We start from the raw sequence: 115,343 nt of genomic DNA on the forward strand, positions 1-115,343 counted from the left end.
ATTGCCCGGTTCATCCGTAACGAAAATTCCCGCCTCCCGGGGACTGACATAGCTCGCTTCAAGCCCGGTTTCCTGTAAATACAGCGCCATCAACCGTGCGTTATGATCCTCCCCGCTCGCTTTGATCACATCCATCAAGCGGCATGGCTCATTGCGGTACTCGCTGATTTTCCAACGCAGATCGTCTTGGAGTTCCGCTAAAAACTCCCCTGCTGTCAATTCGAGCTCATTCGCAATTTCCGCATACCGTTTTACGATCTCGTCAAGCACCTCATCGTACGCTTTCCCGTCGATCACCGCCTGTGCCAGCTGAATAAGCATATCGGTCACTTTCACATCATCTTTAAACCGTTTCCCCGGTGCCGATACGATCACAATGCGGCGCTCAACATCGGAGCTGACAATATCCGCCACTTTGCGAAACTGTGTGGCGCTTGCGACAGAACTTCCACCGAACTTTGCTACTTTCATGTCCATAACCCTTTCTGTTCGAAAATCTCCTTATATTCGTTTATCATACCACACTTTTTTATGGGAGGTGTCATTATTTTTCCGGAATTCTGACAAAAAAATTACTCCGCTTCCTTTTGCGCAACATTTCCGGCCCGGACATTGGCAATACCTTCTTTACACACACCGTACGGAAGCCAGGAGCATTTGGCGCATAAGTAATCTAAATCGTCAGGACGCACCTTTTGTGCAGTGAGCCTCACTAGTTCCGATTTTAAGTAAACCCCGTTTTCTTCAATGCCTAAATGGCGGATTACTTTTTGGTCCATGGAGGTCACATGTTTATTGGAATTCGGATCGGCTTGGCACGTCGTTTCTCCATGGTGCGGACATGCCATGCACGCATCATCCAGAGCAGCGACGACTTGAATCGGAAAATCTTGCTCTTCATCGCGAATTTTCGTCACGACTTCCCACATCTTTTCCACAAACGATGGGCTATATCCCATTCCGCGAAATCCGTGCACACATAATAAATGATGTCCCCGTAAGCGCAGCGGCTTCATCGCTTCTCTCCTCCCCTTTTTCCATAATTCCATCTTACTTGAAGAAGCGCCGTCCTACAACATGGACATTGACGGACGTGAAGAAGACATGGCATCCTTGAAATATACAAATAAACAACATAGAAAGGAATTAACCGCCATGACGAAAGAAGAAGCGGCTCATATCTTATCGGTTTTGCTTCATGAACTAACGAAACATTGGACGAAAGAAAAAATTCATTCTGATGTGCTCGAAACGATTATGAAATTGCGAATTCAGTCTGCGGACGAACAGGAATATATACATGGACTGCTGATGAACGTCACCTTCGCAACGGAATCGGCGCACGCACTGCAACAAATATTCGGTGCGATGCTCGAGAAACAATCGTTTTTTTCCCCGAAAACGGTGGAAAACATGTTCAACGAAGCGCAAGCAAACATCCGCGATCATCTATTGGAACTCACAGGCCGCTATCGTGAACATTTCAAACAAATTGTGGACCGGACGGAACGCAAAGAGCAGCTCGAACGTTCTTACAGCGCGCTTCTGATTGTCAATCGCATCCAAACAGATTTTTTATTTCAGTTTATCCAAGAGCATAACCAAGAAGTGGCGCGACAATTTTTCAAAGCCAATCCGAGCGATGTGCTGGAAGCGTTCCATCATTTAAGCAGCGTATATGCTAGCCGCTGGCTGGAAGGACTCGAACTGCATTACTAGATGCATAATTTCCATTTTTATAGAATTTTAAATAACTCAAAATTTTATTTTGACAAAATTGTCATATAATGCTAACCTAATCACTGGGAGGAATTTTTCACTTTTCCCAGTAATGTATACGCTTTTTTGTAAGCGTATATAAAAAAGATACAAAGGGGGAAACTTGGATGATTTACGCTCAACCTGGGCAGCCTGGTTCACTTGTCACTTTCAAAAAACGCTATGAAAATTTCATTGGCGGCAAATGGGTCCCGCCAGTTGACGGAGAGTATTTTGAAAATATTTCTCCTGTGACGGGGCAAGCTTACTGCGAAGTACCACGCTCCAAAGCCGCTGATATCGAGCTTGCGTTGGATGCTGCTCATGCTGCGAAAGATGCATGGGGCCGTACTTCCCCTGCCGAGCGCGCACGAATCCTCAATAAAATTGCCGACCGCATGGAAGAAAACTTGGAAATGCTCGCAGTCGCGGAAACGTGGGAAAACGGCAAGCCGATTCGTGAAACGTTGAATGCAGACATCCCGCTTGCCATCGATCATTTCCGTTATTTTGCCGGCTGCATCCGTGCGGAAGAAGGCACTTTAGCAGAAATCGACCATAATACAGTTGCCTATCACTTTAAAGAGCCGCTCGGCGTTGTCGGACAAATCATTCCATGGAACTTCCCGCTTTTAATGGCAGCATGGAAACTGGCGCCGGCGTTAGCCGCTGGAAACTGCGTTGTCTTAAAACCTGCCGAACAAACACCAACTTCGATCCTCGTACTGATGGAACTCATTCAAGACTTACTTCCTCCAGGTGTCGTCAACATCGTCAACGGATTTGGTTTAGAAGCCGGAAAACCGCTTGCCTCCAACCCTCGCGTCGCTAAAGTGGCATTCACCGGCGAAACAACAACGGGACGACTCATCATGCAATACGCATCGCAAAACATTATTCCAGTAACATTGGAGCTTGGCGGAAAATCGCCAAACATTTTCTTTGAAGACGTAGCGGAAAAAGATGATGAATTTTTCGATAAAGCAATTGAAGGCTTTACGCTTTTCGCTTTAAACCAAGGAGAAGTATGTACATGCCCTTCCCGCGCTCTCATTCAAGAATCGATTTACGACAAATTTATGGAACGCGCGTTAGAGCGTGTGAAACAAATTAAACAAGGCAATCCGCTCGATACGGAAACGATGATTGGAGCGCAAGCATCTTCGGAGCAATTGGAAAAAATCCTTTCCTACATTGACATTGGCAAACAGGAAGGGGCTGAACTGCTCATCGGCGGCGAACGCAACTACTTAGAAGGCGACTTAAGAAATGGCTATTACGTCAAACCGACGGTTTTCAAAGGCCATAATAAAATGCGCATTTTCCAAGAAGAAATTTTCGGGCCGGTCGTCGCTGTCACCACATTTAAAGATAAGGACGAAGCTCTTGCGATTGCCAATGACACATTGTATGGCTTAGGCGCCGGTGTCTGGACGCGCGACATTAATACGGCCTACCGCTTCGGACGCGGCATCCAGGCAGGACGCGTCTGGACGAACTGCTACCACATCTATCCTGCACACGCCGCATTCGGCGGCTACAAAATGTCCGGATTCGGCCGCGAAACACATAAAATGATGCTCGAACATTATCAACAAACGAAAAACTTGCTCGTCAGCTACTCTCCGAAAAAACTAGGACTGTTCTAATCATGCAGGCAGCGCACCATCCGCGCTGCCTTTTCTGCCTATCCATATTCCTGCAGGGAGGGATCTGTTATGAATGAGGAGCCAAAAGTAATTGCGACAGACGCCGCTTTAGAGCTGATTGAAAAACTAAAAGCAAAGTACGGGCCGCTTATGTTTCACCAATCTGGCGGCTGCTGCGACGGCAGTTCGCCGATGTGCTACCCTCTCGGGGAGCTGATCGTCGGCGATTCCGACGTGCTGCTTGGCGAAATCGGCGGCTGCCCGTTTTACATTTCCAAGGCGCAATACGAATATTGGAAGCACACCCAGCTTATTATCGACGTCGTACCTGGGCGCGGCGGCATGTTTTCGCTTGAAGGGCCGGAAGGCGTCCGCTTTCTCACCCGCTCGCGGGTGTTTGGCAGCGGATCTTGATGGTTGGCGCCCCCTTCCCTAAAGAATCGTCATGCTCTTCGGCTTCCGTGGCCGCACAGCCACCCAATGCACGGACTCTTTCAGCGGTGCGGTGCGGCCCTCCGTCACTCATCAGCTTGGCAGAGACTTGCCTCCGACAGCCGAAAAATTTGGTGATCCAACTCCCCTATTGCCGGTCAAACGATTCAGTGGAGCGTATCCCGCCCGCATTTCCTCGTTCCGCTGCAATAAAAAAACCGCCGCAGAGAGCTAGCTCTGCGGCAGTTTTTCGTTTTTCGCCGTTTCCTGCAATTGACGGCGGTCAGACAGTTTGATTTTCTTCAGCCCAAATACAAGCACTGTTCCGCCAATGACAAAAATAAGTCCAAATAGGAAAACGGATTGAAGCGAATCCACAAGCGACTGTTTTAAAATCGGCACAAACGTTTCCCGCATTTGCGGCGGTATTTTCGCCAGCGCTTCCGGGCTGAGCAAAACGGAATAAAGCCCTTGCGGATCATCATGAATCATATGAGCAAACCGGTCCACCATTCCTTTTGCTTGTGGAGGAAGCGACCGAAGCATTGGCATGAGGCGGTCATCGAGCAGCTGGCTCGACCGATGGTTCATAATCGCCCCTAACACCGTTATGCCGAACGTTCCGCCGACCGCACGGAAAAACTGGCTTGAAGAGGTGACGACGCCAAGCTCCGACTTTGGAAAACTTTCTTGCAAAGCCAGCGTTAAAATCGGCATCACTAACCCCATTCCAAGCCCTAAAACAATCATATACAACGTGGCGGTGAACTTGGACGTATCCACGCCCATGGTGCTTAATAAACCGAACCCTGCCGCCAACACAGCCATGCCAATGAACAGCTGTGATTTTACACCAATTTTATAAACGGTACGGCCACCAACGATGCTTCCGATAATCATCGTAATCATCATCGGTGTCATAATCGTGCCGGACTGGGTTGCACTTACTCCGACAACCCCTTGCATAAAAAACGGAACGAACATAATCGCACCAAACATGCCGACACTCATTAAAAAGCCAATTCCATTTAACACGATAAACGTGCGGTGTTTAAACAAATGCATCGGCAAAATCGGTTCTTCCGCTTTCCTCTCTACGAATACAAACAGCGTTAAAAAGACGAGCGCCGCCGCAAACAAGGCAATGATTTGCCATGATGTCCATTCATACTTATCCCCGCCAAACGTTAACGCTAAAAGCAAGCTAACCACGCCAACAACCATCGTGAACATCCCGGCAAGATCAAACTTCACCGGACCTTCCGCTTTATATTTGCTCAATCCCATCGCAATAAAAATCGTTGCCAAAATCCCGACAGGAAGATTAATATAAAATACCCAGCGCCAATTCAAATGGTCGACGATAAATCCCCCGATTTGCGGGCCTATGACAGAGGCAAGACCATATAATCCACCAAAAACCCCTTGCCATTTCGCGCGCTCTTTTCCGGTAAACACATCTCCGATGACAACCATGGCCATCGGCATCATAATTCCCCCGCCGATTCCTTGCAGTCCTCGGCAAATGATGAGCTCTGTCATGTCATTTGCCATGCCGCAAAGGGCAGAGCCAACCATAAAAATGACGAGTCCTGTCACATAAATGACTCGCCTGCCTAATAAATCCGCAAGCTTGCCGGCAATCGGCACCACCGTTGTCGATGTCAACATATACGCGGTCGTCAGCCATGTCATTAAACTTAATCCGCCAAGCTCCCCAACGATGCGCGGCATCGCCGTTCCGACGATCGTACCGTCTAACGCGCCAAACAGCATGGCAATGATTAAACCAGTAATTAATATATTGCGGTGCCGAATGGTGCTAGCTGGCATTTCTAATGCTTTTTCCATTTACTTCTCTCCCATCTATTATTCGTTTTCCGATATTGTTCAATATCCTTTCTTAATGCGGCCAAATCATCCGCAAGCAGCGGAAGATGCCGGTTCTCGATATATAATAAAATCCCTTGCACGACATATTCCCTCGGCGCAGACTCTTCATTCATTAATTCTGCTTCTAACGTATCCAGCGCAGCATGAAGCTCGTGCTGTATCTTTTTATCGAGCGAAAGCGATAAAATCTTTTTTTGCATATGGGCAATGCGGGCGCTAATCTTTTCTTGCAATACGCACCGCTCTTTTTCTTCCATTCCGATCAGCGGCTCTACCATTTCTTTGTTTAAAATCGGCGCTTCTTCATGGGAAAAGCTCGCAATGATCGCATCCAAACGCCGCACGAGAAAACGCGCCACTTCTTCGGCATGCAGCTTGCTTGGCCGCAAAAAGAAGCAAAACATATATTGGCGGATCATGCCGTTTAGCATCGTCGCCACGTCAAACACGTACCGCTCTACCTCTGTTCCGTATACTTCGATGAGGCGGTCGCAATACCATGAAAAGATATAAGCACGCTGCTTCAATAAATAAAGGTGAATATCACTGCTGATTTTTGGGATTTGTTCAGCCATCATCATTTGCAGAAATTCTTTATGCTCATGCATATTCGCAAAATGCGCAGCGATTTGCTGAATAAACCGCTCTTTTTCCGAACCGCCATCCTGTGGAATGACGGTGAAACTTTCCATCATTTTTTCAAAATGGTGCTGAATGATGGCAAGCATCAAATCTTCTTTGGACGAAAAGTGATGATAAAATGCTCCTTTCGAAATGCCCCAGGCATCGACAATATCTTGAATCGATGTAGAATAATACCCTTTTTCCGCAAATAATTTCATAGCTGTTTCAATAAACTGGACTTTCCGTTCATCGGCCATTCTTTTTCATCTCCTAGATAGAGGAAATTTCACGAGCAGAAGGGCATGCATTTTGTAGCATATGCTTATATACAGATAGCTGCGAGCGCGGTTTGACGAGCTCAACATGCACCCCATGTTTTCGCAACGCTTCCACTACACGTTCAAAGCGAATGGGTTTGTTACATTTGTCCATTGAAAGGCACCTCGATTCCTATGCCGCAAATTTGACCGAATGGTCACCGACATCACAGACACCATTATAAGCACCTTTTTATTTTTTATCAACAATTATGTTCACAAAAAATGACCATATCGTCATTTTTTTGTTGACTTAATAGTCAAAAAAATAATAAAAATCGTCCATTTGCTTTTTTGTCTTCCTTCTTTGCTGCTGCCTTCCCTGCCGATCCTTTCGACGATGAGGCAGGCTTCACCGCGGATGATGGTTTCACCAATCAAAGCTGCTCATTGATGAAGCCCACGATTCCTCATAGCTGAATAGAAAGCGTTTTTTCACTGCCTATCAAACTGCCATTTTTTTGAATGTATCCACTTTCATTTCTTTTCCGTTATGTTGCCGCCCTGCCTTACAAGGCGTTGGAGCTGGCTTTTCACGTTGCCATTACAAATACCACCGTGATAACAAATCACAGATTCTATATCTAAGTCCAAAAATTTTTCCAATGAACGAAGCGCTGTATTCATATCTAGCGTGGTTCGCTGAACCGGTCCGTGCAAAGAGCCATTTAAACATATCATCGCATCCCCGGCAACAAGGATTTTACTTTGTTTTAAATACAGACTAATATGTCCTGGAGTATGCCCAGGCGTAAAAATAACACGAATCCCCCCGCAATAAGGAAGCTCTTGGCCGTCATCCACTGTCTTGTCAACTTTCACTTTCGGAGGATTCTGATATAAAATCCGCATTTCTTCCGGAAGAGACACCCATTCTTCTTTACTTATGCGGTTGGGGTCTGTTTTGATCAGAGGCAAAGCCCCTTCAATGTATGGTTTGTCAAGCTCGTGCGCATACACTTCAATGCGGTTAGTGAATTCTTTTAATATTTCAGGAAGACTCCCTATGTGATCCAAATCCTGATGCGTCAGAATTACTGCTTTCAATTTATCAAAGGAGACGCCGGCCTCACTCATGGCGGCACGTATTTGTTCCAATTGCCCAGGCATGCCGGCATCAATCAAAACGGCGGTTTCATCGTCCCAAACCAGCGTAGGATTTAAAACAAAACCTTGAACTTTTAATTCAAGCATTGCTACTCCATTCGAAATCTTCATTGAATCCTCTCCCTTAATAAATAAATTAATATTAGTTTTGATGCTAAACATTTCGTAATATATTATTTACCATAGCTCTAAACAAAATGTCAATAAATAAAAATTTTATAATATCATAAAAAAATATATTTGTCAATAAATATAGCATGATTTCATTGCTCTTATATGGTTCTATCGTTGGATAAAACAAGCAATCTGCTACTAACACCTTCCTGTACCGATTGTTAAAATCTCACAATCCTTATGCGCCATATTACCATTAACAAGCCAATGGATGCGGTGCCATCAGAAGAATGGTTTTTCGCCTCATTATAATAAAAAACGACCGTTTTCGCTGCATCCTGTTCCGCAACGAACGGTCGCATTTCGCTTCCGATTATTCATCAAGCGCTTGTTTCGCTAACGCAAGTGCACCGCAAACTCCAGCGTTATCCCCTAATCCAGGCAGGACGATATACTCATCCATTTTCTGTAAAACCGCCTCGTGTTGTACGTATCCATTGAGAAACTCCATTACACGATGACGAATGTTGGGCAACAGCTGTTCTTGTTTCATAACGCCACCGCCGATAATCACTTTTTCCGGCGATAAAATTAAGATGTAGTTAGCAATCGCCTGCGCCAAATAAAACGCTTCTAACTCCCATACTTCTTTGCGATCAGCCAGCTCCGCGCCCTTTTTGCCCCAGCGCTTTTCAATCGCCGGCCCGGACGCCATTCCTTCCAGACAATCGCCATGGTACGGGCAAACGCCGGCAAATGTGTCTTGCGGATGACGGCGAACGAGAATATGCCCCATTTCCGGATGCATCAGGCCATGGAGCAGATTGCCTTCGACAATCGCCCCGACACCGATTCCCGTTCCAACGGTAATATAAATGCAGCTTTGCAGCCCTTTCGCGGCACCCCAGCGCCGTTCCCCGAGCGCGGCCGCATTGACATCGGTATCAAAGCCAATCGGCACGGAAAAATGCCGTTTCATTTCGCCGACAAAGTTGAAATTCACCCATTTTTGTTTCGGCGTGCTCGTAATATAGCCGTACGTCGCACTATCGCGACGCAAATCAACCGGACCAAACGAGCCGATGCCGATCGCTTCTAACGGGTATGGGCGGAAAAACTCAACGACACGGCGCATCGTTTCTTCCGGCGTCGTCGTTGGAAACGTCACCCTCTCCTTAATATTTCCATCATGATCGCCGATGGCGCAGACAAATTTTGTGCCGCCTGCTTCAATCGCTCCAAGATACACGCACTTCTCCCCGCTTTCTCCTCTATGATTTCCGCTTTCATTGTACCATAAAACGGTAAAAAAGCGGGGCGTCCTTTGCCGCACATCATTACCCTTTCACCGAACCGGCCAATAAACCACGAACAAAATATTTACCTAAAAAAATGTAGACAAGCAAGGTTGGTAAAGCAGCAAGCAACGCTCCCGCCATTTGCACGTTCCATTGGACAATTTGGCTGCCCGATAAGTTTTGCAAAGCGACCATAATCGGCTGCTGTGCAGAAGTGGTAATCGTGACGGCGAATAAAAATTCATTCCATATATTCGTAAACTGCCAAATCGCTACGACGACAAACCCGGTAATCGAGAGCGGAAGCATAATATAGCGGAAAATCCGTAAAAACCCGGCCCCGTCGATTTTCGCCGATTCAATCATTTCATCCGGAATCGCCGCGTAAAAATTGCGGAACATCAACGTCGTAATCGGAATCCCGTACACGACATGCACAAAAATGAGCCCCGGAATCGTATTATACAGGCCTATTTCGCGCAAAAACTGAATCAGCGGAATCAAAATGCTTTGGTATGGGATGAACATGCCGAACAAAATAAGCGTAAACAGCGTGTCCGCTCCTTTGAATTTCCATTTCGACAATACGTAGCCGTTTAATGCACCTAATATCGCCGATATGAGCGTCGCCGGAACCACCAAATAAACGGAGTTCCAAAAGTTCGGCGCCAATTTCGCAAACGCGGTTTGATAGCTGCTCCAGTCGAAGGCGGACGGAAGCTTCCACATATCGGCGAGCGTCACTTCATCAAGCGGCTTGACGCTTGTCACCAGCATCACATAGACCGGCATTAAGAAAAATAGGCTCATGACTAGGCAAATGAGATATAAAACAGCTCGTGACCATGCCCGTTGTTTCATCATGATTCACCCTTTCGGCTGGAAATCAAATATGGAACGATAAAAATGGCGACAGAAAGTAGCATGATCATCGCGATTGCCGCTCCGTTGGCATAATAGTTGCCGCGGAATGTCGTTTCAAACATATATACCCCCGGCACGTCCGTAACAAAGTTTGCCCCAGGGCCCGTCATCGCGTAAATCAGGTCGAAAATTTTCAGCGAAATATGGGCCATAATAATGATGACGCTGACGGTAACCGGCCGCAGCAATGGAATAATAATTTTGCGGTAAATTTGCAGCTCCGTCGCGCCGTCCATCCGCGCCGCCTCGCGCACTTCTTCCGGAATCGCCCTTAATCCGGCCAAATACATCGCAACGGCAAACCCCGTCATTTGCCATACGGCGGCAATCACCACCGCAAGTATCGCCACCGGCACGCCAAATTCAATTTTTCCTAAATGAAATCCTCCTAAAATCGTTGTATCCGTGTACCACTTCGAATCGAGGCCGATCTTTTTTAAAAATAGGTTGACACCGGTTGACGGGTTCAGCAGCCATTGCCATACGACCCCGGTCACTACAAAAGAGAGCGCCATCGGGAAAAAGAAAATATTGCGGAAAATCGATTCCCCGCGCAGTTTTTGATCCAGCAAAATCGCCAACAATTGGCCAAGCACAATCACCACGCCGATAAACAGGATCGTAAATACCAGCGTATTGCGCAAATCGGCCTGGAAGCGGAAATCATGAAACAAATAAATATAGTTTTTCAACCCGGCAAACGATAAATCGGGTACAAGTGAATTCCAGTTGCTGAGGGAAACGTATCCCGTCCAGCCGATAAAGCCATAGACGAAAATGAAAATAAGTACAACCGACGGCGTGAGAAACGCAGCCGCAAGCCAATGGTCCACGGTCCATTTCCGTTTTTTCCGCGGTGTCGGTACGACCGTCACGCTTCGTTCCGATACTGTCTTTACCGTTTCCACATTTGATTCCTCCCGTCGTAACACGAAAAGGGGAAGAGAATGGTTCCCGTCCCCTTTTCGTGTTTATTTCTTCAATTCTGACGAAGCTGATACAAGTGTATCGATAAACGTTTTCGTATCTTTCTGCGTCACGAAAATATTGACCGCTTGGTTTACTTTTGTCACAAATCCTTCCGGAGCCGCCGATCCGTGCGCTAAGCTTGGCGCCAGCTCCGCCGTTTTGAAATCTTGAATTGTTTGTTTTCCATATTCGTCATATTTAGATAGATCCGCATCAATGCGAGCCGGAATCGAGCCTTTAAGAGGGTTGAACGTATCTTGTCCCTCCACGGAACCAAGCACCGCTAAAAATTTCTTCACATCGTCCGGATTTTTCACGCCTTTTGGCAAGCCAAACGTATCGGTAATGACCATGAATTTGCCTTCTGTGTTTGGCGTCGGCACATATCCGAAATCTTCATTCACTTTTAATTTCAAATCATTGACAAAATAGCCTTTGACCCAATCTCCCATAATGTTCATCGCCGCTTCGCCCTTGCCGACCAATTGAGCGGCATCTTGCCAGTTGCGGGAGCTGTGGTCTTCGTTGACGTAATTTAACATTTTCTTAAACGTGTTGACCGCTTCTTTCACTTTCGGATCGTCAAACGACAATTCTCCTGTCCAAAGCTTTTTGTAATCTTCCGTACCGAGTGTGCCCAATAAAACGGTTTCAAAAATATGCGTTGCCGTCCACGGCTCCTTATCCCCCAACGCAAGCGGCGTAATGCCTTTTGCTTTCAGCTTTTCGGCAACTTGGAAAAACTCATCAAACGTTTTTGGCGGCTCGAGGCCGTTTTCCGCAAAGATTTTTTTGTTATACCAAAGCACATTGCCGCGGTGAATGTTGACAGGAACGGAATAAATTTTTCCATCTTTGCTGACCATGTCGATCAATGATTTCGGAAACTTATCCATCCAGCCTTCTTTTTCATACAAATCATTGAGCGGTTCCATTTTGCCAGCGGCGACCCATCCTTCATTGAGCTCCGCACCGCCGTGCACTTGGAATGTCGCAGGAGGGTCATTTCCTTGCATGCGGCTCGCTAGTACCGCTTTCGCGTTCGTTCCCGCTCCTCCGGCTACCGCCGCGTTTTCCACTGGAATATCTGGATATTTTTCTTGGAACAGCTTGAGCAGCGCTTTCAATCCATCTTCTTCGCCGGCGCCCGTCCACCAGCTGAATATTTCTAGCTTCTCATGTCCTTTGCTGGCGCTTTGGTCCTCTTTCTGGCCATTATTCGATGCGGAATCGGAATTACAGCCAGATAACGTGAAACCAAACACTAACGCTAAAGACAACCATAATCCTTTTTTCTTCACGCTCTCCTCCCCCTCATTTCATCATGAAAACCCCTTCAATATGAATGTAACATGTTTTTGCGCCGTTTCCGCGAATAAATCCCTATACTTTTTTGCGATCTTCTTCACTTTTTTGTCCATCGACAAAAAAGCTCCTGGCCACGATCATGGGGCCAGGAGCTTTTTCCGATATTCGCTCGGGGACAGGCCGGTATGCTTTTTAAAAACGCGGCTAAAATAATTCGGGTCATTATAGCCGACGAGAAAACAAATTTCTTTGAGGCTTTTATTCGGATTGGCCATTTCCTTTTTCGCGCGGGCGATGCGCACATCGGTCACATAGTCAATAAACGTCTTGCCGAAGCGGTCTTTAAATAGTTTGCTAAAGTAGTATGGACTGATACCAACATATTCCGCCACTTCTTCCAGTGTCAGCAGATGATGGTAATGTTCATCAATATAATCTTTCGCCTTGCCAAGCTTTCCGTTTGCCTGCTGGTGGCGCCATGCCTGGATATGGCGGGTCATGTGCTGCAGCTGCTCCGCAGCGGTCTTTTTCAATTCTTCAAGGGAACGGCATGAATGAAAAGTGGTGGTCCGCTCATACGCTATGCCGAAATCGGCCAACATGCGGCTAAGCAAAACAAACGTTTCCTCCAGCTTCTGCTGCACGGCCGCAAACGGATGATGGGCGGCGGCCTCCTCGATATACGAGAGGCATTGCGAAAGCGCCTGCTCCAAATCGCCTTGGCGCACGGCATCCAACAATCGTTTTTCTCTTTCCGTTTGATCGATGGTTGCCGCTGCGAATACCGCTTTTTTCGGCAGGAACCCGCTCTTTGCCTTTTTTTGCGTGGCATAATATTGCACCGCGGCAAGTGCTTCGTAATAAGACTGTCGCAATTCTTCCAGATGTGATGCCGGGGAGCCAAGGCCAATATAAAGCGTTTGTCCATATTGCTGTTCGAACTTCTGAATCAGTTCGAGGGCAAGGGACTGGATCGTCGCCTTCCATGGAAATGCTTTATCCGCGGCATCATGAAAAAACAACACCGGCATTTGTCCGTCCATCATTTTGCCAATGACATAACGCACCGCCGCCTTTTCGCCAAGCGTCTGCTCGATCCAGTACTTCCAATCCTCCTTTTTTCCGCCGCTTGGAAATTGAATCACCATAAACATTCCCGAGTCGATCGAAAACGGAAGCAGCGCCTCCCACTGTTTCCATTCTTCTGAAGACACTTCCTCTAGCATGAGCACAGATAGCCACTCTTTTTCGACCAGCTTTTGCAATTGGTGCACCCGCTTTTGCAATTCCCGATTTTCTTCCTCTTTCCGCCGCTCTTCCATTAATTCGTCATACACCCGCCGCAGCGCCCCGATCACTTCTTCTTTCCGGCTTGGTTTTAATAAATATTCTTTTACCCCATGCCGCATCGCTTGCTTCGCATAATCAAACGTATCAAACGCGGAAACGATAATAAACTTGATATCCGGATGGTTTCGGCGAATCCATTCGATCGCCTTAAGCCCGTCGATTCCGGGCATTTTAATATCCATCAACATCACATCCGGCTTATATTGATCAGCAATCTCCACTGCTTCTCTTCCGTTGACCGCTTCCGCGATCACTTCCATCGCTGGGAGATGGTCGCGAATCATTTTTCGCAATGCTTTCCGCTCCAGCGCTTCATCGTCGACAATGGCGATCCTCATGCGTCCTTCCCCCCTTTTGTCATTGGCAAAAGCAAGCGGATCGTTGTTCCTTTGCCAACCGCTGATTCAATTTCGATGACATCTTGTATCCCGTAAAACAGCTGCAGCCGGCGAATGACGTTCCGCATCCCGATGCCAGTCGAGTGGCCGTGCGTTTTTCCATGAGAAATGGAATCCGTTTCTTCCCCTTTGATAAAGGCGGTTAGCTTTTCTTTCACTTCTTCGCTCATTCCCACTCCGTTGTCTCTTATTTCAATGACTACAAGCTCCTTCCTTTTTTCCACTTTTAACGAAAGCACCGCTCCTTTTTCATACGATTCAATTCCATGAATAAACGCATTTTCAATGAGCGGCTGCAACGTCAGTGGCGGAATCGGCAGCGATAAACATGACTCCTCTACATCCATGGAAAATTTAATGCGGTCAAAAAAACGCGTCTGTTGAATAAAAAAGTACTCGTGCGCTATGTGCACCTCGTCGGCCAACGTGACCGTGCGCTGCAAATCTCCCAAGTTATAGCGCAAAATGGCGGCAATCGCTTCGATCAGCCTTGATGTTTGGTTCGCTTCTTCTAAATACGCCATTTTAGAGACAACGTTTAACGTGTTAAATAAAAAGTGCGGATTAATTTGGCTTTGCAAACTTTTTAACTCCAACTCTTTGACAAGCCGATCCAGCTCTGATTTTTGCTTCATTTCCTCGATCAGCCGCTTCAGGTTGCGGCGCATATCGTTAAACGTATCAGTCAGCAGCTTCAATTCATCATTGGTGGCGCTGATGACATCGGGGCCATCCAGCTTCCCGCTGGCGATTTCCCGAGCGGCCCGGGAAAGGCGCGCAATCGGCTTTGTCAGCCCTCCGGAAAACCATACGGCTAAAAGGACGCCAAGCAAAAACGTCGTCACAAACAGCCCCATTCCCATATAGCGAAAATAACGATTCCGCGCTTCCACTTCATTATAAAAATGTTGATAGGTCGTTAACTCCTCGTCAATGAGGGAAAGGGTCGTCTCTTGAATAAAAGAAGCGATCTTCATGGTTTCATGAAGATGGGAAGAATATAAGCCAATATTGCCTGCTTGAAAGTGGTAAACCGTCAGCGCTCCTTCCTCTAGCAAACTTTCAATCATATGTTGGTAGTTTTCCACCAAAAGACGATTATTCCGGTTGGAAAGCGCTTCGCCTACTTGTCTGCGGTGCTGCTGCAGCCACCGGTATTGGCGCTCATACTCCCGAAAATAGCGCTCATCTTTTTCTGTCACATAAGCGTTCAACTGTTCTACCAGCCGGTTTGTCCGCTGCGAAATTTCATTAAACAAAAGCAGCCGGCGCATGCTGTAGTCATAGTCGGTCACAATATCTTCGCTGCTTTGGTAGAAAAAGAAGACCGTGGCGTTTAGCAGCACAATGAAAATGCTAAAATAGAGCAATACTTTCGTACGGATTTTAATCATGTTTCACCTCGTAGTTGCGGGAAGGGCGCAGCGGCAAATCTTGCTTGCGGATCACTTTCGTTTCCGTATTCGTTACCGATGGAACATCGTTTCCTTTCCTAATATCGACCATCGTTTTCACCGCGCGATACCCCATTTCGTACGGCTCCTGCACCACCGTGGCATGAATCGTTCCTTTTTGCAAATAGTGAATCGTCTCTGGCAGCGTATCAAATCCGATAATATACGTTCCCTTTTCACGGTGAAACTGCTCGACGACCTTGGCGATGCCAATCGCATCAAGCGCGCTTGTCCCATAAAACGCATTCACTTCCGGATGCTTTTTTAAAATGTTGTATGCTTTTTCCGCTGCCTGCACGCGCGTAATATGCGACTCTTCAATGGCGACGATGCGAATTCCCTTTTCTTGCTTCACCGCATCTTTAAACCCTTGCACGCGCAGCTGTTGGTGGGAAGCGGTCAAACTGCCGGTAATGATCGCCACATTTGCCTTTCCGTGCATATCTTCGGCTAATGCCCGTCCGGCGATAAAACCGGCATAATAGTTATCGGTCCCTATATACGCCGTGCGTTTGCTTGTTGGGGCATCGGTGTCAATCGTCACCACCGGAATATTTTTTTCCACTATATGATTGATGACCGGGGTAAACTCTTTTTCCGTTAATCCTTGTGTCATAATTCCATCTACTTTGGAAGCAGCCGCTTTTTCAAGAATATGAATATGTTCATCAATGTTGGCCTGCCGCGGTCCGACATATTCAAGGTTTACCCCCAATTCCTTTGCGGCCGCTTTTGCCCCTTTTTCTACGAGTCGCCAATAATCGTTATCCAGCTCCTCGGGAACGAGGACAAAATGATACTCGTTATTTTCCGTTTTCACTGTCGCCCCTTCACCGGGCTGATGATAGGCATACACCTTCCACGCGCAATAGATCGTAAAGGAAGCGCTTGCAACAAGCGCCACGATGCTGCCGGCATAAATGCCCCACTTCCACCATGTACGACGCATAGACAACCTCCTGTGCGAATCCAAACCATTTTCCTCTAATCATCATTGTACCTAAATTTTTCAACACTGGGATAATAAAAAATGACCCCAAAGGTTGAATGGATGACCTTTGGAGTCAGCGTTTTACGGAAATGGCCGGATATTTGCCTCGGCCCACGCTCCTTATCTGATCCACAAAAATTTCTTATTCAGCTTCCCCCTCCCCTGCGCTGCCAGGAGAAAGCCTGTCCGGAAGAAATGTTCTGATGAGCACGAAAGCTAAGATATAAATGGTGAATCAAACCAATTAGCAATGTTAGCCATGCGGCCATTGCAATATATACCATAAAACGGGGAATCACTAATAAAAAAGGGATATTTAACGCTTTAGCCAATTGATATGTGCTAGTCGTATACATCGCAAGCGGGAAGGCCATCCCCCAAAATTGCGGGTCATATTTCAATGGGTAATGATGGTAAAGATGGCGCCATACCATAAGAATAAACAACAACGGAATCCACCATGTACCCGTAATCCAAAAAAATAACGTGAATCCTTTTAAAAATGGCATCACTTCACCAAGAAAAGGCCAATTTTGCGAATGTAGCATTAACGTTGATCCCGCCAGCGTAGTAATGGCGACCGCCCCCATATTGATCCAATATGGCGGGGTCAGCGCAGCAATTTTAAGCTCGGCAAAAGTAAACCGATAAAAAATCAAGGTAATAATGTTCAAGTATAACATACAGCCTAGCAAGTACATGCATAAAGCGAAAAATAAGAGGATTTCCCGTCCGTTTTCCACATGGGAGGAAAGCAATGTGCCAAGGACAGAAATGGATTGCGTGGCCACAGCGGCAATGAGCCAAGCACCATTAATCCCTTCTGCCAAAGTAGGCTTATCCTTTCGCACCGTAACTGCCGTAAAAAATGTATACATAACGACAATCCAAAGAATAATTCCTAAAAACCATAAATAAAGCGCTAATGAATAATGATGGGCTACGGTAATCAGCTGGCTGCCAAGCACACAAGTCCCGGCAACCAAAGTAAAAAACCCAGGGCCAAGCGTATGGCTGGTCAAATCCGCTATGATCCGCGGCGTAAATCGAATCAGACGGAACAAAGTAAGACACCATAAAGTGATGTAAGCAACTGTGTTAAAATACAGTAACAACCTAGAAATGAGGTGCATACCAAGCAAAAATGTGGCAATCGATAGCGCTCCTGTAGCCATGACAAGGGCAAAATAACCTGGAAATAGATTGACCGACATTTGTTTAATATAACGAATCATTGTTCCACTCCTAAATACAGTCTACATTCATTTTAAAACGTTTTTTTACACATTGTTCCAATACTTATCATGGACCTCTCCTTCCTTTTTTATTTTACATGTTTTCCTTCTGAAATTCTGTATCATTTATCATTTTTGAAAAAAAAAAAAAAGCGATTCATCCCCCACTTCCGTTTGGCAAAAGTGAGGGCTTCTCGCTCCAATATGATATGAATGATTGGATTGGCTGGACGAGCCCACAGTTGCTCGGCATGCTATAATGAATAAAAATAATCCGCTTAAAGCAAACAAACCGAGGTGTCAATATGTTTACGCCCGAACAAATCGCCCGTTTTTCTGAACTGGACTATATCATCTACAACTATGTCACGAAACACGCCAATGAAGTAGTATATATGCGCATTCGCGAGCTCGCGGATGCGGTGCATGTTTCGCCGCCAACAATTCTGCGCTTTTGCAAAAAGGTAGGCTGCGACGGCTTTTCCGAGTTTAAAACGAAACTGAAACTATATTTGCAGCAAAACGAGCGGTTCTTTATCACCAACGCCCAAGATACGCTCGCCGAATTTTTTGAGCGGACCTTAAAAACCGATTACCAGCAGACGATCCGCGAAGCGGCCGCCGCGATCGCCCGCGCCGACAACGTCATTTTCGTCGGTTCCGGCAGCTCCGGCATTTTGGCGGAATACGGCTCCCGCTATTTTTCTGCGATGGAAAAGTTTTCCGTTTACATTAAAGATCCGTTTTTCCCAATTTACGGCCATTATTTCAACAACTGCGTAGCCATCGCTTTATCCGTATCGGGCGAAACGTCCTATACGCTATCACAGGTCCACCGCTTAAAAGAGAAAGGGAGTACCATCATCAGCATCACCAACCGCAAACATTGTTCTCTGGCGAAAATGTCGGATTACAACTTGACGTATTACGTCAATACCGAATTTGTCGAACAAACGAATGTCACGACGCAAATCCCGGTCATTTACTTGCTGGAAAGCCTGGCAAAAGAGATGTACCGGATGCTGAACGGGCCGCTTGCATAACTGGCAAACGCTCAAAGCTCTTTGCCGTTCGAAGCAATCACTTGTTTATACCAGTAAAAGCTTTTCTTTTTAATGCGGCGCAAATCTTTTTCCGATTCGTCATCACGGTTGACATACACAAACCCGTACCGCTTTTGATAGCCGTTCAGCCAGCTGAGAAGATCGGTAAACGACCATGTGCAATAGCCAATGACATCGACGCCGTCGGTGATCGCGCGCTGGATTTCTTGAATATGGTGGCGAAGATAGTCAATGCGGTAATCATCGTTGACGATATCGCCATCTTCCAACTTGTCAAATTCGCCGAGACCGTTTTCGGTAATGAAAACAGGCAGCCCATAGCGGTTGGCGATGCGGCGCAATCCGATGTGAAGGCCGACCGGGTCAATTGTCCAATCCCAGTTCGTCGTTTCTAAATACGGATTGCGAATCGTTTTAAACAGTCCCGGAACGCCGCTTTCCGTCGAAGTTCCTTTTTTGCCGGTCGTGTTCATGATTCCCTCGCCGACACCGTTTAGCGGATTATACTCGATCGTTTTCGTTTGATAATAATTGACGCCCATAAAATCCGGTTTCCCCGCTTTCAATAATTCCATATCGCCGGGTTGTATCGTCGGGGCCAACCCTTGTTGCTCAAGATAGTTCCAGGCGGCTTGCGGATACGTGCCCCAGGCGTATACGTCCATCCACCAATGGTTTTGAAATTCTTCGGCATTTTCAAACGCCAGCACATTTTCCGGCCGGCAATCATATGGATACATCGGCGAATAAGCGAAGCTCGGGCCGATTTTGCCGTCCGGCACATAGTGGCGGAACGCTTGAATCACTTTGGCGTTCGCCAAATTGGCAATATGGTTCGCCTCATACATGCGTTTAACGTCTTTGACTCCTGGTGGATGCAGCCCTAACCGATAGCCGAACGTAATGAAAATATTTTGTTCGTTGAGCGTCACCCAATATTTGACGCGATCGCCAAACCGCTGAAACAGCGTTACCGCATAATCATGAAAATCATCGATGATCTGCCGCGACTCCCATGCGCCATATTCGTCCATCAGCGCCTGCGGAACATCCCAATGATAAAGCGTAATCACTGGCTCAATGTTATGTGTTAACAATTCATTGATCAGATTATCGTAAAACTGCAGCCCTTTTTCGTTCACTTCCCCTTTTCCGCTTGGGAATACGCGGCTCCACGCGATAGAGAAGCGGTACGCTTTTAGCCCCGTTTCCGCCATTAATGCCACGTCTTCTTTATAGCGGTGATAATGATCGACCGCGACATCGCCGTTCGTTCCTTTAAACGTTCTGCCTGGCTGTTTGGCAAAGACATCCCAAACCGACGGTCCTTTTCCGTCTTCATTCCATGCACCTTCGACTTGATATGCAGCCGAGGCGGAGCCCCATAAAAAGCCGTCGGGGAATGGGCGCAATTGTTTATGTTCCATCTCTTTTTCCTCCTTTTCTTCATTATTTTTTCATTATTTCCCTGCTTACTAAATAAACGGGTTTCCCCACAAAAAGTAAATATGTTGTCAAAATTCCGTAATTCGCACAAAACGAAAAAAATTTGTTTCATACGCGTAACAATATGTTACTCTGATAGATTCAAAAAAATTCCCCACTGAATAGGAATCAGTGGGGAAGCATCATTATAGGAAGATTTTTCCCGGATTCATAATACCGTTCGGGTCAAACAGCTGCTTAATCCCTTTCATAAACGAAACCGAATCGCGATGTTCTTCGTATAGAAACCGCCGCTTGCCGATGCCGATGCCGTGCTCGCCCGTACACGTGCCGCCATGCGATAAGGCGTAGCGGACGATGCGGGCATTTACTTCTTCGATCCGTTTCATTTCTTCCGCATCGTTCGGGTCAAACGCTAAGACGGTATGATAATTGCCATCGCCGACATGGCCGAAAATCGCGGCCGTCATGCCGTATTCATCGACGAGCTTGCGCGTTTCGGCAATCGCCGCCGGCAGTTTGGAAATCGGCACACATACGTCGGTGGATAACATTGCTTTCCCTGGGTAGGCCGCTTGAATGGCAAACGCTGCATGGTGGCGCGCCTCCCATAGTTTGGCCCTGGCGACGGAATCCTCTTCGACCTCAAACGCTACCGCGTTTTCCGACTCGCACAATTCTTTGACCATTGCAGTGCCGTCTTGGATGCTGGCGGCGCTGCCGCTTAATTCGATAAATAATGTCGGCTTCACTGGGTAATCCGTCTTTTTATATCGGTTGACGGCGTCGATCGTTTGCTCGTCGACTAGCTCTATTTTCCCTGGCGAAACCCCCGCCTTTAAAATCGATGCTGCCGCCTGCGCTGCTTCCGCCAGCGTCGGGAAACTGGCTTTTATCGCGTTCGTCGCTTCCGGGATGCCTTGCAGACGGACAATGATGCGCGTAAACGCTCCTAACGTTCCTTCCGAGCCGACAAACAGACCTGTTAAATCATAGCCCGCTGACGATTTCACCGCCATTCCGCCGGTATGGATGGTCGTTCCGTCAGCTAATACGACTTCCAGGCCAAGCACTTGGTCGCGCATGACTCCGTATTTGACGCTGTTCGTACCGCTCGCGTTCGTCGCTGCCATTCCGCCGATCGTCGCATCGGCGCCCGGGTCGACCGGGAAAAACAAGCCGTATTGCTTCAGCGCCTGATTCAGCTGCATCCGTGTGACTCCCGGCTCGACAATGGCAAGAAAGTCATCCGGGCGAATCTCGATAATTTCGTTCATCATAGTAAAATCAAGGGTAATGCCGCCTTCAACCGGAATCACATGCCCTTCAAGGCTGCTTCCGGCGCCAAACGGCGTCACCGGAATGCGCCGCTCATTGGCGTAGGACAATACCGCGCTTACTTCCGCCGCCGTTTTCGGAAACACGACGACATCCGGCTTTCGCGGTGCATGATAGGCGATGCCTTTGCTGTGCTGCTCAAGAATTGTCTCGTTTATCGTCACCCGTTCGCGGTCGCCAATCCGTTCCAGCAAATCTTCATACAGTCCCATTGCGATCCTCCTCTTTTCATTAGTAGCGCATGAGCGTTTGTACTCCTTCGACGATGCGGGCGGCGTTTGGCAGCCAATCATCTTCGACCGATGGCACCGGATATGGTGTATCATAGCCAGTGACGCGCACGATCGGCGCCGACAGCGAGAACAAGGCGCGCTCGCTGATGAGTGCGGCAATTTCCGCGCCGAATCCGTTCGTTTTCACCGCTTCATGGACAATCATCACCCTGCCTGTCTTTTCGACCGATTGCATAATCGTATCGATATCAAGCGGCTGCAGGCAGCGCAGATCGATCACTTCCGCATCCACGCCTTGCGCTTTCATGTCTGCGGCGAGTTTCGCGACAAGCGGAACGGTCGCCCCCCATGAAATGATCGTCACATCTTCCCCTTCTTTGACGATGCGCGCTTTGCCGAGCGGAATTTCATACGGCTCCTCCGGCACTTCCATGCGGAAGGCGCGGTACAATTTCATCGGCTCTAAAAACAAAACCGGATCTTCATCACGAATCGCAGCAATCAGCAACCCTTTCGCGTCATACGCGTTCGATGGCATGACGACTTTCAGCCCCGGCGAATGCGTAAACAGCGCCTCCAGCGCGTCGGAATGCAATTCGGGCGTGCGCACCCCGCCGCCATATGGACTGCGCACGACGATCGGGCACGTAAACCGCCCCGCTGAACGGAAGCGAATGCGGGCCGCCTGAGCTGCCAGCTGATCCATCGCCTGATAGACAAAACCGAGGAACTGAATTTCCGCGATTGGGCGGAAGCCGTTGACCGCGAGCCCAATCGATGTGCCGATGATGCCCGATTCGGCAAGCGGCGTATCAAACACACGCTGATCGCCAAACTGTTCCAGCAAGCCATCGGTGGCGCGAAACACGCCGCCGTTGGTGCCGACGTCTTCACCTAAGACGATCACGCGCTCATCCCGCTCCATTTCTTGGCGCATCGCCTCATTAATCGCTTGAATCATTGTGATTTCCGCCATCTTACCTCACCTCTTTCCGTTGTTTCCGCCGCGCGGCTTCTTGCTGCTGCTCCTGTAAGAGCTTGCTTGGCTTACCGTATACGTAGTCAAATACATCAACAATCGACCCGGTTTCGTTCGCCGTCGCTTCCTCATATGCCTCCGTCACTTCCTCATTCACTTGCGCGACCCATGCTTCCTCTTGCTCTTCCGTCCACAGCCCCCGCTTCTCTAGCAGCACCCGCAGGCGATGAAGCGGATCCTTTTTCCGCTTCCACTGCTCTACTTCTTCGGCATTGCGGTATTTCGTCGGATCGTCCGCTGTCGTATGCGGCCCTAAACGATACGTCAGCGCTTCAATCAGCATCGGCCCCTCGCCGTTGCGCGCCGCCTCCACCGCTTGTTTCATCGTTTTGTACACAGCAAGCGCATCATTGCCGTCCACCAGCACGCCTTTCATGCCGTAGGCGAGCGCTTTTTGCGCGATCGTCCGGCTCGCTGTCTGCTTATGCACCGGAACGCTGATCGCATAGTGATTGTTTTGGCAGAAGAAAATGACGGGAACCTGATAAACGGAGGCAAAGTTCAACGCTTCATGAAAGTCCCCTTCCGATGTCGCGCCATCGCCGAAATAGCAGACCGATACTTGCGTTTCCCCTTTCAGCTTCGTCGCCCATGCGCATCCCGTCGCGTGGAGCGTCTGGGCGCCGATAATGATTTGAGTCGGAAAAATATTTAAATCCTCCGGCATTTTTCTGCCCATGACGCGGCCGCGGACATACTGAAAAATTTGCGCGAGCGGAAGCCCATGCGCCAAGCAGGCGGCGATTTCCCGATAGCTTGGAAAAATCCAATCGTCTTTTCTCAGCGCCAGCACGCTGCCGATTTGCGCCGCTTCCTGGCCGCTGAACGGCGCGTATGTACCAATCCGCCCTTGCCGCTGCATTTTCAACAGGCGCTCATCGATGACTCTCACTTTGCGCATCCAGCGGTACAGCGTCACGAGAAACTCATCGGAGAAAGACGCCAGCTCTTGTTCATCCCCATTCCCATTTTCATCAAGCAGCTGCACCATCTCAAATCGCAATTCGTTTTGATCAAACATCGTTTTCCCCCCCTGTTCATCGAACATCTAATAACAGCTGTTCCGGATGTTCTAAAATGCGCGCGATCGTCCTCATAAACCGTCCGGCTGGTTCGCCGTCAATGACGCGATGGTCAAACGTCAGCGACAGCCCCATCATATTACGGATCACAATCTCATCCCCGACGACGGCTGGCCGGCGCTTAATCGCGTGAACGCCTAAAATCGCCACTTCCGGATAGTTGATGATCGGCGTCGCGAACCAGCCGCCGCCCGCGCCGGTGCTTGTAATCGTAAAGGTGCTTCCTTGCAGCTCATCGATGCGCAATGTGTGCCGATGCGCTTTTTCCGAAAGGTCGGCAATCTCCATCGCCAGCTCGCGAATCGATTTTTGATCGGCATGCTTAATGACGGGAACGACAAGGCCCTCTTTCGTCGCCGTCGCAATGCCGATATGGTACTCTTTCTTTAAGACTATTTCATTCGTTTCTTCATCCACCATGGCGTTAAAAATCGGATGCTCTTGCAGCGCCCGCGTCACCGCCTTAATGACAAACGGCAAATACGTCAGCTTGATGGATTCCGACTCCAGCTGTTTGGCAAGGACAGTGCGGATTTCCACCAGTTTCGTGACATCGACTTCGTCCATTCCGGTCACATGCGGAGCCGTATAGGCGGACTTCACCATTTTCTCAGCGATTTTTTTGCGCAGCCCGCGAATCGGAAGGCGTTCTTCTTTCACGGCGCCGTCGTTTCCGCCGGCCGATGGCTTGGCGGTTTCCAGCGCCGGAGCAGCCGCGGCGGCCGCCGACTCCCGTTCTTTGACATACCGCTCCAAATCGGCGAGCGTCACCCTGCCTCCTTCCCCGCTTCCTTCTACTTCTTCAATCGGAACGCCCATTTCCCGCGCCCGCTTGCGTACGGACGGAGCGGCAATCACCCGTTTTTTCCGCTGAAGCGGCGCAGGCTCCACGCTATCCGCCTCCTGCTGGCCGGCACTGCCAGTCTCCTGCTCAACGACGATCAGCGCTTCTCCCACTTTCACCGTCGCGCCTTCCGGTCCGGCGAGCGCCACCACTTTTCCGGCCACCGGCGTTGTAATTTCCACCATCGCCTTATCCGTCTGAATTTCGGCAATCGGCTGATCGGCCGCCACCTCGTCGCCTTCTTGGATCAACCAGCGGATAATCTCCGCTTCATGCAATCCTTCACCGATATCGGGCAGTTTAAATTCATAGCGCATGACTATATCCCCTTCTCCCTTTCTACTATTTCATTGGAAAATGATGTAGTATAATTCTAGAAGCAATATGATGCGGACAGCACTTGGTGCAGATATGCTTTGGGGCTTTGCTAGATGGAAGGAGCTTGTTGAAGCAAACAGTTTCATCTATACAGATATTTTTTTAATAAAACAGATTAGTATAAATATTCTGAATTATATCGTCTATTGTTTTCATGATAATATACATTTTGTTCCATGTCAATATAGATTAGGGAAGACATTTTTCCCGCCAAAGCTTGCGGACTGCCGCAAATCTATTTTTATTGCAAAATAGCTTACCGACAAGGAGGAAAACGATGCACTTCACTCGCGTTCACCATATCGCCATTATTTGTTCCGACTATGAACGGTCGAAACATTTTTATACGAACATTCTTGGATTCCGCGTCATTCACGAACAGTATCGGGAGGAACGCCGCTCGTACAAATTGGATTTGCAAGTCGGCAACCATACGCAAATCGAGCTGTTTTCCTTTGAACATCCGCCGAAGCGGCCAAGCCATCCGGAAGCGTGCGGGCTGCGCCACCTCGCTTTGGAAGTCGAAAATATCGAGGAAGCAATCGCCTATTTGCATACGCACGGCATCGAGACGGAGCCAATCCGCGTTGACCCAATTACAGGAAAGCGGTTCACGTTTTTCCGCGATCCGGATGAATTGCCGATTGAGTTGTATGAGCGGTAAAATAGGGTAGTTACCAAAACAAAGGAGGGGCAAGCATGATTCGATTTGCGACGATCGGCACGAACTGGATTACGGAGGCATTTATTGAAGCGGCTAGAGAAGTAGAAGATTTCGCCCTCGCCGCCGTATATTCGCGGACGGAGGAGAAAGCGCGGGAATTTGCGCAAAAAACAGGGGCAGCGCGCACGTTTACCGACCTAGAAGAACTGGCGAAAAGCGATGAAATCGACGCCGTCTATATCGCCAGCCCGAATTCCCTGCACGCCGAGCAGGCGGTTTTCCTCATGAACCACGGCAAACATGTGCTATGCGAAAAACCGCTCGCATCAAACGAAAAAGAAGTGAAGGCGATGATCGGGGCGGCGCGGCGCAACGGCGTCGTGTTAATGGAAGCGATGAAAACGACGCTGCTCCCGAACTTTCAGGCGATCCGCCAGCACTTGCATAAACTTGGCAAAATCCGCCGCTATTTTGCAAGCTATTGCCAATATTCGTCGCGCTATGACGCGTATAAACAAGGCACCGTATTAAATGCGTTCAACCCTGCCTTTTCCAACGGCGCGTTAATGGATATCGGCGTCTATTGCATTTACCCGATGGTCGTCTTGTTTGGAAAACCAAACCGCCTGCAAGCCAGCAGCCTAAAACTCGAATCAGGCGTGGATGGCGAAGGGACGATTATCTTTACTTATGAGGAGATGGACGCCGTCGTTATGTACTCGAAAATTACAAACTCCTATCTGCCTGCGGAAATTCAAGGGGAAGACGGAAGCATGCTCATCGACGCAATCCACACGCCGACGAAAGTGGAAATCCGTTACCGCGATGGGCGCGTAGAAGACATTACCGTCCCGCAAGAGAAACATCCGATGTATTATGAAGCGAAAGAATTTATCGAGCTGATCCGAAGCGGAAAACGCGAATCCGAAATCAATTCGCACGAGCATTCGTTGCTCACAATTGCCTTGATGGAAGAAGCCCGCAAACAAACGGGCATCATGTTTCCTGCGGACCACTAAAAAACAAAATGTCGATTCATCCCCCACCTACGCTCCGCTTAAAGTTGGGAGCTTCTCGGCAAAAAAGATAAAAACAGCTTCCTGCATGCTCGCAGGAAGCTATTTCTTTTGCCATTCTTTCTGCCAATTGGCGCTCTTCTCGTCTGCCTGTTTGGCGACAAACATCATGCTCATGACAACAAGCATGACAAGCGATCCGACAAACATTCCAGCGATAAACAAAATCATTGGCGACCTCTCCCTTTTCTAGCAACTTATTATTCTCATTCTTTACTTTTCGGTCGAAAAACATACTTGGGAGAGCCAGCAATTTGTTTTCTATTATGATACGTCGTGTTTCACCGGATCATGCCTCTTTTTCGTCCAACGTGTATAAAGAAAAACGCCGATAACGGCCAACAGCGCGCCGCACGAGTCAATCGCCACATCTTTCGGCGTAGCGGTGCGCCCCGGCTCAAACGATTGATGCCATTCATCCGTCATCGCATACAGCGTCGCAAACAGCCAGGCGCCGGCATACGCCGTCCGCTTTGGCGACAGCGCCCGCCAGACAAGCACCGCCAATATGCCATACTCGGTTAAGTGTGCCAGCTTCCGGACGATAAAGTTCAGTAAAGACGGTCCTTCTTCTTTGCCACCGCCAAACGGCAAGTACGACAGGATCATATCTAAAATGCGTTGGGTATTCTCCCCGGTAAACAAAGAAAATTCGCTAAAGCAGTAAATGACGATGCACCAAACGATGACCGGGATCCAGCGTTGAATTTTTCCCTTCATTTTCATCACCTGTTATTTACCTTACTATCTTTATGAAATCGTGGCAACATAAATAAAAATACCTTCTGCCCGTACATGGACAGAAGGCAAATCAATCGATTATTCGTTTCCTTTTACTAACTCTAATGGAATAGGAATAAATTTATCCACTTTTTCTCCATTTAATACTTTCAACGCGGTTTTTACTGCATTCTCTCCAATAAGCTCTGGCTTCTGAGCGACGGTCGCCGCCATTTTTCCTTCTTTTACTGCTTTCACGGCGTCTTCCGTTGCGTCAAAACCAACGACGATCACATCTTTCATACCGCGTGCCTCTAAAGCTTCTAATGCTCCTAGCGCCATTTCATCATTATGGGCAAATACAGCTTGAATGTCCTTATGGCTTTGCAAAATATTTTCCATGACAGATAACCCTTTAGCACGATCAAAATCCGCTGCTTGCTTCGCTACTACTTTCACATTGGATGCTTTATCAATGACTTGATGGAATCCTTCTCCACGTTCCCGAGCTGCTGATGAACCTGGAATTCCTTCAAGTTCTACAATATTGCCACCATTTTTTAATTGTTCAAGGATGAACTCTCCTGCCATTTTTCCACCAGCAACGTTATCAGAAGCGATGTGAGTGACTACTTTACCACCATCCGCGCTACGGTCAACAGTGATCACAGGAATATTTGCGCTGTTAGCCGATTCAATTGCCGATGTGACCGCACTGGAGTCAGTTGGATTCACTAAAATCAAATCAACATCTTGCTGAATCAAATCTTCGATATCATTAATTTGCTTCGCAGAATCGTTTTGCGCATCGACAACGATTAATTTCACACCTTCTTTTTTCGCCGCCTTTTCAGCTCCTTCTTTTAATGTCACGAAAAATGGGTTATTTAACGTTGAAATCGATAAACCAATTTTCATATTCCCGTCTTTTTTCGCTTCTTCTTTTTTGTCACCGGTTGCGCCGTTATCTAACGAACAACCCGCTAATACGCCTACAACTAACAAAAACGCCAACAACATGCTAGCTAACTTTTTCATCGCCCTCTTCCTTTCATTTTATTATTTTTTATTCATCAAGCTTCTTTGCGGCGGTCAAGGAGCACCGCAAGAAGAATGACTGCCCCTTTAATGACTTGCTGGTAAAATGAAGATACATTCAATAAGTTCAGCCCGTTGTTTAATACACCAATAATGAGCGCACCAACCAACGTCCCGAAAATCCAACCGCGTCCGCCAGATAAACTGGTTCCTCCAAGAACAACAGCAGCAATCGCATCTAATTCATATGCTGTTCCTGCCGTTGGCTGCGCCGAGTTTAAGCGGGAGGTTAAAATGATTCCCGCTAATGCAGATAATCCGCCTGTTAAAGAATAAATCCAAATTTTTAAACGGTCGACGCGAATCCCGGATAAACGGCTCGCTTCCTCATTTCCGCCAACCGCATACGTATGGCGGCCAAACGTCGTTTTCTTTAACACAAAGTACAGAACAGCGTACGCAATGAGCATAAATACAACTGGAACAGGAATACCTAGAAAGTATCCGCGTCCCATCATTTGAAACGAAATATCGTCTGAGGCAAAACCAGTGATAGGACGGCCATCTGTATAAACAAGGGTTAACCCACGAAACATTGTCATCGTTGCTAAGGTGGCAATAAACGGAGCAACGCGTCCTTTCGTGATTACCACACCGTTGATCGCACCCATGAGAAATCCGGCAAGCAATCCGATGATGATGGCGGTAAAGCCGTTCATTCCACTTGCCATCATTCCCGCAGTAATCGCACTTGAGAGCGCTAACACAGAACCAACGGATAAATCAATGCCTCCCGTTAAAATAACGAATGTCATCCCAAACGCGATTAACGCATTAATCGATACTTGGCGTAAAACGTTCATCCAGTTATTGACCGTTAGAAAACTGTCACTTAATATCGACAGCACAATACATAACAAGAAGAAGCCGATAAGCGGGCCAAGCTTTTTTATATCAAAATTCCATTTGTTTTCCATCATGCGTTCCCCCCTGTTGCCGCACGCATAATCGTTTCTTGATCAATTCCTTCATTCTCCAAAATAACGCGAACTTTCCCTTCATGGACAACCATAATGCGATCGCTCATCCCAAGTACTTCCGGGAGCTCAGACGATACCATAATAATTGCGACTCCTTGAGCCGTCAGTTCATTCATAATTTCATAAATTTCTTTTTTGGCCCCAACATCAACCCCGCGCGTTGGTTCATCTAAAATGAGAATGCGCGGCTCCATTGTCAGCCATTTTCCGAATACGACTTTTTGCTGGTTCCCTCCGCTTAACGCTTTTACCTCTAATTCTGGAGATGCCGTTTTAATGTTTAATTTCTTAATTAACGACGAAACTAACTCCTGCTCTTTCGTCGCCTGAATGACACCGGCTGTTGCCAATTGTTCTGATTTTGGCAACGTTAGATTTTCCCGCACACTCATACTTAAAATGAGTCCTTTTTGTTTGCGGTCTTCTGTAATCATTGCGATGCCGTGCTCAATCGCTTGTCTTGGCGATGTAATATGAACTGGTCGGCCATCAATATAAATCGTTCCCTTGTTCGTTTTTCTCGCTCCAAAAATCGCCTCCATAATTTCGGTGCGTCCTGATCCCATCAATCCTGCCACACCGAGAATTTCACCGGCACGTACAGAAAACGAGACATTTTCGAAGACACCTTCCTGTGTCAAGCCTTCCACGCGCAGCCGTTCCTTGCCAATGACTGCATTTCGTTTTGGAAAGCGCTCTCCAATTTGCCGACCGACCATCATGTGAACAATCTCATCAAAGTTTGTCTCAGCGATGCGCTTCGTGCCGATAAACTGTCCGTCCCGGAGTACGGAAATACGGTCGCAAATCGTAAAAATCTCCTCCATACGATGTGAAATATAGACGATAGCAACCCCTTGCTTCTTTAATGTTCGAATTACTTCAAATAACGTTTGAATTTCCCGTTCTGTCAAAGCCGCGGTTGGTTCATCCATAATTAAACATTTCGCATTGGTAGAAAGCGCCCCTGCAATCTCAACAATTTGCTGTTTTCCCACCGATAAATTGCCTGCCAATTCACTAGGGTCAATATGGATCCCTAGCTTCTTCAAATAGACTTCTGCCTGCTTCTCCATTTCTTTATATCGAATAATACCTGTCCGGCCAATTGTGCTCTCCCGCCCAAGGAAAATGTTTTCTGCGACCGACAACGTAGGAATGATAGTAAGCTCCTGATGAATGACCGAAATCCCATCACGTTCCGCTTCCTTCGGATGGCGATAATGGACTTCTCGGCCATCCACCAAGATCGTCCCGGCATCGCGCTCATAAATGCCGGTTAATACTTTCATTAACGTCGATTTTCCGGCGCCGTTTTCGCCCATGAGCGCGTGTACTTCACCGGCTCGTACTTCAAAATCGACGCCATTTAAGACGACATGCTGGTGGAATGCTTTTTTAATGCCCCGCATCTCAATAAACGGTTTCGTCATCGCTCTCCCTCCTTTTTTTCAAATGAACGCTACGAAAAGTTCACACCGGAGCGAAGAATAATATTGGCGTAAGGCGTCGCTTCCCCCGTACGAATGACTGCTTTCGCTGATTTTGTCATCTCTTTAAATTGTTCGTGTGGAACAAATTGCATCGGTGCATCGCTCAATCTTTGCTGAATTTTTTCATATATTGCGGGGTTGTCTGTTTTGATTTCTTCCGCCAATGTGACTGCTTCCACCTCTAACTCTTCTAAAATCGCATCCAGCACGGATAAAAACGGTGGAAATCCTTTCACCAGTGATAAATCAATGCGGGTCGTCTCATTCGGAATCGGCAGGCCGCAGTCCGCGATGACAATCGTATCAGTATGACCGAGAGAAGCTAATAGTGTACTTAACTCTTTATTGAGAATACCCCGTTTTTTCATGATGAACACCCTTCCTTTTCCTGCAAAAATTTCTCCACTTCTTCTTCCTTCGGCATCCCACCTTGCGCGCCTAGCTTTGTCACCGATAGCGCCGCCGCCGCGTTGGCAAAACGACATGCATCTTCTAAACTCATTCCTTTGCTTAGCGCTACCGCCAATGCTCCGTTAAACGTATCTCCTGCTCCTGTCGTATCAACGACCGGAACGCGAAACCCTGGGATAAGCACTGATTTTCCATCCTTTCGAATCGTTACGCCGCGTGCTCCTTCGGTGACAATCACTTTATCAGCAAACGAGCTCACCTCGACTTGTTGGAAAATAATCTCCCGCTCATGTTCGTTTGGTGTAAGAAAATCGACTGCCTCCATCAATTCCTGCGGCAACGGCTGAGCTGGCGCAGGATTCAAAATGACACGCACATGATGTTTTTTCGCTAAAAAGACGGCTCTTTCTACAACGGAAAGCGGAATTTCCAGTTGCAGTACACATACGTCGCTCTTGGCAATTATCTCTTCGTGCCGGTCGATGTCTTCTGGGCGAAGCGCATGATTTGCTCCTGGAACAACGATAATTCGGTTATCTTGTTCCGAAATCGTAATCGAAGCAATGCCGGTCCCTTTATCTGTAACCGGTTTCACATTGTCAATATGAACACCTTCCTTCTCCAAGGAACGAAGCAACTCCGTTCCAAACGCATCCACTCCGACCGCTCCAATCATATGTACATCAGCACCTAAACGAGCGGCCGCCACCGCTTGGTTTGCTCCTTTCCCGCCAGGAACGAGATGAAACTCCTCCCCTAAAATCGTCTCCCCTTGTGACGGAAAGCGAGAAGCAATCGTCACAAGGTCCATGTTGATACTGCCGACTACGGTAATCACTGGTTTTGCCACTTTCATTCCCCCTTACGCGTCGATTGTCGTACCACTAGTTCAATCGGAAGCACATAATGAAGCTTCTCAAGCGGTTTCCCTTCTATTTGTTTGATTAAAATTCTCGCAGCTATTGCCCCCATCTCATAAATCGGTTGGGAAATCGTCGATAGTTCCGGTGTCGTCATTTCCGTCAGCGGAATACCGTCATATCCAATAATCGCAATGTCGTCTGGAACGCGCAGCCCCAGCTGTTGAACCGCTTTCAACGCTCCCACTGCCATCGCATCATTTCCAGCAAAAATACCATCGATATCGTATTTATTCAATGCTTCGATTACCGCTTCTTTCGCCTGCTTCAACTGATAGTTTCCAAGAATGACAAGCCTCTCATCCCAAAGGCCAAGTGCCATCATTTCATCACGGTAACCGTGAAAACGCTCCATCGCGTTCACAACGTGAAGAGGTCCTTGGATGTGGGCAATTTTACGGCAACCGATGTCATACAAATGTTTCGTTGCTAACCGGGCTCCGCCATAATTATCGGCAATGACCGACGGATAATCATGATTTAGCGGACGGTCTAGCACGACTATCGGAATGTCCCATTCCGATACTTCCTCCAACTCTAATTGATTGGTCGTTAAGATAATGCCGTCCACATATTTTTGTTTAAGCACTTCCATATACTCTTTTTCTTTTTCCGTCTTCTCATCAGAATTGCATAAAATCACGGTATAGTCATAAATATTCATGACATCTTCCACAGCGCGAACAAGCTCTGGAAAAAACGGGTTGGTTATATCCGGCACGATTAACCCGATGGTTTTCGATGTCTTTTTAAACAGTGCCCGTGCCACTTCACTCGGTTTATAATTCAACTCTTTCATCGCCTGTCTCACGCGCTTTTCCGTTTCTTCATTCACATAACCATTTTGATTTAGCACGCGGGAAACAGTCGCCACAGACACACCTGCCAACTTTGCCACATCTCTAATCGTTGCCATCATTATTCGTCTCCATTTCTCATCTGTAACCGGTTACATACATTATACAAAAAATTTACGAAAACTCACAATGAAAATTTTTTACATTCGCTATTTGTAGCTATTCAGCTTCCTTATAGATTATTTTTACAGACGCTGTTTTAATCTATCTCTATCCTTTCTACACTCGAGCTAATTTTTGACAAAAGAAGAATAAAAATTATTGACCATTTTCTGAATTATTTAATATAATAAAATTTGAAAACAAATACATATTACGAGCAACATTTATGAGTCTATCATAAATGCCCCTCGTAATAGCTGTATTTGGTTGGAGGATTAGCATGTTTGAGAATAATACCGTATATATCATCGGAGACGCAAAAGCGCCTTCAAACAATCCGATTACCCAGCAATATAACGCGTTTTTCATCGGATTAGTGGTCAATAAAGAAAGCGGTATCATTGTTGATGCAGATTGTTCAGCGACGATTGAGCTGACGAAATCCTTTGTCAAAAGTTTATTGGTCGGCCGATCGATATTGGATATTGACACAGTAAAAAAAGAAATTCAAACCCGCTATTTCGGTTCTTCACAAAAGGCGTTAATCGTCGCTTTTAAAAACGCCAGCTTAAAATATCAAAATATCGTTTCGTCAGCTGCTTCATCTGTACCCTCATCACGCAGATGAAACCCAGCGAATAGAGCGATTGTTTCTCTCTATTTGCTGGGTTTTTGTATTTTCTATAAACCAAATAAGGGGGAGAAACAATGATTCAAGACGGCGTTGTTTTCTTAAGTATTTTACTAGCTTACGTCGCACTTATTGCTTTTGCAGAGCAAAAGTCTAAATCCAAACTTTTTAAAGTCGTCCCCGGCATTATTTTTATTTATGTCGGGGGAGCGCTGATGCAAACATTTGGCGTTTTCGGGAAAACGGATTCGATCGACAATACGTACAATACCGTTCGAAACGTACTGCTTCCTGCCATGCTCATTCTTATGCTTCTGCATTGCGACTTGCGAAAGATCATCAAAATGGGGCCAAGAATTCTTCTTACTTTTTTTGCGGCATCTTTCACGATCATTATTGGATTCACCATTACGTATCTGCTATTCAAAGAACTCTACGCGAAAGATACATGGAAGGCCTTTGCTGCGCTCAGCTCCAGCTGGACAGGCGGGTCGGCCAACATGGTTATTCTGCAAAAAATTTTAGATGTCCCAGAAAACATTTTCGGCTACGCCTTAATGATGGATACGGTCAACTATTCTATTTGGGTCATGTTTATGTTTTGGCTTGTACCGTTTGCCGACAGATTCAACCGCTGGACAAAGGCAAAAATGGTAGATATACCTATTACAAACGATGAAGCAGCGGCAACCAACGAAAATCATCAAGGAAAAATGGGATTTACCGAATTAATCGTCTTGCTTGGATTCAGCATTCTTTTATCGACGATTTGTACGGAAATCGGAAATGCTTTGCCTGAGGTGGGAGCCGTATTTAATGGAACCACATGGACGATTGTATTCGCAACCGTCATCGGTTTAGTATTGGCGATGACAAAAATAGCGAAAATTCCCGGCTCCAACGATGTATCGAAAGTCATGCTTTATGTGGTCATCGCATTAATTGCGTCGCAAGCAGACTTTTCTCAATTGTTCCAAGCTCCCATTTACATCATCTCGGGGTTTCTTATTCTTTTGATTCACGCATTATTAATGCTAATGATCGCCAAAGTATGCAAACTTGATTTATTTACAATGGGGGTAACCTCCTTGGCAAATATCGGCGGAGTAGCTTCCACTCCCATTCTTGCGGGCGCATATCATCAGTCACTCATTCCTGTCGGCATATTGACAGCTTTACTAGGCAATCTCCTTGGAACCTATTACGGATTGCTCACCGCTCATATTTTATCATCACTGTAACCGAAAGGATGTCTATTCATGAAAATCAAAGACGCAGCCATCGCCACACAATCAACTCCATTAATAAAACCTTTCAAAACGGCATTGCGGACGGCTACGCAAATGGAAAGCATCGTCGTAAAAATCAAGCTGGATAACGGAATGGAAGGGTATGGGGCCGCCGTCCCGACCGAAGCTATCACAGGAGAAACGAAACAAGGAATCATCGGTATTTTAGAAAATGTACTCATCCCTAAAATCATCGGTAAAGAAATCGAAGAAATAGCAAAAAACGATAAAGATGTTCAAACCAGTTGCGTTGGAAATACGAGTGCAAAAGCGGCATTAGAAATGGCCATGTGCGATGCGCTTTGCAAACTGCTAAACATTCCGCTCTATCAATTATTTGGAGGAAAAACGAACCACCATGTTAACGATATGACCATTAGCGTAAATAGTGTTGAAGAAATGGTCAATGACGCAAAAAAAGTCACAGAAAAAGGTTTTTCGATTTTAAAAATTAAAGTAGGAAAAGAAGCCGAAAAAGATATCGAACGAATCAAACGAATTTATGAAGAAGTAGGTCCAAACGTTTCACTTCGCATCGACGCTAATCAAGGCTGGACAACGAAAGAAGCGGTGAAAATCATTCAATCACTGGAACAACTTCAACTTCCGATCGAATTTATTGAACAGCCTGTTCCTAAATACGACATAAAAGGTCTTCAGTTTATCCGGGAACGAGTCAACATACCGATTATGGCGGACGAAAGTATATTTTCTGCGCGAGATGCGCTAGAACTGATCCGTCATCACGCTGTCGATTTGATCAACATTAAGCTGATGAAAACGGGAGGATTACGGGAAGCTTACAAAATTGCTAGTTTGGCGGAAGCAGCTGGCATCGAATGCATGATCGGAAGCATGATGGAACCAACTCTTTCTGTATTGGCAGCAACCCATTTAGCCATGGCTCATCCGAACATTACCAAAGTCGATTTGGATGCCCCTCTATGGATAGACGATGACAGCAGCCGTTCTTTCTTTCAAGGAAGCAAGATTCACGTTCCTGATTTACCGGGTATTGGTTATGTTCCTTATATATCCAATCATTGATCATAAGAAAGGAGATTAGCAATGAAAAAATGGAAAAGGTACTTCACCGCCTTCCTTTGCTTCTGCATGGTTTTCGTCTTTCTTTCACCAGCAAGTGCCAAAACAAACAAGGAGGAAACGGCTTATATTGACGTTTCTGTCGCAACGCTTTGGACAGAACCGAACATTGCAAGAGACATTGACAGTCCATCGCTATCCAACCCGGTCGATATGTGGAAGTGGACAAAAAGCATGACGTACGAAGAAAAACTATGGTTAGTGGGGAATCTCGAAACACAAGCGTTATACGGCATGAAAGTCACGATACTAGAAAAACAAGGAGATTGGGCGAAAGTTGTCGTCCATGGTCAACCGACGCCGCGCCATCCGCTTGGATATCCAGGCTGGGTGCCAATTCGCCAACTGACCAAAGGAAACGCATTTGCAAAATTCCAATCGAAACCATTTGCTCAAGTCATTTCGCCAACTGCATGGCTTTACAAAGATCCAAAAGGGAACCATAAATTTATGGAAATCAGCTTTAACACTCGCCTTCCTGTGATTCAATCAACCAAAAACGCAGTCAAAGTGATGACGCCGAGTGATGGTGCCAAATGGCTGAAAAAAGAGGATGTCCAAATTTTCCGGACGGAAGCAGACATTCCGGCACCAACTGGAGAAGACTTAGTAAATACCGCAAAACAGTTTTTAGGCTTGCCTTATTTATGGGCAGGAACATCCGGATTTGGGTTTGACTGCTCCGGGTTTACCCATACGATTTATAAAGCGCACGGCATTACCATTCCCCGCGATTCGTCCGTACAGGCCCAATTCGGTACACCTGTCCCGGAAAGCGAACTGCAGCCGGGGGATCTCCTGTTCTTTGCGTATAATAACGGAAAAGGGAAAATCCACCACGTCGGCATGTATATCGGCAACGGAAAAATGATCCACTCGCCAAACACCAGCACAACCGTACGCATTGATGATTACCGAGCTCCTGGATATGGCGAAGAGTTCGCCGGCGCAAGAAGATATATCCACAAATAAGAAAAAACCCGAAAAGGAGACATGAATGTTTCGACTCATGTCTCCTTTCTTTTTCACTATCCCTATCGGCTTCCTACCGCCAATACCATGTCCAGTACAAACAACAGCATTTTCTTCTCCCTACATCGTGCTTTTTTCCATGTCAACGCTGACGGAGCGGGTTGGAATCCAGCTCACCACCACCGTGACAACGATATTGACAATCAACGCGATAATTCCGACATTCAGATCTTGCACTGCCTGCGGCAAGGAAGGGAACAACGTGCCGATGCTGCTGCCGGATAATGTAATATAAGCTACCGTCACAACCCCAGCGATAATACCGGCAAACGCTCCCTGCTTCGTTACAAAGTTGTTTTTCATCAGGCTGAGCACAAGCGACGGGAACAGCTGCGTCACAAGGCTGTACCCCATGAGAAGCAAAGCGACGATCGTATTTCCACCGCGGAACGTAAAATATAACGAAATGAGAGCAATGACAGGAACGAGATATTTCGCGAGTTTCGCGACCTGCTCGTCGGTGGCGGAAGGAGAAAACACCTTATAGACATTTTTCGCGAGCAGCGTCGACGCCGTCATTAAAATCATGGAACCTGGAACCATCGCCGTCAACAGCCCGGCCGCGCCGATCAGCCCGACGACCCAAGGGTCAAACGTCTGAATGGACAAGCGCAATAACGCTAGGTCGGCATCAGAGCCTTCCAAATGCGGAATTTGCAAAATCGCCGCAAAGCCGACAAAAAAGACAAATAGCAGCACTAACTGATAAATTGGCAAAATCATCGCATTTTTCCGAAAAACATTGGCGCTTTTCGCCGAATAAATCGAACCGAACGTGTGCGGCCACATATAAAAACCAAGCGCCGTCAACAGAACAGTAGAAATAAACCAAGACACGCTCATGCCTTTATCCGGCAAGGCGAGAAATCCCGGCTTTGCTTCTTCAATCGCCGTAAACATTGGCTCGATTCCACCATAATAATGGAATGGAAGATAAAGACCTAAAAAGACCGCAACAACCAAAATCATGATATCTTTCACTACCGCTGTCCACGCCGAGCCGTGAATTCCTGAAATCATCACGTACACCGTAACGGCAAGGACGCCGATCCAAATCGCCGCTGTCGACGAAATCGTGCCGTACGAAGCTTCTGAAACGATAATGCCCAACCCTTTTAACTGCAGCACCAAATACGGAATAAGCGCAACCACCCCGACCAGGGAAACGAGCACCCCCAACAGCGGGCTGTTGTACTTACTGGCGAAAAAGTCAGACTGGGACATAAGCTGATGTTCTTTCGCATATTTCCATACTTTCGGAAGCATCCAATATGACAGCACGTACGCCAAGCAGCCGTACGCGATAATGTAAAACGTCGGTCCGCCTTTGCCGTAAGCCCAGCCGCTTCCGCCCAAAAAGGTGAACGTCGTATAAATTTCGCCGGCCATGAGAAGAAAAACAAAGATGGTGCCAAATCCGCGGCCGCCGACCGTCCACTGTTCCAAGTTCATATCTTTTCCTTTTCGCGCCTGCACTCCTAAATATAAAGAGAGAAGCAGAAAGGCAAAAATAATGATTAGCGCCCCATTCATGTACGCTCCTCCTCCCGCACTTCCGGGTCAAAGCGGTAGACAACCGCCATGATGACGGAAGTGAGAATCACCCAAGCGACAATCCAAAAGAGAATAAACGGCATGCCAAGCACATATGGAGTCACTTTATTGGCAAACGGAATACCGCCAAGTATGCCAAGAAACGGCAGCACCATCAGCCAGCGAATTCCTTTCATCGTTATTTCCTCCCCCATGGAATATTAGGAAGCGGAAGCTCTTACGGGGCTTCCGCCAATAATTTAAACGCCGCATGGACAAACAGGCGCACGCCAATTTCCAGCGCATCTTCGTCGATCGTAAAGCGTGGATGGTGATGCGGATAGATGATGCCTTTTTCTTTGTTTCCCGCGCCGACATAGAAGAAGCTTCCCGGCGCTTTTTGCAAGAAAGCGGAAAAGTCTTCGCCGCCCATGTTTGGTTTCATATGGTCAACCGCTTCTTCACCAAGCACCTCGCGCACCGTTTCCTCCATCACGCGGGTCACCTCGTCGTTGTTAATGACCGGGCGGTAACCGTATTCAAATTCAAATTCATATGTCGCGCCGTGCGCTTCGGTAATGCCTTTAATAATCCGCTCCATTAATTTCGGCACGTTTTTCCGTAGTTTTTCATCAAAGCTGCGCACCGTCCCTTGAATTTCGACGCTTCCCGGAATGACGTTATGTGTCGTGCCCGCAACAAATTGCGTCACCGAAACAACAAGCGGCTCGAGCGGATCGACATTGCGCGAAACGATATACTGCAAGTTGGTGACCACTTGGGCGCCGATCGCAATCGCGTCAATCGTTTGGTGCGGCATCGCCGCGTGCCCGCCTTTGCCATGGATGCGGATGAAAAAACGGTCCGGAGCCGCCATCATCGGCCCGTACACAATGCCAATTTTGCCGCGTTCAAGCGGCGACCAAAGATGGGTGCCGATCACGACATCCACCCCATCCATCACGCCGGCCTGCACCATTTCTTCCGCGCCGCCTGGATGCAATTCTTCGGCATGCTGGAAAAGAAAGCGGACTTCTCCTTGGATTTGATCGCGCAGTTTAGAAAGAATTTTCGCCGTCCCTAAAAGCATGGCCGTATGTCCGTCATGCCCGCACGCATGCATCACGCCTGGATTTTTTGAAGCAAATTCAAACGTGTTTTCCTCTTGAATCGGAAGCGCGTCCATATCGGCGCGAATCGCCACCACTCTCCCCGGCTGATGCCCGATCAGCCGCGCCATCACGCTCGTTTTGGTCGGCCGCGAGAGTTCTAGATTCCCAAACGATTGCAGCGTGTCATAAACAAACTGCGCCGTTTTTTCTTCGTGAAACGACAGCTCTGGATTCGCATGCAAGTGGCGGCGCCAGGCAATCACTTCCTCTTTCACTTCATCGACAAGCCGTTTGATTTCTTCATTGGTCATGCGTTCTTCCCCCTTTTTCTCGCTTATTCTCCCGTCGCCAAACGCAGCACCGTATGATACAAAACATTCGCTCCGGCCGCGCAGTCCTCCTTCGTGCTCCATTCATCCGGACTATGGCTGACCCCATCTTGCGAGCGGACAAAAATCATCCCGATCGGACAAAGCCCCACTAGCTGCACTCCGTCATGGGAAGCGCCGCTAGGAAGGGAGAAAACATCCAAACCAAGTTTTTGACATGCCTCTTTCGCTGCGTTTTGTACAAGTTCGGAACATAATACAGGAGGCATCTCTTGCAATAGCTCGGTAGTGACCTTCACGTTTCGCTCTTTGCCAATCTTTTGCGCTTGTTCGTTAATCGACTGTAATACGTTATCGCGCACTGCCGCGTCCAAATCCCGCAAATCAAGAACAAATTCAACCCGCTCCGGAATGATGTTAATGCCGCCCGGAAAGACGTGCAGCTGTCCGACGGTGCCGACGGTCGTTCCCGTTTCTTTCGCCTCTTGCTCGATTACTTCAATGATTTGGGCTGCCGCCACAAGCGGATCGCGGCGCAGTAGCATCGGCGTCGCCCCTGCATGTTCCGCTTTTCCTTCCACCGTAAATTTGACCCACACGAGTCCGGCAATGCCGGTGACAATGCCAACCGGAAGATTCGCTTCTTCAAGCACCCGTCCTTGTTCAATATGTAGTTCCACATAGGCTTTGACCGATCCCGGTTTTCGCGCTGCTTTTCCGATGTGATGCGGATTTAGCCCCGCTTCTTGCATCGCTTCGGCAACCGACACGCCGTTTGCATCCTGATAGTTTAGCTCGTCTGCTGACAACGCCCCCGCCATAGCGCGGCTGCCGATCATCCCGAAGCGAAAGCGCGCCCCCTCTTCATCGGTAAATGCGACAACCTCAATCGGATGTTTGGTTTTCACCCCGTTTTCATTCATCGTCTGTACTACTTCCACAGCGGCAAGCACGCCAAGCGGGCCATCAAACATGCCGCCATTGTACACCGAATCCAGATGAGAACCGACCAGCACGACCGGCGCTTCTTTGTCTGTTCCTTCTTTCCGCCCAATTAAGTTTCCGGCTGCATCTTCATAGACAAAAAGCCCCGCCTCTTTCATATAGGCCGCAACCTTTTCTTTTGCCGCGCGCTCCTCTTTCGTAAACGACAAACGCGTAATCCCGCCCGTCGGCTGCCGGCCAATCTCCCCTAATTCCATGAGCCGCTGCCAAAGCCGTTCTTCCTGAATCACAGCATTCCCTCCCTTCACCATGATTGCGATTTACGGGTGAATTTCGGTTATGTCCTTAATTATAATATAATTATTAAAAATTTTAAATTATTTTATTTATAAAAATTTATTAAAACATATTATGAACCATGATGTTTATCTTCTCCATCCAATAAAAAAACTGGCCCAACATCGTTCAAAAAACGATATGGAACCAGCCTCACCTACATCATAAAAAAATACGATATACTTTCCGCGGCCGTCCGCGCGGATACGGATTCGTTTCGCCAATCACCTCAGCGATGCCGGCGTCCTCGAGTTCCTTTAAAATCCGTCTCGCGCTGCGCGGCAAAATTTGCATATACCTAGCCAGCTCATGCGCCTGAATCTCGTTTTTCCCCAGTTTCCGTAAAATAGCGCGCAGCTTGCTTAGCGTGGCGACGCTCAAATTCGTTTGTTGGCTAAGCTGCTGCAGCTCCTCGCTGTCTAGCGAATAATGTATCCGTTCGGCGCGCCCTAACGGACCGGCGATCGTCCCATCATCAAAGACGACCATCCAAGCGCCCCTTCCATATTTTTTCGCGTGCAGAAACGCTTTTCCGGCGTGAATCTCAGCCTCATATGCCGTCCTTCCGATGCCGATGCCGCACGTTGCGATCTCATCATGGATGTGTTCCATTTCATCCGCGGCCGGAACGGTTTTGTATTGGTCTGTCATTTCTTTTAACGCGCCTCTTGTCGTAAAAATGACATACCGCCCAGGCCCCGCGCATTTTAGCGACCCTTGGATTTTTTTCGCATATTGAAGCAATTTTTCCGTCACTTTCATTTCCATCTTGTAAATTTCATCCGTCGAAAACGCTTCCGTGGTGAGCGCGGACAAAGAATCCACTTCCATCATTTGCACGGCGATTTGCGCATTTTGAATGTCAAGCATTTCACCCGTACGAATGATCATTTGCACAACCGACTCGACGGTGGCGCGCGCCGGCAGCACCCGATACACCGGAACGCCAAGCTTTTCTAATTCTAGATGAGCCGTCCGCAAGCAGGTTACCGCCGCCTTTATTTTTCCTCGCTTCCATAATGTATAATGATACTCCGCCAACTCTTCAGCGGAGATCCCGCCTTGATAGTGCTTCACGTACTCGACGGGCTCCCGAATCCCGACCTCTTCAAGCAGCCGTTCGATCTCCGATGGATGGTACGTATCAAAGCTCAACTGATGAACCGGAATTTGCCGCTCGTAATAAGCCTGCAAGAGCGTCCTGTATAAGCTTGCACCTGTATGCGGGACGTAAAACAACGGTACATCGACCTCGCCTGATTCCTTGACAATCGAATACGGAACCTGTCCGGAAAACAGCCACATATCGACTTTAGGAAGCAACGGGCGAATAAGATCCATAATTTCGCTTTCATCCCAATAGACAATCGGCACACAGTCAAGTTCCTTATATTCCTGCGCAATCGTTTGAATAATGTTTAACGAATCGTCTGCCGCCAATATTCCTAGCCGGATGCGAATCATTGGTTCCTCCCCTTGTTTGCAGCATGTTTGCCCGTGATAGCAATCACACGAACAGGACGTCCCCTTTCCCGCAAACCACATTGTTTTTCCTCATAATTGCCTTTTTCTTACTCTCTTTATTCTATCAAAATCATCACCTCTCTAGGGGCAAAAAGCGAAAATAAGGCAGGCCAGCAATGGCTTTTTCCCTTTACCGCTCATCCGTTTCCACCAAAACAGCACTTTCCGCTGCGCCCACCTGCTTCCGCCCAATCGATTCGTAGAGGATTCCCGCCTTGCGGGCACTTTCAAGGTCATAGCAATTCCGTCCATCGAACACAAGCGGCGTTTTCATTAAAGCAGCATACTGGCATAGGTCAAATTGCCGAATCTCTGGCCATTCCGTGAAAATGAAGCATAAATCGGCGTTCGCAATCGCTTCTTCAATCGTCGCGCAATACGTCAAATTCTCGGCAAAGATACGCTTTACGTTATCCATCCCAACCGGATCCCATACCTTCACGTTGGCGCCTTCTTCGAGCAGCACCGCAATATTGGCAAGGGCAGGAGCTTCCCTTATATCATCCGTCCCCGGCTTAAACGTCAACCCGAGCACCGCTGCTTCCCGTCCGTGAAAATCGCCAATATACGTTCTCGCCTTTTCTATTAATTTGAGCTTTTGCTTTTCATTCACGTCGATCGCGGCTCGTACCGTTTTCAGTTCATAGCCGCAGCGACTTGCAAGGTGACACAGCGCTTTCGTATCTTTCGGAAAACAAGATCCACCGTAGCCGATCCCCGCGCGCAAAAAACGGGGGCCGATGCGCGGATCCATCCCCATTCCTTCAGCGACTGCCCCAATATCAGCGCCAACGATTTCGCATAAATTGGCAATGTCATTGATATACGAGATTTTTAATGCCAAAAAGACGTTGGAAGCGTATTTAATCATTTCCGCGCTTTTTCGGTCCGTCACCACATACGGAAGCGCAAACGGGTCGTACACTTCTCTCATTACCTTCTCGGCATGGGACGATTCCACTCCTAACACGATCCTCGACGCGTATAGCGTATCGTTGACCGCCGTTCCTTGCGATAAAAACTCAGGATTAGCGACAACCTCGATATGCACGGGGTGTTTGCGATGTTCAGCGATCCAGCGCGCCAATTCATCGCCTGTACCGACGGGAACGGTAGATTTTACCGCCACCACACAGTCTTTTTCCACCGTCCGTGCAATTTGCTTTGCCGCTTCCCACACATAGCGCAAATTCACTGATCCATCCCGCTCTTCCGGGGTGCCAACAGCGATGATAATGACATCTGCCCGCCGATACGCCGCCGCATAATCGGTCGTAAACCACAACCGCTCACGATTTTTTCTTACTAACTCCTCCAAACCAGGCTCATAGATCGGAGACATTCCGCGCTGAAGCAGCATCACTTTTTCAATATCGACATCCGCGCATGCCACCCTGTGCCCCTTTTCCGCCAAACACGCGGCCGTGACGAGTCCTACATATCCTGCACCCGCTACAGCAATATCCATATTTCATCACACCTTTGATTGTTTACTCTGCTTCCAAACGTGCCTAATGTCAGGAAAAATATAGTATGCGGCAATCCAATGACACATTTCCCTAACCAAGCATCATTTCTGTCAAACCATCGGATCATTTACGTTATTTCTCGTACATATATGTTATTATAAACTATAATGAACTTCCCTTTCATTTACAACGATTACGTGGGTATGATGGGAACGGTTTCGATTCTAAAAAAGAAAAAAAGGAGAGCCGTTCACTTCTGACCGTGGCAAGCTCTCCTTCTCTTTTATCTCTTAACGGCAGACGCCGTGCTTCTTTTTTGCGCTGTCCTATGCTGCTTCAAGGCAACGTTGTCCATCACAAAGCCAATGATTGCCCCTATGATGGCAGGGACCACCCATCCTAATCCAACCGAGAAAAATGGGGACCAAGATAATAACGCCTTCAGCCACTCGGCCTTTATGCCAAACGCGTTCAAGCCGTCGTAGATGCTGAACACGGCGGTAAACAGCAAGGCCATCCCATACGTTTTCGCCGAACCTTGATAGAAGCGATGGAAAAACGACATAATCACAAGCACAATAGCTAAAGGATAAATCATCGTTAACACCGGAGCGGAAATCGAAATCAGTTGATTCAACCCTAAGTTAGAAACGGCTAAGCTAAAAATCGTAATGATCGTCACATAGGTTTTATACGATATGTTTGGCGTCACTTCATGAAAATATTGCGCGCATGCCGCGGTTAGCCCAATGCAGGTCGTTAAGCACGCTAAAGCGACAATGACGCCAAGCAATAGCTTTCCGCCGCTGCCAAATAAAAGTGCAGCCGCACTCGACAATAGATCTCCACCATTGGCAAATGGACCGTTTACAGACATTTTTGCCCCAACCAACGCAGTCGCTATATAAACTAACGCCAAGCCCATTCCCGCAATCAATCCTGCTTGAATAGTGCCTTTTACCATTGTTGACTGCTGATGTACGCCTCTATCTTTTAACGCGTTCACAACGACAATCCCAAACGCAAGCGCTGCGATCGCATCCATTGTTAAATATCCTTCCATAAACCCTTTAAAAAACGGGACGGAAGCGTATTTTTCCGTCGGTGCTTGCAGCGGATTTTTTAGCTGGATGACCCCTGCAACGCAAAGAACGGCAATAGAAAGAAGCAAAGCAGGTGTCAATATTTCCCCAATGCGATCGACCAGCTTTGACGGATTTAAGCTTAACCAATAAACGGCCGCGAAAAAGATAATGGTAAATAATAGAAGCGAAAACGCGCTGCCATTCCCGTTGAAAAACGGTTTGATTCCCATTTCATAAGTGACGCTCGCTCCCCGCGGGATACCGAAAAACGGGCCGATCGCTAAATAGATGGTAAACGAAAAGCATAAACTAAACAGAGGATGAACATAATTGCCAATCGATTGAATCCCATCTTTCGCTAGCGCAATCGCGGCAACAGACAAAATCGGCAAACTCACCCCTGTAACGACAAACCCGAAAATCGCCGGCCAAACCGCTTTCCCCGCTTCCATGCCAAGATATGGCGGAAAAATTAAGTTCCCTGCCCCGAAAAACAAAGCAAAAAGCATCAACCCCGTAAAGAAAATGTCTTTTTTCTTCATCTAAGATGCCTCCACATATGATATTTAAAATATTCTGAAAATGAAATCATTTATCCCGGTTTGCACCAAGACTTACTATTTTTGTATAATTACGACTTTTTTAATATTACATTTTTTCTTCCATTTCGTCAATCAAGACAATAGAAAAAAGCCTAGTATGAGCGCATTGCCGAGGGGCAGCGATCCGTTGCGTGGACATTTTTTTATGAAGCTGGCGGAAAGCGGGGAGAAAAAATGGAATATCCCCTTCTATGCCGCACCCCAATCGATGAGAAGCGCGAGAGTCATCATCCATATATGGCAGGGAGATGGAGTCTTCACACCAATAGCGATAGTATATTCATTTTATTACCATTGTTGTGGCATTTATAGATAAATATCTTTCATCCCAATCTCCCCGCATCCCTGTTACCATAAACGGTAACCAATCAATCACATGGAATTCGATATGAAAACTCCAACAATGATCTTCATCCGTTTTCGGCTTGAACGGCAGAAACCCATTTTCCAATCGAAGTATTCTTCTATTCATTCCTCTTTGCACTTTTATAACAAAAAAGATAGAAAAAAAGGAAGGGGATTCAACTCCCTGCCTTTTCACTCATGACATTATCCAAAATAATTGCGTAGGCCGTTGGCAATCGCATTGGTCACTTCCTGCTGGTAACGGTCTGTCGCAATGATGTCCGCTTCTGTCGGATTGCTTAAATATCCAAGTTCCACTAGTACAGACGGAAGCTTGTTTTCACGAATAACATGATAATCTCCGAAACTCACCCCGCGAAGCGGAATCGACATGATGCGGGAAAACGGATGTTCAAGCGACAATGCAAGCAAATAGTCGGAAAACATATCATAGTAATACACGGTCATTCCTTTGGCATTTTGATCCTTCGAACTATCATAATGAATGCTAATAAACGCATCGGCTTGATAGCGATACGCCGTTTGCACACGCTCGGGCAAGGAAAGGTATCGATCAGTGGAACGCGTCAGCACGACGTTTGCCCCGTATCGTTTCAGCTTTTCCTTTAACAGCTTTGCCGTTCGTAAAGTTAAGGTTTTCTCCATCGTTCCGTTCACACTTCTCGCACCGCTATCTTTGCCGCCATGTCCGGCATCGATTACCACCGTCTTTCCTTTTAATGTTTTGGACTCCGACTTGCCATCAGCACTAACGGAAACGAGCCAGCCGGCAATATAACCGATTCCTTGTCCCGGAATTTCAATTCCATACCAATTGCCGATCTTCCCTAGCACCCGGTAACGCTCTCCATACCGTGCTGTTGCTTTCACGTTCCCATCCAACGAAGGAGCCGAACGAATATTCACATCGTCATACAATACCGTCAACCATTGCGAAGTCGCAGGAGAAACAATGGATATATAATCGCTAGACACCCAGCCGATCTTTCCATCCTCTGTGATAATTTGATACCATTCTCCTCGTTTCAACATAATTTGCACTTGTTGTCCGTATGTCACTTTTTCCACACGTTCTGCCTGCAATGACGGTCTTGCCCTTACGTTCAAGGAATCAGCCGTTACCCATCCTATTCGTCTCATCTCTGTTTCCTGCTGACCATCCGAAGCGAGATAAGCCAAGGAAACCCAGCCGACGAACGAAGGTGCTACAATTTTTGCCCATCCGTCCTCCGTTTCTGCTATGTGAACGGTTTGGCCTTGCTCAAGATAGCCAATGATATTTCCATGGCTGCTTGGGATGGAACGAACGCGAAGACGATCAGCCGTCACCACTGCCTTCTTCCGCACACCAATAACATATTGCTTCGCCACCCAACCAGTTTCGCCATGATTCAACCGTAATTTGACCCAGCTCCCTTTCTTATCAAGGACGTGATATGTTTCGCCTTGATCAAGCTTTGCGAAGGCACGGTACGACGTCCCCGGCCCTATCCGGACGTTCAAATGATCCCCTTGCACGATCACCTTGTCTACCTTTGCTTTCCCTTGAAAAACAGGTGGAAAAAAGGAAAAAATGATAGACACCAAAAGGAAGGAAACTACTAATCTTATATGTAAACGACTCAACCTTTCTTACTCCTCCTCTTCATTTCCGTCTACTATATATTTCGATATCACGAAATATTTTCCTGTCCGTTTAAAAATAGGAAGTTGGGTTATTTTTTGAAGAATAAAGCGGTTTCCTATTAGAAAGATAGGCAGCAATGAATTAAATAGCAGGAACAGAAAAAACATATTAAAAAATGTCCAAAGAATTGCTTACTTTCCACCAAAAACAACCTATTAGAGAATTTACCAAATAAAAAATAAAAAAAGAGCGTACCGCCTTCGCGGCAACGCTCTTCCGACAAGCTTTGGGGGAAAACCAGGCATTTGTCATTTTAAGTTGCCCGGAACGGATTTAGAAAGTCTTCCCGAATTGGACGCCGCAACTGGCGATACCGCTGGGCGTAAAATGCGCATATCGTTTCACCACCTCCTTTGCCGCTAATGTTTTGCCATCCCATTAAGCATTCAAATCGCCTAGCGGCGCGGCATCATCGTGCCGATGTCACTGGATTGCCGATTGCTGTGCATGAATCAAACGCAGCACTTGTTTAATTTTTCGTTTTTCATACGGGCAAGGGCGCTTTCCTTTACGTATGCGGTACAACGGACAATGATTCCCTTGGCACGCCGGGCGGAAAAAACAGGCTTGGCACGTTTCGTCTTGTTCTTCTCCCGACATAACCCATAAGGCCAATTTATCAAAATCGACGTCCATCGTTCCATCGGCATGAAGCCGTCCGACATGGTTATATTCCTCGTCAAGGAAACACGTACATTTATACACTTGACCGTTGGACCCAATGACAAACGAATGCGGCTTGGCCGCATAACAAACCGCCCCGGAAGGCATGAGCATCGACTCAATGATCGAGCTCATCTGCAGCCCTTTGTTGATCCCTAATTCCGTAAACTCCCATATTTTCGTTTCTGCGGTACGATGGTCGCAGATCGGCAGCGCTTCATCGTTCGCTCCGCCCCATTTTCCAACAGGACGGCAGAAAATTTGAAAGCGCGAGTCTCCGGCAAAATAACGGGCCAACTCTTCTAAAAACGTCGGAACATGGGAAAGATTGTCTTCATCAAAATTAATACGAATATAAATTTCAAACGAATCATCTAACGTCTGTATATCGAGCAGATGATTGACGATCGTCTCATACGTCGGCCCCCGACTCGCAAGGGCCCGGCGTGAATCATGCACGTCTTTGCTTCCATCCAGCGTCACCATAAAGCGATTCACTTTATATTTCAATAAACGCTGCAATGTTTCTTTGGATAAATAATAGCCGTTCGTGGACATTTCCGCTTGATACGTGACGCCGTGCCGCTCCGTCCATTCGACGATCGCTTCGCTTAACTCTTCGATAATGTCCAGCGCCAGCAACGGTTCGCCGCCAAACCAGCTGACCGTAAGATGCTCGAGCCGCGGAATTTTCTTTTCCAAAAAACGTTTTAACCCATTGATGACATCGCGGCTCATATTTCCGCGCGAAAAATCTTGATAGCAGTATGTACAGCGGAAATTACACGCTTCTGTCGGAAGAACAATCAGATGCATTACATCCGTCCGGTGTAAAGTTTGATGCAAAAACTGGGCGCGCTGTTTTTCATTTACACTCTCTGCGACGAGAAACCCGCATTCGACAAGCGTTTTTTCAACAGGCAATAAGTCACGGTCGATGCCGCTTGGCTTTAACGCTTGCAGCACCGTTTTTTTCTCTTCCTCCGCAACAACGCCGACCGCCCCTGTATAACTGTTGTAAAGAATAAGCTCACCGTTTTTGGCTTGCGAAATCGCGTTAAAGCGAGATGGAATCCACTTCATGTTTCTCTAACACCCTTTTTGTCACTTATCATATAAAAACTTGCCGTTTCTTGCTGTTACATCGGTCACAATACCAATACCGCCCGCTACGCCACTAAATTATTGTAAAAAAGCAAACAGCGAAAAACCCATCTTATTCTTAAATATTAGGTTAATATTTTTCGAAAAAATTTTGACAAGGAACCAACAGCAAGGAAAAGAAACAGAGGCGCTTTGGACGGAAGATCAGATCGTAGGATGTCTAAGGGGCAAAAAACTCCCACTTAAAGGGGCGTTCCTGGAGTAAAGAAATCCGGGGAAAGTGCGTCCCCGGATGGAAGCGGATTTTTTGGTGATTGATGCATAGATGATGCGTTCGATAAATGGAATTCCTTGACTTGAAATATTTTCGTCATTTCTAGGCTTGGGACTTCCCCAAGCAATAGAAACGAAAAGAGCGAACCGTCTTGACCAATCTCCTTTTAAAAAATGCGCACATCGATACTATTCCATCCACTGTCACAGTTCAGTCACATAAAAATCAGAAAGATGCATTAAATCATGAACAATTTCCGATGGCTGTTTATGGGTTGTGTCATAAATATATTTTTTATTTCCAGCAGAGCTTCCCAGTTTTTTCAACAAGAATAAGGAACGGTCGATTAAATGGTCATCGCCTCGTTTATTTAAGCGCTCGATTAACTTATCTTCGCTTGCTATTAATACGATATACTTAATGGGTATATTTAAATCTGAAATATGCTGGCAAAACCATTCCAATTCACTTTCAACAACATAATCGATAACAACATTTAAATCATGCTGAACAAAATTTCTCGTTAAAGAAAGAATGTTTTTCCACGTTATGGATAGCCATTCTTCCCAAGGCGGTGCATATCCTTTTTCAATCATAAACATGATGTCATCTCCGGAAATAAGCGCAGCATATTTCAAATTTCGAGAAAGTTCCTTTGCAACTGTAGATTTGCCGACACCACATGGTCCAGATATAATGTAAATGGTTTTCTCTATGCTTGTACCCAAAGTGGTCGCCTCTCTTTTTTTATTATATATTCTAAATATGGAGCTGCTCCGTCAGAAAAATCAACATCATTCTTTAACGGAGCCAATCTCCATATCCCTTTCATCACTACACGTTGTGCCTTTCCATTGGCCGGAACGCGCCACGCTTCACTCGTTCGGATGCTCCGAAATTGCCCAGCAACTCCCCTGTCCGCTTCGATGGAATGTTCTATCCGTACCAGCCGCGCGATGCCGTTCCGCCCCAAATTCTTGAAAAACAGTTATTTTTGCTTGAAATACATAAAACGCCAAAACCGAATTACTTCGGTTTTGGCGAAAAACTTATATTTTCTAACTTATACTTCCGCTGCTATAAATCTATTTTCTTCCTGATATATCTCATTTCTTTCGTATTTGACAAACGGATCCATAATGGTAATTTTTTGTGCTTCGGCGTCGCCGACACCCGCATATAAATCAGCCGTTCCATCCCCTTTGCGAACTAAGCCGCCGCTAAAGACGACATCCGCAAGATCCGGACGCTTCGAAACACCTTCTAAAAAATGAGATCTTGTTGCGATAAGCTCAATATCGGAAAACTCCATCGTATCCGGATTCAAAACAAACACCATCGGGTAATAATGGCGGTGTCCCTCTTCATCAAAACAAGCGATATGCCCCAGCACGCCAATCAGGCCATTGGAAAGCAAGTGTGGTTCGTTTGCTCCTCCCCACTCTTCGTCGATAAACTGGCCTTCTAAGAGCGGAGCGTTCTCCATCACCTCACAAGTAAAATCATCGAGCGATGGAATTCGGATAAATCCAATTTTACCGCGTCCGCCTTTTTCACCTTGTGGTCGTGTAAGCACGCCAATCGATCCGTCTTTCAGCTCGATAAGCCTTACATCTTTCATACCGTCTGGACCTTTAGCAAACTCTTTTAAATCCGCAATACGCTTTCCTCTATAAAAGACAGTTCTCCATCCGAGGGAACTTTCCATTGTTGGATTAGAAAAGGTTTGAACCCCTCCAAAGATTAATTCACCACCAATTTTGGTGAAAAAAGGATCTTGTAACTGAAATACCGGTGCGCCTTCCCTTGGTATCCATTCCCCATTGCGATTCACGAAAAAGTATACTTCCGAATGTTCGCTGTCCCGAGGTTCTACCCGGCCGGCAATGACAAGTTCCCCTTCATCTTCAAACGGCGCTGAAATATTATAAACATCGCGGTCCCCTATACCTTTGAAAATCAATTTTTCCGGATTGAAAGGCTGCGGAGCATTTTCGAATTCTTTTAATAACATGGCACATGTCTTGGCATCCGTTTTCTTCAACCTCATAAAAGCTAACCCCCAACTCCCTGCCATTGATGTTTTACACATGATGCATGTGATTATATTACACGCTCTCGTTTGCCTAACTATAACCGTTCAGAATGAATGGCGAGTCATCTCCCCCCCATTCAGGCTTTCCCAAATAAAATGATTTCTAGATGGCTTTGATGAAACAAATGTGGAAACATGCTTTCATCAAACGAACTCCTTCGCTTTACACCATCTCCAAAATTACAAGCAAGAATTATAACATTAATTCTACATTCCTAACTTATTTAGTCAATCATCATTTTTTGCCTTATTCGCGAGTTATCGCCATTTATTCGTATTTTTGCAGTTTAAGAATCATATCATCCTCTATTTCTCCAGATTACTATGCGAACATTACAGAAATTAAATGCAACATTACAAATATTAGTTGAAAAAGGAAGGGGCAGGCAAGACCGATTCCCTAATCTTGGATAAAAAATCATTCGATCAAGCACTGCCGTTGATGGCTGATACGCTTAAATCGTCTAAAGAAATGGTTTTGCCATCTAAATGTCTTATCTTAATGATCTTTCGCTCCGAAGGAAGCAAGTCAAAGAAATTGTCAGAAAAAATAATTTTTTCAGCCGGAAGTTCCAGTTTTACAAAACGGGCAAAACAATCCGTACAAATTTCTACTTCTTGTTTTTCCGGGATCACTTTGACTTGCAGCTTCGCTTTAGGGAGCTGAAGATCCTTATGATTTCTCAAGTAATAATAATTTTCTTCTGCTTTTTTCTTCAGCGATTTTAAGCGGACAACCACTTGTTCCGCAGGTTGGCCTTGCAAAACCTCCGCTTCTGTTAAGGAAGCAATGCGAGTCGAAGTATTCGCTTTCACATGGATCAAAAATTCTTTGGAATACACTAACTCGCCATTAAAACGAAACACTTCAAACACCAGTATATCTTCCACATCTTCTAATCGGTCATTCACAATCCATAGATGCAAATCATCACCAGGGTCATGTTCAAGCATAAATAAAAGTGGAGCATTAAATTTTTTACTATAATAATATGAAGCTTTTGGCAAAAGGTAATAGTCAATCATGGACCAACTTGTTCCAGGCCAGCAATCGTTCAATTGCCAGATTAAAGCTCCGCTTGTTTGCGGTTTATTACGGCGATAATGTTCCATTCCATACTTTAAACCTTCGGCTTGCGTGAGCATCGAATAATTCATGTATTCCTCCACATTTTTTGGAACGCCGGTATACCCTTCCATTAATAAAATCCCTTTTATATGATGATAATCTTTATTGCGATATGCCAGCTCATCGCTGCCCCAATAAAAAGTTCCCTCAGGCAGATTTTTTTCCAGCGTATAGCGATTGGCAGAAGCATGCATGCCAAACTCGCTGCAAAACCGGGTGCGATCCTTCTTATAATTTCGAAACGAAACCCCCTCCACACTGATGTTTTGCCCTAAATTCTGGCCAAATTTCCGGGGTTCGACATTTCCATGCCAAACTTGCCAATTATGACGATCGCCTTCCTCTTCCGAGTTGTGGTCATTTCCGCCATATGGCGAGCTTGGCCAGTAAACCCTTGAAGGATCCAATTCTTCCAATAGTTCAGGAATTAACTCATGATAGATTTTTTCCCCGTAAAAAGGAGTATGAATGTTCCCGGCAGCACGCTCCACTTCATATAACCAATCGTTTTCGTTATTTCCGCACCATAAAGCGATGGAAGGATGATTCCGCAGCCGCTTAATCACCGAAACCACTTCTTCCCGGACATTTTCCATATAATTGCGGTTGTAATCCGGGTATAATGCACAGGCAAACATAAAGTCCTGCCAAACTAAAATCCCTTGACGATTGCATTCCTGATAAAAAATGTCTTTTTCATAAATCCCTCCGCCCCATACACGCAGCATATTCATATTCGCTTCTTTTGCCAGTTGAATAAGATGGCGATAGCGCGATTCCGGGGCAGATCCTAAAAAGCTATCAACAGGAATCCAGTTTGCTCCTTTGGCAAAAATCTCTACTCCATTTAACACAAAGGTAAACCGCGGATTCCCTTCGCGATCTCTTTGCATGACTTCCATCGTGCGAATCCCAATTTCGGTTTGATACGTATCAAGAACTTCATCTTCCCATTTTAAAACGACAGATAATTGATAAAGATTTGGCTCTCCTAAATCATGCGTCCACCAAAGGTTTGGATGGTCGATGTTTAATTTCAGCGTCGCCCGATCTTGTTCCATATTTACGGTTTGGAAAAATTGTTGTTCTGGATCTTTTAGCGTAATTTCCGCGTGCAACGGTTTTCCCTTAACAAAGCTTTTTGTGTAAATATCTATTTGAACAAGAGCCCGAGAATCTTGGATATCAAGCGTTCTTGCGTAAACACTTTCGATTTTGGCAATTTTTCTTTTTTCCAAACGTACCTCTTTCCAAATTCCTACCGTTAAAATTTGCGGACCCCAGTCCCAGCCAAAATGATATTGAGCCTTGCGCGCCCATATGCGGTCTTTGCCAAATCCAGCCCAATAATTCTTCTCCTTATCCTTTAACTGATAGGAGACAGGATTAAATTTCACAGCCAAGACATTTCTTCCGTCCACGATTTCTCTAGTCACATCAAAAGTATGAGAAATGAACATATTTTCCGTAGACCCTAATTCCACTCCATTTAAATAAACAGTCGCAAAAGTATCCAGCCCTTCAAAAATCAACTCCAGCCGTTCATCTTGATCTAAGTTTTTTTCAAAGGTAAATTCCGTACGATACCACCAAACCTTTTCTTCCACCCATTTCGATTTCAAATCATTATGGCCAAAAAAGGGATCATCAATCAAATTTTTTTCCCGCAAAATCGAATGTACGTCTCCCGGCACCTTTGCGGACATCCAAAAGTGATCAATATAGTTCGGATCCGCAATCGTCAAATCCCTTACTTGTCCTACGTCAAAATATTGTATTTTCCAATTTTTGTTAATTAACACAGTTCACTCCCCCTCATCATCGCAAAGAAAAAGAGACCGAATCTTATTCATCGTTCGCAAGCGGTCTCTTATATAAAGAATTCTTTATCGCAGCCGGTCTACAACGCCGTTTGGTCATTTTTGGCCAGCCATTACTTCAATACAAACTGCATTCCCTCTTTAAAGTTTTTGCTAAAGATAATGAATAGGATAAGAATCGGCAATGTCAGCAATACCGAAGCCGCATACATTGGCCCCGGATATGCTCCATACGGGCCAAACATCTGCGCCAGCAATACGTTTAGCGTCAGCAATTTTTCATTTCTAACCACCAGCATATCCCATAAAAGTTCTACCCATCTTTCCATAAAGAGGAACAGGAATATAATCGTTGTGATGGACTTAGACATTGGCAAGACAATTCTCGTAATGATGGTTAATTGCCCTGCCCCATCCATTTTTGCCGCTTCAATCAGCTCATCAGGTATGCTGCGGAAGAAGTTCGTATACATAAATATGGCCCACAAATTCACAGCCTTTGGCAGGATCATGGCCCAATATGTGTCATACATTCCAGAGTAACGAACAATCAAAAAGAGCGGAATCAATAGGATAATCGCCGGATAAAACATTTGAAACAAAATGACATTGTTGATCAAACGGCTGCCTTTAAACTTTAATTTCGCTAAAGAATAGCCCACTAGAATCGCCGTCACCAGCATGAGCGCAGTAGAAGACAAGGTGACCAGTATGCTGTTAAAAAAGGCGCGCAGCCATGGTCTAGGAACAACATCTTCCCCGCCGGCAAATAACCATTCATACGAACGCAGGGTCAGCTTCGTTGGAATAATTTTACGGTCCACTTGTTCCCATGGGGCTAGAGAGCTTAAAACCATATATATGTAAGGAAACACCATGATGATCAGAACAACAAAAGCCAACACGTATAACAGCGTGGTTTTTATTTTTTTACTCCCAACCATGTCTTGCACCCCACTTTTCCAAAACCTTTCTAAACACGAGAACTGACACGAATGTCACCACCGAGTTGATGATCGCTACGGTTGTTCCATACCCAGCATTTAATTTTTGGAATGCTTGATTATAAATTTCCAACTGCCATGTATGTGTCGAATAATCTGGTCCGCCTCCCGTTAATACGTACGGTTCCGTAAAGATTCCAAACATGAGGCCTACCGCTAAAATGGTGACGGTATAAAATGACGGATACAACATCGGAAGGGTTACGTACCAAAACCTTTTCCATCCCACGGCGCCATCCATTTCAGCTGCTTCATAGACTTCTTTCGGTATGCTTTCTAAACCAGATAAAAACAACAGTGCATAGTAGCCCATGAATTTCCATGCCATCATAAGGGCAATGATCAACGGCGCTAAAATCGGAGAACCTAGCCAATCGATATCCAAGCCCAAATATCGGCGAAGGAAAGCGTTGAACGGGCTGTTATAAGATAATACCCCTTTGACGACAATGGCAGAAGCTACTCCGGATGCCAAATAAGGCAAGAAATATCCTACAGAAAACAGTCCTTTCAGCCTAGGCAAAGAATGGATAATCAAAGCCAAAAAGAGAGAACCCGCAATAACAATAGGAACAAACATCAACATAAATTTATAAGTAACCCAAAACGCAGCCCGGACGCTTTCACTAAAAAACGCTTCGATAAAATTTCGCAGTCCAACCATTTCATAATCAGGCGCAATTAAGTTCCAATTGGTAAAAGCCAAATAAACGGCCCATAGCAGCGGAAACAGAAAGAAGATGAGCGAATAGATAAGGTATGGGCTGGCCAAAAGCCAACCCACCCTTGCCGTGCTTTTATTCATTTACTTTAACACCCCGTTAATGGCATTTTTCATATCTTTCCAGGCTTTTTCAGCGGTTTTTTGGCCTTTGACAACCGGATTTAATGCTTCTTTGCCGATCAATTCTTGAATGTCTACTACTTTTTCGTTATCCACAGGCGGGATTGCGTTTGGAATATTTTCCGCATATTGTTTCAATTGAGGGTTTGCCGCAAGATAAGACGCAAACGCTTTATTGGTTGATAAATCATCACGCGCAGGCGGTAAATTGGTTTGCTTGAACCAAGCTAAATCGTTATTTGCATCTGAATATACCCACTTCACAAAGTCGAATGCTGCTTGCTGTTGTTCTTTTGTGGCAGAAGCATAAATCACCAGACCTTTTGTATCTGCAAATGTTTTGGCGTTTTTCGGATCTACATCATCTGGCACAGGCGGCAAAGATAAGACATAATTTTGATTGAATTTCATTTCTGGGAATTTTTCAGCCCAATACGGGAATGTCCATGGCCCCAGATCTGCCATAATGGCTGTCGCATTTTCAAATGGGTCCGTTGCTTTTCTAGTCAACAGCAAATCATTTTTGCTTAAATCATGAAAGAATTGAAGGGTTTTTACACCTGCTTCGTCATCCGCCACAAATTTATTTCCTTTTACGAAGCTGTTTCCATTCGAAGCGGCATTATACAACATGAAGAAATCAAACCATCTTGCCCACCAGGTTGGTTGCACTAAATCAGCCCGCGCCCATAGAAACTTGTCAGGATACTTTTTCTTTAATTTTTTGCCAAGCTCAATAACCTCACTATACGTTTTTGGCGGCGCATTATATCCAAGCTCTTTGAGAATGTCCATTCTCCAGCCAAACAACATCGCGTTGGAATAAATAGGTAAAACGTATTGATGGTTATCGGCAAATTTCCATTTTGAAATCGTTTCCTTCATTTGGCGTTTGCTAATTAACTCATCAAAACCTTTAAATTCGTCCAATGGCACAATTGCATGATTCGCTGCTAACTGGGCGGCAAAACCGCGAGAAATATTTTCAGAGATCACAGGCGCATTCCCTGATGCAATGGCGGATTGGATCCCGGCTTCAGAAGAAGGGCTTTCCGGCATTGGCGAAACCTTGATTTTCACGTTTTTATGTTCTTTCATATAATTATCGGCCATCTTTTTCCAAAAGCCTTGTTGGGTAGGGTTAGGCGCGGCCCAGAAATCCACTTCCACCACATTGTTTGCCCCGCCGCCTTTGTCATTTTTCCCTTCATTCCCATTTTGCCCTTGGCAGCCCGTGCCAACGAGAGCCACGGCAAGCAATGCGGCGATGAGTTTCGTAAACCCTTTCTTTTTCATGTTTTGCTCCTCCTTTATTCAAGCTTAAATGAACCTATACAATAAAAGCATACCAAAATGGGTGATTAGCCTGACCATTAGAATGGTTTCTGTACATTTTTGTATTCCGAGTATGCATTTTCACCCCCATCATCCGCCAGATGATATTTTTTCCATAAAAAACGCCGCTATGCTTCATCGCTATTATAAATACGTTAATTTCGACATGATTTCCTGCAAACTAAGTTCTGCGCCGGCCATAGATTCATCGGCCGCACCATAGTAGATTCGAACGGTATCTCCTTCTACAACGACACCGCAAGTAAACACGACATTGCCAAAGAAACCATTTTTTTCATAATCCGCTTCGGGTTCTAAAATAGGCTCTTTTGTTTTGGCGAGAACTTTGGCCGGGTCATGAAGATCCAAGAGCACAGCTCCTAAACAATAGCGGTCATTTTTATCAGCGGCATGATAAATCGCTAACCAGCCTTTATCTGTTTTAAACGGAACCGCGCCTCCGCCAATGCGGCCATTGTCCCAGCCTTCTTCGCTAAGGCCTAACAAATATTGATGATTTCCCCAATAAAGAAGATTGTCTGATTCAGCAATCCAAATTTCGGGCCGGCCAATTCCTTTTGGCACCGGACGATGCAATGCATAGTATTTTCCGTTAATTTTTTCAGGAAAAATGGCCACATCTTTATTTTCCGGGTGAAAAATCAATCCGTGGCGTTCGTAAGTCACAAAATCTTTTGTTGATACAAGCCCTACGCCAATTCCTTCGGCCGACACCGCACTATATTGAATGTAATAGGTATCATCGATCTGCGTCACGCGCGGATCTTCAATCCCCCATGCTTCCCGTTCCGTTCCCGGATAGATGAAAGGGTTCTCATCAATGGTGAAGCGGCGACCATCTTTGCTGCGGGCAATACGAATATACGACAAAGACGTAAGATAAGCGACTCTACGATGCAAATCGTTGTAAAGAATCGCACGCGGATCGGAAAAATCAAACCGCGAATCATCTTTACGTAGCTCGATCACTTTCAGTTTTCCTTCTCCGCTTGAAAAATCAATGACAGGAGCTTTGACGATATTCGGATCTTCGCTGATTGGGCGTTCAGCGACGCGAAGCAATAACAGCACTTCGCCATTGTATTGGGCGACCCCGGCGTTAAAAACCCCAATCACCTCATGGTCGCGGTGAAATGGCTTCACATCGTTCGGAGTGATTAACGGATTTTCCAGAAAACGATGGACTCTCACCATAAATAATCTCCTCCAACCTTTTTATTCGTTTATCAACTTATAGTCAATGAAAGAATGGAACGAATCCTTCTTCCCGCCGAAGAAATGAAACAAACCAAAAACGAATGGCATCGTCTCGCATCTTTGCCTTTAAAAAATCCTATGCTAGATGCACGCTATTATGAAAACGCTTTAAAATGATGGTGTAAAAAGAGGATGCAGATGCATCAAAATGTTGTAACGTTACATTTCCTATCTGTAAACATATAATTTTGTTTTTGTAACTTCACAAGAAAATTATTCCACCTTTCATTCTTATAGTCAATAGCTTTTTTATAAATTACATTACAAAACTTTGAACTTCCTAAATTTCTATACAAAAATAAAAAGCTTGCCTAAACAAAAAAATATATGTATATTACAAATGTAATGTAAATCATGTAATGTTTGTAATGTTACATAATTCGTATTCATTGGCTGATTTATTTCTCGTTGAGACCGGGAATCATGTGAAGATGCCGAAAAAACTCTGTTTTGTCATGGATGGAAGGATGGTTTCTTTTCTTTCCAATTTGGTTAATTCTTATTACAATATTAGTTGAAAGCAAATGGAATACTTTGGTTCATGGAATGTTTTATAAGAATAGTAGGTGTGAAGATGAAAAAGAGAGTAACGATGCAAGATATCGCAGATCGATTAAATATATCGAAGAACTCCGTATCACAAGCATTAAGGGGAAAACAGGGAGTCAGCGAGGAAACACGGCAGCTGATCAAGCGCGTTGCTGAGGAAATGGGTTATCAATATCCAGGACCGCGAAAGAAAAAGAAACAAGGAAAAACGGGAAACATCGGATTAATCGCTTCGGATTTAACATTTTCCTTTAAAAATTTTTTTGGAGAAATTTATTTGAGCATCGAAAAAGAAGTAATAAAACGGGGCATGAACTTACACATTCAGTCGGTGAATCAAGAACAAAAAGAACGGCTTATTTTGCCTTCATTTATCGAAAATAAACTGGTAGACGGGATCCTGATTCTTTCTCATATCAGCACGGAATACATTAATAAAGTGATTGCCACTGGCATTCCAACCATACTCGTCGATCACCATCATCCTAATATTCAGGCAGATGCCGTATTAACCAACAATCGCTTTGGCGCCTATCTTGCCGTCCAGCATTTAATCGAACTGAATCACCGGGACATCGCTTTTGTCGGCAATATCGATTATTCGCCAAGCTACGAGGAACGATATGAAGGATACTTGCTTGCCTTGAAAGATTATGGAATTAAACCAAACGAACATTTTATTTTTAAAAACGCGGAAGAAAAAGAAGAAGTCATCTTCCAATATATTCGGCAATTAAAAAAGCAGCCGACCGCATGGTTTTGCGCCAATGACGGATTGGGATTCCTGGTGAATTCATGCCTGCAGCAACAAGGCATTCAAGTACCGGAGCAAGCATCGGTATGCAGCTATGATAATGGGCAGCTGTCCAAAATAGCGACCCCAAAAACCACCACCGTGGACATTGATTTGGAGTTATACGGAAGAAGAGCGGTAGAGCTGCTGTTCTGGAGAATGGAGAACAAAAACGAACCATTCCAAGAAATCCTGCTCGCATCCAAACTGATTAAAAGGGAATCGACCGCATTAGCGCCAAAACAATCATAAACCTTCTCCAAAAAAGCCGCATGCAAGAGACTGGCCCGACACATTTGGGATTCCGTCTCTTCTTTATTATTGACAGCCTCCCGCTAAACGCCGTTGCGCGGGAGTCCTTTTCATCGGGGCGGTGACAGCGGAGCGGCCTTCGAAAGCAGACAAAAGATGCCGATGCAAACATACGAAAAGGAGCGGAGCACAAAAGAAGATGTTCCACTCCTTTTTATAAACATTGCCGCTTCCAGCGAATAATGAGAGGATTTTCTTCGTACCGATAAATGTGCATGCCTATTCCTGCCTTTCGTATTTAATGAATGGATCGACAATGGTAATTTTTTGCGCCTCCGCATCGCTAATTCCCGCATAGAGGTCCGCCGTTCCATCCTTTTTCCGAATTAACCCGCCGCTAAATACGACATCGACAAGATCCGGCCGCTTTGCAGGGCCTTCGAGAAAATGCGAACGCGTCGCGATCAATTCGATATTCGAAGTTTCCATCGTATCCGGGTTCAATACAAACACCATCGGATAATAATGACGGTTGCCTTCTTTATCCAAATAAGCAATGTGTCCGAGAACTCCGACCAGCCCATTCGCAAGCAAGTGCAGTTCATTGACCCCGCCCCATTCCTCATCGATGAATTGATTATTCAAGAGCGGAGCGCTTTTGATCACTTCCGCCGTCAAATCATCTAGCGACGCGATGCGGGTAAATCCGATTTTTCCGCGTCCTCCTTTTTCTCCTTGCGGGCGCGTAAATACGCCGATCGACCCGTCTTTCAGCTCGACTAATCGAATGTCTTTCATCCCATCCGGACCTTTGGCAAACTCTTTTAAACTAGCGACATTCTTCCCTCTGTAGAAAACCGTTCTCCAGCCTAAAGTGCCCTCGATGGTTGGATGAGGGAAAATTTGCACCCCGCCGAAAACTAAATGGCCATGAATTTTCGAAACAAATGGATCCTGCAGGGCAAAAACAGGCGCTCCTTCCCTCGGCGTCCATTTCCCATCCCGCTGGACAAAGAAATAAACTTCCGAGTGTTCGCTACCTCTTGACTCCACTCGGCCGGCTATGACCAGCTCTCCCTCATCTTCAAACGGCGCGGAAATATTATACACGTCTCTTCCTCCCACGCCCGTAAACACTAGTTTTTCCACCTTAAACGGCTGCGCCGCATATCGTAACTCTTCCAATAATGCCCTGCATGTTTTGATCGAAGGCCTCCTAAATAACATAAAACACCTCCCAAATGTGTATGATATATGATCAATGAAATTGTGCTTTCCATTACTAAACAAATTACAATAGGAATTCTCACATTACAAAAAATATTTAGTCGACACCTTTCATTCGATGGCATTAATAAAATTTTCCTTATATATAACAGATTATTCTTTTATTGATCATGCTTGTTTACTCTAAAAAATTAATTTTTTCTAGCAATACCATAATTAACCATAAACAAAAAACGAACCTTTTCAAGAAATTCTACTTTCGCCGAAACTGATCAAGCGGGAATCCACCGCTTCGCTCCGAACAAACACCAATAAACATACCAAAAGAGCGGAACACCAAAGAAGGTGCTCCGCTCTTTTAGTAAGCATTGCCGCTTCCAGCGAATAATGTGATAAATTCTTCGTCAATATCAACAACGATAAACTCAATGTCTTTCACCGGCTCCAACACTTCTTTGAAGATGGCGGCGACTTTTGTTTTATCCAAATTTCCTACCCCCGTTCCCAACGCGGGAAGGGCCACCTTGTCAATGCCTTGCTTTCGGCAATAAGCGACTAAATTGTGTAAACATGTTCGCACCACATCATAAGACGTCGGTCCTGCCGGCTGTTTCATCGTCACAAGATGAATAATTCCTTGAAACGGAAGCGTTCCCGCATGAGTGACATAAAGATCGCCTGGCATCGGATTTTGCTCCTTACAAACTTTGATCGCTTCTTCCTCAATCTCTTGGCCGCCGGCTTTGCGAATCGCGGCCGCCACTCCTCCTCCCATCGGGCCGATTCCGTTTGCCGCGTTGCAAATGTACGAAACGCCTTGCAGTTTCGTAATATCTCCATGTACGGCTTTGATCATAATCATTCCTCCTTCCTATGTCGTCCGTAGTGGCAGGCACCAAGCCCATCCAGCCCTCTCTCCTTATCCGTCAGGGAGAAGGACCCTTTCTAGCGTTGGCCCATTAAAAAGTTTCGTAACACAACGGCATGATTGCATTCTTGATCCTTCGCCCCGTAAAGGAGGGTTACTTTTTCTTTTTTTGCCATCGCTATCAGCTCCCTGACCAGCATTTGTTTTTGTTCCTCCGTTTCCAGCTCCGTCACATAACGCTTTGAAAATTCTTGAAACCGCTCCCGTTTATGGCCAAACCATTTTCTAAGTTCGGGGCTTGGGGCAATCTCTTTCATCCACAGATCAATTTTTGCTTCCGTTTTCGAGATGCCTCTTGGCCAAATCCGGTCAATCAAAATTCGTTTTCCATCTTTTGAATCATATGGTTCATAAATTCGTTTTAAACCATAATCTCCAGCCATTCCACCCACTCCCTCTTCACACTCTCTTAAAATTATCATAGCGCATCTTTCCCAAAACAAAAAGGGAAGCAATCTTTCTGTTTGGCCGGATCGCATTCCAGTATAAATAAAAAATGTTAAATCATATCTAACAAATCCAGCAGAAAAATAGCCGGACTTGTGAGAGGAGGAACACCCTCTCCCGTCCGACGCTCTCTCTCATTCCCATAGCTGAAAGCTAAAGGTTTTCCCGTTTGCATCTATAAAGTATCCATTTAGCCGCCGACTGGCTGCCAAGGAACAGGCGCCCATAAAATCTCCCGTCAGCTTTCCGGCTCGGCTGGCGCCTGCGGCTTTATCTTCCGCAAAAAGAAAATGCCAAGGAGCACCATCACCAAAAGCGCCCCCATCGCCAACCGATTGGCAATGTTTCCATACGAATGAAGAAGGAGGGTAATGCTTCCGTAAATCGCCGGACCGATGATGGCCGACACTTTTCCGGAAAACGCGAACAGCCCAAAAAATTGCCCTTGCTTGTCTTGCGGCGAAAGTTCGACAATATACGTTCTCGAAGTGACCCACATCGCTCCTAAACTGACGCCGAACAAACTTCCGGCGATCCAAAAAGACAACTTGGAAAAAGCAAGCGCTCCTATTGCCAAGGCGATGCACATCAGGATGCCGACATACAAAACCGCTTTTTTTGCCCCTTTGCTTCTCGTAATATAGCCAAAAAGAAAGGAACCGATAATGCTAGAAACGGTGGAAACTAAATATAAAAGGATAAATTCCCCCGCCGTAAACCCGGCAATGGCCTTGGCATAAACGGACATAATGGCGATCGTCGTCGCCACCGCATCATTCAAAAAGAAATAGGCAATCATGAAAGTAAAAATATTTTGATACTTTTTCATTTCTGTAAACGTCGCATAAATATCCCGATAGCCCGCAAAAAATCCGGCCTTTCGCTTGAGCAGAGCGGCTTCTTCTTTGACAAAGAAAAAAAGCGGCAAAGAAAAGAGGAGAAACAAAAGGGCGCTTGGAATAAAAGCCCGGTAGTAATCCTTTTCGCCAACAAACGGATACACGGCAAGCCCGACAAGCGTTCCAACATACCCGACGGCAACGCCAAAACCGGAGATGAGTGGAATTTCCTGTTTATTCCCCAAACTGGAAATCATGGAATCGTAAAACACGAGGCTCGAATGGTAAAAAAACTTGGCTGCGACAAATAAAAGCACAGTGATGACAAAAGACGCCGGCAACCCAAACATGAAATCCGCACGGTTCGAATATCCGGCAACGCCCATAAGCAACGTCGCCGCAACCGAAAGAGCCGTAAAGATCCCAAGCCATTTCTTTCTTCTCCCAGTCCGGTCAATCCATGTGCCGTATAAAGGAGAAAATACAACTAAAAAGAAAGAGGCCAACGCATTCGCATACGAAATAAATGTACTGGCTATCTGGTTCAAGCTCTCGCTTTTTCCCACCGTTTCCGAAACATAAAGCGGAAAAAAAATCGTATTCACATTCGAAGAAAAAATCGTATTCGCAAAATCATACAACGCCCACGATAAAACCGGCAAAGAAACATACAGCTTCCAGCCCGGCCGCCTCTTTGTTTCATACAAAGGCGAGGCATCTTCTATCTTCCCCACTGCTCTCTCCCCCATTCTGTCGGTTATGGAACGGTCGGCAAACCGCCTATTCTAATATATTAGGTTACTTCACATATTTGGTGATTTTGTTTAATTGATGTAAATAAATTTTTATCTTTTTTACGAAAGAACGCCTCTCCGGCTCCGAAAAACGGCGTTTTATTTTTTTGAATATAATTAATATTTTAACAAATAATCACGCATTTGTGTGTCATCATCGTTTTCCGCTAATGAATGGGGGAAGATCCAGACGGCATTGCCTCATCACATATATACATCCCTATTCATCAAAAGAAACCGCCAAACGCTCGATAGAAAACACCCGCAACCACCGCCTTTGGTTAGCCAAATCGAGTAGGAAAGGGTGACTAACTCTCGGCCTCTTAACACTACCTTGATATACGGTGGTTCCATTCAGTTTGATGAGGCGCGCCGGGGCGGCCGGGCGGCCACATACTTCAATGACTTCATTGACGGAATAGCCTTCGACAAGGGACAGGCGCTTATACATTAGAGCTGTTTAGGCCCTAATTCTCCTGATTAACCGATTTTATACTGTATATACAGGCACCCTCACAAAAAGGAAAAGAACAATAAAAAACGGAGCTCTACTAAACTCCGTTTTTAACACTTTTTCCCCATCACTTTTGAGCGATGAGCAAGCGCATCGATTTCATCCAATACACCGCCACCTAAGACAACGCCGAGCACGATCAAAATAAATCCCAGCATTTGTGTAAAGGAAATAGATTCTCCAAGAAATAAATAAGCTCCCAGCAAAGAAAACAAAGGATTCAAATTAATGAAAATCGCCGATTCCACCGCACCAATATGTTGGATCGCTTGGTTGTAAAACATATGTCCCAGCGCAGTGGCAAATACAGCGGAAGCAAGGAAGATCATCCATAAGAATGGCGTACCGTTGGCCAAGCTGGATAAGCCGTTCGGTTCCATCCACAAACTAATGAAAAATAAAAGCAAAGACCCAAACAACAACATCCAACCTGTCATCACACGCGCATCGACCGTTGCTTTTTTAATCATGATAAAACTGATTCCTTGCGATAATACGGCCAGAAATACATAAAAATCGCCAATGGACACATGGTGAATGCCGCTTTCGCCGTTTAACACGACAAATACCACGCCGGTAAACCCGAGAAAAATCCCAGCAAACCGAAACACTGTAAACCGATTGCCTAAAAAGATGACCGCTAACACCGATGTCACCAGCGGAACAAGCCCTAAAATTAAGCCAGCATTGGCCGCTGTCGTTTTTGTTAATCCGAGCGCAAGAAAAAGGTGATGGACAACAACACTAAACAAAGCGGCTATGCCAATATACATAACTTCCTTCCAAGTTAATTTCCGCAACTGCCCCATGAATAGCAAAATCAGAATCACAACGATCCCTGCAGTAAAAATCCGAAACGACGTTAACATCACCGGCGAAAAATGTTCGACTAAGATCTTGATGGCAATCACGTTAAATCCCCAGATCATCATAATCAAGACGAGGGATATATAAACGAACAGTTTCGACATGTCCGAACTCCTCTCATGCATAAACATGAAGTCGTAAAAAACTATTTTAGGAAAATGTATCCTTCTGCCAAAAAACGTGGCATGCATTATTCTAGCAACCATTAAACAGAATGACAATCAAAGTGATATTCAACAGATTATAAAATGTTCGTGATCCATTCCTATATATGTATGTGTTTCTTCACGACATCATGTTTGTTGTTTCCATTATGTAATATGAGTTGCGAATAACGTCTAATGTGCCCGAGACAGAGATTTTCTCGCTCCATCAACGTCACGATGCTTAGAAGAGCACTTTTTGCATTACTTTTTTACGTTTAATCAACGATGATAAAATGGCTCTTACGCAATCTTGGTGATAGGGAATAACTAATTGAGAAAATTAGTGTGTAAATTAGAATTTTCAAGATTCTCATTCTCAATTATCTTTACTTTTCACCAAAAGAAACGTAAGATCCAATTTTAAATCGTTTTTGACAACTACTATAGGAAATCCTCTAAATTGACATAGAAAATTTCCCTCTCGTCATCACGAACCATAGCTCCTCCCATGATTGAAACTACGGTTCTATTGTAAGTGGGGGAATTTTATGCCGGCTATATGGTGGATTTTATCATCGGTGTTAACAACATGTGCAGACAACCGCAATTTATTGGTGACAATGCAGTTATATGAGATCCTGTTTATCATCACAGCTTTCTGTTCATACTTATGGATGAGGTGAGATGATGTTGGAAACGGCGATTTTTAATATTGGTGTCGATAAACTACAACATTTCTTTTTTTATATGGTAACTGCCTTTGCCCTTGCGGCCACGGTATGCCTCATTCCTCCGTTCGCAAATGGATTGCAGCGCATTTGTACCGTTTGGTTTTCACTCATTTTCATTGGCATGTTAGAAGAATACCGGCAACTGCTCATTCCCGAACGAACGGCAGAATATTATGATGCAATCGCAAACACTCTCGGCGTTTCTGTTGGCGTATTGCTTCCTCTTCTTATGCATCTAAAATGGCGAAGATCTAAAGGAAAAGACGTTAGTCTAAAACGAAACTTCCTTCTGTTAGGAGCTGCCATTCTGTTTGTTTTTTCTCCGTTACTGTACGGGCTGATCGTTTTCAGCGAGCCTATACCACCGACGATGGTCAACAACAAAGGACTCCATGCTCAGAATATTCCACAAGGCGACATACCAAAACACGAAACAACAAGCACGGAAAACTCTCTTACATCTGAGGCGATCATCGAGAAATATCGCTTAAAACTAGAGGAGTTACAACAATATGCGAATAGAAATGTAGAAAAGCTAGCTGATGAAGCAATAAGCGAATGGAAAGCGAAACCAATGACATTAACTGACCTTTATTCAAAATACGTGGAAAGAGCCAACGAATTGGAGAAACAAATCAATGCGAAGTTTCAACAAATCTATGAAGCGGCGAAGGACGATTTACAACAATACGGCTTTAATCCGGAAGATGCAGAGGTATTGAAAAAGGAATACGAAGATGCAAAAGAAGCAGAAAAAGCCGCCATTATGCAAAAAGTAGCTACTGAATTGTTTTAATAAACGTGATAAAAAATGAGTCCAAGACGCTGTTAAAACCAAAAGCACCTGCCTTCCCTAGCAAAATAAGAAACACTTAGGAACGTTTCAAACGCAAATACATTCGAAAGAATAGTACAGCAATCCCCGTCCCGCACGCGTCAATCACTACATCCGATAAAAGCGGAGTCCGCCCCGGCTGAAACGACTGGTGCCACTCATCCAAACCTGCGCAAATAATGGCAAACATCCAAGCGCTAGCCATCGCAAACCGCCATGGATATAACACTCTCCACACAAGAACAACAAGCAGGCCGAATACCGAAAGATGCGCCAATTTACGCACGATGTAATTCCATGACAAAAACCCATCATTGATATGATCAACATGCCCTAATTGTAGCTTTTGTATGATTTCACTAATTCAACTTGCTGTATTCGCACCAGTAAACATAGGAGATTCCGTAAAATAATCAATCATCCCACCCCATGCGAATACAAGAATCCAAGGAATCATCTTATTTTTCCTTTCATCGCCTAATTTGTTTAAACGAATCATTTTTTAATTCCTTCTTTCGTTTTTGAATATAATAGTGAATCGTTTTTTCCATCCACTCCAGCTTTTCTAGTGAATGAACATCCTGCAGAATATAGCGAATCGTCTTTTTTACGGACTTTGGCAGCTGTTGAAATAATGACATACATACCTCCCATACTACTTATGATTATCCCCTTTAAAAATTGGTTTTAACTGATGAGCAAGCTCCCGAACCATGTCTTTCGCGGTTATATTGGCGGACAATTCCCCGCGTTGATACGCTTCGATTAAGATATGTTTGAAACGCTCGATTTCTGGTCGCAGAGTCTTTTTCTTCGTCACAACAATCCCCTCCAACGTAGAAATGAAATAAGCCTCCTGCTGAACAACTTCAACAGGAGGCTTGCAAACGGTTATTTATCATTTTATTGTTTTGACAATGACGTCAATGACCCGATTTTGGTCCTCAACGGTCATGCTGGAGCCAGACGGCAAACAAATACCATTGGCAAACAATTCATCGGAAACGCTCCAACCTTCCTGATACGGGTAATACGTTACTCCATTAAACACAGGCTGCAGATGAAGCGGCTTCCATACAGGACGCGCTTCAATATTTTCCTCCGCAAGCGCATTGATGATATCCATCGGCGTCACGCCAAGCACTTTTTGATCGATCGTCAACGTCGTTAGCCAGCGATTGGACATCGTGCCTTCCAGTTCAGGCATAAAGTGAACTCCTTCGATATCTCCTAACGCTTGCACGTAACGATCAAAAATCGCCCGTCTCGCTTTTACCCGCTCGTCCAACACTTCCAACTGCGCCCGGCCGATGCCAGCGACGATATTACTCATGCGGTAGTTATATCCTACTTGGCTATGTTGATAGTGCGGAGCCGGATCGCGCGCCTGAGTCGCCAAGAAGCGGGCTTTTTGCAACGCTTCGACATCATCGGAAACCAACATTCCTCCGCCAGAAGTAGTAATAATTTTGTTTCCGTTAAACGAATAAATGCCGAACTTCCCAAACGTGCCGCTTTTCTTCCCTTTATATGTAGAACCAAGCGACTCCGCAGCGTCTTCCACCACTGGCACTTGATAATGATCGCAAATCGCTAAAATTTCATCCATCTTCGCGCTTTGACCGTATAAATTAACAACAACCACCGCTTTCGGAAGCTTGCCTTCCTTTTTCGCCTCTTCCATCGCTCTTTCTAACGCCACCGGAGACATATTCCACGTATCAGGCTCCGAATCGATAAAAACAGGCTCCGCCCCTTGATACAAAATCGGATTGGCACTCGCGATAAACGTCAATGAGGAACAAAACACTTTATCCCCTTGTTGGACATCCAACAACCGCAACGCAAGATGAATCGCCGCCGTCCCTGAACTAACCGCGGCCGCACCTTTTGAACCTACATATTTCGCCAACTCTTTTTCAAACGCATCGACATTCGGACCAAGCGGAGCAATCCAGTTTGTTTCAAACGCTTCATTGATATACTTTTGTTCGTTTCCGCTCATATGAGGAGGGGAAAGAAAAATTCGAGATTTGTTGTTCATTCGATATCATCCCTATATCCCAAAATTTATAATCTTCCTTAACAAAAATATTATAACACTAATCTAGCAGTCTAGTCGGACATCCGACTGCTTTTTTGAAATCCGGTATATCCCGTATTACCGTTGAACCCGCGCCAATAATGCTCCATTTACCAACTTTTATTCCTGGAATAATTGTGGCAGACGCACCAACATGAGTTCCTTCTCCAATCGTGACACTACCTGTTAAAGTAGCGTTAGGAGAAATATGGACATAATCCCCTATACGATTATCGTGTTCTACAATCGCCCCTGTATTGATAATGACATGTTTACCGATTTCCGCATTTGCGTTCACCACACAATTCGGCATAATCACAGTTCCTTCCCCAATGCGCGCAGAAGGGCTAATAATGGCAGAAGGATGAATTAATGTAGCAAACTTTTCATGATCAACACGAATCCGCTTTACTATTTCGGCGCGTACTTGATTGTTTCCGATAGCGATAATCAACTTCGTATTCCGATCTCTATCTATAATGCTCGAAACGACAGAAGTCGGACCATATAATACTCCATCCCTATTATAAACATCTTTATATTTATCGTCTAAAATCGCAATAATTTGGTAGCACCCCATCGCAAAGATAATATCTTGGATCACTTTGCTATGGCCGCCTTCACCGATGACGACAATCGGATTCATCTACATCATCCACTCTTTTTTGCATTTTTAGTGCCAGTGAATTTTTCCATGGTGACATGTCCCTCATGACTGATGCCTTCGGATTTAAGCACTTTAATCACCGTAAGAAAAAGAATTTTTAAATCGAGCCAAAACGACTGATGATCTACATACCAAACATCTAATTCAAACTTCTCTTCCCATGAAATCGCATTGCGCCCATTCACTTGCGCCCATCCAGTTATCCCTGGTTTTACTTCATGACGACGGGCTTGTTCTGGTGTATACAGCTCTAAATATTCCATCAGTAACGGTCTAGGGCCTACGAGGCTAATATCCCCTTTCAACACATTAAACAGCTGCGGCAATTCATCAAGACTATATTTCCGAAGAAACTGCCCAAACGGAGTTAATCTTAGGTGATCGGGTAATAGCTCTCCTTTTTCATCTCGTTCCTCTGTCATTGTGCGAAATTTATACAAATAAAAAGGTTTACCATGCAATCCAGGACGTTGTTGTTTAAAGAGAACAGGAGAGCCTAATTTATAGCGAACAAGGATCGCAACTACTAAAATTACCGGTGATAAAATGATAAGAGCAATCAGAGAAACAATAAAATCAAAAACTCTTTTCAAATATAAATCACCTTGCTTTAATTAAAAGTTTGTGTTTGTAAAGATTTGATTTCGTGCAAGTTACCATAGTTATAATAAGTGATTTTATCTTCATGTACTTTTACACAGTTTCTTGTGTCAAAAATAACCGGTTTTTTCATAAGATTGACTATTTGCTCTTCATTTAATGATTTGAACTCATTATGATCTGTAAGAACTAAAATACATTCAGCATCTGAAATAGCTTCTTCAAAAGAAGAAAGTTTAAAGTTTACTTGCTCTTGCTGAACATGTGGGTCATAAATTCCTAAGCGATATCCTTCTTGTTGCAAGATATTTAATACATCCATAGCTGGACTCTCACGAATATCATCAATATTGCCTTTATAAGCTAGACCAAATACAGCTATTTTTGAACGATTATCAGGCACAATTTTTTTCAATTGCTCTACAACAAAATAAGGCATTGAATTATTAATTTGACGTGCGTCTGAAATCAATACAGATTGTTCTGGAGCTTTTTCTATAATAAAATACGGGTCAACAGCTAAACAATGACCTCCTACTCCTGGACCTGGAAGGTGTAAGTTTACTCGCGGATGGTGATTCGCTAGTTCAATTACTTCAAGAGCATTAATTCCTAGATGTTCAGAAATTTTAACTAACTCATTTGCTAAGGCTATATTTACATCTCGATACGTATTTTCCATTAATTTAGCCATTTCCGCGCTAACAGCGCTCGTAAGTAATATCTTTCCTTTCACAAAGCTACGATAAACTTCCGCAGCTTTTTCTGCTGATTTCTCATTAATTCCACCGACAATTCTAGTGTTTTCTACTAATTCAATTAAAATTCGACCAGGTAATACACGCTCAGGACAATGAGCTAAATAAATGTCTTCTCCCACATTCCAACCTTGTTCTCTTAAAACCGGTGCAACAACATCATCAATTGTTCTTGGAGGGATTGTAGATTCAACAATAATAGTGTTACCCTCTTTAATATAAGGTAAGATAGATTTTGTTGCCGCGATAACATAATCTAAATTGGCTGTATGATCTTCATTATGTGGAGTAGGCACCGCAATAATAAAGCAATCTGCATATGTTGGTTCTAATTGAGCACGTAGATTACCTTGTTGGACAACTTTTTCTACTAACTCTGCTAAACCCACTTCTTCGATATGAATTTCTCCTCGATTTATCTTTTCAACAGCGATTGGGTTGATATCCACGCCTACGACATTCCAACCCGAATCAGCAAACATTGCAGCCGTTGGCAAACCAATGTAGCCTAAGCCAACAACACAAATATTTTTAGACATAAGAATACACCTCATTTCACAATTTTATCTAATTCTTCAATATACTTATATGCTAATTTTTCTCGACTAAAATTCTTCGTAACAAACTCTAGACCATTCTGGCCAAGTTCATTTAAAAGTGCACGGTTATTGTATAAAAGTAAGAGCTTTTCTTTAAAATCCTCTGGGTCCTCTGGATCTACATAATAGCCACTTTTGCTGTTTTCTACTAATTCTCTGGCTACGCCGTCAATTCCAATTAAAATCGGCTTAGCGCACGACATGTAGTCAAATACTTTGTTAGGATATACTGTTTTAAATGTATCCACTTTTTGTAATACAGCTGTACAAACATCAGAAGCATTGCAAAAGTCAGGAATCAACTTTTTAGGTTTGGAATCGATAAAAATTACATTTTCGATATTTTCTTCCACAGCTCTTTTTTGTAATCGTTTCTTTTCCATGCCATCGCCAATTAACAAAAAGACAATATCTTTATATTCCTTACAAAGTTTAGAGACATTTAATATCGAATCAAGGTTATTAGCAACCCCATGTGCTCCCATATAAGTTACGACAAATTTATCTCTTAGGCCGTACTTATCACGTACCCAATTTTCCTTTTCAGAGGGCTGAAATATATCTGTATCAGCACCATTAGGAATAAAAATAATTTTATTTTCTTTAACATTCTTTTTTTCTATTAGAGCTTTTTTAAATGCAGGGGTTAGAACATTAATTTTATCGGCAAATTTATAAGATAGTTTTTCCACTAAATACGCTGCTTTAATCAAAAGACCATTAGTAAGAACCCCTGTATCAATAGCTGACTCCGGCCATAAATCCCTCACTTCAAATACCATCGGGATTCTTTTGAATATTTTTGTGATTATACCTGTTACCCCAACGAATAGCGGAGGTGATGTAACAATCATTACATCATGATGTTTTTTAACTTTAAACAAAGCTGCATACAAAGAAGAAAATGTAAATGAAAAGTATCCCCATAAACGACCAAGAAATGATTTATTGTAAGCTTCTGAGACATATGTGCGATAAACAGTTACATTTTCGGAATACTTTTCTTTCACAACCCATTTGCCTTTATATTTCTCGTCCTTTTTCCCTGTCGAATAATGGACTGTTCCTGCTATAACCGTAATCTCATGTCCCATTTCCTCCCAATACTTAACAAATTGGTTGAAACGAGAACCTCCTGGATCATCTTTTCCTAAAAAATATTGATGTAACACTAATATTCTCATAGTCGTTTTAACACACCTTTAGTTAAACTTAAAAATGCTATTGGAACCAATATCCTGCAAAACAAAACGTTGTCCTTTTACTTCTAATACATCCGTTTTATTATGATAATCAATGTCTGATAGATTTAAAGAAATAGCCGTAATTATCCGTGCTTTTTCTTTAATGTTAAAACTTAACTTTAGTTGTGGGACAGGTTTTTTCTCCCCATAATATAGTGATTGCCATCCTTGGATAGGGTTATCTGATCCCCTATATATTTCTTTGGAAAAATCAGATTGGCAAAAAACTCTTATATATAAATTTTCTTTTTCTACCGGCAAACGCCAACTATCATCACTTACTGTTTCAATTTCATTAGTACCTATTAACCAATGAAGAGAAGCATTATGATTTGTCTCTCCAAAATCGCCAAATATGTCGTCAATAACTATCCAATTGTCTTCAATATTTAAAACTGCCCTTCGATGAATCAAAGGCAAATAACCATAATGTTCCCCTTCAAATACGTTAATATTACCTATCTGTTTAAAACATAAAGTTTTCGATTTTGTCCAATTAAGCCATATAAACCGAGATGCCTTCTCCATTTGATCTTTGTTATCAATCATGACCGTGTTATGAGAAGACGTTCCATTAAAATAACTTTGCCATTTTTGTTCTGTATTGTAAGAGTAAGTGCCAGCATCCGCTAAAACATTATAACCTTTCCACCATAAATCAAAATGAAGCATGTCTGCTTGATATGGGCGATCTTTATAGGAAGTGCATCGAATGAACCCATGGGAGTTCTGCGAGCGAATTGTATAATATCCCCCAATTGAATACTCTTTAGAACCCCTTTTAGGAGCATTCAATGGCACACCTAATGACTCGACACCACATAGCCATAAAAGATTTTCATCATGTAATCCTCTTTCATATAACCGATTGCCTGTCAGTACATACCATGCGGCATTCAGTTGTGGTCGATAATCTAGATAATCATTAGATGCTAACGGGTGGATTAAAGCACCATCATTCATTCCATAATTAGGTAACCTACCGGTATATTCATCTTGGTTGTTGTATAGGAACAATACACATTTTTTAACTCTCTCTCTTAATTCCTCAGAAAATTCATCATTATTCAATTTAGCAAGCTGCAGGACCCATGTATAATCCTGGACAACCAACCTTTGATAATTCATGGAATGCTGTAAGTAAGAACCATCGACATATATTTGTCTTAGCCCTTCCAATTCAAGATACTTTTTTCCTTTTTCTTTCCACTTTTTCGATTTATCGAAGAAAGGAAACAATAATCCTACTGTATACATTCCTGCTGCTTCTGAAATCGTATGATTATTTCTTACTGACTTTAAAGCAAATTCAAAATGCCGATCAATATGATCAGTATGGTAATAAATCATTTTCAATATAGTTGTAATCCTTTTGGGTGTAGTCTCTGGATGCTCCAGAAAGGCATAAAGCCCGAAAATCCACGCCATTAGTCTTAACGACATTTCTTGCCCACATTTATAATTAACACCTGTCTCTAAAGGATTGTTTTCCACCCAACTCTCAAATAACTCCCAGAACTTACGAACATATTTAGAATCACCAGTCACTGCATAAGCCCTTACCAATGCATAAACAAAAGGGAACCTTGACAGTTCCCAAATAAATTTTATATCTCCAAAATCTTTGCCTAAGTCAGGGATATTAATCCAATGCTTATTACTTGGTGCCTTTTTTTGCTTTACAGGATTTAAATGCCAATCAATTTCTTTAAATGTTACACTCCACTTGCTAAAGTAGAGAAATTTGTTTTGGCAAATATCATCCGCTAATTTTAAAATATCGTTATTTTTTTCTTTTCTAATTTCAGCCAAAATATTCTTTAGTTCTATCACTTCTTTAGGCCTAAAGAAAAAAGGCGTTAAGTTATCTTTAAAAAATGAAGAAAACGATTCTTCGTCATGGACATTTTTCAATTTAAGCTTTCTAATAAATTCACTATTGTCTATTTGTATAGGTTTGAACTTTCTCTCTATTAAACCAAGCTTTTTTTCTATTTCATATTTGGTCCTAAAAAGAGTCCAGCCTACTCCCATGTTTTTAATGATTTGCAATTTGTTTTTCATAAACTTCATCCCTTAGTAGCGTAGTTGCTGTGCAACATCTAAAGTTGCTTGAGTAACTTCAAATATTTCTTCCAATGGAATAGGAGCATATCCTGATTCAATGCCATTTATAAATGCTTTTACTCCATTTAAATGCCCTTTATCTTGGCTTCTTAATTTCATTTTTTTGAAATTTGACCATCCGTATCCATATAACGTTTTAAAATTATCAAGCGAGAGAATTTTCCCACCGACAAATACTTCAAGCTTTTCTTTAGGATATGATTTATGGCCATTAGCAAAATAATGAACTGTTCCAATAGAACCGTCTTCAAATGTGATAGTAATGGTCGCCTTATCATCAGTAACTTCGCTACTTGTATCACCAATTTTTATCCCTTGAATCGATTTAATCTTACTTCCTGCTAAAAATCTTAATAAGTCAATAAAGTGGCACGCTTCACCAATAATACGTCCACCACCTACTTTTGGATCTTGCGTCCAATGATCGGCAGGAATGTAGCCAGCATTAACAAGCATAACCATTGTCTTAGGTTGTGCGGTAGTATCAAGCAATTCTTTCATTTTTTGAATATGTGGAGCAAATCTCCGATTAAAACCGACCATTAAGATTTTGTTGTCGTAATTTAATTTTTTCAATTCCTCTAGCTCCTCATGAGTTAAACAAAGCGGCTTCTCAACAAAAACATGTTTACCCGCATTGATAGCTTCTTTTACATAATAAGCATGCGTATCGTGTCTAGTTGTAATAAATACAGTATTTATGGAGGAATCGTTAATTACTGTTTGAGCGTCCGTTGTGGTTTGCTCAAAATTAAACCTTTTACCTACATGAACTCCATTGATTCCCCCACTACTTACAATTGTTTTTAATTGGACATCTAGTTTTTTCATAGCAGGGAGAAGAGTTTGATTCGTGTAATTTCCTGCACCTATAACCCCAATAATCGGTTTTTGAGGAGAATAAGTAACTTTCTCTCTTAGCATTACTGTAGTATTAGGAACAAATTCCCCATTAAATTCAGGATATTTCAGCACAATTCCAATTACTGACTTATCCTCCGATAAAGTTCGATATGCTTCTACAGCCTCATCAATTGAAAACACTTTAGAGATAAGAGGCTTTACATTTAATTTACCTTCAGCCATCATATCGAGGACGGCTTCAAAGTTTCTTTGCTCTGTCCAACGAACAAATCCAAATGGATAATCCTTTCCTTTTTCCTCATATTCAACATCATAACGCCCCGGTCCATATGAACAAGATACTTGAAAGGTTAGCTCTTTCTCATAAAAATCAGACCGTGAAAGCTCGAGTCCTGTTACGCCAACTAAGATAATACGACCACGCTTTCGGCACATTTTTGCAGCCTGACTGACCGGTTCACTACTTTTTGTAGAAGCTGTAATAATAACCCCATCTACTCCTCTCCCATTTGTAAACTTCTGAGCATATTCTACAGGATCGATACCGGAAGAAAGATTAATGGCTTCAGCTCCAAAACTTTTTGCCAAATCTACTTTATTTTGGTCAAAATCTGTAGCTAATACTTTACATCCGTGTGCCTTTAATAATTGAACTGTAATCAATCCTATCAGTCCAAGCCCTATAACAACAAAAGTCTCCCCAAGAGTAGGCTGAGCTAAACGAATCCCCTGTAATCCAATTGATGAAATAACTGTAAATGCCGCTGATTCAAAATCTACATTATCAGGTATTTTTGCACATAAATTCTTAGGCACACATACCACTTCGGCATGAGGTCCATTAGAAACAACACGGTCTCCAACCTTAAACCCTTCTACACCTTCACCAACCGCAACTACAATTCCCGCATTTGAATAGCCAAGTGGGAGAGGCTGGTCAAGTTTTGTTCTCACGGCATTAATAGTAGGTTGGAGACCGTCTGTTTTAATTTTATCGATGACTTGTTTTACTTTTTCGGGCTGTTGACGAGCTTTTTGGAGATAACTAGCTCGTCCAAAATCTACTAACATTCTTTCTGTTCCAGAAGAAACAACAGAAGCAATTGTTTTGATCAGTAGTTTACCTCTTCTTATTGATGGCGTAGGTATCTCCTCTATTTTTGTTTCACCTGAATTTAAATTCTGAAGAACTTGTTTCATTGTTATTCATCCTCATAACATAAATTTTTCTATTTCATCTGATAAGTGTCTAAAATCATTCTCCCAATATAAAGTCCCTTTTATTTTTTTGATATTATTAACGTACAATTCTCGATTTTTCAAAATTTTTATCACTGCATTATACAATGATTCCGTATCACCTGGAGAATAAGTTTCACCAATACGATAACGATAGATAGAATCCACTAAAGTAGGATTGTCGCTGGATAATACTGGAATATTTGAATATATATAATCATATAGTTTATTCGGTTCGGTATAGTCAGTAGCGATTGATCTAAAATGTGGTATTAGACCCATTGAGTATTCAGAAAGGACTCGAAACAAATCTCTATTACTAACTGTATCTTGTACGTTTATATATTTCTTATAGTCTTTTCCTAATTCACTTTCTAAGGTATTTTTCACCCTAGCTTTATCAAAAGTAAAAATATCTAACTTTATTCCCAATTCTTCATATAATCTTACTATTGTTCTACATATAGTTTTTAAATCTCTTATATTTTCATTATAAGATCCTATATAAACAATCTTGTTATTATCTTTTTTACATATAGGTAAGTCTTTATTATATATTTTTAAAGGGATATTCCTTATAGGGATAATTTTCTCCTGATTAATACGATGCTTCTTTATAAGTAAATTCTTGCTATGCATACTAACTGTTGTAATAATATTAGCTCTAAATAATGCTTTTTTTTCTACATAATTAAAAAAGTAGTATAACACACTGTTTATAAGCTTGTTTTTTGTAATCGCCTTAAAAACCTCAGGATAATTATCTGCAACATCAATTATGAGTTGTGCATTATATTTTTTAGATAATTTATAACCTATATAGCTTTGAAACAAATCTCTTACTATTATTAACTTCGGTTCTATATTATTCTTATCTATTAATCTATAAAGTTTTCTTAGACGATGGTAAGAATATGGATTAAAATCAAAAAAATTCCCTTTTCCAAAAACTTCAAAATTCATTTTATTATCGAATGTACTCACTTTTTTTTGTTCTTTTCTGCAGGAAAACACATAAACATTGTAACCTAGCTCGTTTAAACTATTTACCCATTTTAAAACTCTTTGCTGAGGAAAAGCATTCGTTAAATATATTACATCTGTTTTCATTATTATACTCACCTTAATTCCTTTATTAATTTTGCAGGTGTTCCAGCAATTAGAGAGGTGCTGGAAAAACTTTTTGTTACAACTGAATTTGCACCAACAACAGACTCTTTATGAATTGAAACTCCTTTCAAAATAGTCACTTTAGTACCAAGCCAAGTATTTTCACCAATATATATATCTTGACCAACAGAATTTGTAAATCGTGTATCGTGATCGTGATCGACTATATAGCAAAACGCTGCGCATTCTGTCCCATTATCTATCTTAATATTTGAAGAAGAACTGATAATAGTATAATCACCAATTAATACATCATCTCCCAAGATAATTTTCCCATCCCTAATAACATTAAAACATACCCCCTTCTGAATTCTGCAACGGTTTCCAATTACTATATTTTTAGGATTCCCTCTAATTATAATTTTAGAGAGAAACAGATTATTTTTCCCAATCTTTACTCCTATTAATTTTAAGAAAAATGTATATATAATACTAAAAATATGAATATATATCTTTCTAGCTATCATATAAATGCTATTCATTTATAAAACCTCTCTTTTTAACTTATTTAATAGATACAACAATATTAAATTCACAAAAAAAGGGAATAATAATCTTAAAAATGTTGCTGTGCCAAAACCGGATTTTAAGTATAAAAATAACGAAGGCAATAAAAATACTGACAACAGAAAGAAAATACTATTATTAGTAGTTCTTTGATACCTAAATACTAATCCTAAAAAGATTCCTATCATGAATATTAATATTATTGTTCCGAATGGTCCAAAGTTCATATAAAGTTCCCCAAATAAACTAGGATTTTGTCCTGTACCTCTTAGATATTGATCATGATTAAATAAGTAATTGTATACAGCTGAACCTAATTCTGGCTTATTAGGAAAGATACTTCGAGGTATCACCATTGTTATAGAAGCAAATAAAGTTTTCCCACCTAAAAAATGATGGTTCGAAGGCATATTCTCCATTACCACCCCTAAACCATCCAAAAAGCTTGTCCCACCATTCATGATAGTATTAATTAAAAGAGTTTTATAGTTAGCAGCAAAATAATTCCATGAACCCGTAGGCAAATACACTCTAAAATAAGCAAAATAACAAATATAAAAAATTAAAAATAAAATTCCATACTTTAAAAAGAATTTAATACTATAATTGCTTTTTCTATGTTTTTCTTTAATCATAATATAGCTGAAAAGAATCAAAAATATTAACATCCTGCTACCAGTTAATAAACAAAGTCCTATAGAAATTAAGAATAGTATCTTTACTTTAGTATATTTTAGGATATTCATATCATTCGCATAAAATATTAGAATAGATATACTGAGAAAACATAAACCAAAAAAAGCCCAACTTAAACCAAGGAAATTTTCGGTTCTATTTGATAATAATTTTATAAAGTTTTGAGGACCACCAAAATAAAGCAATAAGAAAATTACATTTCCAATAGAAATAAAAGCATTAAACCAAATTATCCTAAACACAAATTTGTTATCTTTAATATTTAGAATATAGTCCTTAGTTATTCTTACATTTAAACCTATAATTAAACCTATAACTAGTACCGAAATTAAGATAATACTAAAGATAAATGAGTAAACTATAAAATCATTCGAAATACCCATTTTGTTTTCAACATGATATAAGTAATAAAATCTAATTATATAGCCGATAATGAAGATAAAAAATAAAAAACTTACCGGGTTTATGAAAGTGTGAAACTTTCGTTTAAAAAAATACAATAAAAATAAGGATATTAATAGAGATACTATAGTTAATGACTCTATTGGGTAAAAGGCGATGAGAACAGATACTATAAATACTAATTTAAATAATAATAATTTATGAATTAGGTTATTATAAGTTTTGTTTGTAGTTATCTGGAACATGTATTCTGGCCTCTCTTTATCAAATTTAAAGCTAATCTTTTTATTGTATCTTTTTCTCTTTTAGAGATTAAGAATATAGAGAAAAAATTACTATTAGTTTGTTTTATATAATAAATGTATATAAATAAAAATGACACTGAATATGATAAAGAAGAAGCTACCGAGGCACCATAAATTCCATAAACAGGAATTAAAATAAGATCTAAAGCTATTGTTGAAATTAAACTAAAGAAGGTTGCATACATTCCCCAATTAGCATTATATTCCACAGAAACAACATGATATATTATTCTAAATAAAGCAATAAAAAACATCCCTGGAACTAACAATAAAAAAGCTATATAAGCGTATGAATAATCAGTTCCAATAAGATAAATAATCTTATCTCCAATCAAAAACATCACTAATGAACCAATAACAAGCAAAATTAAGTTTAATTTTATTATAAGATTCACCATAACCTTTTTATCATTCTCTGCTAACCTTGGAAGTTTAGAGTAAACCAGTAAACTTATTGTTTGGGATATCTTTCCAAACGAATCAGCAAAGTTTACGGCAAGATTATAATTTCCTAAAAGTTTTAACGGTAATAATTTACCAATAAGTAAAGTATCAAGCCTATAATTTAAGAAGTTCATTATTGATGCAAAGTACATTTTGATACCAAAACTAAATATATCTTTTACTAAATCGTTTTTTAAACAAACTAAGAAACCTTTGTAATAACTTTCTGAGGATTTTAGCAATTTATTATGTACAGTTATTATCATTATTATTGAAGTTAAGAATTGACCGAGAAAATATAAGTTAATCGATATAATTAAATTCACATCATCCAATATGAATAATAGCACCAAAAGAAAAACAGTAGTAATAATAACGGGTAAATTATTAAATATAAAATAATAACTTGATTTATCATTTCCTAAAAAAATAAAAGATAAAAAATAATTTAAGAGTAAAAAAGGAACAGTTAACAAGCTAAAAAACAATAATATATTTGGTAAATCTGAGTAAATCAAATTCAAAATAAAAAATGATAAACATATTATTAAAGGACTTATAGACACTGTATACGTTATTACAAAATAATATGCAAAATTATTATTTACAATTTTTTTTGAAATATGATAACTTATCGAGTGTCCTAATCCCAAATTAAATAAAAGAGATAATAATAAAGGAAGAATAATTAATAAATTATAAAGTCCAAAACCATTTGAATCTAACACTTTTGCAAATGCAAATTTATTAATAACTGTTACCAATAAAGAAATGGCTTGAATTATTAATGAAAATGATATCTCCTTTAGAAACTTCATATACCTTCTTCTTACCTCTTTTTTAAATTTTTTCTTAGTGTATAAGACCTTTTTCTTTATAGAAATAAATAAACTATGATTCGAGCAATCAACTGATCAAATTAGACAACCTACTTGTAGTTTTAATAAGACAACCAAAAATAGAGCTACCTTATTTTGAAGTACCCCCTATCAAGTAGACAAGAATAAAAAAGCACATTTAAGCAGCCTAAATCTTTTTAAACTTTATATCATATATTTTTCATATTTTCTCTATAGAAAAATCCCCTCCATGGTAGACAAGATTAATTGGCTTTCTTTTTCTTTCTACTATTATAAGGGGATAGTATCATTTTTGAGATACCTCATATTTTTAACTAACTTGTTAATTATTTTATTAATCGTTCGAGTAACTTTTCAAATAAAATTGGATATCACCTTACCTATGTTGATATTCGAACATTCTAACAGCTTTTGGATTGGATTTTTTTCGAAACCAAGATGCTCATCCAGTTATTAAACATATGGGTTAAATCATGCATTGACTAATATCTGCAGAAAACATAAACCTAACTTTTTAGGATTAGTTCATGATTCAATAATAGTTTTAATTAGTAATCCAAATCAACATCAAATACTTCTGTCTTTCTACACAGGAGTATCTTTGATTCGCTGAGTATTCACAAGAGGATATCTAATAACCTTCTCCAAGATATTAGAGACGCACTTTCCCATAAAGATATGAGTAACACCCTATTCTTCTTCCAAACACTTAAAGAAATAAATCTTCTATAAAAAGAATAGATTTTTATTAGATATATATTAATTACTTAACCACAGGATTATACATACAACAATAATCTTAACATGGACATCTAAAATATCACAAACATGGCAACAAAAATCTATGATTATTATTCCTTACTGCTATACTCGTATACAGGAAAATAGATTTAGGAGTTAGATAGTCACTGTTCGTCTTCATCCTTCCAGCGGAATCCATCATATAAATGAATATAGGACATCCATACAATGAATACACAAGGATAAATGCTATCAAAATGTTATTAATTTCAATTTATCGTTAGCAATCCTCAACAATCTCTCTCTAACCTCTTCTTTGTCCATCTCTTCAAACTGTTCCATAAAATCGTGCAGAATTTTTTCGTCCACCGCCGTTGCTTTCCCAATAAATATTTTCGGAAACACTTGCTCTGGATGGACTTCGTTTTCGTTAAGCAACTCTTCAAACAGCTTTTCGCCAGGACGAATGCCGGTAAATTCGATGCCGATTTCTTCGACGGTGTATCCCGATAGTTTAATCAAGTTTTTCGCTAGGTCGACGATTTTGACTGGTTCGCCCATGTCTAAGACGAAGATTTCGCCGCCTTTGGCAAGCGCGCCAGCTTGAATGACGAGCCGGGATGCTTCCGGAATCGTCATAAAGTAGCGCGTCATATCCGGATGGGTGACGGTGACGGGACCACCTGCTTTAATTTGCTTTTTAAATAGCGGAATGACGCTGCCGCGGCTTCCCAAGACATTTCCAAAACGGACAGCGACAAATTTCGTCTTGCTCTGCTTGTCCAATTGTTGAATCATCATTTCCGCAAAGCGTTTGGTCGCTCCCATCACATTGGTTGGATTGACGGCTTTATCAGTCGAAATTAATACAAAGGTTTGGACACCAAATGTAGCGGCCGCTTCGGCGACGTTTTTCGTGCCAAAAATGTTGTTTTTGACCGCTTCTTTCGGGTTGTATTCCATTAACGGAACGTGTTTGTGCGCCGCTGCGTGGTAGACAACATCTGGCTTATGTTCTTCCATCACTTCAAACATGCGCTCGCGGTCTTGAATATCGCCGATCACTGGGACAATATCGATTTGATCTTTATATTGATTGCGAAGTTCCATGTCGATTTGATAAATGCTGTTTTCCCCGTGACCGAGTAGGACGATTTTTTTCGGATGAAACCGGCATACTTGGCGGCAAATTTCCGAACCGATCGAACCGCCAGCTCCTGTGACTAAAATGACTTTGTTTTCGATGTAGCTGGAGATGCTTTCGATATCAAGTTCGACCGGTTCGCGGCCAAGCAAGTCTTCCACTTGGACATCGCGGAATTGGCTGACAGATACTTTCCCGGTCACAATATCTTCAAGTTTCGGAACAATTTGCGTTTTTGCTTTTGTTTTTGCGCATTGTTCAAAAATGCGATTCAGTTCTTTTTTTGTCAATGACGGAATCGCAATAATAATGTGCTCAATGCGTAACGCTCGAACGACATCTTCGATATCTTTCGTCGTTCCCATCACAGGAATGTTAAAAAACTGCAATTTTTGTTTATTAGGGTCATCATCAATAAACGCAATTGGCTTTAGTTCCGCTTCAGGGTTATTCACTAATTGCCGCGCGACCATCATTCCCGCGGCTCCCGCGCCGATAATCAGCGTCCGCCGTTTATTTACATTTGGTTTTATGTAACGGTCACGAAACACTCTCCAAACAAACCGCGAACCACCGATGAGAATAATGTGGATCATCCATGTAATCATCAACGCACGGACATAAATATCTTGAAAGGCGGAAAATTGCACGATCGCTGTTGTGATAATCGAAAACGTGACCGCCTTAATAATCGCCGTTAATTCGCTGATGCTTGCGTACTCCCATGCTTTATGATACAGGCGGTATAGAAAGGCAAAAATATGATGGCTCATAAGCAACGTCAGCGCCGATAAAAGCACCGATTTGTATTTCCATATTTGTATTCCTGGATGTAGTGTAAACAAGCTGACGTAAATCGCCGTTAACACGATCAATGAGTCCAATATCATTAAAAACGTTAATCGTTTTCGATATGCCAACGCCCTGTGTCTCCCTTCGTATAATAGAAACGAGCCATGTTCGCGATGGCCCGTTATGATGCATTCGTATTATTTTTTGTTTCCGCAACGATTTTCTCCATAAATGCGAGTAAATCGTCTCTTAACTCCTCATTCTGCAACGCAAACTCAATCGTCGTCTTAATAAATCCGATCTTTTCTCCGACATCGTAGCGCTTGCCTTCGAATTCGTAGGCGAAGACGCGCTGGATTTCGTTTAGTTTTTGAATCGCGTCGGTAAGCTGGATTTCGCCACCAGCACCGACTTCTTGTTTTTCAAGGAATAAAAAGATTTCCGGTGTAAGTATGTATCTTCCCATAATCGCTAAGTTGGACGGTGCGGTGCCTGGTGCCGGTTTTTCAACGAATTGGCGGACCTGGTAGCGGCGTCCGTGCTGTTCGAGCGGGTCGATAATGCCGTAGCGGTGTGTTTCCTCATCAGGCACCTGTTTGACGCCAATGACCGAGCTAAATGTTTGTTCATATTGGTCGATTAATTGTTTTAAGCACGGCGTTTCCGCTTGAACGATGTCATCGCCCAAAAGGACGGCGAACGGTTCGTCGCCGATAAAATTGCGCGCGCACCAGACGGCGTGGCCGAGCCCTTTCGGTTCTTTTTGGCGAATGTAGTGAATGTCGACTTTCGACGGCTCTTTTACTTTTTCGAGCAAGTCCAGTTTCCCTTGTTTCATTAGTATGTGTTCAAGTTCATAGGCGTTGTCGAAATGATCCTCAATCGCCCGTTTTCCTTTCCCTGTGACGATAATAATATCTTCGATACCAGAGGCAATCGCCTCTTCAACGATGTATTGAATCGTTGGTTTATCGACAATCGGGAGCATTTCCTTAGGCATCGCTTTTGTTGCCGGCAAAAATCTTGTTCCGAGCCCCGCCGCTGGAATGATCGCTTTGCGTACTTTTTTCAATGAACAACCCCTCTTTTCTATGTATGGATAACAAAAATATATGAATTTAGTTTTAGACTATTCACGGCAATAGACCAAAACTAAATCCATATAAAACCGGGCATCTAACCCGCCCTCACACCACACCCTCGACGACTGGCGTCTAAGGTGGCAGGACCGTCATCGTCCCCACCCACGGCATGGCCGAGTGCCTCCATTGATAACGGTAAGGAGACATCACCGCGAAAAGTGGAGGCGGCTTGCTTATCCCCGAAACGCGCTGGAGGGCCTGCGAGGAGGCTGTTGCCGCCGCAGCAGGACCGAAGCGTCGCGAGGGGATAGCCGCCGGAACTAGACATCACCGAAAAGCTGAGCCGCCCCAATTTCGCCTAAAAGCGGCCCGCGTCCTGCGGGCAACGGCGAAATGTCGCCATCCTGGCTCCCCGAAGCGAAATGTTCTTCGACCGTGGAAGTGCTTGTACTTCAAGGGCGAAGATTATTTGGCGCAAGAGAGCTAGGAGGCGAAGCTAGACACACCGAAATCGAAAAGCGTAGGCGACTGCCCAGCCCCGAGAGGTGCTGGAGGGCCCGCCGCCATAGCGGAGCCGAAGCATCCCGAGTACCGAAAAGCACTAACATCTGCCTACGCTCTATAAGCTTCCACTTCACATACATTACCATTATTCTGCCATTTTTTCATCCATCTTTAGTCCCTACTTTTGCCATCGTTCGTAAAAATCAGCAGTAATTCGACAAAAACAGGAGAAAAAAATATGCTTTATGATAACAGAGTTACCATAAAACATATTAAAACAGTCCTAGAAGCTTTTTCTTTTTTATTCGCTCTGGCTCTTCGCGGTACACCGCTTGTCCGCGGATGAGAAGCTCGGCGTTTTCCTGGAAGAAATACACAGCTTCGATGCCGAATTCTTTGTTAATGACATCATATGCTTCCCGCATACGGAACGGCCGGGTTGTCGTGTTGTGGGCATCGGAAGCGATGAAATGCGCTAAGTTCGCTTCAATCAGCTGCAACGAAAATTTTTTGATGTTTTTTCCGAAATGCCCTGATACGCTCGAGGCCGTCAGCTGCGTGAGCGCGCCTCGTTTGACCAATTGGTAGAGACGCTCTGGACGTTCGATGATTTCTCCATTTCGTTCTGGATGCACAATAATTGGAATAAAGCCTTTTAGCTGTAAATCAAACAATAGCTGTTCAGCATAACGGGGAACGTGATCGGCCGGAAATTCGATGAATACATACGAAGTATCTGCCAGGGTCATCAGTTCGTTTGCTTCCAGGTCTGTCAATAAATCCCCATAAATGCGGACTTCCTGCCCCGGCAGTACTATAAGCGGAATATTGTGCTGCTTGATGATATCGTTCAATTGGGCGACTCGTGCAATAATGGATTGTTTCGGATTGTCATATCTTCCGTTTTTATGATGGGGAGTCGCGATGATGGTTGTAATTCCTTCCTTCACCGCGGCACGTGCCATTTCTATCGCATCTTCGATTGTTTGCGCGCCGTCATCCACACCGGGCAAAATATGACTATGTATATCGATCACCGCCAACTCCTCCTTATCTTTCGAGTGACTAAACAGCCATTTATTATGGTAACATAGGAAAATGGTGCTATCAATCGGTATTTTTGTCGAATTTTGTCGAAATATATGAATATTATGATTAATAATTCCTATTACCTTGCTTCTTTCGGTTGTACTCCGTGAAAAAACCCTCTATAATCTTAATAGTTAGTTCATCGAATTATATAGCTAAAGGAAGGTTGCATATGAGAGCAGAACGTCGAAAAAAGAAAAAAAAATGGCTGCGCTGGATTGGCGCGATTGCCGCTGCCCTTCTCATTGGTGCGGGAGTCTTCGCCTATTCAGTGTATCACAACATCAAACAGACGGCCAATCAAATGCATGAAGATGTCACTTGGAAATCCGATAAACGCAACGAGGAAGTATCGTTTGCGAAAAAAACGCCGATTTCGATTTTGCTGATTGGGGTGGATGAGCGGAAAGGAGACAAAGGCCGCGCCGATTCCCTGATTGTGATGACGGTCAATCCGAATAAACAGTCCATCGAAATGGTTAGCGTTCCCCGCGATACGAGAACGGAAATTATCGGCAAAGGAACAAAAGATAAAATCAACCATTCGTACGCCTTTGGCGGCGTGGAGATGACGATGGCGACCGTCGAACATTTTCTAGACATTCCGATTGATTATTACATTAAAGTCAACATGGAAAGCTTCCGCGACATTGTCGATGCGGTCGGCGGGGTGACGGTGGACAACCCGTTTGCGTTTACGTATCAAGGAGTGTACTTCCCAAAAGGCAAAATTACGCTGGACGGGGAGAAAGCATTAAAATATTCGCGCATGCGCAAAAACGACCCGCGCGGCGATTTTGGGCGGCAGGACCGCCAGAAGCAAATTATTCAAGCGATCATCGAAAAAGGGGCAAGCTTTTCGTCGCTCGCCAATTATAGCGATGTGCTAACGGCAATCGGGAAAAATATGAAAACGAATTTAACGTTTGAGGAAATGAAAGAAATTCAAACCAATTACAAAGACGCCCGCCGCCATATTGAGCAGCTTCATATTACCGGAAAAGGAACAAAAATTAACGGTATTTATTACTTGCTTGTCCCAGAAGAGGAGAGACTAGCTATTTCGAATAAATTAAAAGGGCATTTAGAATTGAAAACGGCATCGTAATAGCAAAAGCGTACCTCCCGATATAGAAAGGTACGCTTTTATTTTGCGATGAAATAGCCGGCTAAGAAGTCCGCCCAGCGCTTTTGGCCGTCTTTCGTCGGCAAGTCGGTGTCCGGATCGACGTATTTGTTTAGTTCATTGCTTTTGTAATCCGGCCATGCTTGCCAGTGGTCAATGTATATGTATCCTTTTTCTTTCGCAAACGTTTGAAACTGTTTAACCTGCTTTGGATAATAGACGGCATTGTCAATCGGATTCGGCGGCTGGAGCATTATCGTAACATCAGGAAGCGCGGCGGTGATCGTTTTTATCATCGTATCGATGTGCGCTAGCGTATCGTTGATGTCAATGACGCCGTTATTGTTTAATAAAAACGGCTCCCATAATACCATATCCGGTTTTTCTTTGATCAGCTGCCTGGCGATGTTTTCATCTATTGCCTGTTTCGTTGTCATTCCTTTATATTCTTTGACGACGACTTGAAATACTTTGTTGCCGTATGTAGCGTCAAGCTGCTGCTGGAGTAGCGCCGGCCAGCCGTCCTTGGCAGCAGGAGTCGCTTCCGAACCGGCAATGACAAGGCGCAGCGGACGGTTCGTTTCGATGGCGCGCTTGATTTTTGCCTGCACTTCCGCAGGCAGTTTTTTGGCATAGGCCATCCGCTTTTGGGTAGCTTGAAACTTGGTTGCTTCCGTCATCGCGTGGCGGACGGTGGCGTCGATTTTTTTCTGCCAGTACAGATGCCCGGCAACGATAAAAGAGGTGCAGCTGATGATAAGCAGCACGGCCAGCAAAACATTTCTCACGATTCATCTCCTCCATCATGCCAAAGGCTTCCCAATCATTAGGAAGCCTTTTGTTATTTATATTGGTAGTAGTAATACTGCCCTTGGCGATATTTCCGTTTGTTCAGCACGACGCCAAGCAGTTTTGCGTTCGCTGCTTCGAGCAGCTCTTTTGCCTTGACTGCCGCTTCGATTTCCGTTCTGCCGCTTTCGATGACCAGCACCGTCCCGTCGCATTGGTGCGCCAAAATTTGCGCGTCCGTTACCGCTAATACTGGCGGTGTGTCAAACACGAGCAGATCAAACGATTCGTACAGCTGCTCGATGCATTGTTCCATCATTTTGGAGCTGAGAAGCTCGGCCGGGTTTGGCGGAATCGGTCCTGATGTCAACACTGACAAGTTTTCCACATTTGTTTCCTGGCACGTTGGCAAGAGCGGCGCCGAGCCTGTGAGAACATTGGTCAGCCCCATATAATTGTTGAGCTGAAACGTATAATGCACCGTCGGCTTGCGCAGGTCGGCGTCAATCAATAGCACTTTTTTTCCTTGCTGGGCAAAGGCGACTGCCAGGTTGGCCGCCGTCGTCGATTTCCCTTCTCCCGTACCGGCTGATGTCACCATAAGGGAACGCATCGGTGCGTCGACAAACGAAAACTGCACATTGGTGCGAATCGTCCGGTACTGTTCGGAAATCGGCGATTTCGGATCTTCAATGGTAATTAAGCTGCGTTCCAGTTTTTTCGTTTGCTTTTGACTGCTACGAGCCAATGGTTTCACCTCTTGTTTTCGTCATGCTTATTTGTTGTTTTGCTTTTTTCGATCCTTCCGTAGAAATGATGCTTACCGCACCAAGTACTGGCAAGCCAAGATGTTTTTCGACATCTGTTTCTGTTTTGATCGTGTTATCCAAATATTCTAGTAAAAAGGCAAGCCCCACGCCAGTCATCAAACCAACGACGAAGGCAATCGCCATGTTTAGCAGCGGTTTCGGCTTTACAGGCGTCTGGTTTTCTTTGACTTCTGCCTTCGACAGAATCGTGACGTTGTCAATATTCATGATTTTGACAATTTCGTTTTTAAACACATCCGCCGTTTTGTTGGCGATTTTTGCGGCCATTGCCGGATCCGGATCTTGAACGGTCACGGAGAACACTTGCGAGTCTTTTTCGCTTGTGACTTGGATTTGTCCGTTCAGCTCGTCCACCGTACGGTCTAAGTTTAGTTCTTCTTTTACTTTTTCGAGAATCGTCGGGCTTTTGATAATGACGCTATACGTATTAATCAACTGCAAGTTCGTTTGGATTTCGTTATAGTTATAGAGCTGCTGTTCCGATTTGGCCTGGTTGACTAAAATTTGCGTTGATGCCTGGTAAATCGGCGTTAACACAAAATAGCTGACCACGCCGCTGACGATGGTCGCCAGCGCGGTAATAAGCACGATGAGCCATAGACGTTTCCGCAATGTTTCGAATAGTTCGCGCAGGCTGATAGTTTCTTCCATAATAACGACTATACCTCCTAGCAAATAAGTCCGTTGCGTTCAAAAGCCACATGCATGACACCTTACTAATTATAAATGATTGGGACACATATATCTAGTGGGCTCATTTTCCTAGTCCGCGCGCGTTGCCAATAACAAAAGTGCTGCCGACCAATAAATAAGGTTGCCCCGTTTGGATGAGGCAACCTTGTTTTTGTTTCATTATTCGTCTTTATTGTCTTTATCGTTTGTATCTTGCGGATCTTCGATCGGATCTTCACGATCAGGAACTCTATCGTTTTCATCGTCGCCAGGTCCGTTATTGGTGTCGTCGCCCGGCGGCAGTTGATCGTTTTTATTGTCGTTGAGATCGCCGTTATTGTTGTTATTGTTGTCGCCTGGCAACATATCGTTGTCATTATCGTTGTCATTGTTGTCGCCCGGCACCATATCGTTGTCGGCGTCATCGCCTTGGTTAATGTCGTCCGCCGGGTTCATATCCCGATCGTTGATGTTATTTTTGTTATTTTGATCGACGTTGTCATTTCGATCGACATTGTTGTTTGGCGGCGGCGGATTATTGTTGTCTCTGTTTAGGTTGCAGCCTGCCGCGAGCATGATGGCGACGAAAACGCTAAACAGTCTAAATAATAAAAACCATTTTTTCTTCATCGCTTCTTCTCCTTTCTGTGAATGTTGGTGACCTTATGTAAAGACCGGTCCTTGCTTATGTTTCCCAGAAAGGAGAATTTCATGCATTGGATGTGGAATGCTACATCATTCACTTGGAGTCTTTGAGTTCGGTTTCTTGGGCGAGGGAGCGATAGGAGAGGGTTTCCATCATTCGCTTATATGGATTTCATTTTCCATGTATCTCTCGATATGTCCACGATGCTTTGCGAAAGTTGCCTTAAAAGCAGCTTTCCCAAACAAAACAAACAGGCTCTCCTTTCATCGGTGAAAGGAGAGCTTCGTTTCATTCGCCTTGCTTATCGCCGAGGGCAAACATGAGCTCGGTTTCGCAGACGAGTTCGCCGTCCACCGTTGCGACGCCTTTGCCTTTGCCGATCGCGCCACGGGCGCGGATGATTTCGACTTCGAGGCGAAGCTGGTCGCCTGGTTTGACTTGCTTTTTAAAGCGGCAGTTGTCGATGCCGGTGAAAAAGGCGAGACGGCCGCGGTTTTCTTCTTTTTTCAGCATCGCCACGGCGCCGACTTGGGCGAGCGCCTCGACGATTAAGACGCCAGGCATAACAGGATATTCCGGAAAATGGCCGGCGAAAAACGCTTCGTTGGCGCTGACGTTTTTGATGCCGACGGCGCGTTTTCCTTCTTCGATTTCAAGAATGCGGTCGACAAGCAAAAACGGATAGCGATGCGGAATGATCGCTTGAATTTGTTGGATATCAAGCATATCTATGCCACCTTTCTGTGATGATGCAGAAAAAGGAGAGCAGCTGCCTCCCAACGATGATTATTGCTTTTCGTATCTTTTTCGACGATATCGATGATGTGCTGCCATGTGGAGCGATGGAACACATCGAACGGATTGCCGTCGCCGATGACGCCATAGCCGATCATGGCGCCGGCGGTAAGGCTGATGGCCATCAGTACGGCGACGATGATCAGGCGCAGCCAAATCGGAATGAGGCGGGTGCGTCGAAAGCGGCTCCTCCGCTCCGCCCGTGTTTCTTCCTTGCTTACTTCTTCTGTTTGGGCCTGATTTTCCTCGAGCTGTTGTCCTTTCATACGAATTTCTCCTTAAGTGGAACGAATTCCGTTAATGAGGCCGAGCATTTGCTCAGAAAGGGAAATGGCGCGGGCGTTCAATTGATACGCGCGCTCGGTGATCATCATCTCGGTCAGTTCTGTGCCAAGATCGACGTTCGACCGCTCGAGCGCACCTTGCATCATGGCGATTTGCCCGCGCAAATTGCCGGTCATGTTGACCGCCACATCGGCTGTGTTGACGTTTAATGCATTAAGGTTTGGCATGGTAAATACGTTGTCCCCGGCCGACTGCAATAGCTGCGGCCGCAAGATCGCCGTAACGCCGAGATTGGCGCTTGCTATGGCGCGGCCGTCGGGAGCGAGGGCGGTAAGCGTGCCGTTATTGGAAATCATGATATCTTTGAATCCGCCCGGAAGCACAATCGGCTCGTTGTTTTCATCAAGCACCGGGCTGCCGTCGCTAGTGACGAGCATCCACTCATTTTCGGCAGATGGCGTTAAATAAAACGAGCCCGCTCTGGTGTAGCCGATTTCCTGTTCGCCGTTTCCTCTTTGGATGAGCACGCGGAAAAATTGATTTTCTTTGGTGAGCGCCATATCCAAGGCGCGGTTTGTTTTCACTAGCGCCCCTTGTGTGAGCACGACATTCGTCTCGGCAAGGCGCGCGCCGACACCAACACGCACGCCGTTTGGCGTCAGGCGGCTGCCGCTGTCATCAGGAAAATTCGTAAACTGCTGGGCAAGCAATTCGGCGAAATTCGTGTTGCGCCGTTTAAATCCGGTCGTGTCGCTGTTGGCGATATTGTTGCTGATGACGTCGAGCTGCTTCTGCAGCTGATTCATGGTATTGGCGGCGGTGAGCATCGAACGTAACACGTGCATGTCCCCCTCATCCTTATCTCAGGCGGCCGACTTCGTTGACGGCTTTATCCATGCTGCGGTCATAGGCTTGTACAATTTTTTGGTTTGCTTCAAAGGCGCGGTACGCGGACAAAAGCTCTGTCATGGTGCGGTCAAGATCCACATTGGATCGTTCGATAAATCCTTGCCGGAGCGTATAAGTCACATTCGGATTGCCAAGCGCGCTCGGCAACATCCCGTTGTCGCTGCGGAAGAGGCCATTTCCTTCTTTCACAAGCGTATTTGGGTTGGCCGCCAATGCGATATTGATTCTTGCGATGCGGTTACTCCCCGCTGTGATCGTACCGTCCGTGCTGACGGTGAAATCCGCGCTTGGCAGCTGGATGCGCCGGCCGTTTTCATCTAATACATACCATCCATCGTTCGTTGTTAAAAACCCTTGCGGATTCATGGTAAAATTGCCGTTTCTTGTGTAGCGGATGTCGCCGTTTTCATTTTGCACGACAAAAAAGAGCTCGCCTTGCTGCCCCGTCGCTGCATCGACCGGAAGCGTTCCGTTGACTAAAGCAATATCGGTTCGCTGCCCCGTTTCTTTTATATCGCCTTGGCGGAAGTTTGGAATCAGCTCCTGCATATAAACACCGGTGTTGAACGGCCCAATTGCCGGCTGCAATAGAAACGAACGCGGTGTTTTGGCCGATACGTTCGCTGCGTCCAAACGGGAAAGAAGCAGTTCCGGAAACGCGCGCAAGGCCGCTTGGTCGGCTTTATACCCAGGCGTATTGGCGTTGGCGATGTTGTTCGTTAGCATTTCGACGCGGCGCTGCTGCGTCAGCATGCCGCTTGCCGCTGTATACAATCCCCGCAACAAGGAAGGTCACCTCGCTTAGGCTAGGTTTACTATCATTATAAGGCAAGCATGGAAAAAAACGAATAGATACCATTTCCTAGTGGTAGCTATTCGTCTTGTTTCCCCAGCCTTTCACACGAGCTGCTGTCTTGGGGCGCGGTCGATGTTTTCGAGCATGATCCCCGTTCCGAGCGCGACGCAGTCCATCGGGTTTTCCGCAACAAACACCGGCACTTTCAGCTCCTCGGCAAGCAGTTGATCGATGCCGTGTAATAGCGCGCCGCCGCCCGTCAAAATAACGCCGCGGTCAATAATGTCGGCGGACAGTTCCGGCGGCGTGCGTTCAAGCACGCTCTTGGCAGCTTGTACAATCATTGTCACCGGCTCGCGCAGCGCCTTTTCAATTTCCTTGGTGCGGATCGTAATGGTGCGCGGCAGCCCTGTGACAAGGTCACGGCCGCGGACGTCAATTTCCTCGTCACGTGCGCCTGGGAATACAGTTGCGACTTTAATCTTGATTTCTTCCGCGGTTCGTTCGCCGATGAGCAGCTTATATTCCCGTTTGATATAATGCAAAATTTCCAAATCGAACTTGTCCCCAGCCATTTTAATGGAAGAGGCGGTGACAATGTCTCCCATGGAGAGAACCGCCACATCGGTCGTGCCACCGCCGATATCGACCACCATGTTTCCGCACGGCTGGAAAATGTCCATTCCTGCGCCAATGGCCGCTACTTTTGGCTCTTCCTCCAAATATACTTTTTTGCCGCCGCTTTTTTCTGCTGCCTCTTTGATCGCTTTCCGCTCTACCGATGTCGTGTTCGTCGGGCAACAAATTAAAATGCGCGGTTTGGCGAAAAAGCCTTTGACATCGAGCTTGCTTAAAAAGTGTTTCAACATCGCTTCGGTAATATCGAAATCAGCGATTACCCCGTCTTTGAGCGGCCGAATGGCAACGATATTCCCAGGAGTACGTCCTACCATTCGCCTTGCTTCTTCGCCGACAGCGAGCACCCTGTTTGTGTTCTTATCAATCGCGACGACGGACGGCTCATTGAGCACAATTCCTTTTCCTTTGACAAAAATGAGTACGTTTGCCGTGCCAAGGTCAATGCCAATATCTCTAGAAAACATATGGATCCTCCTTGCCTCTGCCCTCAAATCACTCCTGATAGATTATTTTACCATATTCATTTAGGATAATGATACTATTTTTGCGATGAAGACAGAACGCAAGGAAAAAAGTTAATTGTTTTTCACCGCTTGTTTTTTGTACTTTTTCTTTGTCGCTTCTCCTCCGCGTAAATGACGAATGGATTTATGATAATCGAGAATTTGTTTGACTTCCTGGGCCAGCTCCGGATTAATTTCCGGCAGCCGCTCGGTTAAATCTTTGTGAACCGTGCTTTTGGAAACACCGAACTCTTTCGCGATGACGCGAACGGTTTTCCTCGTCTCCACGATGTACTTTCCAATCTTGATCGTACGCTCTTTGATGTAATCGTGCACACCACTCGCCCTCCCTAAGTTGGATGTGAGGAGTGTGAAATGAGACTCGCCTCGTGGATGATGAAAACCACTTCTACTTGTGCATTTTGGAAACATCTCAAGCAGGTACCCGTGCTGTTACGAACGATCCCCACCTCAAACACTCTCGTTGTTGTTCAATTTGTAACATTTTATTAGACAAATCGGTCATATATACCAGAAATATCAAGGCGGACAAGGATTTTTTCATAATTTTTTTTGTTTCTTGTAACAAGATGAAAAATGGGAACGACTATAATAGAAAGGAGTTGAGCCTGATGGGAAAAGGACGGATGATCGCGCTAGCGGGCATTGCTGTGGGGGTGGTGACAATCGGTATGCTGTTTTCGAGCAATGGAGAGGAACGGCCAAAAGCAAAAGATGAGGCTTCGCGAACAAAATCGCAAGTAGAGCGAGGGATGATCGCCGGGGCGCTCGAACCGTCATTAACGTATGAGAAAAAAGACGGAAACTACGTCGTGACGTTTAAAGTAAAAAACCAAACGGAGCGCGTGCAAACCGTGACCTTTACGAGCGGGAAAAAGTATGATTACATTTTGTACCGCAATGGAAAGAAGGTAAAGCAGTTTAGCGAAGGAAAATTGTTTACGCAAATTTACGAACAGCGCCAGCTAAAGCAAGGAGAAGAGCTCGTATTCCAAGAGACGTTTACCGACTTGCCAAAAGGAAATTATAAGCTCGAATGGTGGCTTGCGGATAAAAACTGGCCAAATGCGAAAGCGACGATTACGTTTACCGTAGAATAACATGCGAAAAACCTGCCTTTTGGACAAGGCAGGTTTCGTTTTTACGATAAAAACAAGGCTCCATATACTAATGACAATGTAATGACGTAAGCAGGGTGTATTTTCCATTTTTCCATTAAGAGAAAGCTTGCGGCCAGCAGGAATAGCGTTTGCCATATTCCTGCATCACGGTAGGAAGTCATAAAAAAGTCGACAGTCATCATTCCAAGCAATACGGCGATGGCAGGGCGTATATAATTCGTCATTCGCTTTACTTTTGGAGAATCTTTGAATTTATACAAAAGCTGAAGCAAAGCAATCATGATCAAAAGCGAGGGAGCGACGGATGCAAACACCCCGATAAAAGCGCCGAGCACCCCTCCTTGCTGGTAGCCGATATACCCGGCCAGCTTCGTCGCAATCGGGCCAGGCAGGGCGTTGCCAAGTGCTAACACTTCGCTAAATTCGTGAACCGATAACCAACCGTAGCGGTCTACCACTTCATTTTCAATGAGCGGAATCGAAGATGGCCCGCCGCCATAGCCTAAAATTCCCGGAAGGAAAAAGGCGAGGAAAATTTGCCAATAAATCATGAATGTTTTCTCCTTTCTCCCGGAGAATCAGCTTTCCCCGCTGTTTTTTCTTTTTTGCTTTTCCCGACTAGCGCGCTAAAAAGCAACAAAGCGATTAAAATGGCCGGGTGAATATGTAAAAATTGCAGTACAATGAAACAACCAACCAGAAATGCAAAAGCAGGAAACAAACCCAATGAAGCGCGTGATTGTTTCACAAACTCCCATGTTAACACTCCAAGCATCACGGCGACAACCGGAACCACCGCTTTTGTCATTCCTAATACCCAAGGTTCTTCTTTCACTGAAGAAAGAACGGTCAGCAACAAAATCATCAAAATAATGGTAGGAACCGTAGTGGCCAATACCGCATTGAACATCCCGATCACTCCGCCGACGCGGTAGCCGATATATCCGGCCAGCTTTGTCGCAATCGGGCCAGGCAGGGCGTTGGCGAGCGCCAATATATCGGCAAATTCCTGATTGCTCATCCATTTGTACTTTTCAACGACTTCTTTATGGACAAGGGGAATGGCCGAAGGGCCTCCCCCGTACCCAAGCATGCCGACACGGAAAAAGGCAAGAAACAAGTGCAGCTGGTTCATATGCTGTTCATCCTTTGCGCCTTGGTTACCATGCGGCGACAGCGCCGTCGGTGCGCGGTTCTGTCCCGCCGATCAGCACGCCCGAACGCGGATCGCGCCAAATAATCTGCCCGCGCCCGAATGGTCCGCCATCCAGCGCAACATGGATGTCATGCCCTTTTCGTGCCAACGCCTCGGCGATATGACGCGGAAAATGCGGCTCGACGAGCACTTTTTTGCCTTCCGTCCATTGCCATCTTGGCGCATCGAGCGCCGCCTGCGGGTTCAGATGGAAGTCGATCGTGTTCATGATCACTTGCAAATGCCCTTGCGGCTGCATAAATCCGCCCATGACGCCGAACGGTCCGACCGGTTCGCCGCCTTTGGTCAAAAATCCCGGAATGATCGTATGGTACGGTTTTTTCCGCGGCGCCAATCGGTTCACATGGGTTTCATCAAAGGAAAAATTATGGCCGCGGTTTTGCAGGGCGATGCCGGTGCCTGGCACGACCAAACCGGAGCCAAAGCCCATGTAGTTGCTTTGAATAAACGATACCATATTGCCGTCGCCATCCGCCGCCGCTAAATACACTGTTCCGCCTTTTGACGGCGTCCCCGGCGCCGGAAGCAGCGCTTCTTCGCCAATAAGCGCCCGTCTTGTTTCGGCAAACGAATCAGACAGCAATTCCTCGACGCGATGCTCCATATGCTTGCGGTCCGTGATATACGCCCGTCCGTCGGCAAACGCCAGTTTCATCGCCTCGATTTGCTGGTGGTATGTCGCGACCGTTGGCGTTTCCGGAACGGCGAACCCTTTCATGATATTCAGCGCCATTAAGGCGACAAGGCCTTGTCCGTTCGGCGGAATTTCCCACACGTCATAGCCGCGGTAGTGGACGGAAATCGGCTCGACCCATTCCGGCTCATACTCGGCTAAATCATCCAGATCTAAAAAGCCGTTGTATTGTTTGGAATAGGCGGCGATTTTCTCCGCTAATTCGCCGCGGTAAAAGCTTTCCGCATTCGTTTCGGCAATGAGGCGGAGCGTATGGGCGTGGTCTTTGGACGCCCATACTTCCCCGATTTTCGGCGCACGCCCATTCGGCGCAAAGGTCGCAAACCAGCTGGCAAACTCCGGACCTTTCAACGTTTTTTGATACGTTTGAAATGCGGCCTTCCAGTACTTTCCTAACGTCGGAGACACCGGATAGCCGTTTTCCGCATATTCGATCGCCGGCTTTAGCACTTCCGCAAGCGGCAGCCTGCCAAACCGCTTTGACAGCGCCGCCCACGCCGCCGGCGCGCCCGGGACGGTGACCGGAATCCAGCCGTGTTTTGGAATTTCTTGATATCCCCGTTCTTTTACCGCCTCGATCGAAATCGATTTTGGCGAATAGCCGCTGGCATTTAATCCATACAGCTTGCCGTTTGTCCACACAATAGCAAACGCATCGCCGCCGATGCCGTTCGAGGTCGGCTCGACGACCGTCAGGCAGGCGGCGGTCGCAATCGCGGCATCAATCGCATTTCCACCTTTTTTTAATATCTCCAATCCCGCCTGCGCTGCCAGCGGCTGTGAGGTTGCCACCATGCCGTTGGCCGCAAACGTCGTCATCCGTTGCGATGGATATGGATAGTATAAATAGTCCATCGTATCCCCCCTGATCCTCACTCTATCGTTAACTATTCGCTTTCCGAAATGTTTTTCCTGTCCTGCTTCCAAAAAAATCGCCTGTCTCCCTTCACACAGTGGGAAGGAAACAGGCGATCTCCTGTTACGCTCTTGCCATTCCGATCGAGGCATCTGGCATTTTGGAGGAAGAAGCGTCATCTTGCTTTTCCTCGCTCGGTGTCGTTGTGCCTTGATCAGTTGCTGGCGCCTCTTCATCGGATTGCATTTGCTCATCAGAAGATGGTTGGTCGTTCAATTGGCTTTGTTCATCGGTTGGCGTTGTGTTGTTTTGTTCGGTTGCATTGTTTTGTTCGGTTGCGTTGTCATTTCCAGCTTTTTGTTCCGTCAGCGCTGTAAGCGGTTTGTCGATGTAGTCGATCGGATTGACCGGCTTGCCGTCTTTGCGGATTTCAAAGTGAGCGTGGATGCCAGCTTCTTGGTTAAATTGGCTTTGGCCCGCTTTTCCGATCACTTGTCCTTGTTCTACCGTATCGCCAGCTTTCACTTTCATATCGGCAAGCGATTGGTAGACAGTGGCGACGCCGTTTTGATGATCGATTTCAACGACATAGCCTAAAATTGGATCTTTTTCCGCTTTCGTGACCGTACCGCTTAACGAAGCAGTAACATCAAACGTTTTGCCGTCTTTGCGAATGATATCGATGCCATGGTTTGGATAATACGTATTATCATAAAAGACGAGAGCTGCTTCCTGTTCTTCTTTTGACGCGTTGTCATCATAGAACGGTGTTTTAATCTCTACGGAATTTGCATCAAGGACCGGCATCGAGAATTTTTCCACCGCTTCGTTGACAGGAACGGCCGGCTCGTTATGCTGCGATGTGCCTGATTGGCTGTATTCGTATTCGTCTTTTTTTGCTTTTCCGTCATGTTTGTTCTGGAACCAGAGCGCTCCTGCCACAATAAGAGCGGCACATGTCAAGTAGATAGCTGGAAATACCCAACGCTTTCTGAACAACCGTTGTAAACTTGGCTTCTTTACAGAATTTGTTTTCTTTTCTTCCTCTCTCATGTTCATCACCTCAGCAACCATTTTGAACAGAAAGAGGAAAATATATACATGACGAAACAACTTTTTTCATTTATTTTTTTTTAAAATGGGCCATTTTATGCAAAAAAATAGAGGCGTTTTTGCCCCTATTTTTTTACGGTCAGCCTATTTAAAAACGCGGTCGCCGAAGAAATGTCCACCCCGCGGTAATAATATTTGACGATTTGGTCGTACGTCTTTCCTTCCTGCGCCATAAAATTGGCCCCATACTGGCTCATGCCGACGCCATGGCCGTATCCTTTCGTTGTAATAATAATTTCATTGCCTTTGCGCATCCATGTAAAATCCGTCGAGGTTAAATCAAGCTTTTCGCGCACTTCTCTTCCTGTCAATTTTTTGCCGTTGATTTCGACGACATCGACACGTTTCCCAGGCGTTCGTGATAAAATAACGCCAACCGAGCCGTTTTCCGGCAGTTTCACTCCTAGTTTGCGTTCAAATTCTGCCACCGAAATTACTTTTTGGTGATAGAATTTAGGCGACTTTTTATCCCACGGGCTGGCTACGCTTTTTAAGTACGGAAATTCATTTTGCCAATATGCTTCCGAGTTTTCCGTATAGCCGTTGCTTGTCGAAAAAAACGCCGCTTCGATCGGCTGGTTGTCGTACGTTAAAATTTGCCCTCGCGTTTCTAGCACCGCTTTCGTAATCTTTCTGATTTTCCAATCGTAGTCGCTGCCCCATAAACGTTTCAGCTCGTCATCGCTGTAGTATACTTGGTGCATCACCGTATCGGTGACATTCGCTCCCTTTGGCAAGCTGATCGGCTGGTCGTTTAACAATTGTTTAACAATATACGTTCTCGCCGTCAGCGCTTGTGCCTTTAATGCTTCCAGCTCGAATTCGGCCGGCATTTCCGCCGCGACGACGCCGATGACATATTGTTCGAGCGGAATATGTTCAATGCGCTTTTGTTTGCTGCGGTATACCGCAACTTCGACGGTCGGCCCGCTTTCGATTGCTTTGGCATGTTGCTTCGTTTCTTGCTGGCGCAGTTCTTCCGCCAATTTTTCCACTTTCCCGTCGTGGAATGGGATGACTAATATCGTTGGAACGAGCAGTACGACGACAAATAAACACGCAAGGAGTGCCATAATTGGTTTTATCCGTTTCATATAGCCGAGCCTCCAATATTCATTTTTCCGGCACAAGCGGACATCGTTCCCATTCAGGGGCAGTCGCATCGATGTTCGCTCTGGGAGTGCCTGCGTTTGCTTCGTTATATAGTTATGGGCTCGGACAAGTATATATGACAATTTCTTTTCGCAGGGGCTTGTTTGGCCGGCAAAATAAGCGGCGGTTCCGCTCTTTTCTCTCCTTTTGCCCGGCATGGATTCTTTCTTTTCTCCTTCTCATAGAGGTTGGCATGTACGAGGGAAAAACAGCAGCAGTTGCCGCGTCCATCCAAAATAAAAAACGACCATTCACTACATATGTAGCTGACGGTCGTTTTTTTATCTTTTATAGGTTCAAATCTTTCACTTTTACGTCTCCAAGTACTGCATCCATTTCGTTGACGCGTTCGATATCAGCACCGAGCGCGGCCAGTTTTTCATGGAAGCGGACATAGCCGCGGTCAAGATGTCTTAATTCCGTCACGCGCGTATAGCCTTCCGCCGCCAACCCGGCTAAAATCAACGCTGCTGCGGCGCGCAAATCGGTCGCCGCCACTTCCGCGCCTTGCAAATTGCAAGGGCCATTAATAATAACGGAACGACCTTCAATTTTAATGTCAGCGTTCATACGGCGGAATTCTTCGACATGCATGAAACGGTTTTCAAATACCGTTTCCGTCACCATGCTCGTACCTTCCGCTTTCAAAAGCAATGCCATCATTTGCGATTGCATGTCGGTTGGAAAACCTGGATAAGGCATCGTTTTAATGTCGACCGCTTTTAATTTTTCCGGTCCAATGACTCGTACTCCATTTTTTTCTTCGATGATGGTGACACCCATTTCTTCCATTTTGGCAATCAGTGAGCTTAAATGTTCCGGAACGGCACCTTGCACGAGGACATTGCCGCCGGTAATGGCCGCTGCAACCATAAATGTACCTGCTTCAATGCGGTCCGGGATCACGGTATGTGTCGTGCCGGTTAATTCGTCTACTCCTTCGATGCGAATCGTACCGGTGCCGGCACCGCGCACTTTGGCGCCCATTGCGTTTAAAAAGTTGGCTAAGTCGACAATTTCCGGCTCTTTCGCGCAGTTTTCAATGATGGTGGTGCCCTCAGCCAACACAGCCGCCATCATAATATTTTCCGTTGCTCCAACGCTTGGAAAATCCAAATAAACTTTTGCCCCGCGCAATCTTCCTTTTACTTCGGCATCGATAAATCCGTTGCCCACTTTCACGGTCGCTCCCATTGCTTCAAATCCTTTTAAATGCTGGTCAATCGGGCGCGAACCAATGGCGCATCCTCCTGGCAGCGCGACGCGGGCTCGACCATTTCGCGCCAAGAGCGGACCCATGACGAGCACCGATGCCCGCATTTTCCGCACATATTCAAACGGCGCTTCCATCTTTAACGGGCCGGTAGCGTTAACAGCGATCCTATTTTTTTCTATGTTTATGTCCACTTCTGCGCCTAAATAGCGGAGCACTTCACTAATTGTATATACATCGGAAAGAGCAGGCACATCATGAATCTCACTTTTTCCATTTGTCGCTAACAATGTTGCAGCGATAACAGGCAAAACGGCATTTTTTGCTCCCTCTACTTTCACGGTGCCGCTCAACCGGTTTCCGCCACGGACGATAATCTTTTCCAAGGTATTCCCCTCCGCGTCCAATTTCTCTATATTAATATTCAATCGTAATGATTGGGGTTCCAATGACGACGGTTGTCTTGCCGCCCAATCTTTCCCTTAAGGCAATCTGCAAATTCATCGGATGGTTATTGGTTGGAAGAACGTTCTCCCACTGCCCAGTATATGCAGAGAGAGAAACAAGTGACTCTTCCTGCAAAGACTCGACTGGTGTTGCCTGAAACTCGCGTGATAAACGTAATGCATAATCGAACAAACCACTTTCCATATTATCACTGAAATCTCCTTCAATACAAGTGAAAAATGTAGGTTGTTTCACAAATAGTTGTTTCGACTTTTTCTCTATTTTTTCGACCACTTCTTTCCATATTTTTTTATTCCAATGCAGTCCTTTGGCTTCATAGAGGATATACGTCTGTGATTGGTTATTTGTGACCGTCCTAACGAGCTGAATTTTTTCTTGAAAGAAGGGGTGTTGATATGTGCCGGTTGCTTTTTGCATATGGTGGTTTGTGTCGAAAGACCAGTGAAAAGCGCGGTTTTCTTTCTTCAATTCCTCTAGCTTTTTGAAAAATGCCGCATCATTTTCAATATAGTGGGCATACTCTCTTGTGTAAACGGTCCATTGCCGAATGTCCGCTCCATTATTTTCGAGGACGCGCGCGATCGTTTTCACCGGCTGAAGCGGCCCGTTCCCCATTGCTTCTCCCGACTTGTATTGGCACATGCCGAGGATGACGAACAACGCCAATAAAAAAGTGAAGGCGCAGGCTTGTCCTTTTTTCATATCCGTTTCACTTCCTCTCCTTACCTGTTATTGTTGCCAGATCGGAAGTGAACATACATAAAAAAAATCGACAAAACGAAAAAATGTAAGCGCTATCAATGCAGGCAAGAGAACGAAAAAAGGCGAGTAATGACTTACTCGCCTCGAAAAAGAAACGGAAGTTGTGTCGACCATGATAAATAGTCGAGAAAAAAGTTGGCGACTGTCGAACCGATCGCGATCGTCAATAAAATGTAAAGCAGACGTCCTTGAAAGACGCGGTTTGGCTTGATCATCGCCTCGAGCCGTACCCCTTGCAGCGTCCACCATGTAACAGCGATAAAGGCAAGATGGACAATAATGCTCACTAACGCTTGCTGGCCCAGTATCGGCATCATTGCTTTTCACCTCTTTCTGCCGCGCAATTGGCGGCCTATTCGTCGATAAACAACAAAAGAAGGGGAAATTTCCCCTTCTATTGTAACGTTATTGCAGGAAATCGCCAAAGTGTTCGAACTGGGTAAGAACCTGGTACGCCAAACTCGGGAAAATGCCGAATAGCAGCGTGCCAAGCGCGCAAAGCACAACGGTAACCGTCAGCCCGACCGGTAGTTTGATCGATGCTGCTTCGTCGGCAGGGCGGAAGAAAATTTGCACAAACACGCCGAAGTAGTAGACGTAGGATACAACCGTGGTGGCGATCATCACCGCGGCGAGCATGTAATGGCCGGGCTCGGTCATCAATGCGCCAAGGAAAATGTTAAGCTTGCCGATAAAACCGGCCGTACCTGGGATGCCGGCCAGCGACAGCAGGAAAATTCCCATCGATACCGCAAGCAGCGGATTCCGCTGATACAGGCCGGCAAAATGGATCATATCGTCGGAGTCCGCTTCATCCGACAGGCGCTGGATGATGGCAAACGCGCCAACGTTCATCAGTACATAGGCGAGCAAATAAAACCAGATCGAGTCGATCATCACCCATGACATCGCGGCAAACCCGACAAGGAGATAGCCGGCGTGGGCGATGCTCGAATACGCGAACAGACGCTTCATGCTCCGCTGTCTTAACGCGACCGTATTGCCGATGATCATCGTAAGGCCGGCTAATACGGCGATATAATTTTGCATCGACAACAAAAGCGAAGATGGATCTTTTCCATGCGTAGGCGCAGCGGCAAAAATCGTAATAAACAACCGCAGCAGGATGACAAAACCGGCTGTTTTTGAAACGACGCTTAAAAATGCCGTCACCGGCGTCGGCGCTCCTTGATAGACGTCCGGTGTCCACATATGGAACGGGACGGACGAAATTTTAAACGACAGACCGACGAGCAGCAGGAGAAAGGCAAGCGCAAGCAGGTATTGGTAGTTGCTGTCTGCCAGCTTTTGCACTTCGAACGCCATTTCTTTCAAATTCGTCGTGCCGGTTAACCCGAAAATATAGCTCATGCCAAACAGCGTGATCGCTGTTGCAATGCCGCCGTTAATGACATATTTCAGCGCGGATTCGTTGGATTGCGCCGACGTCTTGCGGATTCCCGCCAAAATATACGAGGAAACGGACAACAGCTCCAGCCCGACAAACAACGTAATCAAATCGCCGCTCGAAGCCATGATCATCGCGCCGAGCAGCGCGCAAAGGAGCAAATAGTAAAACTCGCCGCGATGCGAAAGCCCTTCTTTTGGACGGTAATCGAGCGCAAGCAGGAGGCAAAGCGCCCCTCCGGCCAGTACCAGCAGCTTAAACGCCTTGCTGAAGGAATCGAGTCGAAACGTATCGTACAAAATCGACACTGGTTTTGCCGGAATGAGCCCTGCGGTCGCGATCAGCGCGATAACGACGCCGACCACGGCGATCCACGCAAGCGGGCGCCGGTTTTTATCATTTGGCATCCATAAATCGGCCAGCGAGAGAATGAGCGCCGTGATCAAAACGATAAACTCCGGTGTCATCATGCTCCATTTGTATTGCAATAAGGTATGCATGCTCATCTCTCTCACCCTCCTAACCCATTCATCATCATTTCAATCGCCGCTTGCAATGGCTTCGCTAACATGTATGGATAAACGCCGACGGAGACAATGAGCGCGAGCAAAATGAACACCGGAATCGCTTCGATCGTGCTCATATCGAGCGCTTGTACGTCATTGCGCATAGACGGCCCAAACGTCATATTCAATACAGCGCGCAGCATGTAAACGGCGGTCATAATGATGCCAAGCGTGCCAATCGCGGCGACAACAGGTTTCGTTTGGAACAGCCCTAAAAAGGCAGTAAATTCGCTGATAAATCCCGACATTCCCGGCAGGCCAAGCGATGCCATCGCTCCGGCGAGCAAACACCCTGCCGTCAGCGGCATCACTTTCGCAAGCCCGCCCAAACGGCCGATCGTGGTCGTATTCGTCCGTTCGTATAAAATGCTGACGAGCAGGAACAAGAACGCGGCAATCAACCCGTGGGAAACGGCCTGGAAGATGGCGCCTTGAATCCCCGCTTCATTCAGCGCGCCTAATCCGATCAATATAATCCCCATATGCGAAACGCTCGAATAGGCGAGCACCATTTTGAATTCCTCTTGCACGAACGCTAAAAATGCTCCATACAATAGGTTGATGACCCCTAACACGGCAATCCAAAAGGCGAAATGACGAAACTGATCAGGAAACAGTCCGATGCCAAAGCGAATGAGACCGTACGCCCCAATTTTTAAGAGCACGCCGGCGTGCAGCATGACGATCGATGGCGGCGCTTCGACATGGACGTGCAGCATCCAGCGGTGGAACGGTACGATCGGCAGTTTAATGCCAAAGGCGATAAACAAAGCGACAAACAACCATAATCGAAGCTCCTCAGAAAGCGGTGCAATCAGCTGCGCCTGTGCCACCGGATTGTGCAGCATTTCGTTTAACAGCTCGAGATTCGACGTTCCGGTGCGGGCAAATAACACAACGATGACAATGAGCAAAATCGCTGAACCAATCCCGTTGTACAGCAAGTAGCTGTAGGCGGCGCGCTCCCGGTCAAACCCGCCCCACTTGCCGACCAAAAAGAACATCGGAATGAGCGTCATTTCCAAAAAGATAAAGAACAAAATCATATTTCCTGCTGCAAATACGCCAAGCATGCCGATCTCCAGCAGGAGAAAGAGCTGAAAATAGCCTTTCCATTCTTTTTTAATGTGAATGGAAGCAGCGGCGGCAAGCGTCGCCAATAATGAGGTCAAGACGATCATCACGAGCGAAAAGCCATCGATATTCAGCTCATAGCGGACCAAGTATGTCGACTCGGTAAGAAACGGAAAATCAGTGAAGCGAACCCAATCATGCTTTTCCGCCAAATGTTCGAGGCGATAGCCTCGCAAATATTGCCAAAAGGCAAATAGCGATAAAAGAAGCGGCGGCAACGTCGATAAAAAGCCGAGTAGTTTGACCGTCCGCTCTTGCGTCTTTGGCGCAAACGCAAGCAGAATCATGCCAAGCAGCGGGGAGAAGATTAAGAGTGACAGAAAGTACGTTCCATTCATTATAAGTACCCCCCTGTGAACGCGAGAATGACGACGAGAAGCGCAAGACCGACAAACGTAACAGCGCCGTACATTTGCACTTGCCCGTTTTGCATTCGCGACCCGAGCGATGCGGACGTATGGACTGTCGCGGTGATCAAGCGGGCAATACCTTCGACGACAAAGCGGTCTATATACGAGAGTAATAGACTGATTGCCGTTGCCGCATAGCCAACGGTGCGCATATACAACTCATCGATGTAATACTTATTCCACAGCAAATTGTACGTATACGGAACGCGCGAACTGAGCCAATCCCGCGCAAGCGATCGTTTTCCATACATAAGCCACGCCAGGAAAATGCCGAGCAAGGAAACTGCCGTCGCCACCGCCATAATCCAGCCTGGCGCTGTTTCATGCGCATAGGCGCCGTCTGTCAGCCAATCGCCAAGAAAGGTGCCGAACCAAGGGGTATGAACGTACCCGGCGGCAACAGCGAGCACGGCGAGCACGATCATCGGCAACGTCATCACTGCCGGCGCTTCATGAACGTCTTTTTCATCATGCCGCTTTTCCCCACCAAAGACGAGGAAAAAGAGGCGGAACATGTAAAACGAGGTGAAAAAGGCGGTTACCACCGCAATCCAGAACAAGGCGACATGCCCGTGCGTCCAGGCGGCCACCAAAATTTCATCCTTGCTGAAAAACCCAGAGAAGAGCGGGACGCCGCTAATCGCTAACGTGCCGATGAGGAACAGCGGTCCAGTAAGCGGCATTTTCCGCCAAAGCCCGCCCATTTTTTCAATGTCTTGCGTATGGACGGCATGAATGACGCTTCCCGCCGCTAAAAACAAGAGCGCTTTGAAAAACGCATGGGTCGTTAAATGGAAGATGCCTGCCACATAGCTGCCAGAGCCGAGCGCCAGCATCATGTAGCCGAGCTGGCTCACCGTCGAATAGGCGAGCACCCGTTTAATGTCGGTCTGCACCAAACCAATCGTAGCGGCAAAAAGCGCCGTAAATCCCCCAACCACTGCCACTGTTAACATCGCCGTTTCGCTCGCTTCATATAGCGGGAACAAGGCAGCGACTAAGTAAACCCCGGCAGCGACCATCGTGGCCGCGTGGATTAATGCCGACACCGGCGTCGGGCCTTCCATCGCGTCCGGCAGCCATGTATGGAGCGGGAACTGGCCCGATTTTCCGACGGCGCCGATGAAAATCAAGATCGCCGTTAAGGTCACCATCGTCTGCGACAGCGTGCCGTCTTCTGCTGCTCGGAAAATATCGTCGTATGCAAAACTGCCAACTTGCCAGAATAATAGAATCATGCCGATGAAAAAGCCGACATCGCCGATGCGTGTCATAATAAACGCTTTTTTGGCGGCTGCCTTTGCTTCCTCTTTATAGAAGTAAAAACCGATTAATAGAAACGAACCGAGGCCGACAAGTTCCCAAAACACGTACGTCTGCAGCAAATTCGGCGAAAGCACAAGGCCAAGCATCGCAAAGGTGAACAGCCCCAAATACGCATAGAAAACGGAGAAGCGCTCGTCCCCATGCATGTATCCTTTCGAATAGATATGTACGAGAAAGCTGACGAGAGAGACAACGACGAGCATCCATGTGTTTAGCGCCGTCACCGCAAACCCGGCCGTTAATTTCACGCTGCCGATGGTCAGCCATACATGTTCCGCTTTGTACGTCGAACCGCCGAGGCGGTCAAACAGCACGGCGAGTGAGAGGAGAAAGGAAAACAGCGTCATAAGGATGCCGACGTATGCACTCGTTTCTTTCATTTTTTTCCCTACTGCTAACAAGAAAAAAAAGGAAAACAGCGGAAAAAGCGGTACGATCCAGGCAATTTCCATCATGATATCACAGTCCCCTTTTATGAAGAGCTTTTTTCGGCAAAAGCTCTTTTCATTTTCCACCCTATTTTTAATGCTTTAGCGAATCGATCTCGTCGATATGCACCGTTTTGCGGTTGCGGTAAAGCGCCATTAACGCCGCCAGGCCCACCGCCGCTTCGGCCGCCGCTACCGTGATCGTAAACAGCGCAAAAATCTGCCCGGTAATGCCGGGATGGGCCCCGTATTTGGCAAACGCCACTAAATTAATATTGACCGCATTCAGCATTAATTCAATGCAAATAAGGACAATGACGGTATTTCGCTTCGTCAGCGCGCCGTACAGACCGATGCAGAACAAAATGAGCGCTAACACGAGATATACGGATAAAGAAACGGAGCTCATGATTTCGGTGCCCCCTCATCATCTTTTTTCGCCAGTATAATCGCCCCGACGAGCGCGACAAGCAAAATGACAGACGCAATTTCAAACGGAATTGTATAATGGGAATATAGCGCCATACCGATTTGCTCCGTATTGTTTTCATGGAGGCGGGCGCCTTCCTCGCCAAAATCAAGGCGGTAAACGCCGAGATACACGGCGATGCCAAAGGCGAAGACGGCGATGGCGGTGAGCGCTTTGCGCCAAAATCCGCCCGTTGTCGTTTTTTCTCCCTCTTCTTCCTGATGGCGCGTCAGCATGATGCCAAACAGCATCATAATGGTGACGGCCCCAGAATAAATCAATACTTGCACGACGGCGACAAACTCCGCCGATAACAGCACATACAGCCCTGCGATGCTGATAAATGTGAAGACGAGCGCGATGACCATGTGAACGACTTTGGTTAAGTTGAGCATCAACACCCCGCCGGTAATGGCAACGAGGGCGAGCGCTAAAAAGGCGAGATATTCTCCGCTCACGGCTTATTCTCCTTTCGAATGTTGGTATCGTTCTCATCGAGCCATGCCAAATCTTTATAAAGGGCATCGCGGCTGTATTCGGCCAGCTCGAAATTGTTGGTCATGACAATGGCTTCTGTCGGACATACCTCGGTGCAAAGATCGCATAAAATACAGATCTCAAAGTTAATGCTGTACGTATCAATAATTTTTCCTTTTTTCGTCGGATCCGGGTGCTTTTTCCCCGTCAGCTGAATACAGTCCGTCGGGCAAATATTGGCGCATTGGTTGCAAACAATGCATTTTTCCGGATAAAACTTTTGAATGCCACGGAACCGGTCCGGAAGCGGAAGCGGTTCGTTCGGATAGTCGTACGTAACTTTTTCTTGCGTCAAATTTTTTAACGTATACGCCAATCCTTTGGCCAACCCGATCATGCCTGTCACCCCATTCGATTAGAAAAATAGTTCTTTCACCAATGCCGTCACAAAGATATTGGCAAGCGCAACGGGAAACAATACTTTCCAGCCTAATTCCATCAGCTGATCGGCCCGCAGGCGCGGAAAGGTCGCGCGGAACCAAATGAGAACGAACACGACGACGCTGAATTTGAGCGCAAACCAAACCGGCCCTGGAATAAAGCCTAAAAACATGACCGGATGCCAGCCGCCTAAAAATAGGATCGTCGTCAGGGCGGCCATGGCAAAAAGGTACACGTACTCAGCAAGCATAAAGAACGCCCAGCGGAAACCGGAATATTCGACGTGAAATCCGGCAACCAGCTCGGATTCCGCTTCCGGCAAGTCGAACGGCGTGCGGTTTAGCTCCGAGACGGCCGCGATGAGAAACACGATAAACGCGACTGGCTGTGTAAAAATGTACCATACGTTTTTTTGCGCTTCAACAATATCGTTTAAGTTTAAACTTCCTGTCAGCAGTACGACACCAAGCACGGACATCACGAGCGGAATTTCATAGGAGATCATTTGCGCCGCTGCGCGCATACCGCCAATGAGCGCGTATTTATTGTTCGATGCCCATCCGCCGGTAACGACGCCGATCGTCGTCAGCCCCGAAACGGCAATGTAATAAAGCAGGCCGACGCCGATATCGGCAAACTGAAACGCATCAGTAAACGGCAGCACCGCCAATACCATAAATGCCGGCGCAAAGGCGAGGATCGGCGCCAAAATGAACAACGGCCGGTCTGCCGCTTTCGGAATCGTGTCTTCTTTCAGCAGCAGCTTCAATACGTCCGCCACCGTTTGCAAAAGCCCCCAGCGGCCGCCGACTTGGTTTGGGCCGTAGCGGCCTTGCATAAAGCCCATCACTTTCCGTTCCGCCAAAATGCCGTACGTAACAAAGGCAAGCACCATCAATAGCAGCGCAGCGCCCAGCCCGAAAAAAATGGCCACATTCGTCCAGCTTGGGACGGAATTCAACAATTGTTCCATTATCCGTCGACCTCCCCGAGCACAATATCGATAGAGCCAAGAATGGCAATGACGTTCGCGATATTTTCGCCTTTCAACAGCTTCGGGAGTATTTGCAAATTGTAAAATGACGGCCGACGGAATTTGAGGCGGTACGGCTCTTTCTTGCCGTCGCTGGCAATATAGCAGCCGATTTCGCCGCGCGGCGATTCAATGCGGACGAACGTTTCTCCCGGCGGCGCTTTAATGATCCGCGGCACTTTTCCCATAATTTCCCCGCCTTTTGGAAATTGTTCACATGCTTGTTCAATGATGTTCAACGATTGTTCAATCTCTGCCAGACGGCACTGATAGCGGGAAAAACAGTCTCCGTCTTCCCCGACGGGAATGTCAAAATCAAAGCGGTCATAAATGGAGTACGGCTCGTTTTTCCGCAAGTCCCATTTCACGCCGGTGCAGCGCAAATTCACGCCGCTTAATGAATAGTTAATTGCTTCCTCTTTCGTATATTTGCCGATGCCGATGACGCGATGGTGGAAAATTTCATTCCCTGTCACCAGATCGTGATAGCCGGCGAGTTTTTCGCGCATATACGGGACGAACTGCTTCACTTTTTCGATCCAGCCGTCCGGCGCATCCCATTTCACGCCGCCGACGCGCATATAGTTGAAAGTCAGGCGTGCTCCCGATAGCTCATTTAACAGATTAATAATCATTTCCCGCTCGCGGAACGCATATAGAAATGGGCTGATGGCGCCAAGATCGAGCAAATACGTCCCCCACCAGACAAGATGGCTGGCGATTCTCCCAAGCTCCATTGCCAAAACGCGCAAATATTCTGCTCGTTCCGGAACTTCGATGCCCATCATCGTTTCGACGGCATGGCAAATGACATAGTTATTCGTCATTGCCGACAAGTAGTCCATCCGGTCGGTGTACGGGATGATTTGCGTGTATTGCAGGCTTTCCGCCAGCTTTTCCGTTCCGCGGTGGAGGTAGCCGATGACCGGCGTCGCTTCTTGAATAATTTCGCCATCCACTTTTAAGATGAGACGGAAAACCCCATGTGTGCTTGGGTGCTGCGGTCCTACATTTAAAATCATTTCTTCCGTTCGAAGCATGGGCTATACCTCCACGTCGTATGGTTCATAATCTTTGCGAAGCGGATATCCGACCCAGTTTTCTCCTAAAAGGATGCGGGTTAAGTTCGGATGTCCTTTAAAGCGGATGCCAAGCAGGTCGTACGCCTCGCATTCCGGCCAGTTGGCCCCTTGCCAAAGCGGAACGAGAGAATCAATTTCCGGCTGGTCCCGGTCTATTTTTACTTTCAATGCGACCGCTTGCCGGTTTTTATAAGAATATAAGTGCACATATACTTCCATATGCGTCTGAAAATCGGTTCCATGCAGTTCGGATAAGTAGTCAAAGCCAAGCTGTTCGTTATATTTCAGAAACTCAGCGATTTTGTAGTAGGCTTCTTTTTTGGCGACCAACGTAGGAACGTCTTTGGCAAGGCGGTTGATATAAGCGTCCTCTAGAACATCCTCACCGAGATGTTCGCGGATCACTTTGACATATTTATCAAGAAGAGGCTGATTTGGCGATGGCGTTTTTTCTTGCTGTGACGGTGTTTCCCCTGAAGCTCCTGCCGCTTTCGCCTTTGCTGCCGCTGCGGCTTTTGCTTTTGCCGCGGCAACCGCCTTTGCTTTTGCCTTGGCGAGCTCGTCATCGCTATCAGCGGATGCCCCCGCGCCTGCCTGCTGCTTGGCGAGCGCTGCCGCCTTGGCCTTCGCTGCCGCCGCGGCTTTTGCTTTTGCCGCGGCGATTGCTTTTTGTTTTGCCAGCTCATCATCTGCTCCGCCGCCCGCTTTTTCCTTCGCTTTTTGTTTGGCGAGCGCCGCTGCTTTCGCTTTCGCTGCGGCCGCGGCTTTCTTTTTCGCGAGCGCGATGTCGTCTTCTGCCTCCGCGGCTTGATTGCCTACTGCTTCTTCTTTTTGTTTCCGCAACTCTGCTGCTCTTGCCCGCGCCGCTTCCGCCGCCTTTTTCTTCGCCAGCGCGATGTCGTCTTCCGCCTCCGCGGCGTCTTTCTTGCCTGCTGCTGCTTCTTTTTGTTTCCGCAACTCTGCTGCTC

The 115,343-nt window shown here is 45.1% G+C and carries 105 protein-coding genes (2 of these 105 running past the window's edge); 14 read left to right on the forward strand and 91 right to left on the reverse strand.

The window, feature by feature from the left end; all coding sequences use genetic code 11:
• Together HT574_RS06895 and HT574_RS06900 are read right to left on the reverse strand one after the other, a co-directional pair.
• A protein-coding gene (locus HT574_RS06895) for an aspartate kinase (protein WP_175243996.1) crosses the window boundary here: on the reverse strand, positions 1 to 471 show its beginning. 909 nt of this gene lie to the left of the window's left edge; the window shows 471 of its 1,380 coding nt (coding positions 1-471); the start codon lies at positions 469 to 471; its stop codon lies beyond the left edge, outside the window.
• 101 nt (positions 472 to 572) lie between these two features.
• Complete coding sequence (locus HT574_RS06900) at positions 573 to 1,016, reverse strand: DUF1284 domain-containing protein (protein WP_061579133.1); 444 nt, start codon at positions 1,014 to 1,016, stop codon at positions 573 to 575.
• 88 nt (positions 1,017 to 1,104) lie between these two features.
• Here HT574_RS06900 and HT574_RS06905 point away from each other — a divergent pair, with 88 nt between their 5' ends.
• From HT574_RS06905 to HT574_RS06915, 3 genes are all read left to right on the forward strand, one after another.
• Positions 1,105 to 1,719 (forward strand): hypothetical protein, encoded by a 615-nt coding sequence (locus HT574_RS06905; protein WP_175243997.1) that lies wholly within the window; start codon positions 1,105 to 1,107, stop codon positions 1,717 to 1,719.
• 167 nt (positions 1,720 to 1,886) lie between these two features.
• The gene (gene adh / locus HT574_RS06910) at positions 1,887 to 3,407 is read left to right on the forward strand and encodes an aldehyde dehydrogenase (protein ID WP_175243998.1); all 1,521 of its coding nucleotides are present in this window, start codon (positions 1,887 to 1,889) and stop codon (positions 3,405 to 3,407) included.
• Between the two features lie 69 nt (positions 3,408 to 3,476).
• The gene (locus HT574_RS06915; RefSeq protein WP_175243999.1) at positions 3,477 to 3,821 is read left to right on the forward strand and encodes a DUF779 domain-containing protein; all 345 of its coding nucleotides are present in this window, start codon (positions 3,477 to 3,479) and stop codon (positions 3,819 to 3,821) included.
• Positions 3,822 to 4,070: 249 nt separating this feature from the next.
• On the opposite strand, the gene HT574_RS06920 is transcribed toward HT574_RS06915, so the two are convergent.
• The 11 genes from HT574_RS06920 to HT574_RS06970 form a co-directional block, all read right to left on the reverse strand.
• Positions 4,071 to 5,690: an MDR family MFS transporter gene (locus HT574_RS06920; protein ID WP_175244000.1), complete on the reverse strand. Its 1,620-nt coding sequence runs from the start codon at positions 5,688 to 5,690 to the stop codon at positions 4,071 to 4,073.
• The gene (locus HT574_RS06925; protein ID WP_175244001.1) at positions 5,675 to 6,613 is read right to left on the reverse strand and encodes a TetR/AcrR family transcriptional regulator; all 939 of its coding nucleotides are present in this window, start codon (positions 6,611 to 6,613) and stop codon (positions 5,675 to 5,677) included. The genes HT574_RS06920 and HT574_RS06925 overlap by 16 nt, the downstream gene beginning before the upstream one ends.
• Before the next feature lie 537 nt (positions 6,614 to 7,150).
• Positions 7,151 to 7,891, reverse strand: coding sequence for an MBL fold metallo-hydrolase (locus HT574_RS06930; RefSeq protein WP_175244002.1), 741 nt, complete (start codon positions 7,889 to 7,891; stop codon positions 7,151 to 7,153).
• Between the two features lie 376 nt (positions 7,892 to 8,267).
• Positions 8,268 to 9,143: an ROK family protein gene (locus tag HT574_RS06935; protein ID WP_175244204.1), complete on the reverse strand. Its 876-nt coding sequence runs from the start codon at positions 9,141 to 9,143 to the stop codon at positions 8,268 to 8,270.
• Positions 9,144 to 9,231: 88 nt separating this feature from the next.
• Complete coding sequence (locus HT574_RS06940; RefSeq protein WP_081160515.1) at positions 9,232 to 10,053, reverse strand: carbohydrate ABC transporter permease; 822 nt, start codon at positions 10,051 to 10,053, stop codon at positions 9,232 to 9,234.
• On the reverse strand, positions 10,053 to 10,991 hold the full coding sequence (locus HT574_RS06945) for a carbohydrate ABC transporter permease (protein ID WP_375154092.1): 939 nt from the start codon (positions 10,989 to 10,991) through the stop codon (positions 10,053 to 10,055). Before HT574_RS06945 ends, HT574_RS06940 begins: the two co-directional genes overlap by 1 nt.
• 96 nt (positions 10,992 to 11,087) lie before the next feature.
• Positions 11,088 to 12,386 carry an ABC transporter substrate-binding protein gene (locus tag HT574_RS06950; RefSeq protein ID WP_175244004.1) on the reverse strand — a complete coding sequence of 433 codons (1,299 nt, stop codon included), beginning with the start codon at positions 12,384 to 12,386 and terminating at the stop codon, positions 11,088 to 11,090.
• A gap of 144 nt (positions 12,387 to 12,530) precedes the next feature.
• Entirely contained in the window at positions 12,531 to 14,081 is a 1,551-nt protein-coding gene (locus tag HT574_RS06955; protein WP_175244005.1) for a response regulator transcription factor, read from the reverse strand.
• Positions 14,078 to 15,535: a sensor histidine kinase gene (locus HT574_RS06960; protein WP_175244006.1), complete on the reverse strand. Its 1,458-nt coding sequence runs from the start codon at positions 15,533 to 15,535 to the stop codon at positions 14,078 to 14,080. Before HT574_RS06960 ends, HT574_RS06955 begins: the two co-directional genes overlap by 4 nt.
• Positions 15,528 to 16,544, reverse strand: a complete 1,017-nt coding sequence (locus HT574_RS06965; RefSeq protein WP_175244007.1) for a sugar-binding protein — start codon at positions 16,542 to 16,544, stop codon at positions 15,528 to 15,530. Before HT574_RS06965 ends, HT574_RS06960 begins: the two co-directional genes overlap by 8 nt.
• 188 nt (positions 16,545 to 16,732) lie before the next feature.
• The gene (locus HT574_RS06970; protein ID WP_175244008.1) at positions 16,733 to 17,821 is read right to left on the reverse strand and encodes a tellurite resistance/C4-dicarboxylate transporter family protein; all 1,089 of its coding nucleotides are present in this window, start codon (positions 17,819 to 17,821) and stop codon (positions 16,733 to 16,735) included.
• A 305-nt stretch (positions 17,822 to 18,126) separates the two neighbouring features.
• On the opposite strand from HT574_RS06970, the gene HT574_RS06975 reads away from it, so the two are divergent.
• The gene (locus HT574_RS06975; protein WP_175244009.1) at positions 18,127 to 18,864 is read left to right on the forward strand and encodes a MurR/RpiR family transcriptional regulator; all 738 of its coding nucleotides are present in this window, start codon (positions 18,127 to 18,129) and stop codon (positions 18,862 to 18,864) included.
• 11 nt (positions 18,865 to 18,875) lie between these two features.
• Here HT574_RS06975 and HT574_RS06980 read toward each other — a convergent pair whose 3' ends face one another.
• The 5 genes from HT574_RS06980 to HT574_RS07000 all read right to left on the reverse strand — a co-directional run bounded on the left by HT574_RS06980 (position 18,876) and on the right by HT574_RS07000 (position 25,184).
• Positions 18,876 to 20,312, reverse strand: a complete 1,437-nt coding sequence (locus HT574_RS06980; RefSeq protein ID WP_175244010.1) for a glycoside hydrolase family 1 protein — start codon at positions 20,310 to 20,312, stop codon at positions 18,876 to 18,878.
• A gap of 204 nt (positions 20,313 to 20,516) precedes the next feature.
• Entirely contained in the window at positions 20,517 to 21,881 is a 1,365-nt protein-coding gene (locus tag HT574_RS06985; protein WP_175244011.1) for an FAD-binding oxidoreductase, read from the reverse strand.
• Positions 21,882 to 21,900: 19 nt separating this feature from the next.
• A complete protein-coding gene (locus tag HT574_RS06990) occupies positions 21,901 to 22,878 on the reverse strand; it encodes an alpha-ketoacid dehydrogenase subunit beta (protein ID WP_017436804.1) in 978 nt (325 codons plus the stop codon).
• Between the two features lies 1 nt (position 22,879).
• Positions 22,880 to 23,962, reverse strand: a complete 1,083-nt coding sequence (gene pdhA, locus HT574_RS06995) for a pyruvate dehydrogenase (acetyl-transferring) E1 component subunit alpha (protein ID WP_175244012.1) — start codon at positions 23,960 to 23,962, stop codon at positions 22,880 to 22,882.
• Between the two features lie 16 nt (positions 23,963 to 23,978).
• Positions 23,979 to 25,184 (reverse strand): dihydrolipoamide acetyltransferase family protein, encoded by a 1,206-nt coding sequence (locus HT574_RS07000; RefSeq protein ID WP_175244013.1) that lies wholly within the window; start codon positions 25,182 to 25,184, stop codon positions 23,979 to 23,981.
• A 338-nt stretch (positions 25,185 to 25,522) separates the two neighbouring features.
• On the opposite strand from HT574_RS07000, the gene gloA2 reads away from it, so the two are divergent.
• The gene (gene gloA2, locus HT574_RS07005; RefSeq protein WP_175244014.1) at positions 25,523 to 25,909 is read left to right on the forward strand and encodes an SMU1112c/YaeR family gloxylase I-like metalloprotein; all 387 of its coding nucleotides are present in this window, start codon (positions 25,523 to 25,525) and stop codon (positions 25,907 to 25,909) included.
• Positions 25,910 to 25,944: 35 nt separating this feature from the next.
• Positions 25,945 to 26,928 carry a Gfo/Idh/MocA family protein gene (locus tag HT574_RS07010; RefSeq protein WP_175244015.1) on the forward strand — a complete coding sequence of 328 codons (984 nt, stop codon included), beginning with the start codon at positions 25,945 to 25,947 and terminating at the stop codon, positions 26,926 to 26,928.
• A gap of 99 nt (positions 26,929 to 27,027) precedes the next feature.
• Here the strand turns inward: HT574_RS07010 and HT574_RS19840 are convergent, their stop codons facing one another.
• From HT574_RS19840 to HT574_RS07045, 8 genes are all read right to left on the reverse strand, one after another.
• Positions 27,028 to 27,156 carry a DUF3789 domain-containing protein gene (locus tag HT574_RS19840; RefSeq protein WP_017437842.1) on the reverse strand — a complete coding sequence of 43 codons (129 nt, stop codon included), beginning with the start codon at positions 27,154 to 27,156 and terminating at the stop codon, positions 27,028 to 27,030.
• A gap of 93 nt (positions 27,157 to 27,249) precedes the next feature.
• Positions 27,250 to 27,705 (reverse strand): VanZ family protein, encoded by a 456-nt coding sequence (locus tag HT574_RS07015; protein WP_175244016.1) that lies wholly within the window; start codon positions 27,703 to 27,705, stop codon positions 27,250 to 27,252.
• Between the two features lie 99 nt (positions 27,706 to 27,804).
• Positions 27,805 to 28,743: a ribose ABC transporter substrate-binding protein RbsB gene (rbsB, locus tag HT574_RS07020; protein ID WP_175244017.1), complete on the reverse strand. Its 939-nt coding sequence runs from the start codon at positions 28,741 to 28,743 to the stop codon at positions 27,805 to 27,807.
• 35 nt (positions 28,744 to 28,778) lie between these two features.
• A complete protein-coding gene (gene rbsC, locus HT574_RS07025; RefSeq protein ID WP_175244018.1) occupies positions 28,779 to 29,723 on the reverse strand; it encodes a ribose ABC transporter permease in 945 nt (314 codons plus the stop codon).
• Complete coding sequence (locus HT574_RS07030) at positions 29,720 to 31,216, reverse strand: sugar ABC transporter ATP-binding protein (RefSeq protein WP_175244019.1); 1,497 nt, start codon at positions 31,214 to 31,216, stop codon at positions 29,720 to 29,722. The genes rbsC and HT574_RS07030 overlap by 4 nt, the downstream gene beginning before the upstream one ends.
• Before the next feature lie 29 nt (positions 31,217 to 31,245).
• A complete protein-coding gene (gene rbsD, locus HT574_RS07035) occupies positions 31,246 to 31,644 on the reverse strand; it encodes a D-ribose pyranase (protein WP_175244020.1) in 399 nt (132 codons plus the stop codon).
• Positions 31,641 to 32,537, reverse strand: a complete 897-nt coding sequence (gene rbsK / locus HT574_RS07040) for a ribokinase (RefSeq protein ID WP_175244021.1) — start codon at positions 32,535 to 32,537, stop codon at positions 31,641 to 31,643. Before rbsK ends, rbsD begins: the two co-directional genes overlap by 4 nt.
• A gap of 2 nt (positions 32,538 to 32,539) precedes the next feature.
• Positions 32,540 to 33,523 (reverse strand): LacI family DNA-binding transcriptional regulator, encoded by a 984-nt coding sequence (locus tag HT574_RS07045; RefSeq protein ID WP_081162252.1) that lies wholly within the window; start codon positions 33,521 to 33,523, stop codon positions 32,540 to 32,542.
• Between the two features lie 323 nt (positions 33,524 to 33,846).
• Between HT574_RS07045 and HT574_RS07050 the strand changes: the two genes are divergently transcribed.
• From HT574_RS07050 to HT574_RS07065, 4 genes are all read left to right on the forward strand, one after another.
• Complete coding sequence (locus HT574_RS07050; protein ID WP_017437839.1) at positions 33,847 to 34,194, forward strand: DUF3870 domain-containing protein; 348 nt, start codon at positions 33,847 to 33,849, stop codon at positions 34,192 to 34,194.
• 80 nt (positions 34,195 to 34,274) lie between these two features.
• Positions 34,275 to 35,438, forward strand: a complete 1,164-nt coding sequence (locus HT574_RS07055; protein WP_061579790.1) for a DUF819 family protein — start codon at positions 34,275 to 34,277, stop codon at positions 35,436 to 35,438.
• Between the two features lie 18 nt (positions 35,439 to 35,456).
• Complete coding sequence (locus HT574_RS07060) at positions 35,457 to 36,533, forward strand: dipeptide epimerase (protein ID WP_175244022.1); 1,077 nt, start codon at positions 35,457 to 35,459, stop codon at positions 36,531 to 36,533.
• A gap of 21 nt (positions 36,534 to 36,554) precedes the next feature.
• Entirely contained in the window at positions 36,555 to 37,562 is a 1,008-nt protein-coding gene (locus tag HT574_RS07065) for a C40 family peptidase (RefSeq protein WP_175244023.1), read from the forward strand.
• Positions 37,563 to 37,682: 120 nt separating this feature from the next.
• Here the strand turns inward: HT574_RS07065 and HT574_RS07070 are convergent, their stop codons facing one another.
• The 16 genes from HT574_RS07070 to HT574_RS07145 form a co-directional block, all read right to left on the reverse strand.
• Positions 37,683 to 39,155: a sodium:solute symporter family protein gene (locus tag HT574_RS07070; RefSeq protein WP_175244024.1), complete on the reverse strand. Its 1,473-nt coding sequence runs from the start codon at positions 39,153 to 39,155 to the stop codon at positions 37,683 to 37,685.
• Positions 39,152 to 39,352, reverse strand: a complete 201-nt coding sequence (locus tag HT574_RS07075) for a DUF3311 domain-containing protein (RefSeq protein WP_042408311.1) — start codon at positions 39,350 to 39,352, stop codon at positions 39,152 to 39,154. Before HT574_RS07075 ends, HT574_RS07070 begins: the two co-directional genes overlap by 4 nt.
• Before the next feature lie 41 nt (positions 39,353 to 39,393).
• On the reverse strand, positions 39,394 to 40,578 hold the full coding sequence (locus HT574_RS07080) for a M20 family metallopeptidase (protein WP_175244025.1): 1,185 nt from the start codon (positions 40,576 to 40,578) through the stop codon (positions 39,394 to 39,396).
• Positions 40,579 to 40,601: 23 nt separating this feature from the next.
• Positions 40,602 to 41,831 (reverse strand): Zn-dependent hydrolase, encoded by a 1,230-nt coding sequence (locus HT574_RS07085; protein ID WP_175244026.1) that lies wholly within the window; start codon positions 41,829 to 41,831, stop codon positions 40,602 to 40,604.
• A 208-nt stretch (positions 41,832 to 42,039) separates the two neighbouring features.
• On the reverse strand, positions 42,040 to 43,341 hold the full coding sequence (locus HT574_RS07090; RefSeq protein WP_175244027.1) for a winged helix-turn-helix domain-containing protein: 1,302 nt from the start codon (positions 43,339 to 43,341) through the stop codon (positions 42,040 to 42,042).
• Positions 43,342 to 43,531: 190 nt separating this feature from the next.
• Positions 43,532 to 44,869 carry a UDP-glucose dehydrogenase family protein gene (locus HT574_RS07095; RefSeq protein WP_175244028.1) on the reverse strand — a complete coding sequence of 446 codons (1,338 nt, stop codon included), beginning with the start codon at positions 44,867 to 44,869 and terminating at the stop codon, positions 43,532 to 43,534.
• A 284-nt stretch (positions 44,870 to 45,153) separates the two neighbouring features.
• Positions 45,154 to 46,497 carry a branched-chain amino acid transport system II carrier protein gene (gene brnQ / locus HT574_RS07100; protein ID WP_175244029.1) on the reverse strand — a complete coding sequence of 448 codons (1,344 nt, stop codon included), beginning with the start codon at positions 46,495 to 46,497 and terminating at the stop codon, positions 45,154 to 45,156.
• A gap of 609 nt (positions 46,498 to 47,106) precedes the next feature.
• The gene (locus tag HT574_RS07105) at positions 47,107 to 48,549 is read right to left on the reverse strand and encodes an N-acetylmuramoyl-L-alanine amidase family protein (protein WP_175244030.1); all 1,443 of its coding nucleotides are present in this window, start codon (positions 48,547 to 48,549) and stop codon (positions 47,107 to 47,109) included.
• Positions 48,550 to 49,033: 484 nt separating this feature from the next.
• Positions 49,034 to 50,356, reverse strand: a complete 1,323-nt coding sequence (locus HT574_RS07110; RefSeq protein WP_175244031.1) for a radical SAM/SPASM domain-containing protein — start codon at positions 50,354 to 50,356, stop codon at positions 49,034 to 49,036.
• Positions 50,357 to 50,854: 498 nt separating this feature from the next.
• Positions 50,855 to 51,379, reverse strand: a complete 525-nt coding sequence (locus HT574_RS07115; protein WP_175244032.1) for an AAA family ATPase — start codon at positions 51,377 to 51,379, stop codon at positions 50,855 to 50,857.
• Positions 51,380 to 51,714: 335 nt separating this feature from the next.
• On the reverse strand, positions 51,715 to 52,701 hold the full coding sequence (locus HT574_RS07120) for an MTP-1 family protein (RefSeq protein WP_175244033.1): 987 nt from the start codon (positions 52,699 to 52,701) through the stop codon (positions 51,715 to 51,717).
• Between the two features lie 471 nt (positions 52,702 to 53,172).
• A complete protein-coding gene (locus tag HT574_RS07125) occupies positions 53,173 to 55,677 on the reverse strand; it encodes a beta-mannosidase (protein WP_175244034.1) in 2,505 nt (834 codons plus the stop codon).
• Positions 55,678 to 55,808: 131 nt separating this feature from the next.
• Complete coding sequence (locus HT574_RS07130) at positions 55,809 to 56,639, reverse strand: carbohydrate ABC transporter permease (protein ID WP_175244035.1); 831 nt, start codon at positions 56,637 to 56,639, stop codon at positions 55,809 to 55,811.
• Positions 56,626 to 57,504, reverse strand: a complete 879-nt coding sequence (locus HT574_RS07135) for a carbohydrate ABC transporter permease (protein WP_175244036.1) — start codon at positions 57,502 to 57,504, stop codon at positions 56,626 to 56,628. Before HT574_RS07135 ends, HT574_RS07130 begins: the two co-directional genes overlap by 14 nt.
• Positions 57,505 to 58,839 (reverse strand): extracellular solute-binding protein, encoded by a 1,335-nt coding sequence (locus tag HT574_RS07140; RefSeq protein ID WP_175244037.1) that lies wholly within the window; start codon positions 58,837 to 58,839, stop codon positions 57,505 to 57,507.
• A 183-nt stretch (positions 58,840 to 59,022) separates the two neighbouring features.
• Complete coding sequence (locus HT574_RS07145; RefSeq protein ID WP_175244038.1) at positions 59,023 to 60,093, reverse strand: BtaManbiosPhlase; 1,071 nt, start codon at positions 60,091 to 60,093, stop codon at positions 59,023 to 59,025.
• A gap of 637 nt (positions 60,094 to 60,730) precedes the next feature.
• Between HT574_RS07145 and HT574_RS07150 the strand changes: the two genes are divergently transcribed.
• Positions 60,731 to 61,750 (forward strand): substrate-binding domain-containing protein, encoded by a 1,020-nt coding sequence (locus HT574_RS07150; protein WP_175244039.1) that lies wholly within the window; start codon positions 60,731 to 60,733, stop codon positions 61,748 to 61,750.
• A 279-nt stretch (positions 61,751 to 62,029) separates the two neighbouring features.
• On the opposite strand, the gene HT574_RS07155 is transcribed toward HT574_RS07150, so the two are convergent.
• The 5 genes from HT574_RS07155 to HT574_RS07175 all read right to left on the reverse strand — a co-directional run bounded on the left by HT574_RS07155 (position 62,030) and on the right by HT574_RS07175 (position 67,470).
• Positions 62,030 to 62,977 (reverse strand): MTP-1 family protein, encoded by a 948-nt coding sequence (locus HT574_RS07155; protein ID WP_175244040.1) that lies wholly within the window; start codon positions 62,975 to 62,977, stop codon positions 62,030 to 62,032.
• A gap of 358 nt (positions 62,978 to 63,335) precedes the next feature.
• On the reverse strand, positions 63,336 to 63,833 hold the full coding sequence (locus tag HT574_RS07160; protein WP_175244041.1) for a macro domain-containing protein: 498 nt from the start codon (positions 63,831 to 63,833) through the stop codon (positions 63,336 to 63,338).
• An 89-nt stretch (positions 63,834 to 63,922) separates the two neighbouring features.
• Positions 63,923 to 64,288: a DUF488 domain-containing protein gene (locus tag HT574_RS07165; protein WP_175244042.1), complete on the reverse strand. Its 366-nt coding sequence runs from the start codon at positions 64,286 to 64,288 to the stop codon at positions 63,923 to 63,925.
• A 302-nt stretch (positions 64,289 to 64,590) separates the two neighbouring features.
• The gene (locus HT574_RS07170) at positions 64,591 to 65,925 is read right to left on the reverse strand and encodes an MFS transporter (RefSeq protein WP_175244043.1); all 1,335 of its coding nucleotides are present in this window, start codon (positions 65,923 to 65,925) and stop codon (positions 64,591 to 64,593) included.
• Positions 65,926 to 66,549: 624 nt separating this feature from the next.
• Positions 66,550 to 67,470, reverse strand: coding sequence for a DMT family transporter (locus tag HT574_RS07175; RefSeq protein WP_175244044.1), 921 nt, complete (start codon positions 67,468 to 67,470; stop codon positions 66,550 to 66,552).
• A gap of 726 nt (positions 67,471 to 68,196) precedes the next feature.
• Here HT574_RS07175 and HT574_RS07180 point away from each other — a divergent pair.
• A complete protein-coding gene (locus tag HT574_RS07180; protein WP_175244045.1) occupies positions 68,197 to 69,039 on the forward strand; it encodes a VanZ family protein in 843 nt (280 codons plus the stop codon).
• Between the two features lie 76 nt (positions 69,040 to 69,115).
• On the opposite strand, the gene HT574_RS07185 is transcribed toward HT574_RS07180, so the two are convergent.
• The 17 genes from HT574_RS07185 to HT574_RS07265 form a co-directional block, all read right to left on the reverse strand.
• Positions 69,116 to 69,382: a VanZ family protein gene (locus HT574_RS07185; protein WP_375154090.1), complete on the reverse strand. Its 267-nt coding sequence runs from the start codon at positions 69,380 to 69,382 to the stop codon at positions 69,116 to 69,118.
• 166 nt (positions 69,383 to 69,548) lie between these two features.
• Positions 69,549 to 69,719, reverse strand: a complete 171-nt coding sequence (locus HT574_RS07190) for a LytR family transcriptional regulator (protein ID WP_175244046.1) — start codon at positions 69,717 to 69,719, stop codon at positions 69,549 to 69,551.
• A gap of 14 nt (positions 69,720 to 69,733) precedes the next feature.
• On the reverse strand, positions 69,734 to 69,898 hold the full coding sequence (locus HT574_RS07195) for a YwzD family small protein (RefSeq protein ID WP_175244047.1): 165 nt from the start codon (positions 69,896 to 69,898) through the stop codon (positions 69,734 to 69,736).
• Between the two features lie 78 nt (positions 69,899 to 69,976).
• Entirely contained in the window at positions 69,977 to 71,122 is a 1,146-nt protein-coding gene (locus tag HT574_RS07200; RefSeq protein WP_175244048.1) for a DegT/DnrJ/EryC1/StrS family aminotransferase, read from the reverse strand.
• 58 nt (positions 71,123 to 71,180) lie between these two features.
• The gene (locus HT574_RS07205) at positions 71,181 to 71,807 is read right to left on the reverse strand and encodes an acetyltransferase (RefSeq protein ID WP_175244049.1); all 627 of its coding nucleotides are present in this window, start codon (positions 71,805 to 71,807) and stop codon (positions 71,181 to 71,183) included.
• Between the two features lie 5 nt (positions 71,808 to 71,812).
• The gene (locus HT574_RS07210) at positions 71,813 to 72,421 is read right to left on the reverse strand and encodes a sugar transferase (RefSeq protein ID WP_175244050.1); all 609 of its coding nucleotides are present in this window, start codon (positions 72,419 to 72,421) and stop codon (positions 71,813 to 71,815) included.
• 17 nt (positions 72,422 to 72,438) lie between these two features.
• Positions 72,439 to 73,725 (reverse strand): nucleotide sugar dehydrogenase, encoded by a 1,287-nt coding sequence (locus HT574_RS07215; protein WP_175244051.1) that lies wholly within the window; start codon positions 73,723 to 73,725, stop codon positions 72,439 to 72,441.
• Between the two features lie 11 nt (positions 73,726 to 73,736).
• Positions 73,737 to 74,969, reverse strand: a complete 1,233-nt coding sequence (locus HT574_RS07220; RefSeq protein ID WP_175244052.1) for a glycosyltransferase family 4 protein — start codon at positions 74,967 to 74,969, stop codon at positions 73,737 to 73,739.
• An 18-nt stretch (positions 74,970 to 74,987) separates the two neighbouring features.
• Positions 74,988 to 77,093 (reverse strand): alginate lyase family protein, encoded by a 2,106-nt coding sequence (locus tag HT574_RS07225; RefSeq protein WP_175244053.1) that lies wholly within the window; start codon positions 77,091 to 77,093, stop codon positions 74,988 to 74,990.
• A gap of 12 nt (positions 77,094 to 77,105) precedes the next feature.
• Positions 77,106 to 79,220 (reverse strand): bi-domain-containing oxidoreductase, encoded by a 2,115-nt coding sequence (locus HT574_RS07230; protein ID WP_175244054.1) that lies wholly within the window; start codon positions 79,218 to 79,220, stop codon positions 77,106 to 77,108.
• Positions 79,221 to 79,232: 12 nt separating this feature from the next.
• Positions 79,233 to 80,369, reverse strand: coding sequence for a glycosyltransferase (locus HT574_RS07235; RefSeq protein WP_175244055.1), 1,137 nt, complete (start codon positions 80,367 to 80,369; stop codon positions 79,233 to 79,235).
• An 8-nt stretch (positions 80,370 to 80,377) separates the two neighbouring features.
• Positions 80,378 to 80,911 carry an acyltransferase gene (locus HT574_RS07240; RefSeq protein ID WP_175244056.1) on the reverse strand — a complete coding sequence of 178 codons (534 nt, stop codon included), beginning with the start codon at positions 80,909 to 80,911 and terminating at the stop codon, positions 80,378 to 80,380.
• The gene (locus HT574_RS07245; protein WP_175244057.1) at positions 80,912 to 82,279 is read right to left on the reverse strand and encodes an O-antigen polymerase; all 1,368 of its coding nucleotides are present in this window, start codon (positions 82,277 to 82,279) and stop codon (positions 80,912 to 80,914) included.
• Positions 82,267 to 83,601, reverse strand: a complete 1,335-nt coding sequence (locus HT574_RS07250) for an oligosaccharide flippase family protein (protein ID WP_175244058.1) — start codon at positions 83,599 to 83,601, stop codon at positions 82,267 to 82,269. The genes HT574_RS07245 and HT574_RS07250 overlap by 13 nt, the downstream gene beginning before the upstream one ends.
• Positions 83,602 to 84,636: 1,035 nt before the next feature.
• Positions 84,637 to 86,448, reverse strand: coding sequence for a nucleoside-diphosphate sugar epimerase/dehydratase (locus HT574_RS07255; RefSeq protein ID WP_175244059.1), 1,812 nt, complete (start codon positions 86,446 to 86,448; stop codon positions 84,637 to 84,639).
• Positions 86,449 to 86,501: 53 nt separating this feature from the next.
• Complete coding sequence (galU, locus tag HT574_RS07260; protein ID WP_175244060.1) at positions 86,502 to 87,392, reverse strand: UTP--glucose-1-phosphate uridylyltransferase GalU; 891 nt, start codon at positions 87,390 to 87,392, stop codon at positions 86,502 to 86,504.
• Between the two features lie 786 nt (positions 87,393 to 88,178).
• Entirely contained in the window at positions 88,179 to 88,943 is a 765-nt protein-coding gene (locus HT574_RS07265; protein WP_175244061.1) for a tyrosine-protein phosphatase, read from the reverse strand.
• Positions 88,944 to 89,167: 224 nt separating this feature from the next.
• On the opposite strand from HT574_RS07265, the gene tagU reads away from it, so the two are divergent.
• Positions 89,168 to 90,103 (forward strand): polyisoprenyl-teichoic acid--peptidoglycan teichoic acid transferase TagU, encoded by a 936-nt coding sequence (tagU, locus tag HT574_RS07270; RefSeq protein WP_175244062.1) that lies wholly within the window; start codon positions 89,168 to 89,170, stop codon positions 90,101 to 90,103.
• Between the two features lie 38 nt (positions 90,104 to 90,141).
• On the opposite strand, the gene HT574_RS07275 is transcribed toward tagU, so the two are convergent.
• The 10 genes from HT574_RS07275 to spoIIID form a co-directional block, all read right to left on the reverse strand.
• Positions 90,142 to 90,909, reverse strand: coding sequence for an SGNH/GDSL hydrolase family protein (locus tag HT574_RS07275; RefSeq protein ID WP_175244063.1), 768 nt, complete (start codon positions 90,907 to 90,909; stop codon positions 90,142 to 90,144).
• A 53-nt stretch (positions 90,910 to 90,962) separates the two neighbouring features.
• Positions 90,963 to 91,667, reverse strand: a complete 705-nt coding sequence (locus tag HT574_RS07280) for a CpsD/CapB family tyrosine-protein kinase (protein ID WP_375154091.1) — start codon at positions 91,665 to 91,667, stop codon at positions 90,963 to 90,965.
• Positions 91,648 to 92,391, reverse strand: coding sequence for a YveK family protein (locus tag HT574_RS07285; RefSeq protein ID WP_175244065.1), 744 nt, complete (start codon positions 92,389 to 92,391; stop codon positions 91,648 to 91,650). Before HT574_RS07285 ends, HT574_RS07280 begins: the two co-directional genes overlap by 20 nt.
• Positions 92,392 to 92,592: 201 nt before the next feature.
• The gene (locus HT574_RS07290; RefSeq protein WP_175244066.1) at positions 92,593 to 93,042 is read right to left on the reverse strand and encodes a hypothetical protein; all 450 of its coding nucleotides are present in this window, start codon (positions 93,040 to 93,042) and stop codon (positions 92,593 to 92,595) included.
• A gap of 304 nt (positions 93,043 to 93,346) precedes the next feature.
• The gene (gene fabZ, locus HT574_RS07295; RefSeq protein ID WP_042406693.1) at positions 93,347 to 93,784 is read right to left on the reverse strand and encodes a 3-hydroxyacyl-ACP dehydratase FabZ; all 438 of its coding nucleotides are present in this window, start codon (positions 93,782 to 93,784) and stop codon (positions 93,347 to 93,349) included.
• A 2-nt stretch (positions 93,785 to 93,786) separates the two neighbouring features.
• The gene (locus HT574_RS07300) at positions 93,787 to 94,119 is read right to left on the reverse strand and encodes a DNA-directed RNA polymerase subunit beta (protein WP_254698609.1); all 333 of its coding nucleotides are present in this window, start codon (positions 94,117 to 94,119) and stop codon (positions 93,787 to 93,789) included.
• A 12-nt stretch (positions 94,120 to 94,131) separates the two neighbouring features.
• Positions 94,132 to 94,977, reverse strand: a complete 846-nt coding sequence (locus tag HT574_RS07305) for a flagellar hook-basal body protein (RefSeq protein ID WP_175244067.1) — start codon at positions 94,975 to 94,977, stop codon at positions 94,132 to 94,134.
• Between the two features lie 19 nt (positions 94,978 to 94,996).
• Positions 94,997 to 95,833, reverse strand: a complete 837-nt coding sequence (locus tag HT574_RS07310) for a flagellar hook-basal body protein (RefSeq protein WP_175244068.1) — start codon at positions 95,831 to 95,833, stop codon at positions 94,997 to 94,999.
• Between the two features lie 111 nt (positions 95,834 to 95,944).
• Positions 95,945 to 96,946: a rod shape-determining protein gene (gene mreB, locus HT574_RS07315; RefSeq protein ID WP_175244069.1), complete on the reverse strand. Its 1,002-nt coding sequence runs from the start codon at positions 96,944 to 96,946 to the stop codon at positions 95,945 to 95,947.
• Positions 96,947 to 97,057: 111 nt separating this feature from the next.
• Positions 97,058 to 97,321, reverse strand: coding sequence for a sporulation transcriptional regulator SpoIIID (gene spoIIID / locus HT574_RS07320; RefSeq protein ID WP_008880665.1), 264 nt, complete (start codon positions 97,319 to 97,321; stop codon positions 97,058 to 97,060).
• A 296-nt stretch (positions 97,322 to 97,617) separates the two neighbouring features.
• Here spoIIID and HT574_RS07325 point away from each other — a divergent pair, with 296 nt between their 5' ends.
• Entirely contained in the window at positions 97,618 to 98,106 is a 489-nt protein-coding gene (locus HT574_RS07325) for a BsuPI-related putative proteinase inhibitor (protein WP_175244070.1), read from the forward strand.
• 41 nt (positions 98,107 to 98,147) lie between these two features.
• Here HT574_RS07325 and HT574_RS07330 read toward each other — a convergent pair whose 3' ends face one another.
• From HT574_RS07330 to HT574_RS07410, 17 genes are all read right to left on the reverse strand, one after another.
• The gene (locus tag HT574_RS07330; RefSeq protein WP_061578904.1) at positions 98,148 to 98,678 is read right to left on the reverse strand and encodes a chromate transporter; all 531 of its coding nucleotides are present in this window, start codon (positions 98,676 to 98,678) and stop codon (positions 98,148 to 98,150) included.
• Entirely contained in the window at positions 98,675 to 99,262 is a 588-nt protein-coding gene (locus HT574_RS07335) for a chromate transporter (protein ID WP_042406714.1), read from the reverse strand. Before HT574_RS07335 ends, HT574_RS07330 begins: the two co-directional genes overlap by 4 nt.
• Positions 99,263 to 99,287: 25 nt before the next feature.
• Positions 99,288 to 100,892 (reverse strand): gamma-glutamyltransferase family protein, encoded by a 1,605-nt coding sequence (locus tag HT574_RS07340; protein ID WP_175244071.1) that lies wholly within the window; start codon positions 100,890 to 100,892, stop codon positions 99,288 to 99,290.
• A gap of 124 nt (positions 100,893 to 101,016) precedes the next feature.
• Positions 101,017 to 101,946 (reverse strand): stage II sporulation protein SpoIIQ, encoded by a 930-nt coding sequence (gene spoIIQ, locus HT574_RS07345; RefSeq protein ID WP_175244072.1) that lies wholly within the window; start codon positions 101,944 to 101,946, stop codon positions 101,017 to 101,019.
• Positions 101,947 to 102,071: 125 nt separating this feature from the next.
• A complete protein-coding gene (gene spoIID, locus HT574_RS07350) occupies positions 102,072 to 103,100 on the reverse strand; it encodes a stage II sporulation protein D (protein WP_175244073.1) in 1,029 nt (342 codons plus the stop codon).
• A 346-nt stretch (positions 103,101 to 103,446) separates the two neighbouring features.
• Entirely contained in the window at positions 103,447 to 104,757 is a 1,311-nt protein-coding gene (murA, locus tag HT574_RS07355) for a UDP-N-acetylglucosamine 1-carboxyvinyltransferase (protein WP_175244074.1), read from the reverse strand.
• A 31-nt stretch (positions 104,758 to 104,788) separates the two neighbouring features.
• Positions 104,789 to 105,541 carry a YwmB family TATA-box binding protein gene (locus HT574_RS07360; RefSeq protein ID WP_175244075.1) on the reverse strand — a complete coding sequence of 251 codons (753 nt, stop codon included), beginning with the start codon at positions 105,539 to 105,541 and terminating at the stop codon, positions 104,789 to 104,791.
• 134 nt (positions 105,542 to 105,675) lie between these two features.
• Positions 105,676 to 105,918: a DUF1146 family protein gene (locus HT574_RS07365; RefSeq protein WP_017436854.1), complete on the reverse strand. Its 243-nt coding sequence runs from the start codon at positions 105,916 to 105,918 to the stop codon at positions 105,676 to 105,678.
• A gap of 88 nt (positions 105,919 to 106,006) precedes the next feature.
• Positions 106,007 to 107,515 carry an NADH-quinone oxidoreductase subunit NuoN gene (gene nuoN, locus HT574_RS07370; RefSeq protein WP_175244076.1) on the reverse strand — a complete coding sequence of 503 codons (1,509 nt, stop codon included), beginning with the start codon at positions 107,513 to 107,515 and terminating at the stop codon, positions 106,007 to 106,009.
• Between the two features lie 5 nt (positions 107,516 to 107,520).
• A complete protein-coding gene (locus tag HT574_RS07375) occupies positions 107,521 to 109,047 on the reverse strand; it encodes an NADH-quinone oxidoreductase subunit M (protein ID WP_175244077.1) in 1,527 nt (508 codons plus the stop codon).
• Positions 109,047 to 110,900: an NADH-quinone oxidoreductase subunit L gene (gene nuoL, locus HT574_RS07380; protein ID WP_175244078.1), complete on the reverse strand. Its 1,854-nt coding sequence runs from the start codon at positions 110,898 to 110,900 to the stop codon at positions 109,047 to 109,049. The genes HT574_RS07375 and nuoL overlap by 1 nt, the downstream gene beginning before the upstream one ends.
• Positions 110,901 to 110,967: 67 nt before the next feature.
• Complete coding sequence (gene nuoK, locus HT574_RS07385) at positions 110,968 to 111,282, reverse strand: NADH-quinone oxidoreductase subunit NuoK (protein WP_042406753.1); 315 nt, start codon at positions 111,280 to 111,282, stop codon at positions 110,968 to 110,970.
• The gene (locus HT574_RS07390) at positions 111,279 to 111,800 is read right to left on the reverse strand and encodes an NADH-quinone oxidoreductase subunit J (RefSeq protein WP_042406756.1); all 522 of its coding nucleotides are present in this window, start codon (positions 111,798 to 111,800) and stop codon (positions 111,279 to 111,281) included. The genes nuoK and HT574_RS07390 overlap by 4 nt, the downstream gene beginning before the upstream one ends.
• Positions 111,797 to 112,216 carry an NADH-quinone oxidoreductase subunit NuoI gene (nuoI, locus tag HT574_RS07395; protein WP_017436860.1) on the reverse strand — a complete coding sequence of 140 codons (420 nt, stop codon included), beginning with the start codon at positions 112,214 to 112,216 and terminating at the stop codon, positions 111,797 to 111,799. Before nuoI ends, HT574_RS07390 begins: the two co-directional genes overlap by 4 nt.
• Positions 112,217 to 112,234: 18 nt before the next feature.
• The gene (nuoH, locus tag HT574_RS07400; protein ID WP_026078610.1) at positions 112,235 to 113,236 is read right to left on the reverse strand and encodes an NADH-quinone oxidoreductase subunit NuoH; all 1,002 of its coding nucleotides are present in this window, start codon (positions 113,234 to 113,236) and stop codon (positions 112,235 to 112,237) included.
• The gene (locus HT574_RS07405; protein WP_175244079.1) at positions 113,233 to 114,333 is read right to left on the reverse strand and encodes an NADH-quinone oxidoreductase subunit D; all 1,101 of its coding nucleotides are present in this window, start codon (positions 114,331 to 114,333) and stop codon (positions 113,233 to 113,235) included. Before HT574_RS07405 ends, nuoH begins: the two co-directional genes overlap by 4 nt.
• A 3-nt stretch (positions 114,334 to 114,336) precedes the next feature.
• On the reverse strand, positions 114,337 to 115,343 hold the 3' portion of the coding sequence (locus HT574_RS07410; protein WP_175244080.1) for an NADH-quinone oxidoreductase subunit C. The gene runs 442 nt beyond the window's last position; 1,007 of the gene's 1,449 nt are visible here — the last part of the coding sequence; its start codon lies off the right edge, out of view; the stop codon is at positions 114,337 to 114,339.

Origin of the sequence: Parageobacillus sp. VR-IP (assembly GCF_013357975.1) — a bacterium.
Lineage (GTDB): Bacteria > Bacillota > Bacilli > Bacillales > Anoxybacillaceae > Saccharococcus > Saccharococcus caldoxylosilyticus.

Coding starts and splice junctions, on each gene's coding strand:
- HT574_RS07110 (WP_175244031.1), bottom strand. CDS start 50,356: ATGAAGTGGATTCCATCTCGCTTTAACGCGATTTCGCAAGCCAAAAAC.
- HT574_RS06930 (WP_175244002.1), bottom strand. CDS start 7,891: ATGAAGATTTCGAATGGAGTAGCAATGCTTGAATTAAAAGTTCAAGGT.
- HT574_RS07120 (WP_175244033.1), bottom strand. CDS start 52,701: ATGAGGTTGAAGAAAACGGATGCCAAGACATGTGCCATGTTATTAAAA.
- brnQ (WP_175244029.1), bottom strand. CDS start 46,497: ATGAAGAAAAAAGACATTTTCTTTACGGGGTTGATGCTTTTTGCTTTG.
- fabZ (WP_042406693.1), bottom strand. CDS start 93,784: ATGCTTGATATCCAACAAATTCAAGCGATCATTCCGCATCGCTATCCG.
- HT574_RS07285 (WP_175244065.1), bottom strand. CDS start 92,391: ATGGAAGAAACTATCAGCCTGCGCGAACTATTCGAAACATTGCGGAAA.
- spoIID (WP_175244073.1), bottom strand. CDS start 103,100: ATGAAACGGATAAAACCAATTATGGCACTCCTTGCGTGTTTATTTGTC.
- HT574_RS06970 (WP_175244008.1), bottom strand. CDS start 17,821: ATGATTCGTTATATTAAACAAATGTCGGTCAATCTATTTCCAGGTTAT.
- HT574_RS07015 (WP_175244016.1), bottom strand. CDS start 27,705: ATGAAGGGAAAAATTCAACGCTGGATCCCGGTCATCGTTTGGTGCATC.
- HT574_RS07335 (WP_042406714.1), bottom strand. CDS start 99,262: ATGAACCAGCTGCACTTGTTTCTTGCCTTTTTCCGTGTCGGCATGCTT.
- HT574_RS19840 (WP_017437842.1), bottom strand. CDS start 27,156: ATGATTTTGTTTATCGCTGGAATGTTTGTCGGATCGCTTGTCATGCTT.
- HT574_RS07095 (WP_175244028.1), bottom strand. CDS start 44,869: ATGGATATTGCTGTAGCGGGTGCAGGATATGTAGGACTCGTCACGGCC.
- HT574_RS07165 (WP_175244042.1), bottom strand. CDS start 64,288: ATGGCTGGAGATTATGGTTTAAAACGAATTTATGAACCATATGATTCA.
- HT574_RS06960 (WP_175244006.1), bottom strand. CDS start 15,535: ATGATTAAAATCCGTACGAAAGTATTGCTCTATTTTAGCATTTTCATT.
- HT574_RS06940 (WP_081160515.1), bottom strand. CDS start 10,053: ATGAAACAACGGGCATGGTCACGAGCTGTTTTATATCTCATTTGCCTA.
- rbsB (WP_175244017.1), bottom strand. CDS start 28,743: ATGAAAAAGTTAGCTAGCATGTTGTTGGCGTTTTTGTTAGTTGTAGGC.
- nuoK (WP_042406753.1), bottom strand. CDS start 111,282: ATGAGCTCCGTTTCTTTATCCGTATATCTCGTGTTAGCGCTCATTTTG.
- HT574_RS06965 (WP_175244007.1), bottom strand. CDS start 16,544: ATGCGTCGTACATGGTGGAAGTGGGGCATTTATGCCGGCAGCATCGTG.
- HT574_RS07365 (WP_017436854.1), bottom strand. CDS start 105,918: ATGATGCCGATACTGGGCCAGCAAGCGTTAGTGAGCATTATTGTCCAT.
- HT574_RS07030 (WP_175244019.1), bottom strand. CDS start 31,216: ATGACGAAACCGTTTATTGAGATGCGGGGCATTAAAAAAGCATTCCAC.
- mreB (WP_175244069.1), bottom strand. CDS start 96,946: ATGTTTTCTAGAGATATTGGCATTGACCTTGGCACGGCAAACGTACTC.
- gloA2 (WP_175244014.1), top strand. CDS start 25,523: ATGCACTTCACTCGCGTTCACCATATCGCCATTATTTGTTCCGACTAT.
- HT574_RS06985 (WP_175244011.1), bottom strand. CDS start 21,881: ATGGGACTGTATGAAGATTTGCTGGAACGGATTGGCGACCGCGAACGG.
- rbsD (WP_175244020.1), bottom strand. CDS start 31,644: ATGAAAAAACGGGGTATTCTCAATAAAGAGTTAAGTACACTATTAGCT.
- adh (WP_175243998.1), top strand. CDS start 1,887: ATGATTTACGCTCAACCTGGGCAGCCTGGTTCACTTGTCACTTTCAAA.
- HT574_RS07240 (WP_175244056.1), bottom strand. CDS start 80,911: ATGAATAGCATTTATATGATAGCTAGAAAGATATATATTCATATTTTT.
- HT574_RS07065 (WP_175244023.1), top strand. CDS start 36,555: ATGAAAAAATGGAAAAGGTACTTCACCGCCTTCCTTTGCTTCTGCATG.
- HT574_RS06955 (WP_175244005.1), bottom strand. CDS start 14,081: ATGAGGATCGCCATTGTCGACGATGAAGCGCTGGAGCGGAAAGCATTG.
- HT574_RS07145 (WP_175244038.1), bottom strand. CDS start 60,093: ATGGTGAGAGTCCATCGTTTTCTGGAAAATCCGTTAATCACTCCGAAC.
- HT574_RS07220 (WP_175244052.1), bottom strand. CDS start 74,969: ATGAGAATATTAGTGTTACATCAATATTTTTTAGGAAAAGATGATCCA.
- HT574_RS06920 (WP_175244000.1), bottom strand. CDS start 5,690: ATGGAAAAAGCATTAGAAATGCCAGCTAGCACCATTCGGCACCGCAAT.
- HT574_RS06975 (WP_175244009.1), top strand. CDS start 18,127: ATGTTTACGCCCGAACAAATCGCCCGTTTTTCTGAACTGGACTATATC.
- HT574_RS06900 (WP_061579133.1), bottom strand. CDS start 1,016: ATGAAGCCGCTGCGCTTACGGGGACATCATTTATTATGTGTGCACGGA.
- HT574_RS07050 (WP_017437839.1), top strand. CDS start 33,847: ATGTTTGAGAATAATACCGTATATATCATCGGAGACGCAAAAGCGCCT.
- HT574_RS07200 (WP_175244048.1), bottom strand. CDS start 71,122: ATGAACAACAAATCTCGAATTTTTCTTTCCCCTCCTCATATGAGCGGA.
- HT574_RS07175 (WP_175244044.1), bottom strand. CDS start 67,470: ATGTCGAAACTGTTCGTTTATATATCCCTCGTCTTGATTATGATGATC.
- HT574_RS07155 (WP_175244040.1), bottom strand. CDS start 62,977: ATGTTATTTAGGAGGCCTTCGATCAAAACATGCAGGGCATTATTGGAA.
- HT574_RS06925 (WP_175244001.1), bottom strand. CDS start 6,613: ATGGCCGATGAACGGAAAGTCCAGTTTATTGAAACAGCTATGAAATTA.
- HT574_RS07160 (WP_175244041.1), bottom strand. CDS start 63,833: ATGATCAAAGCCGTACATGGAGATATTACGAAACTGCAAGGCGTTTCG.
- HT574_RS06990 (WP_017436804.1), bottom strand. CDS start 22,878: ATGGCGGAAATCACAATGATTCAAGCGATTAATGAGGCGATGCGCCAA.
- HT574_RS07190 (WP_175244046.1), bottom strand. CDS start 69,719: ATGTCATTATTTCAACAGCTGCCAAAGTCCGTAAAAAAGACGATTCGC.
- HT574_RS07340 (WP_175244071.1), bottom strand. CDS start 100,892: ATGGACTATTTATACTATCCATATCCATCGCAACGGATGACGACGTTT.
- HT574_RS06905 (WP_175243997.1), top strand. CDS start 1,105: ATGGCATCCTTGAAATATACAAATAAACAACATAGAAAGGAATTAACC.
- rbsC (WP_175244018.1), bottom strand. CDS start 29,723: ATGATGGAAAACAAATGGAATTTTGATATAAAAAAGCTTGGCCCGCTT.
- HT574_RS07330 (WP_061578904.1), bottom strand. CDS start 98,678: ATGATTTATTGGCAAATTTTCCTCGCCTTTTTCCTTCCGGGAATTTTA.
- pdhA (WP_175244012.1), bottom strand. CDS start 23,962: ATGTTTGATCAAAACGAATTGCGATTTGAGATGGTGCAGCTGCTTGAT.
- HT574_RS07060 (WP_175244022.1), top strand. CDS start 35,457: ATGAAAATCAAAGACGCAGCCATCGCCACACAATCAACTCCATTAATA.
- HT574_RS07250 (WP_175244058.1), bottom strand. CDS start 83,601: ATGAAGTTTCTAAAGGAGATATCATTTTCATTAATAATTCAAGCCATT.
- spoIIQ (WP_175244072.1), bottom strand. CDS start 101,946: ATGAGAGAGGAAGAAAAGAAAACAAATTCTGTAAAGAAGCCAAGTTTA.
- HT574_RS07070 (WP_175244024.1), bottom strand. CDS start 39,155: ATGAATGGGGCGCTAATCATTATTTTTGCCTTTCTGCTTCTCTCTTTA.
- HT574_RS07205 (WP_175244049.1), bottom strand. CDS start 71,807: ATGAATCCGATTGTCGTCATCGGTGAAGGCGGCCATAGCAAAGTGATC.
- HT574_RS07090 (WP_175244027.1), bottom strand. CDS start 43,341: ATGATTCGCATCCGGCTAGGAATATTGGCGGCAGACGATTCGTTAAAC.
- HT574_RS07405 (WP_175244079.1), bottom strand. CDS start 114,333: ATGCTTCGAACGGAAGAAATGATTTTAAATGTAGGACCGCAGCACCCA.
- HT574_RS07000 (WP_175244013.1), bottom strand. CDS start 25,184: ATGCGCTATGAATTTAAACTGCCCGATATCGGTGAAGGATTGCATGAA.
- HT574_RS07010 (WP_175244015.1), top strand. CDS start 25,945: ATGATTCGATTTGCGACGATCGGCACGAACTGGATTACGGAGGCATTT.
- HT574_RS07055 (WP_061579790.1), top strand. CDS start 34,275: ATGATTCAAGACGGCGTTGTTTTCTTAAGTATTTTACTAGCTTACGTC.
- HT574_RS07230 (WP_175244054.1), bottom strand. CDS start 79,220: ATGAAACAAGTTCTTCAGAATTTAAATTCAGGTGAAACAAAAATAGAG.
- HT574_RS06915 (WP_175243999.1), top strand. CDS start 3,477: ATGAATGAGGAGCCAAAAGTAATTGCGACAGACGCCGCTTTAGAGCTG.
- HT574_RS07360 (WP_175244075.1), bottom strand. CDS start 105,541: ATGAAAAAAGGACAAGCCTGCGCCTTCACTTTTTTATTGGCGTTGTTC.
- nuoN (WP_175244076.1), bottom strand. CDS start 107,515: ATGAGCATGCATACCTTATTGCAATACAAATGGAGCATGATGACACCG.
- HT574_RS07215 (WP_175244051.1), bottom strand. CDS start 73,725: ATGTCTAAAAATATTTGTGTTGTTGGCTTAGGCTACATTGGTTTGCCA.
- HT574_RS07375 (WP_175244077.1), bottom strand. CDS start 109,047: ATGAATGGAACGTACTTTCTGTCACTCTTAATCTTCTCCCCGCTGCTT.
- HT574_RS07080 (WP_175244025.1), bottom strand. CDS start 40,578: ATGACCAATGAAGAAATCAAACGGCTTGTCGATGAAGTGAAAGAGGAA.
- HT574_RS06980 (WP_175244010.1), bottom strand. CDS start 20,312: ATGGAACATAAACAATTGCGCCCATTCCCCGACGGCTTTTTATGGGGC.
- HT574_RS07325 (WP_175244070.1), top strand. CDS start 97,618: ATGGGAAAAGGACGGATGATCGCGCTAGCGGGCATTGCTGTGGGGGTG.
- HT574_RS07140 (WP_175244037.1), bottom strand. CDS start 58,839: ATGAAAAAGAAAGGGTTTACGAAACTCATCGCCGCATTGCTTGCCGTG.
- HT574_RS07180 (WP_175244045.1), top strand. CDS start 68,197: ATGATGTTGGAAACGGCGATTTTTAATATTGGTGTCGATAAACTACAA.
- HT574_RS07235 (WP_175244055.1), bottom strand. CDS start 80,369: ATGAAAACAGATGTAATATATTTAACGAATGCTTTTCCTCAGCAAAGA.
- tagU (WP_175244062.1), top strand. CDS start 89,168: ATGAGAGCAGAACGTCGAAAAAAGAAAAAAAAATGGCTGCGCTGGATT.
- HT574_RS07150 (WP_175244039.1), top strand. CDS start 60,731: ATGAAAAAGAGAGTAACGATGCAAGATATCGCAGATCGATTAAATATA.
- HT574_RS07225 (WP_175244053.1), bottom strand. CDS start 77,093: ATGAAAAACAAATTGCAAATCATTAAAAACATGGGAGTAGGCTGGACT.
- nuoI (WP_017436860.1), bottom strand. CDS start 112,216: ATGATCGGGTTGGCCAAAGGATTGGCGTATACGTTAAAAAATTTGACG.
- HT574_RS07300 (WP_254698609.1), bottom strand. CDS start 94,119: ATGAAAGGACAACAGCTCGAGGAAAATCAGGCCCAAACAGAAGAAGTA.
- HT574_RS07045 (WP_081162252.1), bottom strand. CDS start 33,523: ATGGCAACGATTAGAGATGTGGCAAAGTTGGCAGGTGTGTCTGTGGCG.
- HT574_RS07245 (WP_175244057.1), bottom strand. CDS start 82,279: ATGTTCCAGATAACTACAAACAAAACTTATAATAACCTAATTCATAAA.
- nuoL (WP_175244078.1), bottom strand. CDS start 110,900: ATGATGGAAATTGCCTGGATCGTACCGCTTTTTCCGCTGTTTTCCTTT.
- HT574_RS07130 (WP_175244035.1), bottom strand. CDS start 56,639: ATGGTTGGGAGTAAAAAAATAAAAACCACGCTGTTATACGTGTTGGCT.
- HT574_RS07290 (WP_175244066.1), bottom strand. CDS start 93,042: ATGAAGAAAAAATGGTTTTTATTATTTAGACTGTTTAGCGTTTTCGTC.
- HT574_RS07135 (WP_175244036.1), bottom strand. CDS start 57,504: ATGAATAAAAGCACGGCAAGGGTGGGTTGGCTTTTGGCCAGCCCATAC.
- HT574_RS07075 (WP_042408311.1), bottom strand. CDS start 39,352: ATGAAAGGAATTCGCTGGCTGATGGTGCTGCCGTTTCTTGGCATACTT.